The sequence below is a fragment of the Stenotrophomonas sp. YJH_SMC_82 genome, assembly GCF_059368875.1.
Genome location: NZ_JCAFSE010000003.1, coordinates 1 through 112,942, shown reverse-complemented (window position 1 = coordinate 112,942; position 112,942 = coordinate 1). Strand labels below are relative to the sequence as shown.

Here is a 112,942-nt window from a genome sequence, read left to right as displayed (position 1 = left end):
CGGGTCCACCTGCCTTGCCATTCTCGGCATGCACGCCCAGCTGCACCCGTGCCTGCCAGTTGTCCTCGACATACGTGGCCGACGCCAGTGCACGCAGCAGACCGTAGCCGTCTTCACTGCCGCCGATACCGAACCGGGCCGGGTCGTAGTACATCCCCCTGAAGCGCAGCGAGGCGTCCCATTGCAGTTGCCCGGCGCCCATGTCGGTGCAGCGGCCGGTGTCACAGGCCAGCGCCATCCATGGCATGGCCAGCAGCGCCAGGCTCAGAAGGCGAAGCACGAGCATCCCATCGCGCCCCAGAACGCGGTCAGGTCATCGGTGGGTGCCGCATGCCGGGCCGCATGCCCGTGCGCGCCGTGGGTGCTGCAGGCGACACCGTGATGGTGGCGATGGGCGGCGGCCAATCCGGTGGCAGCACCGCCGACGTGGTAGCCACCGAAGCGGTTGACCGGCGACCAGTCCGGCATCGCCGGCGGCAGCTGCGGCGCCAGGCCGGCGTAGTCGCCGTCGGCGTGCACGATGCGGCCGCCGACCACGGTCAGCAGGCTGGTGATGTCGGCGATCTGCGCGTCATCAACGCGGAAGAAGTCGGCCGAGAGCAGGATGAAATCAGCCAGCTGGCCAGCTTTCAGCGTGCCCTTCACCGCTTCGTCGCCGGAGAACCAGGCGCTGCCCTGGGTCCACAGGCGCAGCGCCTGTTCGCGCTCGAGCAGGTTCTCATCGCCATACAGGGCCAGCCCGCCCACGGTGCGCCCGGTCACCAGCCAGGACAACGCCACCCACGGGTTGTAGCTGGCCACGCGGGTGGCATCGGTACCGGCACCGACCGGCACGCCTTCGGCCAGCATGCGCTTGACCGGCGGCGTGTGCCGCGCCGCCTGCACACCATAGCGCTCGACGAAGGCTTCGCCCTGGTAGGCCATGCGGTGCTGCACGGCGATGCCGCCGCCCAGCGCGCGGATGCGTTCGATGTTGCGCGGGGTGATGGTCTCGGCGTGGTCGATGAACCAGTGCAGGCCATCGAACGGCACCTCGCGGTTGACCTGTTCGTACACATCGAGGATGCGGGTGATGCTCTCGTCATAGGTGGCGTGGATGCGGAACGGCCAACGCTTCTCGACCAGCAGTTTCACCACATCGTGCAGTTCCGGTTCCAGCTCAGGCGGCAGTTCCGGGCGCGGCTCGTTGAACAGCTCGAAGTCGGCCGCGGAGAACACCAGCATTTCGCCAGCGCCGTTGTGGCGCAGCAGGTCATCGCCCTGGCGCGGCTGCAGTATCTCGCTCCAGCCGCGGAAGTCGTCCACTTCCTTGCCCTTGTTCTGGGTGAACAGGTTGTAGGCGATGCGCACCGTCAGCTGGTCATCGCGATGCAGCTGCTCGATGACCTGGTAGTCCTCGGGGTAGTTCTGGAAACCACCGCCAGCGTCGATCACCGAGGTGATGCCGAGCCGGTTCAGTTCGCGCATGAAGTGGCGCGTCGAGTTGGCCTGGTATTCGATCGGCAGGCGTGGCCCCTTGGCCAGCGTCGCATACAGGATCAGCGCGTTGGGCTTGGCCAGCAGCAGCCCGGTCGGGTTGCCCAGCGAGTCACGCACGATCTGCCCGCCCGGTGGATCCGGCGTGTCCTTGCTGTAGCCGCAGGCGCGCAGCGCGGCGCGGTTGAGCAGCGCGCGGTCATACAGGTGCAGCAGGAACACCGGCGTATCCGGCGCAATGTCGTTGAGCTCCTGCAGCGTCGGCAGGCGCTTCTCGTTGAACTGTGCGGCAGTGAAGCCACCGACCACGCGCACCCACTGCGGTGCCGGGGTGCGGTCGACCTGGGCCTTCAACATGTCCAGCGCGTCGCCCAGCGAGCGCAAACCGTCCCAGCGCAGCTCCAGGTTGTAGTTCAGGCCACCGCGGATCAGATGGGTATGGCTGTCGTTTAGGCCGGGCAGCAGGCGCCGGCCCTGCGCGTCGATCAGGGTCGCTTCATTGCCCCAGCCGCGCATGATCTCCTCATCGCTGCCGACAGCGACGATGCGGCCCTCCTGCACGGCCAATGCCTGCGCGTGCGGCTGCTGCGGGTCGAGTGTGGTGATGCGGGCATTGCGGATGACCAGCGTGCTCATGCGACGCTCCTTGGAAGTGGAATCGAGTGCGGCAGCGGCGCGACCGGCCAGGCCGAGCGCAACCGCGGCACCGCTGGCCAGCACCACGTTGCGGCGGCCGTGGTCGAGGGGATCGTGACTCATGCGAAAGCTCCCGGAAGTCGTGGACCGTCCAGCGCCCAGGCCCCCGGCCCGGCCAGGGCGATGGCCAGCAGCACCGTGGCCCACATCAGCGGGTACTCACTGCCGCCGCGCATCCAGAACCAGCCCCTGGGCAAGGCCAACAGGACGGTGAAGCCGATGAAGGCAGCGGCGGCAAGCGCGGCGATGCGGGTCTGCCAGCCCAGCAGCACGGCCAGCCCGGACAGCACCTGCAGCAGGGACAACAGCAGCGGCAACGGCGCCACTGCCGGCAGCCCGAAACCGCGCAGCTCGGTGGCGAAGCCGGCCAGCCCCGGTCCGCCGAACCAGCCAAACAGCTTGCCCAGCGCGTGCGGCAGCAGGAAGCCGCCTGCCGCCACCCGCAGCATCAGCAGGGCCAGGTCGAGGCCGTGGCCGTGGCCGTGGCCGGCCAGCATGCTCAGTGCCCGCCTTCCTGCGCGCCGAACATGCGCTTGGCGTACTGGATGCCGATGCCATAGCCGCCGGCGTGGTCGCGGGCGATGCCGGTGGTCAGGTCGTAGGTTTCACCGCGTGCCCAGTCACGCTGCAGTTCAAGCAGGTACTGCACGCTGGTCATCGGCACCGCGCCGGCCTGCACCATGCGGGTGATCGCACGCTCGTGCGCTTCTTCGCTGACATCGCCACAGGCGTCGGTGATCACGTGGACCTCGAAGCCCTGCGCCAGCGCCGACAGCGCCGGACCCACGATGCAGACACTGGTCCACAGGCCGGCAAGAACCAGCCGGCGCTTGCCGATGCGGTTGATCTCATCGATTACCGGCTGGTCTTCCCAGGTATTCATCGAAGTGCGGTCGAACACCGGCTGGCCCGGGAAGATCTGCGGCAGTTCCGGGAACATCGGGCCGGAGAATGACGTCTCGGCCACCGTGGTCAACACGACCGGCACGTTGAACCCCTTGGCCCCCTTGCTGATCAGCGACACGTTGTTGCGCAGCGCGGAGATGTCGATCGTGTGGGTAGCAAATGCCATCTGCGACTGGAAGTCGATCAGCACCAGGGCATGGTCGGTGGGCGACAGCAGGGCCGGGGCGGGCGTGGCGGTGGCAAGGCTCATGGGTGGACTCCGTGGGAAACATGATCAGGGGGAAGCAGCAGGGCCGCATCGCCGGCCCGATACTGGCCGGGGCTGCAGCCGGTCTCGGCGCGGAAGCTGCGGACGAAATGGCTCTGGTCGAAGAAGCCCAGCTGCTGGGCCAGGCACGCCATCGGCAGCTGCGCGCTGGGCAGCAGTTGGCAGGCACGCTGGATGCGGCGGCGGCGCACGTAGCGCAGCGGGCTGGCACCGGTGCCGCTACGGAACAGGCGCACCAGGTGGAAGCGGCTGACACAGGCAGCCTGCGCCAGCTCTGTCACCCGCAGCGGCTGCGACAGGTGCTCATCGACATAGCGCAGGGCGCGCTGCAGTGCGGCGGCCTGCTGCGGGGCAAGCGGGGTGGCGGACGGATCGGACGGACTGACGGTGGCCATGCGGGGCGCCGCGAGGGGGTGGCCCATGGTGCGTGGCCGGCGCACGATGCCCTACCCCCGTCGGTCTAGGCCGGCACCTACCCGAATGGGGGAGGCCGACGGCCGAGCAGGCGGCGCCCGAACAAGCGCGCATCCACCGAGTAGGCGCCCGGCCCCAGCATCAGCAGCGCCGCAGGCAACGCCACCAGCGGCCAGGGTGCCTGCTGCGCGAACATGGTCGCGGCTGCCATCAGGGTCGCCAGCGGCGTCAACACGCCCAGCACGAGCATGGCCGCCGCCAGCCCGCACAGCACCGCCCCCCAACCAGCATGCGTGCCAGGCGCGCACAGCGCGGCGGCCAGGCACAGCCGCAGCCACAGCAGGCCGATGCCCGGACCGCGATCAGGGAACATCACGAACAGGCGCTGCATGGCCGGGCTCCAGGGGTCATGCCGGCGTGATAGCCGACCACGGCGGCCACTGCCTACCCCGTTCGGGTCACCCCGGACTGCCCCGCACCTGCCAGAATGCGCGCCATGCGTGGCCGCCCCTTCCCGTTGCAACGTCACCTGCGGACGCTGCTGACCTGCCTGCTGCTGTTGACCGCCCTGCCCGCCCTTGCCGTGCAGCGCCCGCCGGTGAGCGGCGGGTTGCCCGATTACGAGCACACGGCCTGGCGCGTCGGCCAGGGCGCCCCCGGTGACATCTGGGACATCACCCAGGACCGCGATGGCCTGTTGTGGCTGGCCACCGGCTCAGGGCTGTACCGCTTCGACGGTCGTCGCTTTGAACGCCAGGCCGCTCCCGCGGGCAGCCATTTCCCGTCCACCAACATGGTCACCCTTGCGCGGGGCCGCGACGATGCACTGTGGATCGGCTACTTCCAGGCCGGCATCAGTCAGTTTGCGCGCGGCCAGCTGCACAACTACGGCCGCGACCAGGGCGTGCCGGTGGGTGTGGTGCCACACTTCAGCCAGGACCGTGACGGCCGGCTGTGGGCCGCGATCAATGGTGGACTACGCCAGTTCACTGGCCAACGCTGGCAGCCGCTGCCCGCTGGCATGGGGGTGCCGGAACATCGCGTGCAATGGCTGCTGCACGACAGCCGCGGCACCTTCTGGGTACTGGCCGACCTGAAGATCTGGGTGCGCGCGGCCGGCCAGGCGGCCTTCAAGGACACCGGCATCGCCGTTTCGCAGATGGCGACGCTGGCCGAAAGTCCGCAGGGGGAAGTGTGGCTGGCCGACCGCGTGCGCGGTACGTCGCCGCTGGCCAACGCACGAGGCCTGCTGCCGGACAGCGAGCGCGAGGCACGGCGGTTGCCGGAGCTGGTGGCGGCGCGCCTGCAGTTCACTGCCGATGGCGCGCTGTGGGCAACGATGAGCCCGCATGGCGGTGTCGCCCGGGTCACCTTCGATGGCGACCGCGCCATACGCATGGAGCGCTTCGATTCGCCGCACGGGCTGACCGCCACGTCGGCCGTGCCGATCATCGTTGATCGCGAAGGCAATCTCTGGGTCGGCACCAATCTCGGCCTCAACCGCTTCCGCGCGCGCAGCGTGCACACGCTGGCGGTTGGTCCAAGTGATCCCTACCGCTCGCTGGTGCGGGCCAGCGATGGCCATGTGTATGGCTATGGCGAAGACCTCAAGCCCTACGACCTCGAGCGCACCCTGCTCGATGGCAGCGCCACGCAGCTGCAGGCCGCCGCGCGCCAGGCAGCTGCCCCGATCTGGCAGTTCGACTGGGTCAACCTTGCGCGCACCGTGGCCGGCCGCACCACGCGGATTCCGCTGCCTGCGCCGTTCACCGGGCAACCACTGCATGCCCTGCTGTTCCCCGACGACGAACAGGCCTGGGTCTGCACCGGCGAACGGGGGCTGCTGCACTACCAGCAGGGCCAGTGGCAACGCGAACGCCGCCTGCCCGAACAGGCCTGCTCGTCACTGGCGCTGGATGCCAACGGCCAGCTGCTGCTCGGCTATGCAGACGGCCGGCTGCGCCGCATGGGGGCGACGCAGATCGAAACCTTCGACGCCAGCCACGGCCTGTCGGTCGGGCCGATCACGGCGGTACTCGATCATCAGGACCTCCTGCTGGTAGCCGGCGAGGCCGGATTGGCCGTGCGCCCGGGCAATGGCCGGTTCGTTCAGGTGAGCACCGACATGGCCGGCGTCATGGAAGGCATCACCGGCATGGTGGCCGATGCGAATGGCTACCTCTGGCTCAATGGCAGTCGTGGCCTGGTCCGGCTCGGGAGCGATCAGCTGCGGCGCGCACTGCGCAGCCGGCAGCCGGTGACGCCCCGCCTGTTCGATGCGGTGGACGGCATGCCGGGCATCGCCCTGCAGAGCGGACCGATCGCCACCACCGCGCTGGCCAGCGATGGCCTGTTGTGGCTGGCCACCAACCAGGGCCTGGCCTGGCTGGACACCACCCGCTCGCACGTCAACACCATGGCGCCCAGCGTGCGCATCGGCGACGTGCTGTACGGCAGTGAACACCAGCCACTGCGCGACGGCCTGCGCCTTCCGGCCGGCACCAGCCAATTGCAGATCGATTACGTGGCGCTGTCGTTGGCGCGCCCGGAGCGCAACCGCTACCGCTATCGCCTGTCCGGGGTCGACGACGGCTGGCAGGATGCCGGCAGCAGCACGCGCGCGTATTACACCAACCTCGCACCGGGCAATTACCGGTTCGAGGTGGAAGCCGCCAACGAAGACGGCATCTGGAGCACTGCACCCGCCAGCCGCACCTTCCGCATCGCCCCCACCTTCATGCAGACCCTGTGGTTCAAGCTGCTGTGCGCCGCCGCGGTGCTTGCGCTGCTGGTCCTGGCGGTGCGCATCCGCAGCGGGCAGCTGGCTGCACTGTTCCGTGCGCGCCTGCAGGAACGCCATGGCGAACGCGAACGCATTGCCCGCGACCTGCACGACACGCTGCTGCAGGGCAGCCAGGGCCTGATCCTGCGGCTGCACGCGATCAGCCAGTCGCCGCAGACCCCGGACAGGGTGCGCGGCCAGCTGGAATCGGCGATGCAGCTGGCCGAACGCAACCTGGCCGAGGGCCGGGAGCGGGTCAACGCACTGCGCGACGGTCCTTTCGCGGGCCGCGACCTCGCTTCGGCGCTGGCCGATGTTCACGCCGAATACGCCGGGCACGGCACCAATCCGCTGCGCCTGACTGTGGAAGGCGCAACACCACCGCTGCAGGCCGATGCCGCCGAGGAGGTGTTCCTGATCGGCCGCGAGGCCATCCGCAATGCACTGCGCCACGCCAATGCCAGCGCCATCGAGGTAGAGCTGTCCTACGGCGCGCGGTGCTTCCTGCTGCACGTGCGCGACGATGGCGTCGGCATCGCCTACGAAAATGCCGGGCATGGCCATTGGGGCCTGCAGGGCATGCGTGAGCGCGCGCAGCGCCTCGGCGCGGAGCTGCGGCTGTGGACCCGCCCCGGGCTGGGCACTGAAGTCGCGCTGGCGGTTCCCGCCCGTCGCCTGTATCACCGCCGTCCATCGCGTTGGCGCTGGCCCTGGAGTAGAAGCCACCATGACTGAGTCCCCTGCCCCGATCGGCGTGCTGGTGGTCGACGACCACCCGCTGCTGCGTGACGGCCTGGCCGCGCTGCTGGGCGCCCATTCCGACCTGCGCCTGCTCGGCGAGGCCGCCGATGGCGAGGAAGCCATCGAGCGCTATCAGCAGCTGCAGCCGGACGTGGTGCTGATGGACCTGCAGATGCCACGCCTGGATGGTGTGGAAGCCATCGTGCGGATCCGCGCGATGGACCCGCGTGCGCGCATCATCGTGCTGACCACCTATCGCGGTGATGTGCGTGCGGTACGGGCGCTGCAGGCCGGCGCCAGTGCGTACCTGTTGAAGGACATGCTGCGCCACGAGCTGGTCGATACGATCCGCATGGTCGCTGGCGGCCGGCGCGCACCGATACCACCGGCAGTCGCTGCGAGCATTGCCGCACATGTGGTGGAGGACCGGTTGTCGCCGCGCGAGACCGAGGTGCTGCGGCATGTGGCCGGTGGCCTGTCGAACAAGCGCATCGGCGAGCGCATGCAGATTTCCGAGCAGACGGTGAAGGCGCACATGAAGAGCCTGATGGACAAGCTCGGGGTGGGTGATCGCACGCACGCGGTGACCCAGGCGCTGCGGCGCGGCATCATCAGCCTGGACGACTGCGGTCACGATTAGGGGGTTGTTCGGCAGGGCTTGCAGCCCTGCACCCGCTACGCGCTGGAGCAACAGCAACAGCATGGATTCCGTGGGATGGCGGGGCGGTGTCGGACTGCGGGGACGCTGCAAGTACGTCCCTGCAAGCTTGGCAGCCGCATCCATGCGGCTGACACCCCGCACTCCGACACCGCCCCACCTCTGACGGATTCCGATGGCGTTTGGTAGGTGTCGACCTTGGTCGACACTTCTGTCAGATATCGAAATCAATCAGGGGTCAGATCCGTTTTCCTTCGGAAAACGGATCTGACCCCAAGAGCCGTTCCAACAGACCGCAGGAACCTGTCGAAGGCTACTGAAAATCCGCTGTTTGCGCTGTTGCCGGCCAGCGGCCGGCACTACCGCAGGTGCAGGGCTGCAAGCCCTGCCGAACACCACCCCTACTTCAAACGCAGCAGCAGACTGCCGCCCGCGCACATCACCGCCAGCCAGGCCACGCCGTGCCACCCCCACTGCGCCAGCGCCAGGCTGCCCAGCGCACCGCCAGCGGCCATGCCGATGAACATGCCGGTGAACAGCAGCGCGTTGAGCCGGCTGCGTGCCGGCGGCACCAGGCCATAGACCAGCGTCTGGTGCGCCACCAGCGCCGACTGGAAACCGAAGTCGAACAGCAGCGCACTCACCACCAGCAGCGGCAGCAGCGCGGCGGCCGGCAGCCAGGCTTCGGCCAGCAGCAGGCCGAAGCCCAGCAGCGCCACCGCGATCGCCAACCGCGTCACGGCATGGCAACCCAGGCGATCAGCGAAACGTCCTGCGAACGGTGCGGCCAGCGCACCGGCCGCACCCGCAATACCGAACGCACCCGCCGCCGCACTGCCCAGGCCCAGGCGGGCATGCAGCATCAGCGCCAACGTCGACCAGAATGCGCTGAAGCCGACCGCCAGCAACGACTGGCTCGCCACCGCGCGACGCAGCTGCGGCTGCTCGCGCCACAACGCCAGCAGCGAGCCCAGCAACGCCGGATAGCGCAGCGTGCTGGTCGGTGCGAAACGCGGCAGCGCACGCGCCATCACTGCGCCCATCGCCGCCACCGATACCTCGGCCAGCACGAACTGCGTACGCCAACCCCATGCCTCGGCCACCACGCCACTGACCACGCGCGACAGCAGGATGCCGAGCAGCAGGCCGGTCATTACCCGGCCGACGATCTGGCCGCGCTGTGCATCCGGCGCCAGCACCGCAGCGGCCGGCACGATGTCCTGCGCCAGCGTGGCCATCAACCCGACCAGCAGGCTGGCCATCAGCAGGCCCGGCAGGTGCGCGGCCATCGCTGCGGCGCCCAGTGCCAACGCCAGCAGCGCGGACTTCAACAGGATCAGGTGGCGGCGGTCGAAGCGGTCGCCCAACGGTGCCAGCAGCAGGATGCCCAGCGCGTAGCCGAGCTGGGTCAGGGTCGGCACCAGCCCGGCGGCGCGCTCACCTGCGCCAAGGTCCTGTGCGATCAGGCCCAGCATCGGCTGGCTGTAGTACAGCGAGGCGACCGAAAAGCCGGCGCCGGCCGCCATCGCCAGCACCAGCGGGGTGGAAGGCGCGTTCGCGGGTGCGACGACGGACAGCGAAGGGGTAGACATGGGGGAGTCCGGTGGAGGAAGTGGGCGTATCCTGCCCGTATTCGCCATGCGTCTGTAGTAGGCTCCTGCACATATACTTCATACGTGACACGCATGAATGACCTCGCCACCGGCGCCGATCGCCTGGATCTGCTGCGCACCTTCCTGCGCATCGTCGATGCCGGCAGCCTGTCTGCCGCCGCCGTGCAGCTGGGCACCACCCAGCCGACGGTCAGCCGGCGCCTTCAGGCACTGGAGCGGCAGCTCGGCCTGCGCCTGCTGCAGCGCTCCACCCATGGCCTGCAGCTGACCGAAGATGGCCTGCGCTGCCAGCGCCATGCGCAACGCGTGGTCGACGAATGGGAGTCGCTGCAGGCCGAACTGCACGGCGAACCGGAAACGCTGCGCGGACGCCTGCGGGTGATGGTGCCGCATGCCTTCGGCCAGGCGCAGCTGCTGCCGACCATGCTCGCGTTCCTCGCCCAGCACCCACAGCTGAGCCTGGAGTGGATCCTGGAAGATCGTCGCCCGGATTTCATCGCCGAAGGCATCGACTGCGCGGTGCGGGTGGGACCGGTCGACGAACCGCGCATGGTCGCACTGCCGCTCGCCGAAGTGCCGCGCATCGTCGTGGCAGCGCCCTCGCTGGTGCAGGCCACCGCGATCAGCACACCAGAACAGGCGCAGGCACTGCCGTGGATTTCACTGGTCACCTACTACCGCGAACGCCTGCTGCTGCATGACGCGCAGGGGCGTGCGCATACCCTTTCGATCAGCCCGCGCCTGCTCAGCGACAACCTGTTCGTGGTGCAACAGGCCGCATGTGCTGGGCTGGGTGCAGCGGTGGTCTCGGCCTGGCTGGTGGCCGGAGACCTCGCACAAGGGCGGCTGGTGCAGCTGCTGCCGGACTGGCAGGCGCCGGCGCTGCCGGTACACGTGGTATTTCCCGCCGCGCGCCAGCAGCCGCCACGGCTGCGCGCCTTCATCGATGCGATGAAGGCCGCACTGCCGCAGCTGCACGGAATGCGGCCGGCACCGCGTTAGGTCACCGACCGCATAGAAGCCACAGGGTCGGATCCCTTCCCACGGGGAAGGGCTCTGACCCTGTCGATCACTGCGCCTTCGCCGCCTCGGCATTCCACGCCGCCACCTTGGCCTTGGTATCAGCCAACATCTTGTCCAGCGCGGCGCGGTCATACACGTTGCCACGCAGGATCACGCTGTCGATCTTTTCGGTGGCGGCAATGTCCTGCAGCGGGTTGGCGGTCAGCAGCACCAGATCGGCGGCCTTGCCTTGAGCAACACCCCCGTAACGATTCATCTGGCCGAACCAGGCCGGGCCGGAACGGGTCGCGGCAGACAGCGCCTGCGGCGCGCTCAAGCCCTCCTTCACGAACAGCTGCAGTTCCTGGTGCAGGGCGATGCCCGGGAAGTTGAACGAGTTGAGGAAGCCCGCATCGGTGCCGGCGATGATCGTCACGCCGGCTTCCTGCAGCATCGGCAGCACGGCGGCCACCTGGTGGTACTGCGCATGGCGCGCTTCGATCTGCGCTGGCGTTGCCTTGGCGGCACGTTCAACGCGCCACTGGTAGGTCGCGCGCAGGCCCGGGCCGATGTAAGCCAGGTACGGATCGTTCGCGTGGTCATCCTGGTCAAGGAAATCGAGGATGCGGCCACCGTTGAGGGTCGGGGTCACGAACACGCCGCGCCTGGCGAAATCGCGGTAGGCACGCATCGCCGTATCGCGGTCGAAGCTGGCGTCGAGGCGGCGGTTGGCTTCGGCGCGGTCGATGCGGCCGGCACCGAAGTCGCCAGCAATCTGCGCCTCGTCCTTGCTCCCGGCCTTGAATGCGTAGTCCAGATGCTCGATCGAGGCCAGCCCGGCATCGATTGCCTGCTCCACGGTCAGCGCCATCGGGATGTGCCCCGACGCCTTGAATCCGGCATTGCGCGCGGCACTGGCCGAGTACAGGAACAGTTCCGGCTTCAGCGTGCTGTCGGTGATCTTCACGAAATCGACCTTGTCGTGCTGCAGGCGGGTGATCGCCTTGTCGACGTCGGCCTTGCTGCCCACTTCGATCGTGCCCTTCCAGACCGGCTTGAGGCCTTCGATCTTCGCGCCCGAGCTGAGCAGCCGCGGACCGAACAGCGTGCCCTTGGCAATTTCCCCGCGCCACTGCAGCACCTGCTCGGGCAGGTCGCCGGAACAGTCACGCACCGTGGTGATGCCGTGCGCGATGTACAGCGGCAGCAGTGCCTTGTTCTCTTCGATCAGCGCCGGGCCACCACCAAAGTGCACGTGCATGTCCCACAGGCCCGGGATCAGGTACTTGCCCTTGGCATCGATCTGGCGGGCCGCGCTCCATTGGCTGCGCAGCTGCGCGTCCGGGCCGACGGCGACGATGTCCTCGCCACGGATCACCACGCTCTGCCCGGCCCGGGTACTGGCGTGCTCGACATCGACCACGGTGGCATTGCGGATCAGCAGGTCGGCGCGCTCGGCGGCAGACGCCGACAGCGGTGCCACCGCAAGGAGGATGGCAAGGGACAACGGACGGGAACGGAACATGGACAGCATCCTGATGGGCACGCCCAGCGTGCGGGTGGACGGGGTTTGCATTCAGCGCACCGCGCCGTGCTGGCGCAGCAGGGTCTCAATTCCGGTATAGCCGCGCTGGCGCGCGTGCGCCAGCGGCGTCACGCCGTCGCCGTCGGCCAGCTCCGGGTCGGCGCCGGCCTCCAGCAGCAACTGCACGATCTGCAGGTGGCGCGCACCGCCATCGCCGAGCAGGATTGCTTCCAGCAGCGCGGTCCAGTGCAGGCGGTTCACATGATCGACCGCCACGCCCGCGCGCAGCAGCGTACGTACGGTGGCGACGTGGCCACGCTCGGCGGCCGGAATCAGCGCGGTGCCGCCATAGCGGTTGGTGCTGCGCAGATCGGCGCCATGCGCCAGGGTCATCGCCAGGATCTCATCCAGGCCCCGCGCGCCGGCGTACAGGTAGGCGCTGTCCTGCATGGCGTCCTTGGCATTGACGTCGGCACCGGCTTCGATCAGCTCGCGCGCGGCATCCACGTTGTTGCCCTGCGTGGCCAGCAGCAACGCCGTGCGACCCTGGCCATCGCGCGCCTCCAGCGTGGCGCCATCCTCGATCGCCTGCCGCACCGCATCGGCGTCGCCGCGGCTGGCGGCATCCCGCAGGCGCGCGTCTGCGTCGGCCCGGGACGTGGCGGTGCAGGCGGGGGTGACCATGGCCAGCAGGCACAACAGCAGCACGCGCGTGAACGGCGCAGGCCGGCCAGCGGAATGATGGACGCGCATGACAGTGTCTCCTCATGTCCGTCGCCACGGAACGCCGTGCGACGGTAGCAACAGCCGGGCATTGCCGGCCCCTGCCCTGCATGGTAGAAGTCGGCCTGGGTATCCAGAAGTGAAATGTTCAAATGCAAGACAGTGCCAAATCGAATAGAACCCTGTTCGAACTGGAACTGCTGCGGGCGCTGGTGATGGTGGCCGACTGCGGCAGCTTCACCACGGCCGCCACCCGCCTGCATTCGACCCAGTCCACGGTCAGCCAGAAGGTGCGCCGCCTGGAAGAGCTGGCGGGGCATCGCCTGCTCGAGCGCGGCCACCGCGACGTGCACCCCACCGACGCCGGCCACACCCTGCTCGGCTATGCGCGGCGCATGCTCGACCTGAACGAGGAAATGGCGCAGGCGCTGGCCGGCGCCACCGTGGAAACCGCGGTGCGCATCGGTGTCCCCGAGGACTTCGTCAACGCGCAGACCACACGCATGCTTGCCGCTTTCAGCCGCCGTCACCCGCAGGTGAAGCTGGAAATCAGCAGCGGCCTCAGCCGCGACCTGGCGCACGGCTTCGACCACGGTGAACTGGATCTTGTGCTGGTCAAGCAGCGGCGTAACAGCCGTCAGGCGGTGCACTGCCGCCGCGAGCCGATGCACTGGATCGACAGCCTGCGCAGCAGCTGCCTGCAGCAGGACCCGCTGCCGCTGGTCACCTTCCCGCCGCGCGGGCTGTACCGCGACGAGATGATCCACGCCGTGGAAGCGCTGGGCCTGCGCTGGCGCATCGCCTTCACCAGCTCGTCGCTGAGTGGCATCCAGGGTGCCGTGGCCGATGGCATCGGCATCAGCCTGCTGCCCCGCCGCGCGGTCGCCCGCGATCATCGCATCATCGATGGTGAGCGCGACCTGCCGGTGATCGACAACTACGAAATCGGCCTGCTGCATCGTGCGGACGCCGACGATGCGGTGCGCGCGCTGGCCAGCGAGCTGTGGCGGCAGGTGCAGCGCGAACCGGATTGACCACTGCAACTGCGGTAGCGTGGGCCGCTGGCCGGCAGCCGCGACGGCAACATCGTCCCGCGTGGGGTCAGATCCGTTTTCCGAAACGGATCTGACCCCGAAGCGAAATCCGCGCATTGACCATCGAAAGCTGATCACGCCTGTCGCGCGGAAGTCACGGCTCTGCCGCTAGAGTGCCCCCTGTTTCCGTGCTCCACGGCATCGTGTCATGTCCGACGAAATCCCCGCCCGCTTCGACCCCCTGCCCGCCGCCCTGCAGACGCACCTGCAGCACCAGCGCTCGCTGATCGCCGCGCGCGTCGCCGCCGGCTTCCCGACGCTGCCGGTGCAATGGCCGCTGGCGGCCAGCACGCTGCAGCGCGTGATCGATGCCGAGCTGATCGAGCCTGACGACTGCGATGGCTGGGAAGCGCTGGGCGTGGCGTTCGGTGACACCCTGGCCCAGCGCGTGCCGGGGCTGGCCTGGATGCAGGTCACCGACGCCTGGGGCATCGATGCAGTGCTGCGTTATGCCGACAGCAGCCTGCAGATCGGCGCCAGCACACTGCTGCTCAAGCGCGTCGAACAGGGCGAAGTCATCGACATCGCCCACCTGCTGGCGTGGCTGGAAGCGTTCGTCGCTACCCGCGCCGACGATTACGCCTGACGACACATCGAGATGGATCCATGCCATCCGTGGATGAATGAGACCACGCGATGGCTCCCTCCACGCACGGCGTGGATCTACAACCAGCGGCCGTCAACCACCACCCGGCGCTCCACCGGCACCCCGGCCACGGCCGCCGGGCCATGGTCCGCACGCACGGCCACGAACGTCGCCGGCCGGCCTTCGGCGATGCCGTGCTGCGGCAGCCCGATCACCTGCGCGCCATGGGTGGTGACCATGTCCAGCGCCAGCATCAGGTCGCCATCGGTGTAGAAGCCCGAGCGGTAGCCCAGCAGCATCGCGCGCTGCAGCAGGTCCCCATTGCCATACGGCCACCAGCAGTCGCGGATGTTGTCATTGCCGGCGAACATGCGCACGCCGGCGTCGTGCAATGCACGCAGCGGCGGGAACGGATGGTCGCCCGGCGCGTTGCTCATGATCGCAACGCCCGCCGTGGCCAGTGCTTCACCCACCTGCAGCGCGCGCGCCAGCGGCACGTCGCCCAGCGAGTAGGCATGGCTGACCGCAACGCGTCCCTGCAGGCCGGCGGCACGGGTGCGTGCGGCGATGCGCAGCAGCTGGGCCAGTCCGGTTTCGCCGGGCTCATGCAGGTGGATGTCCAGCTGCACGCCATAGCGCTCGGCCAGGCCGAACAGCAGGGCCAGCTGGCCTTCGGCATCGCCGTCGAGCGTGGTCGGATCTATGCCGCCCAGCACCTCCACCCCTGCGGCAAGGGCCTGCTCCAGTACGGCGGCGGTGCCGGGACAGGACATCACCCCGGCCTGCGGGAACGCCACCAGCTGGATCCGCATGATGTCGGCACAGCGCCGCGCCGCTTCGCGGACCGCCTCGAGATGGCGCAGGCCGGTGCTGCCATCCACATCCACGTGGCAGCGCATCGCCACAGTGCCGAAGCGGCTGCACTGGCGGATCAATGCCTCGGCACGGTCCACCATCGGCGCGGCACCCGCTACCGCGGCCTTCTCCACCGCCAGCCGCTCACGCAGGCTGTTCACCGGCTGATGCGGGTGCCAGCGGTCGCCGACGAAGCTCTTGTCCAGATGGATGTGGCCGTCGACCAGCCCGGGCAGGACTGCGAAGCCCTGCAGGTCGACGCATTCCGCCCCGTCGGCCGGCGAGGCCTCGCCATTGAGGCCACTGATGCGGCCGCCACGGATATGGAAATGCAGTGGCGCGCCGTAGCGGTCTACACCGCCATGGACGAACTGAAGCGTCATCGGAAACTCCCGGAAAGCCAAGTCATGGCGCCATCCTGCGCGCTGGCACTGCCATCGGCCAACGAAATATCTGGATGCCACACATTCATCAGAACGATGAATGCCGCCGCGACGGCGGCTCGCAGCCACGCCGTGCACACGCCTGAACGGGTACCATAGGCACCTGTTTCCGCTGTGATGCCGCATGGGCCCGTCCGACCGCCACGATCGTCTCCGCCGCTGGCAGGCCGCGTCCCTGCTGGCTGCTGCCCCGATGGCCAGCCTGTCCGCCACTGATGCGGCCGCCACCGCGCCGCTGCAGGCGCCGCCTGGCCAACAGCGCATCGCCCCGGCGGCGCTGGTCGAGCGGCTGCACCAGCGTGTGCTTTCCGGGCAGAGCGCCACCGCCACCCTGGAACACTGGTGCGCCGAACACGGCCTGGCCGAACAGGCGCGGGTGCGCGCGGTGCGTGTACACGGCCAGGACAAGACAGCACCGGCCGACGTGCTGCAGGCACTGGGTGCGAAACCCGGCACCGCCCTTCGCTACCGCCGTGTGCAGCTGGTCTGTGGCAGCCGCGTACTCTCCGAGGCCGACAACTGGTACCTGCCGGACCACCTCAGTCCCGCCATGAACCAGGTGCTGGACAGCACCGACGAACCCTTTGGCCGCGTGGTTGGCCCGCTCGGCTTCCAGCGCCAGACACTGGCTGACCAGACCTTCTGGCCACCGCGTGGCGAAGGCGACCGCAGCGTGATCCTGGAAGTGCGCGCCCTGCTGCGCGATCGCCAGCAGCAGCCCTTCAGCTACGTCATCGAGTCGTACCTGCAGCAGGCACTGCCCTAGGCCACCGGCGCCCGCCATCACAGCGGACATCGACACAGCAGAAGGCCCGGCATTGCCGGGCCTTCTGTTTGCCAGCCGGATCAGCGGAACCGGTAGTCCAGCTGCAGCCAGTACTGGCGGCCATACGGGTCGTAGTTGCCAACCGGATAGAACGGCCAGCCGCCACCGTTCCTGTCCGCCGGCGGGCGGCTGTCACGCAGGTTGTTGACGATCACGCCCACCGACAGGTTCTCGCCGAACTGGCGGAACACGCTGGCGTTGTAGGTCATGTACGGCGCGATGCGGCCACTGCCATCGGTCTTCGGCAGTGAACCGAAACGGTTGCCGTACAGCGTGGTGGTCCAGTCACCCTGGTTCCAGGTGATGCTGCCATTGGCCTTGCTGCGCCACTGGTAGTCATCCAGCGAATTGCGGATGTCACGCTCCGGATCATCGGAGAACTGCCGGTACGTGTGCTCCAGCACCACGGTATAGGCCAGGCGCGTAGTGAAGCGGCCATAGCGGCCGGCATCGAAACGCCAGTTACCCTTCAGGTCCAGGCCACGCACCGATTCGGAGGCCGCGTTGATCGGATTGATCAGCACGCGGGTCACCTGGTCCGGCTGCACGGTTGCAGTGGACGGGTTGCGGATCACCCGCGACAGCGCGTCCTGGCACAGCGGTGAACCGATATCGCGCGCTTCCCCACCCAGCGTGCGGCCCAGGCGGCAATCGGCTTCGTCGCGCAGGATGCGGCTGGTATCGAGGCTGGTGACCTCGTTGTCGATGCGGATGTCGTAGTAGTCGGCACTGAAATCCAGGCCGGACAGCGGCGACCAGACCACGCCGAAACCATAGGATTTCGCGGTTTCCGGCTGCAGCTGCGCGTTGGCGCGGTTGCTGTAGTCGATCGACAGGCCGTTGTAGTCGCAGTTGTCGTACGACTGGCCTGCGGTGCGGCAGCGCCAGTAGTCGGTCATGCCCGGGTTGTAGCCGCGGGTCTCGGTCGCGAACACGTAGTTCATGTCCGGCGCACGGAAGCTGGTCGCAGCAGAGCCGCGGATCAACAGGCTCTCGATCGGGCGGAACTCGACGCCGAAGCTCCAGGTCGCCTTGCCGATGTGCTCGCCACCGGCGCGATACTGGTCATAGCGACCGGCCAGCGTCGTGGTCAGCGATTTCAGCAACGGCAACTGCAGCTCCACGCCGGCCGCATAGCGGTCACGATCACCGCCGGCACCGATACCGGCGCTGGTGTTCCAGAACTCGCCTGTGCCCAGTCGCGGGTCCGGGCGGTTGCGGTAGCCCTGGCTGCCGGCCTCGACCACCGCCGCCAATGCAGCGTCGCCACCGGGCAGCGCGAACAAACGGCCGTTGACGCTGGCGCTGAAGGTCTGCAGCCACGCCGCATTGCGGCTTTCCTGGTAGCCGGACAGGCCCTCGTATTCGCCCGGGGTCAATGGTTTGAACAGGCGTGCCGGGTCGGGCGCATAGACCTCAACGCCATTGCGTACGCCCAGCTTCGGACCGAGCAGGTATTCGTTGATGCCGGCCAGCAGCACCGGTCGGCGGGTGCGGTTCTCGTAACGCGAGCGGCTGTAGACCGCTTCGTAATCCCAACCGCTGTCGCCGATCTGGCCACGTGCGCCGACGTTGAACGACCACGAGTTTTCCAGGAAGCGGTTGGCATTGCGCGGCAGGCCGCCGATTTCCTCCGGCGCGAAGCGGCGGTACCAGCTTTCCAGGTTGCCGGTGCCCTGGTTGTAGAAGTAGTTGCGGGCCGAGGTCCAGGTCGGTGCACGCGTGTTGTTGTAGATCCGCGCGCTGCCCACGGCGACATCGGCGAACAGGTCGGTGGTCTCGTTGACGTGGAAGGTCAGCAGACCGTAGCCGTTGAGATTGCGCTTCTGGGTCTGTACGGTCCAGTAGCTGGCGGCGGCCTCGTTGCTGCCGCAGTACCAGCCCTGGCGCGGGTTGTTGGCACGGAACACGCTGCCGCCATAGATGTCCGACGCGGCGTCGCAGCCGTTGACGCCCGGATCGATGTTGCGGCCGGTGGCAGCATTGCGCCGATAGGCGATCGCGGTCGCCTGCGGCGCCTTGCCGGCCGGGTCATCGTCCAGCGAATCCATGAAGTCGCGCTGGCGCGCGTGGATCGCCTTGCGCACGTCGAACTCGAAACCGAACAGGCCGTCCCAGCGCTCGCCGGAACTGCCGCCCACCACCTGCACGCGCTGGTTGTCACCGCCGCCCTGCTGGGTGCCGCCGGCGCGCACGTTCACGTCCACGCCTTCAAAGCGGTCCTTGAGGATGATGTTGACCACACCGGCAATGGCGTCGGATCCGTACACCGCCGACGCACCGGCAGCCAGCACTTCGATGCGTTCGATCAGGGCGCTGGGAATGTTGGCCAGGTTGACAACGTTCACCGAGCCTTCGTAGGCCAGCGGGTAGTCGGCCTGGCGACGGCCGTTGACCAGCACCAGCGTGCGGTTCGGACCCAGCCCGCGCAGATTGATGGTGTTGGCGGCCGGCGTGAACGTATTGCCGAAATCCTCGCCCTGCACGTTGCCGGTGTTCTCGGTCAGCGCGCTGAGGGCGTCGAAGGCATTGCGGTAGCCCTGTGCGTCGATCTGCTCGCGGCTGATCACCGTCACCGGCGAGGGTCCCTCGACACTGGCACGTGGAATGCGCGAGCCGGTGACCTTCACTTCCTGCAATGTGGTGGGCGCGCTTTCCTGCGCGAAGGCCGGCAGCGAGGCCAGCATCAGGGACGACAGCGCGAGCACCAGCGGACGCGGGCGCATCGCCTTGTGGGGGGCGGACATGGGCTTCCTGGGGGAGTGGGCGGGTGGTACGGGAGCCGCAGCCGGTACGACATATAACGATCCCGTAACGAAAGTGTCCTGAATGGGTGGTTTCAACGGAAATGACCAGCCCTGATGGGCTTATGCCTGAACCGAATCAGACGCGTTTACGGCACCACCCCACTTTTGCAATGAATTGCATGGCCTGGCGCGTCAGTGATGCGCATCGTGCCGGGATGACCAACAGCGCCCCTTCCACCCACTTCGCCCCACTACGACCCGTCCTGCGCCGCCACTTGCTCCACCTCCAGGCCACGCCCATCACCCTGCGTTCGTTCCAGCGCACCGACCTGCCACGCTGGCGTGCCTTCGACGACCGTCGCCAGCGCGGCCAACGGCCGTCCTACGGCATTGATGAAGAGGCGCGGTTCCTCGCCAGCGTCTATCGTTCACGCCTGCAGGAAGACAACGACCTGCTGGTGCTGGGTGTGTTCGACGACGTGCAGGGCGTACTGCACGACCAGCTGCATATCCGCCTGCAGTCGCTGCACTCGCGCTGCGCCGAGCTGCAATCGCTGCAGCACCGGCACCCCCATCCGCAGGCGGCACTGCGGGCACTGTGCCCGTTCCTGTTCGACGATGTCGGCCTGCACCGCCTCTTCGTGCTGCTGCCGCCAGGCTGCACCAGCCCGTTTGCCCAGGCGCTGCAGGCCCATGGGTTCGTCCGCGAAGGGATCCTGCGCGACTACCATCTGGACGCGCAGGGATGGCATGACCGTCAGCTGCTGGCGCTGACCGCGTCGGCCTGGCGCAGCTGCCAGCAGCCGATCGGCTAGCGCACCCGCTCCAGTGCCGCACCGGCACCGGTCAAGACCGTGCAGGCATGGTCCTGTAGTTCCTCGCCGCTGGCATCGTTGCCGCTGGCGGCATCCACGCGGGTAGCTAGCAGGATGAAGCCGGGGCCGCCCCGCACCTCGCCGCGCCCGGCCACCACCAGGCTCCACTGGCCCACATCGCCCACGCCGCTCAGGCCATAGGCCAGCAGATTGAGCGGATTGGCGGTCAGTTCTGCACCGGGCAGCAGATAGGCCTGGTACTGATGCCCGCGCAGCGGCACCGGAAACGGTGACCAGCGCGGACCGAGCGCACCGGCATGTGCATCCAGTGCCTGCAGCACATCCGCGCGCAGGCAGTCGACATGGATATGCAGCTGGTGCTGCGAGCGACCGTGCGGCGAATTCAGTGCCAGGCTGGCCACGCTGCGCGGCAGCGGCCGGCCCAGGGCCTGTTCGGTATGCCCGCGCGCCTGCCAGGCGGCCGCAAAATAGTTGGGCACCCCACGCTGGTACAGGCCGTGGCTCTCGATGCCACTGACCTTGTCCAGCGGCATCAGCAGGAACTGGTAGTCACCGTGCGCATCCTTGACCAGCACGTCGCGGCGGCCTGCCGCCGTCTCCACCCGCAGGCAACTGCCACGCGGTCCTTCCACCGCCTTGCAGTCACGCTCGATCAAGCGCCACAGCGCATCGGAATGGGCCGGCGGTGGAGGTGGCGCGCTGGCGCAGGCGGACAACAGCAGCAGGGACGACAGCAGCAAGGGGCGCAGGGACACGGCAGCAACTCACGGAACAGGCACGGCAGACGGCGCCGCGCTGCATTCTAGCCAGTGCAGTGCTGCAGTCAGTAGGTGCCGAACGGCACTTCAACCACGAACGGGGCCTCGCCGTCGCCGCCCTGCAGGGTGTAGCGGTCCAGCGCGCCATCGTCATCGGCGTGCGGCTGGCGCTGGAAATGCAGGGAATAACGGTTGTCGCCCAGCAGGACGGCACTGCCATCGTCCTCCAGCGCGGCGCCCTCGGGGATCAGCAGCCCGCCCAGGTCGCTGTAGGCCCCGGGCACATCGGCGAAGCCGTAGTCTGCCAGTTCGTCCACCCGCTGCATCGCGTAGACATGCGGCAGATAAGGACGCGCCGGGCTGCGGCCATTGCTCAGGTCGGTCACCCAGGCCTGCGGCAGGTGGTACTGCTCGCGCAGCGCGGCCACGCCCAGCGACGGGCTGGCCACCTGCAGGCAACACACCGCCCGCTTGCCTTCACGGTCGAGGATGGCGAAACGGTCGCCGCGGGTCGCGGCCTGCGGCAGCATGGCGAAGGCCAGATTGCGCTGGGCCGGCGCGTAGCCGGCCTCGGTCTGAAGGTTGCGCCACGCGCCGAACACCGGCGTTTCCGCGGCTGCGGCCGGCACTGGCTCGGCGGCAGTGGCGGCACACGCCACGGCCAGCACCGATACTGCAAGTACCGTCATCGCCCTGCGCTTGTCGCGGAAACTGTCTGCCGTCATACCGTATCCAGCACCTGCACCGGAATGGCCCGGCCTGCCCGCTGGCGCGATGCCAGTCATCCCTCCCACTATGCAGTGGCTACGCCGTGCCGGCAATGACCGGGGCGCTGACGCCTTTCGCGCGCCGGGTGCTATCGTTCCGCCCATCTTCCCTGCGCAGGAGCGCTGCATGTCCGCCTTCCGTCTGTCCCTGTTGCTACCCGCGTCGGCCCTGCTGCTGTCGGCCTGCGTCAGCACCCCCGGTCCGCAGGTCAAGGGTACCGGCCACTGCGACGCCAGCCAGCTGGGCTGGGCAATCGGCCAGCCTGCCAATGAGCCCAACATCCGCCGCCTGTCCAGCGAAAGCGGTGCCGGCCTGGTCAACCCGATCGGCCCCAACACCATCACCACCAAGGACATCCGCCACGACCGCCTGCGTGTGTACGTGGACAAGGACAACATCATCACCGCCACCCGCTGCGAGTAGGCGCTGTAGAGCCGAGCCCATGCCCGGCTGCGCTTCCGTGACAGCCGAGCGCAGGCTCGGCTCTACAGCTCAGGGCTCGGTATACCCCGCGCAGTCCGGCAGCGCCTGGTCGGGGTGGAACACCCCATCACTGAAGCGGAACAACCGCGTGTAGCTGCACGCCGGGTCCTGCTCGGTGCGCAGGTCCTTCTTCTTCAACGGCCCCTTGGCCGGCGAATCCTCGAAGCGTGAGACACCGGCCGGGAACCGCGTCGCCACCGTCTGGTAGCGCAGCACCGGCATGCCCCCGGCGGCGGTATCCAGCGCCAGCCTTGCCGAGAACCCGTACTCGTCGTGGCAGGCACCGGCGCGCTGCTTCATGTCCTGCTCGCTGAAACAGGCGCGGATCATCGCGTTGCCCAGCCATGGCAGGGTCAGCACGTCGTCGTCCACCTGGATGTCATCCTGCAGGTGACGCACGCGCGCCAGCTGCAGCGTGGACGCGTCGGCACCACCGCCTGAGTACATCGTGCTGAATTTGACGATACCGCCCACCAGCACGTTCTGGCGGGCGCGCTGCCGCGGGTCGCTCACTGCCTCATCGCTGCCAACGCCAGGCGCAAGCCGCACGATCCACGGCCACAGCGAAAGCTCGCTTTCCTGCGGCACGTCGATGCTGACGTGGTAGACGTGCGGCTCGCTTTCGCCGGCCTCCCGTTCAGAGACTTCCAGCGTCGTCGGCCGATCGCCGTCCTCGGCCACCGGCTGCACACGCACGCACCAGGCACGATCGAGGGTGCAGTACTGCATGCGTGCTTCGCCCTGCCCTCCCTGTTCCAGCACCTGCCCCAGCGGCTCCATCACGTTGCCGGCGGCGTCGCGCTGCTGCGGCAGGATCGCGGACTGCGCCAGCACCAGCAGCGGTGTTGCCAGCAATGCAGCGCACAGGGTCGCGCGGGCAACGATGGTGGGCATGGGCGGCTCCTGCGTACGGGATTCCGATGGTAACCGCTGTCCGGGTGGGGCTGAGCCATGCTCGACGGCTGTCTGTCGGGAAGAGCAGCCGAGCATGGGCTCGGCTCTACATCATCCGCAGTCGCAGCCACCCCACCCTTTTTCCTTCGAGGTCTGGCCGATGCCCGGATTGAACGTATTGCTCGGGTCCAGCTGCCGATAGAACCCGGCCAGGGCCGGCTTGGCCGGGTACAGGTGGCCGACATTGTGCTCGGCCGGATACTCGGCGCCGCGCTGGTCCAGCAGCGCCCACATCGCGTGCTCGATCGCCATCGGGTCTTCGCCCTTGCGTGCGATGTAGTCCTGGTGGAACACATGGCACAGGAAGTGCCCGTAATACAGCTTGTGCAGCAGGCGGCCATCGATATCGGCCGGCAACTGCTCGAACCAGTCGGCATCATCGCGGCGCAGGGCGATGTCCAGCGCCACGATATCCTGCACCTGGTCCCGATGCACTTCGCGGTAGCGCACCGCCGCGCCGGCCACCGCGAAGCGATGCAGGAACGCCTTGCGCCCCTCATCGGCCGTGCAGTGGAAGTAACCACCCTCATGATCGGCGAAGAAGCCGCGCAGCCAGGCCTCGGTTGCCGCCGCGTCCTGTGCGGAGACCTTCAGCAACAGGTGATGCTCGTAGCGCTGGCGGAATTCACCCATGCGCCTGGGCAGGTGCGAGGGCAGCAGGCCGGTCAGCATCTGCATCACCCGGTCGGTCACCCCGCGCAGGCCCAGCCGTTCGAACCATCCATCGACCCGGCTCTTCAATGCGAACGCGGCGGGCACACGGGAAGTGCCGAGGCGGTCGATCAACAGGAAGCTGTCCTTGCCGTAGCGCTCGCCGATGTCATAGGCATCGCGGTGGATGTACTCGCCGGCAATCGGCAGGCGCTCGAAGCCGGTCAGCAGCTGGCGCCGGATCGCAGTGAGGCTGTCGGTGCGGTTGCTGCCGATGTAGAAGACCTCGGCGGGCTCCTTTTCGAAGGTATCCAGGCGCACCGCGAACACCGCCAGCTTGCCGGCCGAACCGGCCGCTTCGAAGTGGCGGCTGGGGTCGGCGTTGAAGCGTGCCGGCGTATCGGCATCGACCCGGCGCACTTCCTCGGCGTAGCGTGGATCAGACGCGGCGCGGCCATCGCCGTCACCCACGTCGTCAGCGGCATAGTCACCGGCCTGCAGGCGCTGCAGGATCTGCTCGGGCGTATCACCCAGCGCGATGCCGAGGTGGTTGACCAGCTGCAACTGGCCCTGCGCATCGACCTGCGCATACAGCGCCAGCTCGGTATAGGCCGGGCCACGGCGCACCAGCGCGCCGCCGGAGTTGTTGCAGATGCCGCCCAGCACCGAGGCGCCGATGCAGGAGGAGCCGATCACCGAATGCGGTTCGCGGCCCAGCGGTGCCAGGGTCTGCTCCAGGCGGTCGAGCGTGGCGCCGGGCAGGCACAGCACCTGGCGGCCCTCGTTCAACAGCTGGATGCCGGTCAGGCGCAGCGTGCTGACCAGCACGATCGGGCGCCCATAGTCGTCCCCATCCGGGGTCGAGCCACCGGTCAGGCCGGTATTGGCCGCCTGCAGGATGATCGCCGCTCCGCCCTGCACCGCTGCCTGCAGCACATACCACAGTTCCAGCAAGGTACCTGGGCGCACCACCGCCAGCACCGGGCCATCGCCGAAGCGGTAGCCACGGCGGAAACGGCGCGTGGCCTTGTCACCGGTCAATACATGGCGGCCGCCAACCGCGTCGCGCAACTGCGCCAGCACGGCATCATGGCCACTCATGGCAGGTTGACCAGCGAATCGCGCCCGATGTCGGCAATACGGTGCGCGCCGGTCAGTGTCATCGCCACGCGCATCTCCTTGGCGATCAGGTCCAGCAGGTTGGCCACGCCGGCCTCGCCCTGCGCGGCCAGCGCATAGACGAAGGCGCGCCCCAGCAGCACGGTATCGGCCCCCAGCGCCAGCATGCGCACCACGTCCAGGCCGGTACGGATGCCCGAATCGGCCAGGATCTTCAGGTCGCCCTGCACCGCATCGGCGATGGCCGGCAATGCACGTGCGGTAGACAGCACGCCATCCAGCTGGCGACCACCGTGGTTGGAGACCACGATGCCATCGGCACCGAACCTGACCGCATCGCGCGCATCATCCGGGTCGAGGATGCCCTTGATCACCATCGGGCCCTTCCAGAACTCGCGGATCCACTCCAGGTCCTTCCACGAAATGGACGGATCGAAGTTGCTGCCCAGCCAGCCGATGTAATCCTCCAGCCCGGTCGGGTTGCCGCGGTAGGTGGAGATGTTGCCCAGGTCATGCGGACGGCCGAACAGGCCGACGTCCCACGCCCAGTGCGGATGGGTGACGGCCTGGCCGATGCGGCGCAGCGAGGCATTCGGGCCGCTCATGCCGGAGTGTGCATCACGGTAGCGCGCGCCCGGCACCGGCATGTCCACGGTGAACACCAGCGTGGTCACGCCGGCGGCCTGTGCCCGCTCCAGCGCATTGCGCATGAAGCCACGGTCGCGCAGCACGTACAGCTGGAACCACATCGGCCGCTGGATGGCCGGTGCCACTTCCTCGATCGGGCACACCGATACGGTGGACAGGGTGAACGGGATGCCCCGGCTGTCGGCCGCGCGCGCCGCCTGCACTTCACCGCGGCGGGCATACATGCCGGTCAGGCCGACCGGCGCCAGCGCCACCGGCATTGCCAGCGTTTCGCCGAACAGCTCGGTTTCCAGGCTCAGGTCGGACATGTTGCGCAGGATGCGCTGGCGCAGCGCGATGTCGGACAGGTCGGAAACGTTGCGCTTCAGCGTGTGCTCGGCATACGCGCCGCCATCGATGTAGTGGAACAGGAACGGCGGCAGCCGGCGTTGCGCTGCGGCACGGTAATCGGTGGAGGCGGAGATGATCATGGGGTCAACCGTGTGGGGAAGGCAGGCGCGAGGCCCGCGCACGCCGGGCTTCGTTGTCATCGAGCGTGCGCAGCGTGGTGTGCACGAACTCGAGGTGGGCATGCGCGGCGGCGCGCGCGCGTTCGGGGTCGCCGGCCAGCACCGCATCCATCATTTCGCGGTGCTGGTCGGACAGGGGCGAGAAGGTCCTCGCCGAGGTGTAGAGCTTCTCGCGGCTCTGCGAGATGTTGGTCTGCAGCAGTTCGAACAGGCCGCGCATCACCTGCAGCAGCACCAGGTTGTGGGAGGCCTCGGCGATGGACAGGTGGAAGGCCGCGTCAGCCTCTGCTTCACCGGTGGGGTCGTCCTTGCCGTGCGCGTCCATCATGGTCTGGAAGGCCTGCGCGATGCGCGTACGGTCCTCATCGGTGGCTCGCAGCGCCGCATGCCAGGCAGTGGCACCTTCCAGCGCGTGGCGGATCTCCAGCACGTCAAAACGGTATTCCGGGTCGCCCTGGAACAGCGGCAGGTACGGCGCCAGCGGTTCATCCAGCGCCTGCCGCGCGCGCGCCGCCGGTTCGGCCACGTAGGTGCCGCCACCGATGCGTGCGGTCAGCAGGCCCTGGCTGGCCAGCTGCGCGATGGCCTCGCGCAGCGCGGTGCGCGAGACCCCCAGCTGCACCGCCAGGGTGCGCTCAGCGGGCAACCGGTCGCCCGGCCGCAGCCGCTGTTCCTGCACCAGGCCGCGCAGCTGCGCGGCCACCCTGTCCGAAATACGTTGCGTGCTCATGGCGCCATTGTGGCCCGAAGCGCACAGCGGGTGGTCGGCCAGCCATGCATGGCTCAGGGAATCATCCAGGTCAGCCAGTAGGCCTGGGCCAGGGTGATCAGGCCGACCATCGTGGTGAAAATCAGGCTGTGCTTGACGGTGAAGCGGAACAGGTCCGACTCCTTGCCGGCCAGGCCGACCGCCGCGCAGGCAATGGCAATCGACTGCGGCGAGATCATCTTGCCGGTAACGCCACCGGTGGTGTTGGCCGCCACCAGCAGCACGTCGGATACGCCGATCTGCTGCGCGGTGGTGGCCTGCAGCGCCGAGAACAGCGCATTGGACGAGGTATCCGAACCGGTCAGGAACACGCCCAGCCAGCCCAGGAACGGCGAGAAGAACGGGAACGCATCGCCGGTGTGCGCCAATGCCAGCGCCAGTGTTGCCGACAGGCCCGAGTAGTTGGCGATGAAGGCGAAGGCGAGCACCATGCCGATCGAGTAGATCGGCATGCGCAGCTCACGCACGGTTTCGCCGAAGGTCTGCAGCGCCGAGCGGGCCGGCATGCGCAGTGCGATGATCGCGATCACCGCCGCAAGGATGATCGCGGTGCCGGTGGCCGAGAACCAGTCGAATTTGTAGATCGCCTCATAGCTGAGCGGCGCGTCGACGATCGGCGGCATCTTCTGCACCCTCTGGTCCAGGCCCGGCACCGGGAGCTTGAGCACCCAGCCTTCCAACGGGCCGCCTGCCGCGAACAGCGACTTGAACGGCTTGATGCTCCACAGCGTGACCATCGCGGTGAGGATCAGGAACGGCGACCACGCCTTGGCGATCTGGCCGACGCTGTAGCGTGGTGCCTCCAGTGCCTGCGCGGCCGCCTCGGCGCTGGTTTCGGTATCGAAGCGGAAGATCCGTGCCGGCTTCCAGCGGCGCAGGAACAGGGTCAGGCACACCAGCGACGCCAGCGAGGCGGTGATGTCCGGCAGCTCCGGGCCGATGAAGTTCGAGGTGAGGTACTGCGCGATGGCGAACGAGCCACCGGCCACCAGCACCGCCGGCCAGGTTTCCCTGATGCCACGCCAGCCATCCATGATGGCCATGATCCAGAACAGCACGATCACAGTCAGGAACGGCAGCTGGCGGCCGGCCATCTGGCCGATCTCGAATGCATCCAGGCCGGTGACCTGCCCGGCCACGATGATCGGAATGCCCATCGCACCGAACGCCACCGGCGCAGTGTTGACGATCAGGCACAGGCCGGCGGCATACAGCGGCTTGAAGCCCAGCCCGACCAGCAGCGCCGCCGTGATCGCCACCGGCGCACCGAAGCCGGCCGCGCCTTCCAGGAAGGCACCAAATGCGAAACCAACCATCAGCATCTGCAGGCGCTGGTCTTCGGTCACCGACAGGATCGAGGCGCGGATGATGTCGAACTGACCGGTCTTGACCGAGACCTTGTAGAGGAACACCGCGCCGATGATGATCCAGGCGATCGGCCACAGGCCGTAGACGAAGCCGAAACCGGCCGCGCCCAGCGCCTGGCTCAACGGCATGCGGTAGAACAACAGGGCCACGCCAAGCGCGATGGCCACGGTGATCGTGCCGGCCAGCCAGCCCTTCATGCGCAGCACCGCAAGGGCAACGAAGAAGAACGCGATCGGCAGCAGCGCGATCAGGCTGGACAACCACAGGTTGCCGGCGGGGTCGTACAGGTGTTGCCAGGGCTGCATGAAGGCTCTCGACTGGGGCGGGATGTGCTCCACCGCAGGCGGTGGGTCGCCGTGGCTGTCGATTATTGGTCGTACCAATAATGATTTCGATCAGACCACTTGCAGCGGATTTAACCGCCGCTCCGACGAAGTGCCTATTAGACCATAGGGCTAGACTTCATATTGGTCAGACCATTACGGCTCTCATGATAGTGGCGGCCGCTGGCCGGCAACTAGATCTTCCCTACGGAATCCTTTTCTCCAACCGCCGCATCACCGCCAGCACCAGCACGCACAGCACGCTCACCCCGATGGCGATCACGTACTTGCTGATCCCCACCGCAATCCCGATGGCCGCTGCCATGATCAGCGAGCTGGCCGTGGTCAGGCCGCTGACCTGGTCCTCGCGTGACCCACGCAGGATGGTGCCAGCGGCAACGAAGCCGACACAGGCCACCACCGCTTCGATCAGGCGCACCGGATCGACCTGCAGCAGGTCGCGGTAGCGCTCCTGCTGGAAATGCTCGGCCACCGAGTCGCCGAGGCCGACGATCAGCGCAGCGGCCCCCGCGATCAGCATGTGCGTACGCAGGCCAGCGGCGTGCTTGCCCATCTCGCGCTCGACGCCCAGCACGCCGCCAAACAGCATCGCTGCGGCTACGCGCAGCAGGATCGAGACATCCTGGGTGAGTTCCATGGTCAAGCTCCGGGGTTTTCCCGGAGCGTCGCGTGGCCCCCGTGGCACAGAGGTGAAGGCCACGCCACAGTCCGTTCACCCGGTAGCGCCGGGCGACACCCGGCGGCACCGGACCCTGCGTTCAACGCATCACTGCGCCAGGTAGCCACCATCGATGGCGTAGTACGCGCCGGTCGCAAACGAGGCGTCGTCGCTGGCCAACCAGGCCACCAATGCCGCCACTTCCTCGGCCGTGCCCAGCCGCTTCAGCGCGTGCCGTCCTTCCAGCGTGGCGCGCACCTTCGGGTCCATCTTCTCCAGCAGCGGTGTGCTGATGAAACCCGGACCCACCGCGTTGACACGGATGCCGTCGGCCGCATGTTCCCACGCGGCGGTCTGGGTCAGCCCGACCACGCCGTGCTTGGCCGCCGCATAAGCGGTGGAACCGGCATAGCCCACTTGGCCCAGGATCGAGGCCATGTTGATGATGCTGCCGCCGGTTCCAGCGGCCCGCATTGCCTGGATCTGCGCCCGCTGGCACAGGAACACACTGGTGAGGTTGACGTCGATGACCCGCTGCCAGCCCTCGATCGGATAGTCGCCGCTGCTGGCCGCCGGCCCGCCGATACCGGCGTTGTTGACCGCCACATGCAGGCCGTCAAGTTCCTTGACCGTGCGCTGCACCGCCGCCTCCACCGCTGCATCGTCGGTGACGTCCAGCGCGATGCCGATGGCCTGTGCGCCGGTGCTGCGCAACTGCGCCACGGTGGCATCCACCGCATCCTGCTTGAGGTCCCAGACCGAAATACGGGCACCGGATGCGGCCAGCGTCTGTGCCACGGCCAGGCCGATGCCAGACACGCCGCCGGTCACGATCGCGGTCTTGCCGGTCAGCTGGTAATCAATCATCTGCATTCTCCATCGGTGGGGGTAGCGATGCGGCGCGCGGCCGCCAATCCATCACCTTACGCCGGCCGCTGTGACGAGCAGACCAACAGCCTGTCCGCGGATGATCGTTCCAGCAATGAAACCTCAACCCAAGTTCATGTAGGGAATCAAGTACGGATATAGCGGCAAAACGCTGGCGTATGTCCGGCACCCCGTTCAACTTGGCCGTAATGACCAATCGGTTTGACCGTATTCAAATCCCCTGCGAATGATTCGCAGCGACAATGGGAAACGTTTCCAGTTTCTTCGACACATTCCTTCCAACCTGGCGTTTTCCGGCCTTCCAGGCTGCCCGCTACGCGGGGCAGCACATGGGCTCATGGCGCCAGCGCCTCCCCCTCCTGTACGTGCCGAGCGATGTCCCGATACTTCACCTTTGCCGATTACCGCCGCTTCGGCCAACGCCACGGCTTCGATTACCGCGCTGATCCGGAACACCTGCGTGACGACCAGTGGGCCGGCCGCGGCGAAGTCAACGAACAGTTCATGCGCGGTGGCATGAGCCTGATCGCCTCCGACGTGCATAACCGGTTCCCCTATGTGGCGACCGCGCAACAGCGGCCCGGGCTCGCCATCCGCGTGATGCTGCAGGGCCAGGTCGACGTGCGTATCCCGCGACGCGGTGCATTCACCTTGCGTGCCGGTACCGCGATGACCGCCCACCATCGCGACCAGATCGAGATGACCGGCGCGCACCCCGGCGAAACGCGCCTGCGCGGGGTCAGCGTGATCGTGCCGGGTGGCATCGACGCGGATGTTTTCCAGATGCCACAGCTGGAAAAAGCGCTTGGCACGCACCTGGAATGCCGCCACTGGGCTATTCCCCACGCCATGCTGCCGGTGCTGGGCCAGTTGTTCGACAGCCCGTGGCAGGACGGCATCGACGCGCTGTGGCGCGAAGGCGTGGCATTGCAGCTGCTGGCCCTCGGCCTGCAGGCCGAGGATCTGCAGACCGACCCGGTGCGCACGCTGCGTGCCGGCCAGCGCGAGCGCCTGGAACGGGTACGCAGTTACCTGCATGACGACCCCAGCCATGCACACAGCCTGGTCGAGCTGGCCCGGCTGGCCTGCATGAGCCCCAGCTCATTGCGCCGCCATTTTGCCCAGCAGTATGGAAGTTCGGTGTTCGACTACCTGCATGAACAGCGCATGCGCCATGCCGAACAGGGCCTGCGCGAAAACGGATGGACGGTTGAGCAGGCCGCCGCCGCCAGCGGCTACCGCCACCCCAGCAACTTCGCCGCCGCGTTCCGCAAGCGCTTCGGTCTGGTCCCCAGCCGCTGGCGTACGGGCCCGTCGAAGGTGGGGTGAAGATCCCCGCTCCGGTAGGTGTCGACCTTGGTCGACATGCTCCTGCACCGTCGCCGATGCCGGCCAGCGGCCGGCACTACCAAAGCCGCCTGATTCGACATGCCATGACTCAGCCCCGGTAGGTGTCGACCTTGGTCCACACGCTCCTGCACCGTCGCGGATGCCGCCCAGCGGCCGGCACTACCAAAGCCGCCTGATTCGACATGTCATGGCCAGCCCCGGTAGGTGTCGACCTTGGTCGACATGCTCCTGCATCGTCGCCGATGCCGGCCAGCGGCCGGCACTACCAAAGCCGCCTGATTCGACATGCCATGACTCAGCCTCGGTAGGTGTCGACCTTGGTCGACACGGTCCTGCATCGTCGCGGTAGCCGGCCAGCGGCCGGCACTACCAAAGCCGCCTGATTCGACATGCCATGACTCAGCCCCGGTAGGTGTCGACCTTGGTCGACATGCTCTCGCGCCGTCGTGGATGCCGGCCAGCGGCCGGCACTACCAAAGCCGCCTGATTCGACATGCCATGGCTCAGCCCCGGTAGGTGTCGACCTTGGTCGACACGCTCTCGCGCCGTCGTGGATGCCGGCCAGCGGCCGGCACTACCAAAGCCGCCCGATTCGACATGTCATGACTCAGCCCCGGTAGGTGTCGACCTTGGTCGACACGCTCTCGCGCCGTCGCGGATGCCGGCCAGCGGCCGGCACTACCGCCGCCGGGCATCGCGCACCCGGCGTACCTCATCAACCTCAATACACCGGCAGATCGATGTAACTGGCCTGCGCTGCGCTGTGCCAGACCCGCTGCGTGGCCTTCTGGTAATCGCCCGGCTTGGCCAGGTAGATGTTCGGCACGTAGGTCTGCGGATTGCGGTCATACAGGGGGAACAGGCTGGACTGCACCTGCACCATCACCCGATGGCCCTTCTGGAAGGTGTGGTTGGCGTTGGGCAGGTCGAAGCGGTACGGCAGCACCTGGTTGGCGGCCAGCGGCTTCGGATCGCTGAAGCTTTCGCGGTAACGGCCACGGAAGATCGCCAGCGACACCGGCAGCTCGTAGCCACCCATCTCCGGCGTCGACGCTTCCTGGTCCGGATACACGTCGATCAGCTTCACCACCCAGTCGCTGTCGGTGCCACTGGTCGAAGCCTGCAGGTGCACCACCGGCGCGCCGCCAATGCGCAGCGGCGCGGTCAGCGGTTCGGTGATGAAGGTCAGCACGTCCGGGCGGCCATCAACGAAGCGCTGGTCCTTGACCAGCCAGGTGGTCCACATGTCGCGGTCGCCGAAGCGGACCGGGCGCGGCACGAACGGTACCGGCTTGGCCGGGTCGGACACGTATTCCTCGAAGTCCCCCTCGCCCGCCGCCGGTGCCTGGAACGCCAGCTTGCCGCCGGCGCGCAGGTACAGCGGCTTGCTGCTGGCGGCACAGCCCTTGTCGCAGCTGCGCGGCCAACCCTTCAGGCGGTCCCAGTGGTTTTCGCCGGTGTTGTAGATCAGCACCGGCGGCGTATCGGCCTTCGGCGCGCCATCCACCAGGTACTGGTCGAAGAACGGCTTGAGCACATCGCGACGGAACTGCAGCGCGGTATCGCCATCGAACTTCAGCGCACCCAGCTCGCTGCCGCCGTAGTTCACCTGGCTGTGCCGCCACGGGCCCATCACCAGATAGTTGCGGTTGTTGCCGCTGTCGCGCCCTTCCATCGCCTGGTAGGCGTGGTTGGCACCCCACATGTCTTCCTGGTCCCACAGGCCCTGCAGCCACATGGTCGGCACCTTCAACGGTGTCTTGGCCATCACCGCGTCCAGCGCCTGGCCCTGCCAGAAACCATCATAGGCCGGGTGCTCGACCAGCTTCTTCCACCAGGTCAGCTGGTCCACGCCGGTGAAACGCGCGTAGTCACCGGCCGAACCGAGGCGCAGGAAGGTGCTGTAGTCGTCATAGCCGAGGCTGGGCAGCGGCGTGCCCTTGCCGCGCTTCTCGGTCTGCATTGCGAAATAGTTGAAGTTGACCTGGCGGAACGCACCGTAGTTGAGCCAGTCGTCACCCATCCAGCCATCGACCATCGGGCTCTGCGGCGCGGCCACCTTCAGTGCCGGGTGCGGGTCGGTCAGCGCCATCACCACGGTGAAACCCTCGTACGACGAGCCGAGCATGCCGACCTTGCCGTTACTCTCCGGCACGTTCTTCACCAGCCAGTCGATGGTGTCCCAGGCGTCGGTTGAGTGATCCACCCTGGTGTTGTTCAACGGCCCGCGCAGCGGCCGGGTCATCACGTAATCGCCTTCGGAGCCGTACTTGCCACGGATGTCCTGGAACACGCGGATGTAGCCGCCGTCGACGAACACCTCGTCGCCCTGTGGCAGCAGGTCGCGCATGCGCGGCGAGTCACTGCGGTTGGCACGGCCAGCAGCGTCGTAGGGGGTGCGGGTCAGCAGGATCGGGGCATTGCGGGCGCCCTTGGGCACCACGATCACCGTATACAGCTTGGTGCCATCACGCATCGGCACCATCACCACGCGCTTGTCGTAGTCACGACCGACATCGGGGGCAACGAAGGGCTTGCCGCTGATGTCCGGGGTCATCGGCGGGGTATCGGCGGCCAGCACGGCGCTGGACAGGCAAAGGGCAATGGCTACAGCGACGGCACGCACACGCATGGACAACCCCTCCCGGCAGGAAAGCTCCAAGCCTACTCCTGCCCCGAGCCATGAAGTGTGTGCGGGCTTTGCATTCTGCGGTGGATGCAGGCAGGACTGATGGCACATGTGCGGCCAATGTGGGAGCAGTGCGTCCTGTAGAGCCGAGCCCACGCTCGGCTCAGACCGCCGCGACCTACCCGAAGAGCAGCCGAGCGTAGGCTCGGCTCTACAACATCAGGCTACCGGCACTTCATGCAGGGCCAGCCAGCGCCAGCGACCCTCTTCCTGCCGCAGCACCGCCAGTGACTCCCGCCATGCAGGCGTGCCGCCATCGAGCGAATGCCCTTCGCGATAGCGCAGCACCGCCAGCGGTGAAGGCGCTTCCACCGCGTGCACGGCGTCGATGGAAATCCGCAGCCCGGGGCGCGCGCCGTGACCGCCCGCGAACAACGCCTGCACGGCTTGCCGATCCAATCGGCGACCCGCGATGCCGACCATGCTGAAGTCCGCGCTGAAGTGCGCCATCAGATCCTCCAGCGCATCGGCGCCGACATCGGCACGGAACCAGGCCTGCAGCTTGTCGTGCAGGTGGTGGATTTCATGTTCTGCGGTGGTATCCATCAGATGTTCTCCGGTTGCGAAAGGGTGAGCAACTGCGGCCGGCGCAGCAGCGCCATCGGCAGCAGGGTCAGTACCGCGGCCAGACCCAGCGCCATGCCGGTGGCGTGGGCCGGCAGCCATTGCATGGCCAATGCCAGCAGCAGGGCGATGGCCGCGGTGCCCAGGCAGAAGCTGAGCTGGCGGTTGAGGTTCCAGAGTGCGCTGGCATCGCCCAATGCTTCGCCCTCGACCCCATGGAAGGCCAGCGTCTGCGCGGTGCTGCTGCACAGGCTGCCGCCGGCGCCCATCAGCGCGAACAGCAGCCCGGCCAACGCGAAGGCCGGCTGCGGCAGCAGCGCCATCAACAGCAGGCCGCTGGCCTGCAGGAGCATGCCCGTACGCAGTACCGTGGCCGGGCCGAAGCGCGCCAGCAGGCGCTTGCTGGCCGTGATCGCAATGGCCGAGGCCAGCGCCCAGGGCAGCATCAACGCGCCGATGCGTGCCGCGCTGTAACCGGCCTGGTGCAGCTGCAGGGTACTGACCAGCTGGCTGCCGATGAACACACCGGGCACTGCCAGATAGACCAGCATCGCCAGGCGCAGGCCCCGATGGGACAGCAGCGACCAGCGCAGCAGGGGCTGCGCCTGCTGCCGTGCATGCCGCAGGTGGGCCGCCGCCAACAGCATTGCGATCAACAGCAGTACGGCACCGGCGGCCCGATGGCCGGGTTCACCCAGCCAGGTCAACGCCAGCAGCAGCGCGCCCAGCGCCAGCATCGCGGTGGACAGCGCATAGGCCTGCAGGCGCGGCGCACTGCGCGCGCCATCGGCCGGCATCCAGGCCAGCACCAGGCTGATCGCCACCACCGCCAACGGCAGGCTGGCCCAGAGCACGCCGCGCCAGGACAACCACTGCACCAGCAACCCGCCCAGCGCCGGCGCCAGTGCGGGCACCAGCAGCGCCACCAGCAGGATGCGGCGGGTCAGCGCACCACGCTGGTCCGGCGTGCATTGTCGGTACGCTGCCGCCTGTGCCACCGGAATCAGCAGGCCACCGGCCAGCCCCTGCAGCAGGCGCCAGCCCAGCAGCCAGCCGATACCCGGTGCGGCGCCGGCCAGCACAGCGGCAACCGCGAACAACAGCAACGCCACCAGCAGCAGGCGACGCTCACCACAGCGCGCGGCCAACCAGGGCGCCAGCGGAATCACCACGCTCAGGCCCAGCATGTAGGCGGTGCCCACCCAGGCCAGGGTACCGACATCAGCGTGCAGTTCCGCTGCCAGTGCCGGATAGGCCACCGTGGCGATGAACATGTTGACCAGATCCAGGGCGAACACCAGCAGGAAGATCGCCTCATGGCGCAGGCGGGGGGACGGCATCGGCGGCGCTCCAGCAAGGAAGCGTCCAGCATGCCGTCCGGGCTTTGTTGGAAAAACACGACAACACCTGCAACACTGTCAAATCTGTTTTGACAATGAATCGCCATGGTCAGCCTCGATCGCTTCGATATCTTCCGTGCCGTGGTCGAGGCCGGCAGCCTGACCGCAGCGGCCGATCGGCTCGGCCTGAGCCGTGCGGTGGTCAGCTTCAACCTGAAGCGACTGGAGCAGGAACTGGGCGTGACCCTGCTGCTGCGCAGTACCCGCCACCTGGCCCTGACCGACGCTGGCGAGCAGTTCCTGCAGCACTGCGTACAGGCGCTGGATGCCGCGCAGGCGGCAATCGATGCCGCGCGGCGCGACCAGCACCAGCTGCAGGGTGTGCTGCGCCTGACCACCACCCCGGAGTACGCGCAGCTTCGCCTGATTCCCGCACTGGAAGCCTTCCGTGCGCGGCATCCGGCCCTGCAGCTGCACCTGTCCACGTCTCCCGCGCCGGCAGACCTTATTCCCGAGCGCTTCGACCTGGCGATCCGTCTCGGCCGTCTGCCCGATTCGGGCCTGCATGCCAGTGAACTGGAACGGCACCCGCTGTGCGCGGTGGCGGCTCCGTCCCTGCTGGCACGCCTGCCCTCTGCCGATGCGGCCAATGACCCCGTGCAACTGGGCACCCTGCCCCGCCTGGGTTACCCGCGCCTGGCCGACGTGCCGGTGGTCGCGCCCGACGGCAGCGATGCCTTGTTTGCCACCAACCCGGGCAATGCAGTGGTGCGCGTGGATGGCGCCAGCAGCCTGCGCGCCTTCGCCGTGGCCGGCGCCGGGGTCACCGTGCTGCCACGCTGGCTGATCGAGGACGACCTGGCCCAGGACCGCCTGCGCCCGGTGCTGCGCCAGCACCGCTTCCCGCAGCAGAGCGTGTACGCGGTCTACCCGCACAGCACGCAGCCCTCGCCGAAGGTGCGGCAGCTGATCGATTTCCTGCGCGGGTGGTTCGCCATATGAAAAGGGGACGGAGGGGATTAAGTCGTTTATGCATAAACGACTTAATCCCCTCCGTCCCCTTTTTCAGGCACGGCCCTTGCGGGCCGTGCCTTCAAGCCTCAGCGCAGCACCTGCTCCACCAGCTGCACGTCCACCGTCTGCAGCGGTTCGGCGGCGTTGCGCGACAGCTGCACCTGGTAGGTGCCGCCATCGATCTTCCACTGGCGCGCCTGTGCATCGTAGTGGGCCAGCGTCTTCGGCTCGGCTTCGATGCGGATGCGGCGCTGTTCGCCCGGCTGCAGGGTCACCTTGTCATAGCCGATCAGGCGGATCGGCGTGGTGCTGCCGGCCGGCAGCTTCAGGTACAGCTGGGCCACGTCGGCACCGGCGCGCTTGCCGGTGTTGCGGATGTCGACGCTGGCGACCAGGCGCGAACCTTCCACGCTCACCTTCAGGTTGTCATAGGCGAACGAGGTGTAGGACAGGCCATGGCCAAAGGCGAAGGTCGGGGTCAGGCCCTTGGCCGCCATCCACTTGTAGCCGACGTTGGCGCCTTCGATATCGAAATCGAACACATCACCGAACGGCTTGGCCGGCTTGAAGCCGAGGCCGTCGATGTGCGGGCGCGGCAGCTGCGATTCGTCCGTCACCCAGGTCACCGGCAGGCGGCCGGACGGATTGACCTGGCCGGTCAGCAGTGCGGCAATGCCTTCGCCACCGCGGATGCCCGGGTACCAGGCCTGCAGCATCGCCGGCACCTGCGCCAGCCACGGTGTGCGCACCGGGCCGTTGGTTTCCAGCACCAGCACGGTCTTCGGGTTGGCCTTGGCCACTGCCGAGATCAGGGCATCCTGGTTGTCCGGCAGCTGCATGTCCGGCAGGTCCACCGATTCGGCAGCCCACTGCGTGGCAAACACGATGGCCACATCCGCCTGCGCGGCCGCCTTGGCCGCAGCAGCGGCGTTGGTGCCATCCACATACGTGATAGTCGCGTCCGGGCGCGCCGCACGCAGCGATTCCAGCGGCGAGGACGGATGGAAGATCACCGGGCCCGGCCAGGTGGTCGGCATCACGCCGGGCACCGCGTTGGTGCCCTTGGCGGTCACGCCCACCATCGATGAACCACCGCCACCGATCACGCCCTTGTCGGCATGGCCGCCGATGATGACGATGCGCTTCACGCTGTCGGCCAGCGGCAACAGGTTGCCCTCATTGCGCAGCAGCACGCTGCCCTCCTCCACCGTGCGCTGGGCAACGGCGAAGCCGGCCTCGGCATCCACCTTCTGGTGCTGCGGCGGGTTGTCGAAGTTGCCATGCAGGAACATCGTGCGCAGGATGCGCGCCACCATGTCGTTCAGGCGCGCCTGCGGCACCACGCCGCCATGCACGGCCAGGCGCAGCGGTTCATCGAAGAACACCGCCGCGTCGAACACCTCACCGGCCGACTGCTGGTCCAGGCCGGCCAGCGCAGCCTTCGAGCCACTGTGCACGCCACCCCAGTCGGACATCACGAAACCGGGGAACTTCCATTCCTGCTTCAGCACCTGGTTCATCAGGTAGCCGTTCTCGCAGCCGTAGGTGCCGTTGATCTTGTTGTACGAGCACATCGCCACGCCCGGGCGACCGGCATCCAGCGCGATCTCGAAGGCCAACAGGTCCGACTCGTGCATGGCCTGTTCGCCGATGCGCACGTCGTGGAAGTTGCGACGGGTCTCCATGTCGTTCAGCGCGAAGTGCTTCATCGAGGAGATCACGTGCTGGCTCTGCACGCCCTGGATCAGCGCGCCAACCATCGAGCCGGCCAGCAGCGGGTCTTCGCCGGCGTACTCGAAGTTGCGGCCGTTGCGCGGGTCACGCTGCAGGTTGACGCTGCCCGACAGCAGGATATTGAAGCGCTGCTGCCACGCCTCGCGGCCCATCGTGGCGCCACCGGCGAAGGCAACTTCGCGGTTCCAGCTCGATGCGGTGGACGGGCCCGATGGCATCGCCGTGGCGAAGTCGCCCGGGCGGATGCCCCCCGGATTGGTCACGCCGACACCGGCATCGGCCGACTGCTGCGACGGGATGCGCAGCCGCGGTACGCCCGGCACGAAGCCGGCCGAACCGACCGCACCTTCCGGCAGTGGGCCGCCGTCCTTGCCCAGCCCGAAGTAGCTGTGCAGCATCTGGAACTTCTCATCCTCGGTCATCGCCTTCAGCAGCAGCGCAGCGCGCGCATCGGCGTTGAGCGTGGTGTCCATCCACGGCGTGTCGCCGTGCTTGTCGGCGGCATAGGCCAGGGTCAGCAGGGTGGCACGCAGCGTGCTGCCTTCCACCTTGAACGGCGCGCTGCTGGCGGCCTGGAAGCCGTCGCTGAAATAGCTGGCATCGGCTTCCAGCGCCACACGCGCCGGATCGAAGCCTGCGGCCTTGGCCGATTCACCGGCCACCGCGCCGAGCAGCACCGCCGGTGCACCCAGCCGCGAACGGGTGACCAGCGCCGGCAGCTGCGCCGCACCTGCACCGGCATCGGTATAGACCGCCACAGTGTGGCGGCCATCGTCCAGGCGCAGGTAGTTCAGGCCCGGCTGGTCGGGGCCGGATTCAGCGGCGATCGGCAGCCGGGTCAGAACAGCCTGGCCGCGCTGGGTCTGGCCATCGTCCTTGCCGGCGGCAATGAAGCGGTACTCGTAGCCCAGGCCATCGGCCAGCACCTGCAGCGGATCGACCTGGCCGATGCCGCGCTGCACCTGGCGCACGCTCACCGCGTCCACCTTCAGGCTCTTCAGTTGCGCGGCCAGCGCCGGCATCGCCTCGGCGTGGGGCGCCTGTTCCAGGGTCAGCACAGTGAACGCGACCGGGTCGGCCCAGGCCGGAGCGGCCAGTGCGGCAGACAGGGCCAGAGACAGTGCAAGCGGTTTTGTAAACGTTTTCATCGGCAGGCGTAATTCCGTTGCCAAGGCAATCGGTCCAGGGAAAGTGCCGCCGAAGGGTGCAGCGTTCATGCCGCGCAGGGGTTGCCAGGCAACGCCCCACAGGCCGATGGACGGGCCGGTCTGCGCGCGGGACCCTCCTCCCGGCGTGACAACCTGCCTGCCCGGGCCGCGCAGGGCGACCCAATCCTGTGAAGATTGTGCGAGGGCGTTCACACCTGTCAACAGGACCTAAGTCACAGAGGCAACCCGGCCAATGGTTATCAGGCCATCACTGGCGGTCATCAGCGCGCCGCGCGAGGCTGCTGATAATGGAGATCCCTGGCCACGAATCGAGCCCATGACCGTACATCGCGACTTCGATCATCTCTGGCGCGACCGCTGTGACACCTCCAGCCAGCGCGCGCCGCGCGTGCTGATCCGGGTGTTCGTGGCCCCGGGCGAGCTGGAGCGCAGCGTGGCGTTCTATGAGCAGTTGCAGGGCGTGGTAGCCGATGCGGGGTTCCCGTTCCCGGAAGCCGGGCTGCGCCTGGCGATGGTCGGCGCCTTCCTGCTGATCGAAGGCAGCCAGGCGGCACTGGCCCCGTTCACCTCGACCACGGGGACACTGCTGGTCGATGATGTTCGGCCCTATCACGACAAACTGGTCGCCGCCGGCGCCGAGATCATCTTCCCGCTGCAGGTAGTCCCGACCGGGGCGGCGTTCAACGCGGTGCATCCCGATGGCACCGTGGTTGAATACGTGCATCACCGGCCGGATCCGAACGGGCGCTGAGGGGGCGCACGGCCGGGCAGCGCACGGCACCCGCGGTAGGCAACCTCAGAAGCAACAGCCGAAGCAAAAGCGGGCTTCCTGTGGGTTGGCGGGGTAGGGCCGGTTGCGTTGACGCCGTGCAATCCGTCTGTCGAAATAATCGATTTCGATTGAGATTCATCCACGCATGGCGTGGATCTACAATCCCTCAATGTCCTCCCCCACCCTGCCCTGGAATGGCACGTTGCTGCTGGATGCTCACGTGGCCGTGCTGCAGGGTCATGCCGGTGACAGCGCCGCGCACGCGCACTACGCCCATCAACTGCTGCTCAGCGACGGCGCAGCCTGGCAGGTCGAGGTCGATGGCGTGCAGCAGCAAGGCCAGCGACTGTGGCTGCCATCATTCCAGCCGCACGCGATCCTGTTAGCGCCAGAAGCAGGCTGCACGGTGTTTCTTGAGCCGACGCATGCCAATCCCGCACAGATCCAGCAATACCTGCACGCACTGCCGGGCAACGCGCTGGAACTGCACGGCTGGCTGCCACGGCTGAGCCGCCCGCAACCGCTGGACCGCCGCGTGCAGGCGGCATTGGCCCGTATCGCCCAGCACCTGCCCGGCCCGGTGCCGGCCGCCGATATCGCCGGGGCGGCGCACCTGTCGACCAGCCAGCTGCACCGGCGTTTCCAGTCTGATCTGGCGGTGACCCTGCGCGGCTGGGTGCTGTGGCAGCGGCTGCGCCGCGCACTCATGCATCATCTGCGCGGGCACACCCTGACCGACAGTGCGCATGCCGCTGGATTCGCCGATCTGGCCCATCTGTCGCGCAGCCTGCGCCGCATGTTCGGTATCGGTGCCGCGCAGCTGCAGGGCCTGCAGCTTCAAGCGGCCTGACACGGCCCATCATCCGCGCCTGCGCAGACCTTCCGGCAGCTCCGGCACCTCGCCGTGCGGCAGTTCGCGGAACGGCGCCAGCAGCTGTCCCGGATAATCGCGCGGATAGTCCGGTTGGCTGCCGATGCCGAGGTCGCGCTGCTGCAGCCGATAGCCCGGCGCATCGAAGGCGGTCCCCAGCAGGTGATCCCAGACGGTCAGGAACAGGCCGAAGTTGACGTCGCCAGCGGTGCCGTAACGCATGTGGTGGAAGCGGTGCAGCGGTGCCCACGCCATCACCCGGCCCAGCAGGCCCGGGCGCATGTCCACGTTGGAGTGCTGCAGCAGCAGCTGGATGGCAATGGCGAAGGCCAGCACCGCAGCCACCGGCATCGGCAGGCCCAACAGCAGCAGCGGCAGTACGCCGCCCACTGCTTCGGCCGCCTGGTGCAGCGGATGCTTCATCAAGCCGTTGAAGCCGTACATGCGGGTGACGCTGTGATGCACCGCGTGCAACCGCCACAGCCAGCCGATGCGATGGCTGGCGTAGTGCACCAGGGTAATGCCAAGGTCGGCGCAGACGATGGCCAGCAGTACCTGCAGAACGAACGGCCACTGCAGCGGCCACAGCTGCCACGGAAGGAGCGCTGCCAGCAGCGGCACCGCAGCGATCGACAGCAGGTTCAGGCTTTCGTTGACCAGTGCATGCAGGGTGTCACGCAGACTGTCGCCGTGGTCGTGGTTGAACGCGGGGTCATACGGCCAGGCACGTTCGGCAGCGAACGAAACCGCGATGGCGACCGCCAGCAAGGCCAGCAGCCATAGCGGATCGCCATGGAGGTGGCCGACCCAGACGACGGCGGCGGCAACGAAACCGAGCAGGAACAACGGGGCATACAGGCGGAGGATCCAGTGTTTCATGGGCAACCCGGAACGTGAGGGGCCTGCATGCTGGCGCGGCACGACGGTTGCGGGCTTGAACAAACGGCGCAACCCGCCCCGCCTCGGTGGATATCCCCCCTTTGGCCGACACCGCGTTTCCCCCACCCACGGATGGCGTGGATCTACAATGGCGCCCTCATCGCGCCCGGTACCGGCATGGATTCCTTCAACCTGATGCGCGCCTTCCGCCGCATCGTCGAACGCGGCGGGCTGGCCCGCGCTGCCGAAGACCTGGGCATGTCGCCGGCCGGGCTGAGCAAGCAGTTGCGCGCGCTGGAAACGCACCTGGGCGTGGTGCTGCTGCAGCGGACCACGCGGCGCATGAGCCTGACCGAGACCGGCCACGCCTATTACCGCGAATGCTGCCGCCTGCTCGACGAATTGGACGCATTGGAACGTGGCATCGCCGAACAGCGTGGCGAGGTGGCCGGGCGCCTGCGTGTCAATGCACCGCAGTCGTTCGCACTGAGCACGCTGTCGCCGCTGCTGCCACGCTTCCTGCAACAGCATCCACAGCTGTCGCTGGACCTGGTGATGGAAGATCGCCTGCTCGATGCGGTCGGTGAGGGTTTCGATGTGTCGTTGCGGCTGCGTGCCGAGCTGGACGACTCGCGACTGGTGGCGCGCCGGCTTGCCTCGCTGCAACAGGTGCTGTGCGCTGCCCCGTCCTACCTGCGGCAGCGTCCAGCACCGCAGTCGGTGGACGATCTGCAGGTGCACAGTGTGCTGGCCTACAGCCTGTCCGACTCCCCCGGCAGCTGGCCGCTGCTCGGCCCGGATGGGCAGGTGACCATCACCCTGCCGGCACGCGTCACCGTCAACAACAGCCTGCTGCTGCGCGACCTGCTGGTGGCCGGCATGGGCATCGGCGCCCTGCCCTCGTTCCTGGCGGCACCAGCGCTGGCCCGTGGCGAACTCCAACAGGTGCTGCCCGACCACCGCTATCCGCCACGCTTCGTGCATGCGGTCTATCCCACGTCGCGCCACCTGCAACCCAAGGTGCGTGCCTTCATCGATTTCCTGCACGCCGAGCTGCCCCGCTGCGCCGGCCTGGATTCGTAACCGCCAGCGAAAACTGAGCTGCCCACGGCGCGCTGTTTCGGCCCCGCCGCGCTGCCTAATCTGCCGCCTCCCCTCTCACCGATGGCAGGCAGATGTCTCCCGTTCCTTCCCCCGCCACCGCCGCGCCGGTGGTCGACTTCTTCCACGACGTGGTCTGCGGCTGGTGCTTCGTGCTGGCCCCGCGCCTGCAGCAGGTCTCGGCCGAACTCGGCATCCAGGTGCGCCATCGCAGCTTCGTGCTGCAGGACTCGCGCGCGCAGATGGTCGAGGTGTTCGGCTCGATGGAGCGCGCCAAGGCGATCATCCTGCGCCACTGGACCGACTGCGCCGCGCATGAAGACAGCGCGCGCATCGATATCGAAGGCATGCGCGCACAGGACTTCGAATATCCCTCCGGCTGGCTCGGCGCACTGGCCTGCCAGGCCGCAGGGTTGATCGGCGGCAATGATGCCCATGGCGCAATGTTCGACGCGGTGCAATGGGCGCACCTGCACCAGCACCGCAACATCGGCGACGCCGAAGTGCTGCTGGATATCGCCGAATCACTGGGCCATCCCCGTGGTGCCTTCGCTGACCACATGCGCAGCGACGCAGTGCGCCAGCGCGTGCAGGCCGATCGTGCCGACGCCGCTGCCCTCGGCATCCGCTCCATTCCCACCGTGATCGGCGGCAACGGCCTGCGCCTGCAGACCCTGCCGCTGCCGCAACTGCGCCAGGCCCTGGCGCCCCTGGTCGCGGCCTGAGCCGCACCCTCCCCACCCTGCAAGGAGATTCCCCCATGACCCCACGTATCCTGGCCAGCGCGCTGGCCCTGCTGCTGGCCGGCACCGCGGCGTCCACCACCGTGTCCGCGCACGAACGCGTTCCCTCCGGCCAGCAGGTCGGCACCAGCCCCTGGGGGCCGAAGGACGAGATCGGCCGGCTCAACCTGATCACCGAAGCCTCGCGTGCGGCGATCCTGTCGCGGGTCAGCGGCGGCAAGGCCTATGACCTGGCCACCGACTACTACGTCGGCATGCCCAGCTGGCAGGACGCCGGCGACCCGCACTACCAGTTCTGGATGACCCACACCCCGCGCGGCACGGTGATGGATGATCCGATGGGCGTGGGCGAGACCATGAACCTCACCCGCAGCTACACCGGCACCGCGTTCTCGATGTACAGCCACACCGGCACCCACATCGATGCGCTGAACCACTTCGGCATCCACGGAAAGATCTGGAACGGCTTCGAGGCCGACAAGCATCTCGGCGATCGTGGCTGGAATGTCACCGGCATCGAGAAATTCCCGCCGCTGATCGCGCGTGGCGTACTGATCGACGTGGCCGCCGCCAAGGGCGTGGACATGCTGCCGGACAGCTACCGCGTCACCCGCCAGGACCTGAAGGATGCGCTGGCACGCCAGCGGGTGAAGCTGCAGCAGGGCGACGTGGTGCTGATCCGCACCGGCCGCATGCGCCTGTTCGAACAGCCCAAGGCCTACATGGCCAACCCGCCGGGCATGGGCCTGGACGCGGCGCGCTTCCTGGTTGAGGACAGCGGCGCGATGATCGTCGGCGCCGACAACCTGAGCTTCGAGACCTTCCCCTCGGAGGTGGCCGACGACTACGTGCCGCTGCACACCTACCTGCTGGCCCAGCAGGGCGCGCCGATCATCGAACTGGTGGCGCTGGATGAACTGGCCCGCGACAAGGTCTACGAGTTCGCCTTCATCGGCGGCCCGCTGAAGATCCGCGGCGGCGATGCCGCGCCGCTGCGCCCGGTCGCGCTGCCGGTCCGCCCGTAACCGGGCCCTGTGGGTGCCGACCTGGCTCGGCACTCCTTTCCCACTTCAGCAACCTGAAACCCGGCCCGCCAATTTCATTAGTAATTCTACTCACAAGGCGAGTAGCATGTCTGGTCTCAGCCCCTGATACCAGCCCGCCGATACTCGCTCCATGCCTGTCGTTTCCGCCCGTTCCTGCCGCTTCCAGCCCGCCCGGCGCCTCCCTTGGAGGACCGGCTGATGGGCGCCGTCGTCGCCCTCGACCGGCTGCTGGACGGCCGCCAGTTGTGGCGCGGCCCGGCCCGCCAGGGGCCGGCCAGCGACCACCTGGCCAGCGGCCACCCGGCGCTGGACGCACGCCTGCCCGGCGGCGGCTGGCCGGCCAGCGGGCTGTGCGAGGTGCTGCAGGCGGCGCCGGGCGTTGGCGAACTGGCCCTGGTCTGGCCGGCGCTGGCCAGGCTGAGCCAGCGCGACCGCCCGATCGTGCTGGTCGCCCCACCCTATCGCCCGCATGCCCCGGCCTGGGCCGCGGCCGGGCTGGATCTGGCCCAGCTGCAGATCATCCACGCTGCGCCGAAGCAGGCGCTGTGGGCGGCCGAACAATGCCTGCGCTCTGCCGCCTGCGCGGCGGTGCTGTGCTGGCCGCACCAGGCCGACGATCGCGCCCTGCGCCGGCTGCAGGTCGCCGCCGACAGCGGCCAGTGCCTGGGCTTCGTGTTCCGCGAGGCGCAGGCAGCGCGCAACCCCTCCCCGGCCAGCCTGCGCCTGCAGCTCGACCACGGCCAGGTAAGGGTGCTGAAGTGCCGTGGCGGCCTGCCACCCGCGCAGCCGTTGCCACTGGCCATCACCCACTGAGGCCGCGCCATGCACTGGGCCTGCCTGTTGTTGCCGCAGCTGGCGCTGGACAGCGTGCTGCGCCTGCAGCCGGACCCCCAGCGGCCACTGGTGCTGCTGCAGGGCCCAGCGCAGCGCCGCGTGCTGCGTGCGGTCAGCCCGGCCGCGCGCGCAGCAGGGCTGCGCCCGGGCATGCTGCTGTCGGCTGCGCAGGTGCTGGTGCAGGACATGCACCTGCACGACTACGACCCTGACGCGGAACAGCACACCCGGCAGCTGCTGGCCAGCTGGGCCTACGCCTACAGCTCGCAGGTCAGCCTCGATTTCCCGCATGCACTGGTGCTGGAAATCGGCGCCAGCCGTGCCCTGTTCGGTGACTGGCTGACGATCGAAAAGCGCCTGCGCAACGAACTGCATGAACTCGGTTTCCGCCACCGCCTGGTGGCCGCCCCCACGGCACATGCCGCGCGCGTGCTGGCCAACGTCCACGACGGCCTCGGCATCGATGCGCAGCAGCTGCCAGCGGCACTGGCACAGCTACCCTTGCCGCGCTGCGGCCTGCCCAGCGACGCGGTGACCGTGCTCGGCCGTTCCGGCCTGCGCACGCTGGGTGCGGTGCTCGAGCTGCCGCGTGACAGCCTGGCCCGGCGCTTCGCACCGGAGGTACTGCAGCAGCTGGATGCACTGCGCGGCCTGCCCACCGCGCCGCTGCGCTACTACCAGCCACCGGACCGTTTCGATGCGCGCATCGAATTCGAATACGAGATCGAATCCAGCCAGGCCCTGCTGTTCCCGCTGCGCCGCCTGCTGCTGGACCTGGCCGCCTTCCTGTGTTCGCGCGATGGCGGCGTGCAGCGCTTCGACCTGCATTTCGAGCACGACCTGCTGCCGGCCAGCGTGCTGACCATCGGCCTGCTGGCCCCCGAACGCGATCCTGCGCTGCTGTTCGAGATCGCACGCAACCGCATGGAAGCGTTCGCCCTGCCGGCCGGCAGCCGCGCACTGCGCCTGCAGGCCGAGCAGCTGCCACCGTTCGTGCCCGCCGCGCGTGACCTGTTCGATACCCGGCCGGCGCAGGCGATGCCCTGGAACCAGCTGCGCGAGCGCCTGCGTGCGCGGCTGGGTGATGACGCCGTGCAGCCGCTGGCGGTGCAGGCCGACCATCGCCCCGAACGCGCCAGTGGTACCCAGCCACCGGCCAAGCCCCCGTCGTACTGGCCACTGCGCCCCGGCTGGTTGCTGGACACCCCACAACCGTTGCGTGACCCGCGCCTGCGCATCGTCGCCGGGCCGGAGCGGATCGAATCGGGCTGGTGGGACCAGGCCGACGCACGCCGCGACTACTACGTGGTGGAAACCGCACACGGCCAGCGCGGCTGGGCCTTCCGTGAGCGCAACGATCCGCATGCGCCGTGGATGCTGCACGGCTGGTTCGGCTGAGCCGCCATGCACAGCGAACTGCCCGGCTACGCCGAACTGCACTGCCTGTCGGCCTTCAGTTTCCAGCGCGGTGCTTCGATCGCCGAAGAACTGTTCGCGCGCGCCGCTGGCCAGGGTTACCGGGCACTGGCGATCACCGACGAATGCTCGCTGGCCGGCATCGTGCGCGCCTGGCAGGCGGCGAAGGCGCATGGCGTGGCGCTGATCGTCGGCGCCGAATTCCAGGTCGAGGACGGGCCGAAGCTGGCCCTGCTGTGCACCGACCAGGCCGCCTATGCCGGGCTCTGCCAGTTGATCACCACCTGCCGGCGGCGCGCAGCCAAGGGCGAGTACCGCTGCCTGCGCGAGGATCTGCTCGGCCTGCCCGACGGCCTGCTGTGCCTGTGGCTGGACCGGCAACCGGCCGCCACCGACCTGGAACTGCTGCGCGCCGGCTTCAATGATCGGCTGTGGTTGGCGGTGGAGCTGCACCACGAACACGACGACGCACGCCGCCTGCAGCAGCTGCAGGCCTTCGGCCAACGCCACCGCCTGCCGCTGGTCGCCAGTGGCGACGTGCACATGCACGTGCGCCGCCGCCGCGCCCTGCAGGACACCCTGACCGCGATCCGCCACCGCTGCAGCGTGGCCGAGGCTGGCTGGCGCCTGTTCCCCAACGGCGAGCGCCATCTGCGTCCGCGCACCGCGCTGGCCCAACTGTATCCGCCCGAATTGCTGGCCGAGACCCTGCGCATCGCCGAGCGCTGCCACTTCACCCTGGAACAGCTGCAGTACACCTACCCACGCGAGCTGGTGCCCGAGGGGCATGACCCGGACAGCTGGCTGCGCGTGCTGGTCGAGCGTGGCATTCCCTGGCGCTGGAAAGGCGGCATCGAACCGAAACAACGCGAGCAGATCGAACACGAACTGGCGTTGATCAAGCAGAAGAACTACGCCTCGTACTTCCTCACCGTGCAGGACATCGTGCGCTTCGCGCGCAGCCAGGACATCCTCTGCCAGGGCCGCGGCTCGGCGGCCAACTCCGCGGTGTGCTTCGTGCTGGGCGTGACCGAGATCGACCCGGCACGCAGCAACCTGCTGTTCGAGCGCTTCATCTCCGCCGAGCGCGACGAGCCACCGGATATCGACATCGATTTCGAGCACGAGCGCCGCGAGGAAGTGCTGCAGTACGTGTTCAAGCGCTATGGCCGCGAGCGCGCCGCACTGACCGCGGTGGCAATCAGCTACCGTGGCCGCAGCGCGATCCGCGACGTGGCCCGTGCACTTGGCCTGCCGATGGACCAGGTCAACGAACTGGGCGCGGCGATGGACCACTGGGGCGGCAACATCCCATTGCCGGAAACCCTGCGCGAGCGCGGTTTCGATCCGGACACGCCCTTGATGCGGCGCCTGCTGGCGCTGACCGCCGAGCTGATCGACTTCCCGCGCCACCTGTCGCAGCACCCCGGCGGTTTCGTGATTTCCGAACATCCCCTGTCGACCCTGGTGCCGGTGGAAAACGCGGCGATGGCCGACCGCACCGTCATCCAATGGGACAAGGACGACCTCGACGCCACCGGCCTGATGAAGGTCGACTGCCTGGCGCTGGGCATGCTTACCGCCATCCGCAAGTGCCTGGCCATGCTGAAACAGCATGGCCTGCATGAAGGACGCATGGATGCGATCCCGCCCAAGGATGCAAAGACCTTCGACATGATCTGCGCCGCCGACACCATCGGCGTGTTCCAGATCGAATCGCGCGCACAGATGGCGATGCTGCCGCGCATGCAGCCACGCACGTTCTATGACCTGGTGATCGAGGTGGCAATCGTGCGCCCTGGCCCGATCCAGGGCGACATGGTGCACCCCTATCTGGAGCGGCGCCGGATCCTGCGCGAACAGGGACCGGACGCGTTGAACGACCCGGACAACCCGCTCTACCCACCGCAGCTGGAACGCGTGTTCGCACGCACGCTGGGCGTGCCATTGTTCCAGGAACAGGTGATGCAGCTGGCGGTCGAAGCAGCCGGTTACACGCCTGGCCAGGCCGATGCCCTGCGCCGTTCGATGGCGGCCTGGAAACGCCGTGGCGGCTTGGAACCGCATCGTGAAAAACTGCTGGCAGGCATGTTGAAAAACGGCTTCAGCCGCGAATACGGTGAGCACCTGTTCGAGCAGATCAAGGGGTTCGGTGATTACGGTTTCCCGGAAAGCCACGCCGCCAGCTTCGCCCTGCTGACCTATAACAGCTGCTGGCTGAAATGCCACCATCCGGCCGCGTTCACCGCCAGCCTGATCAACAGCCAGCCGCTGGGTTTCTACAGCCCCGACCAGCTGCTGCAGGACGCGCGCCGGCATGGCATCCGCGTGCTTCCCGTGGACGTGCGCCACAGCGACTGGGACTGCACGCTGGATTTCAGCAGGGGCGCGGCCGCGATCCGGCTCGGCCTGCGCCTGGTCGACGGCTGCAATGAAGCGGCTGTACAGGCCATCATGCGCGAACGTGCACGGCGCCCGTTCGACGATGTGGGCGACCTGTGCCAGCGCACCGCCCTGGATCGCCGCCAGCAGGGCCTGCTGGCCGATGCCGGTGCGCTGCGCGGGCTCAGCGGCCATCGCCATCGTGCACGCTGGGATATCTCCGGCGTGGAGAACCGGCTGCCGCTGTTCGACCAGGCCCGCGCCACCGCTGAAGCACGCGTGCCGCTGCCCCTGCCCAGCGCCTGGGAGGACATGCAGGCCGATTACCGCAGCATCGGCACCACCCTCGGCCGCCACCCGATCTCGTTCCTGCGCACGCAACTGCGCAGCCGCGGCTGCCTGGATGCCGCGCAGCTTGCGGGCCACGGCCATGGCCGTCGCGTGCGCATCGCCGGCCTGGTCCGCATGCGCCAGCGCCCGCAGACCGCCAGTGGCGTTACCTTCCTCACCCTTGAAGACGAGACCGGCATGGTCAATGCCGTGGTCTGGCGGCACCTGGCCGATCGCCAGCACCGGGTCCTGGTCGATACCCGGCTGATGCAGATCGACGGCCGCCTGGAACGCGTCGATGGCGTGCAGCATGTCATCGTGCAGCGCATGCACTGCCTGGATGAACTGTTGCAGGGGTTGCGCAGCCACAGCCGCGATTTCCATTGACGATACACAGCGTCACACAATGAACTGGCCATCGGTCGCCCGCATCCGCTATCGTCGCTGCATCCAAGGAAGGACGACACGATGCCGCGCGCACTGCTGCTGACCACGCTGGTGGTCTCCACACTCGCCCTGCTGGTTTCCGGCTGGACCGCCTGGAGCCTGCATCGCAGCCAATCGCCACAGCGCATCATCGAAGCGCGCGGGCTGATCATCCACGATGGCACGGGCCAACCCCGGGTGATCCTAGGCGCGCCGGTGCCCGACCCCCTCAGCCGGGGCCGTATCCAGGGGCCGCGCGCTACCGCCCTGTCCGGCCTGATCCTGCTCGGCCCGGATGGCTCCGAACGCGGGGGCTATGGCACCAGCGATCGCGGCGGTGAAGCCGTGCTGACCCTGGACGATGCCAATGGCACCACGGAAGTGTTCAAGGTGGTGGCCAACCCGGACCGTGGTGCCAGCCTGATGGTCAAGCACCAGAACAACACCGGCGCCATGCTCACCTCATGGCAGGGCAAGCCGGAACTGATGTTCGTCGATGACAGCGGCCAGTCCTACTACGTGCGCCCGGGCGCCAACGCCGCGCCCTGATCTGCTTCTGTAGCGTCGAGCCATGCTCGACTGCTTCTACCAACAGCAGCCGAGCATGGCTCGGCTCTACAAAGGCGAAGCAACGTCGAGCATCGCTCGACGCTACAGACCGCACACCGCCGCCAGGTCGTCAGCCAGCGGCCGCAGTTGCGCCGCGCCCAGCGCCGCGCAGGTGATGCGCAGGCCATGTGCCGGCGCCGCCACCGCGAACACCTCGCCAGCGCGCACATGCCATCCGCGCGCGGCCAGCGCCAGCACCTGCGGATGGCTGTCGCCCGGCAACGGCAGCCACAGGTTCAATCCCTCCATCGGCAGCGGCGTCGGCACGCCACGCGCGCGCAGTAGTTCCTGCAGCGACTGCAGGCGCTGCTGGTAACGCTCGCCTGCCGAGGCGATCTTCGCCCGCTGCGTTGACGACGCCAGCACCGAGGTTGCCGCGTCCTGCAGCAGGTGACTGACCCAGCCGATACCGGATGCCAATCGCAGCCGCAACCGCATCGCGGTTTCTTCATCGCAGGCCAGCCAGGCCAGCCGCAGGTCGGGGCCGAGCGGTTTGGACAACGAACGCAGCAGCGCCCAGCGCCGCCCATCCAGCGGCAGTACCGAGTGATAGGCCTGCTGCGAGAGCAGCGCATAGTGATCGTCGATCAGCATTGCTACCTGCGGGTACGCCGCCAACAACTGCCGCAACGCCCGCGCCCGCTTCGCATCCAGGCTGGCCCCGGTCGGATTGTGCGCCCGGGGGGTGAGCAGCACCGCACGTGCACCAGCCTCCAGCGCCTGCCGCAGCGATTCGACCTGCATGCCCTGGGCATCCACCGCCACCGGCAACGGCGCATGACCCGACGCATTGAGCACATTGAGGCTGCCGAGGAAGCATGGATCCTCCACCGCGATGCGATCACCCGGCAGCAGCCACGCCGCCAGCAGGCGCTCGATGCCATCGACGGCGCCATGGGTCAGCTCCAGCGCATATCCCTCGGGGCAATCCGCATCCAGCGAGGCGCGTGCCAGCGCCTGCAACCTCGTGTCGACCGTACCCACGCCATACAGCCGCGGCGCCGCCGGGGTCAGGCGCAGGTTCGGCAGCAGGCGCGGATCCGGGTTGCCACCGGCCAGGTCCTGCAGCGCCAGCCCCGGGGTGCTGCCCTCGCGCGCCAGCGGCGGCGGCAGGCCACGCACGACCGTGCCGCGGCGGCCCGCCGTGCTGGCCAGTCCCGCCGCATCCAGGCGCTTGTAGGCAGCAGCCACGGTGTTGCGGTTCACGCCCAGCTGCTCGGCCAGTTCACGCACCGGCGGCAGCACGCTACCGGCCGGCAGGCGGCCCTTGCCGATGCCGTCGCGGATGCTGTCGAAGATCGACTCGGCGCTGTGCCCGGTGATTTTCATTTTGTCCTATGCCAAAATATCTCTTGTCCTGTGCCAGTGTATCCCACCCTGGCCACCCTGCATTGGAGGTGCCCGCATGCCCCTTGCCGCTGCCGACTGGCCCGTCGCCCAGTCCGTTGAACAGATCGCCGCCAACCTGGTCACGGTGCGCCAACGCATCGCCGATGCCTGCGCCCGCGTCGGCCGTGACCCGGCCAGCGTGCGCCTGCTGCCGGTCAGCAAGACCGTCGATGACGCCCGCATCCGCATGGCGGTGGCCGCCGGTTGCCGCGAGCTGGGCGAGAACAAGGTGCAGGAGGCGCAACGCAAGGCCGAGACGATGGCCGATCTTGGCGTGCACTGGTCGGTGATCGGGCATCTGCAGACCAACAAGGCGCGCTACGTGGCGCGCTTCGCCAGCGAGTTCCAGGCGCTGGACAGCCTGCGCGTGGCCGAAGCACTGCAGCAGCGCCTGCAGCTGGAAGACCGCACGCTGGATGTGTTCGTGCAGGTCAACACCTCCGCCGAACCCAGCAAGTACGGCCTGGAACCCGCTGCCGTCGAGGCCTTTGTGCAGCAGCTTCCAGCGTTCGATCGCCTGCGCGTGCGCGGCCTGATGACGCTGGCCATCTTCACCCCGGAGGTCGAGCGCGTGCGTGCCTGCTTCGTGCGCCTGCGCGAACTGCGCGACCAGCTGCAGCGCACTGCACCTCCCGTCATCGACCTTTCGCAGTTGTCGATGGGCATGTCCGGAGACTTCGAAGTGGCGATCGAGGAAGGTGCCACCGTGGTCCGCGTCGGGCAGGCCATCTTCGGCGCACGCGCCACCCCGGACAGTTTCTACTGGCCCAGCAATGGAGCCTCCGCATGAAGCACGCGGTCGTCCTGCAACACGTCGCCTTTGAAGACCTCGGCACCCTGCAGCCACTGCTGTCGGCACAGGGCTGGCAGCTGCAGGTGCTGCAGGCCGGTATCGACGCGCTCGACTCCGCCGAAACCGCCGACCTGCTGGTCGTGCTGGGCGGCCCGGTCAGCGTCAACGATGTTGATCGCTATCCCTTCCTCAACGACAGCATCGCGTTGTTGCAACGTCGGCTGCAGCAGCAACGGCCCACGCTGGGCATCTGCCTCGGCGCGCAGCTGATGGCGCGCGCACTCGGTGCCGACGTCGCCGCCAGTGGCGGCAAGGAGATCGGCTTTGCGCCGCTGCTGCTCACCGATGACGGCCAACGCTCGCCACTGCAGGCCCTGCAGGGCATTCCGGTACTGCATTGGCATGGCGAGGCGTTCGAACTCCCGGCCGGTGCACGTCGCCTGGCCAGCACGCCGGCCTGCCGCCACCAGGCCTTCGCCATGGGCAGCCATGCGTTGGCCCTGCAATGCCACCCGGAACTGGATGCCCGCCAGTTCGAACGCTGGCTGATCGGCCACACCCTGGAGCTGGCGCAGGCCGGCATCGATCCGAACGATCTTCGCGCCCAGGCACGCCGTTACGGTGCACCGCTGGCAGCGGCGGCCACCGCGATGTTCGACCATTGGCTGCAGGAGCTGCCGGAGACACCGCAATGAACTACCGATTGCAGATCCACCGCGATGGCGCCCACTGGGGCCACTTCGACTGCAGCGGCCCCGATGCCATGCAACGCATGGACACCATCGCCGCGCAGCTGCCTGCCGAACAGGGCTTCCAGCTGAAACGGCAGAAAGGTGTCGGCGAAGAGCGCATCCTGTCCAGCAATGCCGACGGCCTGCGCGTACTGGCTTCGCAGATCCAGTACCGCGACATCTGACGATCGTCACGGTAGTGCCGGCCGCTGGCCGGCACTACCAAGGCTGTTCGCCCGCGTGCGAAGCTTCACGCATGCTGACCCTGCAACGCGGCAGCCACCACGGGCTGCTGGTCGCCCCGCGCTGGCCCTCCACCCGTCTCCAGCTGGAAGAAGAGGTACTGCAACGCCTGCTCGATGCGCAGGCAATGCTGCCTGCCGGGCTGCGACTGCTGCTCACGCGCGGCTTCGAACCCAGCCACAGCTGGCTCGGCAGCTTCCGTCGTGGCGTGCGTTGGCTCGGTATCGCGTTGTTCCGGGCCTGCTATCCGCAACGCCATGATGAGGTCGATGCCATCTTCGGCTCCAACGGCCACGACATCGAAGGCCGTCATATCGATGTCTCGCTGGTACTGCACGGCAAGCGGCTACGGCTGCTGCCCGTGGGCGTATTCACCCCGCCACGCTGGCAGGATCGTCGCGTCGCCCGCCATGCCGAAGCGGTCGCGCGGGTGAAGCGCAGCCTGCAGCGCTGCGGCTTCGAGCTGCATCACAACCCCACCGAAGCCCTGCAGATCCACTGCGATTATCGCCCGCGCTGATCTCCCGTCCCGGGCAGGCGTGTCACACGCATCGATAGATGCAAATGATTCTCTTTTGCTGTAAGGTGCAGCCGTTGCCCTTGCCGCCGCGGGCTGTTCCCTTTCCTAGTTGTCGCCCGCCCCGTGTCCACGCCTGTCGAACCGACGGATGTCGCGCAGCTGTGCGCGGCCCATTACCGGCCGCTGCACGCCCATGTCCGCCGTAAACTCCCGCAACGCAGCGACGCCGATGACGTCGTCCAGGAAACCTGGCTGCGTGTCATCAAGGTCGCCACCAGCGGCCTGCTGCGCAACGGCCGCGCCTACCTGTACCGCGTCGCCCACAATCTGATCGCCGATCACTACCGGCAACGCCAGCGCCGTCGTGAGGAAGCGCTGGATCACGTCCAACTGCACGCCCTCGCCGATCCTGCACCGCTGCCGGAGCAGCACCTGCTGGACGCCGAACAGCTGCGCCATCTCGACGCGATCATCGCCGCGCTGCCACCGCGCTCGCGCCAGGTATTCCTGCTGGCCCGGGTGGAGCAGATGGCACTGGCCGAGATCGGCCGCCGGCTCGGCATCAGCCGGCAGACCGCGCACGGCCATCTGCTGCGTGCGCTGGTGGCGCTGCAGCAGGTACCCGGCGCATGAGCCCGGAGGCGATCGCGCGCGAGGCCGCACGTTGGTGGCTGGACGGCCACGACGGCGGTCGCGACGAGCGTGCCTTCAACCAGTGGTACTACGCCGATTGCCGCCACGCCGCGCAGTACCAGCACCTGCAGGCGCTCTGGCAGGCCGGTGATGCCACGCCCAGCCTGCAGCGGCATCAGCGCAAGCGGCAGCGCCGGCACCTGCGCGACGCCAGCACTGCCGTGCTGCTGCTTTGCGCCTTGGGCCTGTATACCCGCCAGGCCGCACCACCGGCCGCGCAGGTGATGCGCACGGCGACAGGCGAGATCCGTGAAGAAGTACTGCCGGACGGCTCGCACGTGCTGCTGTCACCCGGAAGCGAAGTCCATGTCCGCATCGATGCACAGCGCCGCCAGCTGCAGCTGCAGCACGGCCAAGCCTGGTTCAAGGTAGCCGCCGATGCGCAGCATCCGTTCCAGGTGCATACGACGCACGGCATGGTCACCGCGCTCGGCACGGCCTTCGACCTTGCCGTGCAGGACAACGACAGCGTGGTCACCGTCACCGAGCATCGCGTCCGTGTGGACAGCGGCACCCGCAGTGAGCAGGCCATCGAAGGGCAGCAGCTGCGCTTCGATGGCCAGGCACCGATCATCGGCCTGGCCGCCAGCCACAGTGCCCTGGCCTGGCGCGAGCGTCGCCTGCATTGGGTCTCCACGCCCTTGGCCGAGGTCACCCAGGGCCTGGATCGCTGGCATGGCGGCCACACCTGGATCATCGGCGCACACCTGCGCCAGCAGCCGGTCACCCTGCTCGGCAGTGCAGACGGCGCGGCGCGCAGCCGCGACCAGCTGGCCACGCAGCTGCATGTACGCGTGCTCCGCCTGGGCGCGGGCGTGCAGGTGTGGCTGCCGCCACGCAGGGAACATCGCGATGCACCCTGACATCGGCCCTGCCACTGCGTCTACCCAAGATGACGACGCGCTGCGTCAGCCCCTGGAGCTCCCGATGCTGTTTCACCGTCCCCTTGTCCTCGCCCTGTCACTGGCCTGCGCCAGTCCGCTTCCGTTGTTACCTGCCAGCGCACACGCGCAGGCCACCTCCCGCCACTTCGATCTTCCTGCGCAACCGCTGGCCAGCGCGCTGGATGCCTACAGTCGGCTGACCGGTGTCGATCTGGTGATCCGCGCGGCATTGCCAGGCGGCCAGACGGCGCCGGCACTACGCGGACGGTTCGACGACGCGCAGGCCCTGTCGCGCCTGCTGGCCGGTAGCGGCCTGCGCCCCCGTTTCATCGACGCGCGCCGCGCCACCCTGGAACCGGCGCCGGCCGCCCCCTCAGATGGCAGCCGTCGAACCGGCCCGCTGCGCGTACAGGGCGATATCGCACACGGCCATTCCCCCGGTGCAGGCGCCAGCCAGTATGTCCCGGCGGCCCGCGATGGCTTTGCGCCCGCCGTCGGCAGCGAGCGCGTGGCGATGGCCGAACGCCAGGACGGCAACAGCCTGCTGCGTTCGATGCCCGGCACCCACACTTTCCACTCGCGCAGCCAGCCCGGCCTGCAGGTCAACATCCGCGGCATGACCGGCGCCGGGCGGGTCAACACCATGATCGATGGTGTCACCCAGACCTTCCGCAACAACGCGGGCCATGGCTCCGGCGGTCCGTTCGCCTACGTCGACCCTTTCCTGCTGGCCGGTGTGGACGTGCAACGCGGTGCGGTCGCCGGTGGTGATGGTGCCGGCACGCTGGCCGGCAGTGCCAATTTCCGCACGCTGGACATCGACGACCTGCTCGGCGAAGGCCGTGACTGGGGCCTGCGTGCGGGCTATCGCCATGGCAACAACGGCTATGGCAGCGGCCGCACCTTCGCCGGCGCATGGCGCCACAGCGAGGACGGCGGTGACCGCCAGTTCGGCCTGCTGGCCGCTGCCAGCAGCAGTCGCAGCGGCGAGTACGCCACGGCACGCGGGCAGAAGAACAATGCCGACCCCGGCAGCCAGCAGCCCAGCAGCTGGCTGTTGAAAGCACGCCTGCAGCCCAGTGACCAGCATCGGCTGGACCTGAGCCACATGCGCTACGAAAACGACTTCTACCACAACTACCCGTGGCAGATTTCCGCACGCAACCAGCGCGCCAGCTACCACTACACGCCCTACACGCCGTGGATCGACCTGCGCGCGACCTTCGCCGGCAACAAGACCCGGCTGTTCTATCCACCCGTGGAGGATTCCAGCTACATCGGCCGCCGCACCCACAGCAGCCTGAGCAGCTGGACGCTCGACAACACCAGCCGCTTCGATATCGGTGCACTGCAGGCACGCTGGAACACCGGCATCAAGCACCAGTCGGACGTCTACGTGGCCGACACCCCCATCCTGCGCGGCGCCAACCCCCAGGGCCGCAGCCAGCTGGACAGCGTGTTCAGCACGCTGGAACTGCAGTACGACATCTACGCGCTGACTGCAGGCCTGCGCCAGGATCGCTATGGCATCCGCGGCCACGTCCCGGTGTGCTCGGATGTGCCTGGCCAGTGCGCCGAGATCAACGGCGGCGGCATCGACGTGCGCCGTACCCAGCGCGCACTCAGCCCCAGCCTGGCGGTCTCGTGGCAGGCCACCGACTGGCTGCAACTGTTCGCCGAAGCCTCGCGTACTTCCCGCCCGCCGCGCGTGCAGGAGATGTTCTTCGAGAAGATCCCGCTGGAAGGCATGAGCGATGCCGACGGCGTGGGTGCCAACCCGTTCCTGCGCCGTGAGCGCTCGCGCAACCTGCAGTTCGGCGCCAACCTCAGCGCCTCCTCGCTGCTGACCGACGGTGACCTCGCGCAGCTGCGCGTCACCCGCTTCGACAACCGCATACGCGACTACATCAAGCCGCAGTACCTGCTGATCGTGCACCCGCCGGAGGTGGGGCCTTTCGTGGTACCGATCGACAGCGATCAGCAGCTCACTGCCTGGACCGATGCCCTGGACGTGGACGACTTCAGCACCACCACGCGCTGGATGAACCACCCCGGCGTGGTGCGCATGCGCGGTATCGAGCTGGAAGCGCACTACGCCAGCGCGCACTACCACGCCACGCTGAGCTGGACCCGCTCGCGCACCAGTGCGCCTGCCATCGAATTCGTCAACCTGGAAGACATCACCGCCCTGCCCGACCACTTCTGGACGTTGGATGTCGGCGGCCGCTGGTGGCAGCAGCGCGTGCAGGCCGGCCTGCGCGCCGAATACTCCGGGCCCACCGAAGAAGGCTACGACTTCTTCCAGACCCGCAGGACCGGCGGTACCGGTGTACTGCTCGACTTCTACGCCAGCTTCAAGCCCCAGCCCAACACCACGCTGTGGCTGAACATCGAAAACCTGCAGAACAAGGCCTATGACAACAATGCCTCGATCGACAGCATCTTCAGCCCGATCCTGGACCGCGGCAACGGCCGTGGCCGCACCGTCTCGATGGGCGTCAATGTGGCGTTCTAGCCGTCGCTGGCTGCCGCTGTGCCTGCTCGCACTGGCCGCAATCGCCAGCGCGCAGCCGATGCCCGGCACGGTGATCGACCTGGCCAGCGGGCAGCGCCTGGACGAAGCCGCGTTCGTGAAGCGTGCAGCGAACGCCCCGCGGCTGCTGCTGGGCGAACGCCACGACCTGGCCGGTGACCACGCCGCCCAGCGCTGGCTGCTGCACGCGCTGCAACGGCAGCGTCCACAAGGTGCGCTGGTAATGGAGATGATCGCCAGTGAACGCCAACCGCGCCTGCAGCGGGTGCAGCGCTGGCTGGCCAAGGGCAACCATGCCGATGGTGCGCACCTGCAGGCGCTGCTGGGCTGGGATACACGCTGGCCGTGGGCCACCTATGGCGGGCTGGTACAGGACGCCACCGCCGCCGGCATCCCCCTGTTCGGCGGCAACCTGTCGCGTGCCGAGGTCAATGCGTTGCTTGCCTCCAACACGTCGGTGCGGTTTCCGATGCCCACCGCCCGGCAACGCCTGTCGGCCGTGGTGCTGGCCCAGCACGCAGACGCCGCACCGATGCTGGAAGGGATGCTGGCCGTGCAACAGGCCCGCGACACCCGCATGGCACAGGCACTGACCGCAGCCCCTGCACCCGCGCTGCTGGTGGCCGGCCGCTGGCATGTACTGCGCGGCACCGGCGTGCCGGGCTACCTGCCACCGGAGGTACCGGCACTGGTGATCGCGCTTGCGTCACCCGACGAAGGCGTCGATGCGGCCGACGCCGATCTGCTGTGGGTGCCGGGCGATGAGTGAACGCGGCCAACACTGGCAGGCGATTGCCATCAGCATCGGCCTGCACCTGTTGCCCTTGCTGCTGTTGGTGCACTGGATGGCCGCGCCACCGTTGCTGCCGCCGCCTGAGCAGGATGTGCGCATCAGCCTGCGCCTGCTGGCACCGGCTACGCCTCCCCAGCCGGTCGAAGAGCGCCTGGCCGACACCCCCAGCCAGGCGCAGCAGGCGCGCGCGTCGCAACCGGCGAAGTCGCCCCCTCCGCCAAAGCCCACCGCCGCGCGCGAGGGCGAGGTGGCCGCCAGCGAGCTCGGTGGCCCTGGCCGGCAAGCCCTGCCGGTCGCCCCGCCTGCGGCCGTGACCGATGCGAGTCCCGCACCGGCATCGATCACGGCCGCGCCGCCCGCTCCCGACGCACCACCGGCGGACTTCCAGGCCGGCGCCGCCAGCGACCAGTGGGAAGCCCGCCTGATGGCGCGGCTGGAGCGTTATCGCTACTACCCCGCCGTCGCGCGCTCGCGCCGGCAGCAGGGAACGACCTGGGTCAGGGCCAGCATCGATCGCGAGGGACGCCTGCAGGCCCTGCGGCTGGAGCAGTCCAGCGGCCAACCGATGCTCGACGACGCCGCACTGCAGACGTTCCGCCGCGCGCAGCCGCTGCCGCCCATTCCCATGGAAATGAAGGCACCGCAGGAACTGGTGGTGCCGGTGGAGTACTACCTGCGCTAGGCGGCGTAGGCCTCCGCCTCGATCTCGAACAGCATGCCGTCCAGCGCCAGCCGTGGCACAGGAATCAGGGTGCAGGTCGGCGCTGCGCCGTTCGGCCAACGCCGCCGTACCTGCCGGGCGATGATGCCCAGCCGGTCCTCGTCGTGGTCGACCACCAGGATGCGCAACCGCGCGACATCGGCCAGGCTGGCCTGCGCCGAACGCAATGCGATCTGCAGGTTGTCCAGTGCCTGCTCGACCTGTTCCCCGAAGCCGGGAGAGAGATGACCATCGGCATCCTCACCGCCCTGCCCGGCGATATGGATCACCCGGGCGGGAAGGCGCACCACCGCCACGTGCGAGTAGCCGTTGGCCGAGGGGTCGTAAAGCCCCGCAGGATTGAACAGTTCCAGCAGGCCGTGACTGAGGTCCGGGGTGGTCAGCAGGTTCATGCCGCATGCCTCATGGGGAATGCGAGGCAGTCTGCGACCTCAACCAGAGTTGAGGTCAAACCGATCCGCTGCAACAGTCCGGTCCGCCATGCGCAACGATCGTGCCCACGTGTAGAGCCGAGCCCACGCTCGGCTGCTCAGCGCGAATGGCAGCCGAGCATGGGCTCGGCTCTACCGTTCCCGGCTCACGTCCACGCCGGGTCTGCGGTGAAATCGATGGTCAACCAGAAAGTACTGCCCCGCGCATCCAGCCGCACCGCGATCTCATCGCGCATCGCATCGACTTCGCCTACCGACCCCAGCGGCGTGATCGGGTCAGCCAATACATGGATCTCGATGAAGCGCATCCGCCCCATCTTCGCCACATGGCTGGTGAAACCGGTATAGCCACGCTCGGCCACGAACGCCTGCATCACCCGCTGCACGCGCCGGTCCAGATCATCCGGCGCCACCTGCAGCACTTCGCGCATGGCCTTCCACGCGCTGCGCGCCGGCACCGGCAGCATCGCCAGGCTGATCAATGCCAGCACGATCGAATCCAGGTACGGCACCCAATGGTGCCACTCACCACCGTGCAGGACCAGCGCCAACACGAAGGCCAGCACCACTGCCAGGCTCATCAACCCGCCCAGCAGCCAGCCACGCACATCCAGCCATAACAGCGCGGAGCGCAGATGCCGCGCCCGCTGCGCAACGAACGCCGCCATCGCCAGGTTGCTGGCACTCAGCAGCGCCGCCCACCACAGCGCGGGCCCGAATTTCACTTCGTGCCCGCCCGTGGTCAGGCCGATCACCGCGTTGGCCAGCGCATACACGCAGGCCAGCGACAGGATCACACCACCCAGCGCTTCGACCATCGGCTCCAGGTGCCAGTAGCCATACTGGAAGCGCGGGCTTTGTTCCCGCGCCACCAGCCGCAGCACCGACAACGACACCAGGGTCAGGGCGACGTCGACCAGGCTGTACACGCCGTCGAACAGGATGGCCTGCGATCCCACCAGCAGGCCACCGCCGAAGCCGACCGCGCTCACCGCAAGGGTGACCCCGATCGAGAACGTCAGGATGCGTTGCTCGCGCGCGGTATCCATCGTTCGCCGATGAGCCGACCGTTACGGGTCAGGCCTTCAGCACCTCCACCTTGTACGAGACCGCATCACCCTCCTGCTCGATGATGAGCCCGTGCACGTCCGATTCGAAGCCCGGGAAACGGGCGTTCTGCTCGCGGGCGATGCGCAGCGACTGGATGATCGGCTCGTCGCTGTCGCCGAAGCGCTCGCCCGGCATGATGGTCGGGATGCCCGGCGGGTACGGCACCAGCATGGTCGCCGCGATGCGGCCACTGATCTGCTCGATGTCGACCCGCTCGATCTCGCCCTTGACCAGGTGGTTGTAGGCATCGGCCGGGGTCATCACCGGCGTCGGCAGGTCCACGTACATCTCGCGCATCACCTTGGCCACGGCAAATTCCTGGTTGAACGCATGCAGCGCGTCGCACAGGTCACGCAGGCCCCAGCCAGCGTAGGCATTCGGATAATCGGCGGCCAGCGTCGGCAGTGCCTGGCTCAGCGGCGCATTGCGGTCGTACAGTTCCTTGAACGCCATCAGCTCGGTGACCAGGGTGCTCCACTTGCCCTTGGTGATGCCCATCGAGAACAGGAACAGCACCGAGTACAGGTTGGTCTTCTCCACGGTGATGCCGCGGCCCCACAGGAACTTGCTCAGCACCGCCGCCGGGATGCCCAGCCTGCCCATGCTGCCGTCCATTGCCAGGCCCGGGGTCAGCAGGGTCACCTTGATCGGGTCGATCAGAACATAGTCATCCACCAGGTTCTCGAAGCCGTGCCAGTGCGCATCCGGCTGCAGGTACCACTCCTCGCGCTTGGCCACCATCGGTGCCGGCGTATCGCCCTTGTCCAGGCTGCGCTCGACCTGGGTCGGCTGCCACACGCTGAACCACCAGTCGTCGCGGCCGAGATCATCGCGGACGTGCAGCATCGCGCGGCGGAAGGCGATCGCCTCGTCGTGCATTTCCTGCACCAGCGAACGGCCGGCGTCGCCTTCCATCATCTTCGACGCCACATCGCAGGCCGCGATCACCCCGTAGTGCGGGCTGGTCGAGGTGTGCATCATGAACGATTCGTTGAAGCGCTCGGCATCGAGGTTGCGTTGCGCCGAGTTGCGCACGTGGATCATCGAGGCCTGCGAAAACGCCGCCAGCAGCTTGTGGGTGGAATGCGTGGTGAAAATGATCGCATCCTGCTCACGCGGCTTGCCCTTGGCCATGCCGTAGTGGTTCTCGTAGAACGGGTGGAACGCGGCGTAGGCGTACCAGGCTTCGTCGAAATGCAGGAAATCGACTGCGCTGCCGATCTCGTCGGCGATCTTCTCGGCGTTGTAGCACAGGCCGTCGTAGGTCGAATTGGTGACCACCGCGATGCGCGGCTTGGAGCCGGCCTTGTAGGCCTGGCTGGCCAGCGGATTGGCGGCGATGCGCTGCTGCAGCGACTCCGGCGTGAACTGGTCCAGGCTGATCGGGCCGATGATCCCGTGCGCGTTGCGGCTGGGCGTGAAGTACACCGGCACCGCACCCGTCATGATCAGCGCGTGCAGCAGCGACTTGTGGCAGTTGCGGTCAACGAACACCACGTCGCCGCGGGCCACCGTGCCATGCCAGACGATCTTGTTGGCGGTGGAGGTGCCGTTGGTGACGAAGAAGGTGTGGTCGGCACCGAAGTTGCGTGCCGCCTCGTTCTCGGCATCCTTGATCGGGCCGGTGTGATCGAGCAGCGAGCCCAGCTCCGGCACCGAGATCGACAGATCGCTGCGCAGGGTGTTCTCGCCATAGAACTGATGGAATGCGCGGCCGACCGGCGACTTGGTGAATGCCACGCCGCCGGCATGGCCCGGCGTATGCCAGGAATAGTTCGACTCGGCCGCATGATGGATCAGCGCCTTGAAGAACGGCGGCAGCAGGTTCTTCATGTAGTCTTCGGCCGCGCGCATCACCTGCCGCGAGATGAAGCTCTTGGTGTCTTCGAACAGGAAGATGAAACCGTGGATGTACTTGAGCAGCTTGCTCGGCACCTTCTCGATGGTGCGGCGCTCGCCGTACAGGAACACCGGCAGATTGGCACGGCGTGCGCTCTGCTCGCGCAGGAAGGCGGTCAGGCGCTGGAACTCGCCATCCACCTCTTCGCTGCCATCGATCGAGATCAGCACCGCCGAGGCCGCCACGTAGGTGCGGGCACCGGCCCGGGCGTCATCCAGGTTCAGCCCGCACAGCACGCGCTGGTCGTTGCTGCGCAGCTCTTCCACCAGCGCACGGATCAGGATGCCACCGATGCGCGGCGACTCGTAGTCGTTGTCGATGACAATGACCGGGTAGTCCAGGGACTTGAAGTACACGTTGATTCTCCTTGTCGAACTCAGGAATGCCGGGCGCCGGCGCTGATCGCCGAGGCCTCGCGGGCGCGCTGCCGCTGCTGGCGGCGCTCCTCGCTGAAGAAGGGATAGAACACGGTGATGAACAGCACGAACAGGAAGGCGTACTGCACGATGGTCCCCGACGAGCCGTAGATCGCCCACAGGCAGTACACGACGGTCAGGCTGGTCAGCGTCCAGAACGCACCGGTGTGGACCAGGGTGTGCGAACGCTCGACCACGAAGTAGCACGCCACGCACGAGTAGATGTAGGGCAGCAGGGTCAGCACCACGGCCGCCGACGTGATCACGTCGAACTGGGCCGACGCGGTTTCCGAGGTGGAGGTCACCAGCACCGCCAGGGTCATCAGCACCGCCACGATCAGCACGCCCTTGACCGGCACGTCGTCCTTGTTGGTCTTGCTGAAGATGCTCGGGAACAGGCCGTCATCCGACGCTGCCTTGGCACTCTGCGCGGTCAGCAGGATCCAGCCACCCAGCGAGCCGGCGGCACCGATGAAGGCGCACAGGCTGACCAGCGCGCCGCCCCAGCCACCGACCGCCTTGGCCGCCGCCAGCGCGAACGGTGCGTCGGACACCTGCAGTTCCGCGTTCGGCACCATGCCCATGATCACCGACGAACTGGCGATGTAGGCGATGGCAGCCAGGAACACGCCGGCCAGCGTCGCGCGGGCGACGTTCTTCTCCGGATTTTCGACCACACCGGCAGTCACCGATGCAGACTCGACGCCGATGAAGGCCCACAGGGTCAGTGCCGCGGCGCTCGAGATCGCACCGAAGTTCGACTCGCCAGACACGTTGTAGGCGCCCTTGAAGATGTCGGCATCGAAGAAGAACCAGCCGAAAATGGCGATGCCCAGGATCGGCACCAACGCAAAGCTGGTGGTGACCGTCTGCACGCGGCTGACGAAGGCCGGACCGATCACGTTGGCAAAGCTCAGTGCCCACACCAGCACCAGCACCGCGATGCAACGCACCAGCGGCTCGGACAGGATCGGGAAGAAATAGCTGAAATAGCCCACCGCCGCGATCGGAATGGCGACGTTGCCGATCCAGTTGGCGAACCAGTAGATGGTGTTGGTCTGGAAGCCCATGTACGGCCCGAACCAGTCGCGCGCGTAGGCATAGGGACCGCCCGCCTTGGGTGCGAGCTTGCCCAGCTTGGCGAACACGAAGGCCAGCAGCAGCGCACCGGCGGTGGTGATCAGCCAGCCCCAGATCGAGGCGGTACCGATCTTGGCCAGGCTGGACGGCAACAGGAACACGCCTGAGCCCATCATGTTGCCGGCGACGAGGAAGGTGGCTCCGACCACCCCGATTTTCTTTGCTTCTGCCATGACGATCTCCGGTACTGGCATGAGCCCGGCAGCACCGGGCGTGGGGACGGTTACGCTGGCGTACGACCGCTGGCGTCTATTTGATGAAGTTGTATTGCAGGCTGCCCTGCACCCGGACCGTGTCGCCGCGTGCGCCGCCCTGCTGTTCCAGCCGGCCGTACAGCAGCTCCATGCCCATCGTCCAGGACGGCGCCGGGCTCCAGATCAGGTTGAACACGCCGTAGCGGCTCTGCCGGAATGCATCAGCGGCGAGTGCGGCGTTGCGCTCCAGGGTCAGCTGGCCAAAGATCAGGTTGGAGCGCCACAGCGCGGACCAGTAATGGGTGTAGCCGACGAAACCGCCGTGCAGGTCCAACGCGGCGAGGCGGCCGTCGGCGCCGACCACTGCGTCCAGTCCGGAGCCGGTCAGGTCGGCGGTGTAGCGACTGAGGCCGCGCCCGCCGAGTACGCCGAACAGCAGCAGGTCGCGCTCGCCCACTGACGCCGAGCCGCTCAGCTGCAGGCCACCGGCCATGCGCCGGTCGCGCTCGCCATCGCCGTCGTAGGCCAGGCTGCGTGCCACCGCGCCCAGCTGCAGGTGGCCCCAGTCGCGCTCCAGGCGCGCGGTCACGGTCACATCGGGCAGGCGGTTGACTGCCGTGCGAGCATCGCTGGCGCCGGCGAGTTCAGTCTTCGGGTCTTCAGCAGCGACGGTCAGGGTGTTGCCCTTGCCTATCGCAAAACTGTGGTGGATGCCCGCCACCAGCAGGTATCCGGCGCCGCCCGGCCCGGCGAAGTCAAGCGTATCGGGCAGGCTGTCCGGGTCCATGAAGCTGGAGTAGCCATAGCCGGCATAGGTGTTGCCAAGCTGTCCATAGGCGTGTCGCAGGCGGAACTCATACCCCTCACTGCTGCCGAAGAAATCGTTCTCCAGGTAGAAACGCAGGTTGCCGTGCGTGGTCGGGCGCCGCGCCTCGAAGCTGAAGCGGGTCTGCTTGGCATGGATGTTGAAATTGGAGACATCGCGATGGCTGCCACCCACCGGCATCGACGACGGAATGAACTGATCTTCGTCACCGGCCGCACGCGAATCGGCAATCGCATCGAGCTTGGCGTAGCCACCGATGCGGATCACCGTATCGGTGCCTGGAATGGCGAAGAATCCTTTCAGATCGGGGTCGGTCGGACCGGCTGCACTGTCGGGACGCGACGCCGCCGTTGAGGGATCGGCCACCGATTCGCGCTGCGGCAGCACCGGTTGCGCCACGCCCGGCACCTGGGTCGGGTGCAGCATGCTGGCGCTGCCGCCCGCCGTTGCTGCCGGGGTCGGGGCCTGCGCCACGGCGGCAGGCGCTGAGCCCTCGCGCTGCTCAAGCCGATCCAGGCGCTGCTGCATGCCTTCCAATGCCTGGCGCATGGCAGCGATTTCCTGCCGCAACGCCTGCGCATCTTCCTGGCCATGCTGCTGCGCATACGCTGGCGCGATCGCCAGTGCGGTCGAACAGGCCAGACTCAGTACCGCCAAGCGCATTGCATCCTCCCTGGACAAACACTCGCAGCGCGCTGGCCGGATACAGGCGCACAGTGCCCTGGCCTCGCGTTGCCGTTGCTGGAAATGCGGATACTGCGTTGACGACACCGGCCAGCCTGCATCCGGCAGGCAACAGGACGATGACACTGCCCTGCCCGCACCGGTGTCGAGCCCATCAAGGCCGCGCTGCCAGAGAGGTGGCGACCGCAGCGGTCTGGGTAACAATCGGGGAGTGAGAGTGTCGTGAATGGCTGTGCCGACCGCCCTGGTTCAAGCCATGTCTGGCGCGGCATCCATGGCGCGTTGACGCTGTATTCCATGCGTCAACAGGCTAATCCGCCTGTCGTTTTTGACCTTGATTGGAATCAAGGCGCGATGCTTGATGTCAGTCACGATTCAGATGTGACGACGAACAGCTGCTGCGCAGCCCTGCTGCCCTCTCCGCCCGCCGCAGGAGCGCCGAATTGCAACAGGCCCGCATGCTGCCATGCGGGCCTGTCGGTTACATCACGACGTTGGCGGCGATCAGCGCGGACCCAGCACCGTCTGCAGGTCGGCGCCCTGCGGCAGGCCCGCGCGACGCTGCACCTGCCCTTGTGCATCCTGGAACAGGATGCCCGGCGTGCCCTGGAAGCCCATCTCGATCATCAGGACCTGGTTGGCATCAAGCTTGCCTGCGATCTCGCGACTGATGCTCGGTAGCGCCTTGATGCCGCCACGGTCGAACTGGTGCTCATTCTCCAGCAGCGCCGCGCTCGGATCACGCGCCGCGAGGATGGCGGCGGCCTTGGCCGGGCTGTCCTCGCGGATCACGCCAACCATGATGTGGCGCAACTGCACCTTGCCGGCGTCAACCCACGGACGCGCCGCTTCCCAGAACTTGTGGCAGTACGGGCAGTTGGCATCGCTGAAGGTATAGACCACACGCGGTGCATCGGCCTTGCCGTCACGCACCCAGGCGCTGGCTTCCAGCTTGGTCCACATCTTGGCCGACATCGGTGCAGCGACCAGCTTCTCCACCGCCTCGGCGGCCACATCGTTGCCTTCGGCATCGAACAGGCTGCCCACCAGCACATGCTTGCCGTCGGCGGTCACGTACGCGGCGGCGGGCTGCTGCCCCCCCACCACGCCGGCGAAGCCACGCAGGCCACCCGGTGCATCAAACTCGGCAACGACTTCGAAGCCGTGCTTCTCGATGCCTTTCAGCACTGCGGGACGGTCACCCTTGGCCGCGGTGGCCGGAGCGCCGGCGGCCGGCGCTGCCGCCGTCTTGCCCGGCGGGGTCTGGGCCTGGCTGCAGGCGGCCAATGCCAGCATGACCGGCAGCAACAGCACCGCCGGAGCGATGCGCAGGGAAGTCGACAACATGGGAACTCCGTAATGAGATGCCCGCGCAGGCTACCGCAGCCGGCGCAGTTTGTGTTCAAGACCCGCCGCGGTCAGTTCGCCAAGGTGCAGTTCACGCAGGCGACCTTCGGCGTCGAAGAACAGCGTCGACGGATAGGCCTGCACACCCAGCACGGTTGACGCCGAGGCGGTATCGTCCAGCAGTACATTGCCCAGCCAGAGCTGTTCGGATGCAATGAAACCCTTCACTTCGTCCAGGGTTTCCCCCTGGTTGAGGAACACGAACTGCACGTCGGTGTGGGTCTGCTGTGCGGATGCCAGCACCGGCATCTCGCGCCGGCAGGGCCCACACCAGCTGGCCCAGAGATTCAGCACCAGTGGCTTGCCCCGGAACTGCTGCAGGTCGATCACGCGCCCCTGCAGATCGGCCACCTGCACCGCCGGCAGCGGCATCCGCTGCTCCTGCCAGGCTGACAGCAGGTGGCTGCCCACCACCCACGACACCACGCCCACCAGTGCGCCCGCCAGCACCGGCGCACGCAACGCGCGCCAGAGCCGCAGCCGCCAGGTGCCCCACGCCAGGCCCGCAGCCAGCACGACTGCAAGGTGATACCCACCGTCGGCGATCTGCAGGATGCTCCACGGGGCCTCACGGTAAAGCGCGAAGTTCAAGGCGACGAAGCTGATGCGTCCGCACAGCAGGCCGATCAGCAACATGTCCAGAACCAGGCTGGCCGCGGAAGGCACTGCCATCCCGTCTTTCCGACGCGGCCACAGGCGTGCTACCGCCATGGCCAGCAGCACGCACATCAGGATCAACACCACCGGCATCGGTACCGGTCCCACACTCGACATCAGCCCACCTGCCCCATCATCCGTTACCTGCATGGTCGAAGCGTCGCGCCCAGGTTGCAAGCGCGACGCCTACTGCAGGCATCAGGCCACGCTGCGCGGCATCTGCATGCCGGGCGCCGGTTGCAGCCCGCGCAGGCTGCCTGCCACCGATGACAACAGCGGCCGCTCGCGCCGCTTGTTGTGGACCAGCCGGCGATAGTTGGCCGGCGTCATTCCAACAATGCGCAGGAACAGACGACGGAATGCGCTCTGGTCGGCATAGCCCACGCCCCAGGCCACTTCATCGATGCCCGCCCCCTGCTGCAACAGCGTCTGCGCCTTGGCGATACGCAACCGCTGGCAATACTCGATCGGGCGCAGGCCGGTGGCCTTCAGGAAGCGCCGCTGCAGGGTGCGCGGCTCCAGCCCGGAAATCTCACAGATCGCACCGAGCGTGGCGCCGCGCGCAGCGGTGGTATGCAGCCAGCGTTGCGCCTTCAGTACGTCGCGATCGCCGTGGGCGAAGTTGGCACTGAAACGCTCGAGATCCTGCTGGATCGCCGCCGGAACCGTGATCCCCAGCTGCTGCGCCACGGAACTCGCCACGCCCTGGCCGTGCAGCCGGTACAGCAGGCGCAGGGCGAGGAAGCGCCAGGCCTGGGAACCGGCCACCGTCAGCAGGTCGCCGTCATCGACCAGCGCGCGCTCGCTGGGTACCCAGCTGGCCGACTGCCCCTGCAGGCCCGGATGGCGCCCGAGGTCCGGACCACTGACGGTGCGCCCAGCCAGCAGACCGGCGCGTGCCAGCATGCTGACACCGTCGCTGGCGGCAGCCAGCAGACTGCCACCGTCGTAATGCGCGCGCAGCCAATCCAGCAGCACCTCATCGGCGCGCAGGCAGACGCCCTGGCTGATCTGGCCAGGCACGGCGATCACGGCGGGGATGTCCGCCTCGAGCATCTCCGCGCCGGCAATGCGATGCACGCCGGTCTGGCTGGCCGGCACGATCCAGCGGGTCACCAGGACACGCTTGAACGGACGGCGCTGCTGCTGGGCAAGCCGGTTGGCGACATGTGCCATCTCGGTCAGCACGGAGGCGGCCGACGGGTCGCCTCCCGGGTATTCGACCACCGCGACCTCGACGAATCCTTCGTTCCTGAATCCTTCCACAGACCATCTCCTCGGTTCGTTGCAGGCCGTCCAGCGGCCGGTTCAGGCGCAGGGTAGGAACTGCCACGACGGTGGGGCTATGAAGAAAGTTGCAAAGTGCGCTGAATGCGCCGTCAGCGACGAGACCTTGACCCTGGACCAGACTCAAGGCTTCACAATGAGCGGCAGCATCCGCAGGAATCCGCCATGAACATTGGTCAACTGGCACGCCGGGCCGGCGTGCCGATCGATACGGTGCGCTACTACGAACGCCAGCAGTTGCTGCCCACGGCGGCACGCTCGGCCGGGGGCTACCGCATCTTCGGTGAGCAGGACCTGCGCCGGCTGCGCTTCATCCGCCGCGCCAAGACGCTGGGCTTCAGCCTGGAAGAAATCGCCGAACTGCTGGCGCTCAGTGACCGCCACTCACAGGACATGGGCAGTGTGCGCGACACGGCGCAGGCCCGGCTGCAGGACATTGCACAACGCATGGCCGAACTGCAGCGCATGCACACCGCGCTTTCTCAGCTGGTCGACGCCTGCCCCGGCCACGGCACGCTGGATCAGTGCCCGATCCTGGCGGCGCTGACCGACGACGCGGCATAGCAACGCGCGTGAAGAAAAGTGCAACAAATGCTTGCCAACCCCCGGGGGCAAGGCTATTATTTCGCTCCTCAGCGACGTGGGGCCATAGCTCAGCTGGGAGAGCGCCTGCATGGCATGCAGGAGGTCAGCGGTTCGATCCCGCTTGGCTCCACCAATCTTTCGGCATTAGGCCGTCGAAAGGTCGCTAAAGAACATTGATGAGAATTGCGTCCCCATCGTCTAGAGGCCTAGGACATCACCCTTTCACGGTGGCGACCGGGGTTCGAATCCCCGTGGGGACGCCACTCATCACGAACAACGAGGACCCGGCCGATAACCGGGTCTTTTTTGTTCACCGCCTACCGGCATTCAGGTTGTGGCGTTGCGGTTCCCCTGCCCTCGTGGCGACGGTCGAACCGGAACGAAAAAAGTTCAAAAAAAAACTTCCACAAACGTGAACACGCAGGTATGATAGGCGGCTCGGTAACACGGGGGCCATAGCTCAGCTGGGAGAGCGCCTGCATGGCATGCAGGAGGTCAGCGGTTCGATCCCGCTTGGCTCCACCACTTTCGACATTAGGCCGTCGAAGGTTCTACAACTTGAAGTTTTTCGTGCGTCCCCATCGTCTAGAGGCCTAGGACATCACCCTTTCACGGTGGCGACCGGGGTTCGAATCCCCGTGGGGACGCCAGTTTCAAAACGGACTCTGCTCCCGGCAGATCATCCGGAGTTTCATGGGGCCATAGCTCAGCTGGGAGAGCGCCTGCATGGCATGCAGGAGGTCAGCGGTTCGATCCCGCTTGGCTCCACCACTTCGACATTAGGCCGTCGAAGGATCTACAACTTGAAGTTTTCGTGCGTCCCCATCGTCTAGAGGCCTAGGACATCACCCTTTCACGGTGGCGACCGGGGTTCGAATCCCCGTGGGGACGCCAATTCTTGAAAACCCCGACTCCGGTCGGGGTTTTTCTTTGCCTGTGATTCCTGGGAAGGCCCTATCCACGCATGGTGTGGATGGCTTCACCCCGATTACGGCTCAGAACCGCCGATACATCCCGATCGATGCCGGTGCCGTGGGCGCGAAACCAAACTGTGCGTACAACCGATGCGCCTCGCCATCGGCCAGCAGGCTGACGTACGCCGATGGCGGCAGGTTGGCCTGCATCCAGCCATCCAGGCGCCGCATCACTTCCTTGCCCAGGCCCTGCCCCTGCAACCGCGGCAGCACCGCGATATCACAGACCTGCAGGTGGCAGCCGCCATCGCCGACGATACGGCCCATCGCCACCAGCTCAGTGCCCTGGTAGGCACATACGCCGAACAGCGTATTGGGCAGCGCGCGGGCGGCCGCTTCGCGGGCCTTGGCACTGAGGCCTGCAAGCACGCGCAACCGGCAGTAGTCCTCGACCGTGGGCACGGCTTCGCGGAACTGGCAGGTGATGGAATCAGTCATGCGGCATCTCCAGATGGGTCGGGCTATCCTGCCGCATCCACGTCGCAGCCGCTGCGACCCAGGCCCCCAGAGTCCCATGTGCTATTCCGCCCTGATCCGCGCTGACTACGCCAAGCTGGTACGCGAGTTCGGCGCCATCCTGTCGCTGGAGGAGTTCGCCGAACTGTACGCACACGATCCAGGCAAGAAACGGCCGAAGACGCCGAAGGCGATGGATGACGGGTTCGCCGGTGCGCGTACCGAACAGGGCCGGGCCATCGTGGCGAAGATCCAGCAATGGCATGCGCAGGAGCAGCAGGCGCTGGAGGCTGAACTGGTCCGGCAGCGCGAACGACGCGATATTGCCCACGCCACGCTGGCCACCCGGCCCACGCAGAAAGCGCGCAATGACCTGCGCGTGGCCGGCAACCGCATCGAGCGCGCGCAGGCCCGGCTGGACGACCTGCATCGGGTACAGCTGCTGCCGCGCGACAACCGCATTTTCCCCGGCACCTACGCACCGGTGATGGTCAGCGAGAACGGCCGGCGCGTGATCAAGCCGATGCGCTACCAGTGCCGGTTGCCGGACAAGCCGGCGCGCAACGACGTGCTGTACCCCGGCACCTACAACGCGCGGCGCGACAGCCTGGAAGGTTACTGGCGGGGTGCGTTCGGACTGCGCCACGGCGTGGTGGTGGTGCAGGCGTTCTACGAGCACGTGCCCCGCCACGCCATCGCCGGCCGCAGCCTCGGTGCCGACGAAAAGGAGCAGGACGTGGTGCTCGAATTCCGCCCCGATCCACCCCGCGACCTGCTGCTGGCCTGCCTCTGGGCGGAATGGGAAGGACCGGAAGGCCGCCTGCTTTCGTTTGCCACGATCACCGACACACCGCCCAGCGACGTCGCCGCTGCCGGGCATGACCGCGGCGTGGTACCGATCCGCAGGGAACACCTGGACGCCTGGCTCAACCCCGAACCGGATGATCTGGCGCGCCAGTACCGCATCCTCGATGACCGCGAGGAAATCCGTTACGTGTACGAGGAAGCGGGCTGAGCGCCGGACGCGAATGAAAAACCGCGCGTGGGCAGGGCTCCTGGATCAGGGGTTGCCGCCGCGCATCGCAGACGTGAGGATTCAGCCCCCGCAGCTTCCCCCTGCCGGTGCGTGGCGAGCGGCTCAGGCCTTGGCGCTGGAGCGTCCCACCGCACGCGCCAGCGCCCGCGACAGATCGGCCGACAGGTACGGCTTGACCAGCAACAGGCCGGCCAGCATCGGCGCAGGCAGCTGCTCGGCCAGCATCCCGGTGGCCAGCACGAACGGAATGCCACGCGCCGAAAGCGCTGCAGCCACTGGTTCACTGGTCTCGTTGCGGGCCAGCCGGTAATCCAGCAGGGCCACGTCAGGAGTGCTCTGCTCCAGCAGCCGCAGGGCCTCGGACACACTCGCGGCAAGCCCGACCACAGTCGCACCGGCATGCACCAGCTGCATCTGCAGCAGGGCCGCACTCATCTCGTCGTTCTCGACCACCAGCACCCTCAGGTCCTGCAACACTGTCATCAGCTACCGCTCCTGGAGGCAATTGCACGTCGGGAGTATAGCTACCAAGGGGCCAATGCCGACAGGAACCGCCCTGATAGGCTCTCCTACTAGGCATCTCCTGCCGACCTCGGTTACACTCGCACGCTGCCTGCCGGTGTGGCGGAATGGTATACGCAGCTGACTCAAAATCAGCCGGGGGTGACCCCATGAAGGTTCGAGTCCTTTCACCGGCACCACTGCATCAAAGGCCAGGTCCATGACCTGGCCTTTTGCATTTCCCGGACCGGAGCGCCGGCACTGGCGAGGATGCCCCAGCATGCCCCTCCCACGCTTGCCGACATACTGCGCGCCCATCGCCACGTGCGGGGGCAGCCCCGCGACGTCTGGACGTACGCCCACGGCAACGCCGTCGTGTCACCCCGATGAAACGAAAATGTGACAGCCGACAAGGTTGCGAATAGCACTAGCGCACACTTTTCTTGCCAGCCTCACCTACTTCTGCCTATCGTGATCCCAGCCGGATCTGGGGGCGGGGGAATGCATGACGTTGCGTGCGGCACTGTTTTTCATGGTCACGCACGCGCTCGTCATTGCCTTGATCGGCCCGCAGGACCCGGTTGGCTCCTACCTGATGCTGATCACCGCCCCCCTTCTGGCCGCTCTGGCCTGCGTGCGACGCGCGCGCGACAGCCAGGCGGCCTGCAAGTGGCGAACGCTGGGCGCTGCCGTCGGCCTGTTCTCGCTGGCCCTGCTGGCCCTGCTGTATCGCAATGTGGCCGGCCTCAGCCCTGCGCAGATGACCGCCTCGTCGCTGATCCTGTATGTGTTCTACCGGATTCCGCTGACCTACGTTGCCGCCAGCCCAGGCGGCGGCAACCGCTGTATCCGTGCGGTGGACCTGGCGGTCATCGCGCTGCTGTGGTTGCTGTACTTCGTGCATACGCGGGCGATGGCACACCTCAACACCGCATTGTGGACGCAATGCCTGCACACCCTGAGCAACGTGCAGAACAGCCTGGTGTTCTGCTTCGCGCTGATCCGCTTCCTGGCCGAGGACAATGCCGACCGCCGCGACTTCTTCCGCACGTTGACGATCTACGCGCTCGGCTACTTCCTGATGGCGCTCTACATCAATAACTGGCAGCCGCAGGTACCCGATGGTGGCTGGGGCGACCTGCTGATCAGCGGGCTGTTCGTGCTGCTGGCAGTGCTGGCCGGCAGCACGTACCGCCCACCGGCGGTGGCTGTGCCGCGCAACCTCCGCCGCATCGTCGATGCCGGCGTGCCGCTGATGCTGCCGTTGCTGCTGATGATGGTGGCGCTGCTGGTGGCACGCCTGCAGCCGACCCTGGCCACCGTGGGGTTCATCGGTGCCATGCTCGGCCATGCCCTGCGCAGCGTGCTCACCCAGGTGCAGATCCAGCGTGAGCGCGACGAGCTGGCGCTGCTGGCCCGGCGCGATCCGTTGACCGGGCTCGGCAACCGGCGCAACTTCGATGAAGCGCTCGGCAGCGCGCACGGCCGCGCCCGTCGCCAGGGCGTGGGGCTGGCGGTGCTGATGATCGATATCGACCACTTCAAGCGACTCAACGACACCTACGGGCATCCGGAAGGTGATCGCCGCCTGCAGGCGGTCGCCGCGATCCTCGACGGCTGCCTGCAACGCGGTGATGACCTGCTGGCCCGCTACGGCGGCGAGGAGTTCATCGCCGCCCTGCCCGCGCCCGACATCGGCCACGCCCTGTGCCTGGGCGAGCGCCTGCGCGCCGCCGTGGAAGCCGCCGCCCTGCCCGCCGCCCAGGCCCACGTGACCATCAGCATCGGCGTGGCCTGGCAGGCCGCGCATGATGAGGGTGACCCGCGCAGCCTGGTCGAGCGTGCCGACCAGGCCCTGTACCGGGCCAAGCATGCCGGCCGCAACTGCGTGCACGCCGCCCCGGCCGTCGAGGCCGGGGAACAACACGCCGACCGCCGCGCCTAGACCGCGCGCAGCACCGCCGCACCATGCAGGTGCCCCGCCCCACCCTGCACGCGGAAGCTGGCCACCGTCTGCAGCAGCTGCGCCGACTGTTCTTCCATGCTGCGCGCCGCGGCCGAAGCTTCCTCGACCAGCGCGGCGTTCTGCTGGGTGCCCTGGTCGATCAGATCGACGGCATGGTTCATCTGCTGGATGTCGTCGCTCTGCTGCTGCGCGGCCGTGCTGATCTCGGACATCAGGTCGCTGACCCGGCGCACGTTGACCACGATCTCGTCCATGGTGCGGCCGGCGCTCTCAACCTGCGCGGTACCGGCACCGACATTGGCCACCGACGCATCGATCAGCTGCTTGATCTCCTTGGCGGCACTGGCCGAGCGCTGCGACAGTTCCCGGATCTCGGTGGCGACCACGGCGAAGCCACGCCCGTGTTCGCCCGCACGCGCGGCTTCCACCGCGGCGTTCAGTGCAAGGATGTTGGTCTGGAAGGCGATGCCGTCGATCACGCCGATGATGTCGACGATGCGCCGCGAGGACGCGTTGATCACCGCCATGGTTTCCACCACTTCGTGCACTACGTTACCGCCGCGCGCGGCGACATCGGCGGCACCACCAGCCAGCTGACTGGCCTGCCGTGCGTTGGTCGCGGTGCGCTGCACGGTCTCGGCCAGGCCCTTCATCGACACCGCGGTCTCCTCCAGCGACGCTGCCTGCTGCTCGGTGCGCTGCGACAGATCGCTGTTGCCCTGCGCGATCTCGGTGGCGCCGACGGCGATGGTGTCAGCGGCGAACTTGATCTGGCCGATGATCGCGGCCATCGCCTCGACCAGCGAATTCACCCCTTCGCACAGCTCGGCGATCGGCCCGTTCTTGTCGGCGGTGGCCACGCGCCGGGTCAGGTCGCCCTCCTTGGCGGCCGCCACCACTTCACGGGTCTGCGCCACGGCACGCTGCATGGCCTGGTTCTCATGCACCTGCGCGGTGATGTCGGTGGCGTACTTGACCACCTTGAACGGCTTCCCGTTGAGGTCCAGGATCGGGTTGTAGGACGCCTGGATCCAGACCTCGCGTCCGCCCTTGCCGAGGCGCCGGTACTGACCGGCATCATATTCGCCACGGCCGAGCTTTTCCCAGAACTGCCGATACTCGGCACTGCAGCGATACTCAGGTTCGACGAACAGCGAGTGGTGCTGGCCACGCACATCATCCAGGCTGTAACCGGTGGCAGCCAGGAAGTTGTCGTTGGCCGACAGGATGCGGCCATCCATGCTGAACTCGATCACCGCCTGCGACTTGTCGATCGCCGCCAGCTGGCCGGCCGAGTCGGCCGCCTGCAGCTTCTGCGCAGTGATGTCAGTGGCGAACTTGACCACCTTGTACGGACGCCCCTGCCGGTCCAGCACCGGGTTGTACGAGGCCTGGATCCAGATCTCGCGCTGGTTCTTGCCAAAACGCCGGTACTGGCCCGCGTCATATTCGCCACGACCCAGCCGCGCCCAGAAGTCACGGTATCCGGCGCTGCGCGCCTGCTCGGGGTCGACGAACAGGGAATGATGCTTGCCCTGGATCTCCTCCAGCCGGTAACCCATCGCCTGCAGGAAGTTCTCGTTGGCCTGCAGGATGGTGCCATCGAGGGCGAACTCGATGACCGCCTGGACCCGGTGCAGCGCCGCGACCTGCGCCTCCAGCTCGGCACGGCCATCGGCCGCCGCCTCGACGTCGCTGCGGTGCTGCGGTGCCAGCGCGCCCAGCAGGGCGCGCCACGGCGACCAACGGGTATGCAGCTCGGCCGGCGCCTGCGCGCCCGCCGTAAAGCCTGGAATGAGCATTGTCTGATCCTCGGTGTCCGGTAAGCGGTTGCGACCCGACGGGCGGGATGCCCGGCGGCAACTTCAGTTGCTTGGGACTACAGGTACCGGCAGGCACCCCTCGAGCGGCTGGCAAGAACGTCTGGTGCGGGTGCGATCGGCATAAGGAGCGGCGGAACACACAGCGCGGGCCGCCCGTCGGGGGCAGCCTGGGGTCCTGCAGCGGGCGACTTGAGCGGGATCCAGAGGGAATATCGGCGACGCGATCGGTGGCTTTAGCCGGATTCCGCGACGTCCGTCGCATCTTCAGATGCTGCTGCAGGGATGCGGTAGACAATCGCGATGCACTTCACATTCTGCTCACGCGCGACAGGGGCACCGCCGAGCGGTTTCGCCAGGCGCCGGCTGGGCAGGTTCTGCTCGGCACCGGGTGTCGTCAGGGCATATGTCGCGCGTTGTCGCCGTCACTGGGCATAGCCTTGCCCGGCACGCGGATGCAGTTCAAGCGGAAAAGGTTTGCATGACCAACGGGAGATCCGATGGCAGATGAAACTGGCCAGCATGCAGCGAACCGCAGGACGCTCACTGACACGGAGATCGCATGTTCCCACGCCTGGCCAGTTTCCTCATCCTGGGCCTGTGCAGCAGCGGCGCCTTCGCTGCCGACGCCACCTACCGCCCCAGCTTCCATCCCGACCAGCTGAAGGGCCCGCCTGCCGGGCGCCCGAACGAAGTGCTGGTACTGGGCACCCCCCACTTGTCCGGCCTGCCCAAGTCCTTCCAGCCCGCCTTGCTTGAACCGTTGCTGCAGCGACTGGTCGCCTGGAAGCCCGAGCTGATCGCCACCGAAGACCTGCCAGGCCTGCAGTGCGATTTCATGCGTCGCTACCCGGCACGCTATGCGGAGAGCGTGGCCACCTACTGCTTCGACACCACCGCTGCGCAGGCTGCGACCGGACTGGACGTGCCTACGGCGAACACCCAGGCCGAGCACCTGCTTGCGACCTGGCCGGACGAGCCGACGCCCGCCCAGCGTCGTCGGCTCGCAGCATTGTTCCTGGCAGCGGGTGAACGCGGCTCGGCGCAGGTGCAGTGGCTGCGCCTGCCTGCGTCCGAGCGCAAAGGCGGTGATGGACTGACACCTGCCTTGGTCGAGATCCTCGAAAAAGGCTTGGTTCGCCGCAATGAAACCCACCTGATCGCCGCCGAGGTCGCCGCCCGCCTCGGGCAGGAACGTCTGTGGGCCGTGGACGACCACACGGCCGATTCGCCCACGCCCGCCGAGGATGAAGCGGCGGCCAGCGCGGCCATCACCGGTGCCTGGAACAATACGCACTCGCGCGCGCGGCGGGAGGCCGATGAACGCCTCGTGGCCGATCTGGACAAGCCCGGCGGTGTCATGGCGCTGTATCGGGACTACAACAGCCCGGCGGCGGCGATGGCCGCCTACCAGAGCGACTTCGGCGCGACGCTCGTCGAGCCGTCCTCCAAGGCGTTCGGCCGGATGTACGTCGGTTACTGGGAAACCCGCAACCTGCGCATGGTCGCCAACATCCGCGACGTGCTGAGCCAGCATCCTGGCAGACGCATGCTGGCCATCGTGGGTGCCTCGCACAAGGGCTACTACGAGGCCTACCTCAATCAGATGCATGACGTGCGGCTGGTCAGTGCGGACACGGTATTGCGTTGACGGGAACAGGTGCCGGCCATGCGCCGGCGCTATCCTGCAAGGCCCGATTCGCAGGTGCCGACATGCTGAAAGTGATCGCCGAGGATTTCATCCATCCCGATGCGGTGGACACCGTGCTTCCCCTGTACCGGGAGCTGGTGGCGTGCACGCTGCGCGAGCCGCGCTGCCTCGGCTATGAACTGTTCGTCGACCAGAAGGATCCGGGCCACTTCATCTTCATCGAGCTGTGGCCCGACCGCGCCGCGCTCGACCTGCACTGTGCCAGCGAACACTTCCAGCGCCTGGTGCCACAGATCAATGCCTTCCAGTGTGCGCCGTGCCGGTTCCTGCTGATGGATGCCGTACGGGTGTAGTGCCTGCAGCGGGATGCACATGATCGCTGCGGCCATGCCGCCACAGCAACAGGCAGGCCGCAACCGTGCAGGACAGGCTCAGGACCAGCAGCGCGACTGCACCTTGCTGCAACACGGGCAACAACGCCCTTGCGTGCAGGTCGCCGCGCAGCTGTTCGGCGCGTAGACAGGCGGCCAGCGCCAGGCACCAGCCGATCAGGGCCGGAATGAACTTGCGTACCGCAACCGGGTTCCAGGCATTCATGGAGGTTACCTGCGTGAGTGGAGTGCGCGCAGTATTCGCGCGCGTCCTCTCACAGGCTGAGATCAGTCCTCCGCGGCGTCGGGATCGTCACCCGGAAGCTGGGACAACTCGCCCTGCACCTGCACGTTGTTGCGCCCCATCGCCTTGGCCCGGTAGCACTGGGCATCGGCCGCAGCCACCGCCTGGTCCACGCTCATGCCGCCGGCCAGCGGCGCGATACCGATGCTGGCACCGATCCGCAGCCGGTCCTGGTCCCACGGAATGGACAGCGCGGCCAGGGTGTGCAGCAGCTCGCCCCCGATGCGGGCCGCACGCCGCGGCGTACAACCGGACAGGATGACCGCGAATTCGTCGCCGCCCAACCGTGCCACCACGTCCGAATCGCGCACGCCATGGCGCAGCACGCTGGCCACCGCCCACAGCACGGCATCGCCGGCCAGATGGCCCCAGGTGTCGTTGACCGGCTTGAAGCGGTCCAGATCGATGTACATCAGCGAGGCAGCCTGGCCGGTGCGCTCCACGCGGGTGATCGCCTGCTGCAGGTGTACCTCGAAACCGCGGCGGTTGCTCAGTTCGGTGAGCGGATCGATCTCGGCCAGGTGGCGGGCTTCGCGCTGGCGTGCCCGCTGCTGGGTGTCGTCGCGCAGCACCCACACCGCGCCGCGCACGTGGCCTTCGTCATCGCGCAGCCAGGCGCGGGTTAGGTCCACCGGCACCGTTGCCGTGCCCAGGCGCAGCAGCAGGTCGGCGTGCAGGTCCACCGCGTTGCTCTCCGGGTCCAGCAGCACCGTCACATCCAGTACCGAGCCGGGCGCGTACTCGGTGGTCAGCGCCAGCACGTCCTGCACCTTGTGCCCGGCCAGCGACAAGGCGCCATCACCGGCCAGGGTGCGCACCGCAGCCGCGTTGGCGTAGTCGATGCGGCCATCAAGGCTGACGCTGAGCACCAGGTCGGCCACCGCATCCAGCGTGATTCGGCTGCGTTGTTCACTCTCGAACAGGCGCTGCTCGCTGCTGCGCTGGGCGGTGATGTCCTGGATCTGCGACACGAAATGCAGCGGTTCGCCATGCTCGTTGCGCACCAGCGACACCGACAGCCGCGCCCAGATGATGCGGCCGTCGCGGTCGAGGTAGCGCTTTTCCAGGTGATAGTGGCTGCGTCGCCCGGCCAACAGGTCCTGTACCAGGGCCAGGTCGGTCTGCAGGTCATCGGGATGGGTCAGGCGCTGGAAATCGACCTGCAGCAGCTCTTCTCGCGGGTAGCCCAGTATCCGGCACAGCGCGTCGTTGACATCCAGCCAGCGTCCTTCCAGCGACACCAGTGCCATGCCCAGTGCGGCGGAGGTGAACGCGCCAGCGAACTTCTCTGCCGAAAGTCGTGCTTCGGCGCGTGCCTGCAGGATCTCGGTAATGTCGATGGCCATGCCGACGTAGCCGATGCGCGTTCCATCGGCACTCTCCATGCGGCTGATCGACAGGCGTACCTGGCGTGACTGGCCATCCTTGCGCAGCAGCGTCCACTGCCGCGAGTAGGTCTGCCCGTCGGCACGCGCGCTCAGCGCCTCGAACACGCCGGGAAGATTGCCATCAGCATCAGCCAGCGGCTGCAACCACGCTTTCAGTTCGGCTGGATCGTGGAAGGCGTCGAGCCGGCGCTGGCCGACCACCTCCGCCGCGCTGTAGCCCAGCAGGCGCTCCGCCCCCGTGTTGAACAGGGTGATGGTGCCATCGGTATCGGTGGCGATCACCGCCACCTCATCGGACGCATCGACCACGGCCTGCAGGCGCTGCCGGGTCTCGGCCGCGTCCTGCCTTGCCTGCTGCAGTTCGGTGACATCGGCATGGGCACCGGCCATCCACAGCGGCTTGCCCTGCCCGTCCCATTCAAAGACCCGGCCACGGTCCTGGATCCAGATCCACTGGCCGTTCCTGTGGCGCATGCGCAGCAGGCAGGCGTAGTTGTCGCTGCGCCCTTCGAAATGGTCGTCCAGCGCTGCATCGGACAGCGCAATGTCATCGGGATGGACCAGCTTCAGGAACGTCTTCTGGCAGATCGGTTCCAGCTCATCCAGGCGATAACCGACAATCTCGGCCCAGCGCGCATTGACCCGCATCTCGCCGGTCTGCACGTTCCATTCCCAGGTACCCGCAGCGGTACCGTCGATGATCATCGCCAGCCGGCGACGCTCTTCAGCCAACGCCTGCAGGCGGCGCTCCAGCAGTCCATTGCCGTGGGTGCCCTGGCCCGGCATCACTCCGGTCCCCTGCCGGCACGGGCAGGCGCCGACCGCAGCGAAGCACTGCGGCCTGCAACGAAGACGGCGGGTCGTGCTGGCGTCATGGTCCTCCCCAGCGACAGCGGGGAGGCCAAACGCCCCCCTCAGGCGCAAGTGTGCGCAATCACGGGGAAAACCGACAAGTCCCCCGACCCGGATCAACCGTGACGGGGGGCACGATCCTCAGCTGCGCTTGGCCCGGGCAAAGGCCTCGGCCAGGGCATTGTTGGCCGGCGGCGCAGACTGGGCCGGACGGCCGCCAGCGCCCTGGCCGCGGTTCGGTCCACGGTTCTGGCCGCCAGCGTCACGGCGCGGCCCTTGGCCCTGGCCCCGCTCATCGCGCTGGCCCGGGCGGCTGGTGGCCTGGCCCGGGGTATCGTCCAGGCGCCGGGTCAGGGCGATGCGCTTGCGCGCCACGTCCACCTCCAGCACCTTCACCTTGACGATGTCACCGGCCTTGACCACGTCGCGCGGGTCCTTCACGAAGGTATCGGCGAGCGCCGAGATGTGGATCAGGCCGTCCTGGTGCACGCCGATATCGACAAAGGCCCCGAAGGCGGCCACGTTGCTGACCACGCCCTCCAGCACCATGCCCTCGCGCAGGTCCTTGATGTCCTCGACGCCCTCGGCGAAGCGCGCCGCCTTGAACTCCGGGCGCGGGTCGCGGCCCGGCTTTTCCAGTTCCTTTAGGATGTCGCGCACGGTCGGGACGCCAAAGGTGTCGTCGGTGAACTGTTCTGCCTTCAGGCCACGCAGGAAGCTGCCGTCACCGATCAGCGCCTTGATCGGGCGCGCGGTGCTGGCCACGATGCGCTCAACCACCGGATAGGCTTCGGGGTGTACCGCCGAGGCGTCCAGCGGCTGGTCGCCATCGGCGATGCGCAGGAAGCCGGCGCACTGCTCGAAGGTCTTCTCGCCCAGGCGCGCGACCTTCAGCAGGTCCTTGCGGCGCTTGAACGGGCCGTTGTCGTCGCGATGGCGCACGATGTTCTCGGCCACCGTGGCCGACAGGCCGGACACCCGGGACAGCAGCGCGGCCGAGGCGGTGTTGACATACACGCCGACCGCGTTCACGCAGTCCTCCACGCGCGCGTCCAGCGCCCGCGCCAGGCGGTACTGGTCCACGTCGTGCTGGTACTGGCCGACACCGATCGCCTTGGGTTCGATCTTGACCAGTTCGGCCAGCGGGTCCTGCAGGCGACGAGCGATCGATACCGCGCCACGCAGCGACACGTCCAGCCCCGGGAACTCCTTGGCCGCGAACTCGGAGGCCGAGTACACCGAGGCGCCCGCCTCGCTGACCACGACCTTCTGCAGCTTCGGGTTGGCGGCAGCCTTGATCGCTTCGCCGGCCAGCTTGTCGGTTTCGCGGCTGGCGGTGCCATTGCCGATCGCGATCAGCTCCACGTTGTGCTTGGCGCACAGCTGCTTGATCGTCTGCACCGACTGCTCCCACTGGCGGCGCGGTTCGTGCGGGTAGATGGTGTCGGTGGCGACCAGCTTGCCGGTGGCATCGACCACGGCAATTTTGCAGCCAGTACGGATGCCAGGGTCCAGGCCCAGCACAGTCTTCGGGCCGGCCGGTGCGGCCAGCAGCAGGTCCTTCAGGTTGTCGCCGAACACCGCGATGGCTTCGGCTTCGGCCTTTTCGCGGGCCTGGTTGAACAGGTCCAGCAGAAGATGGGTGTGCAGCTTGGCGCGCCAGGTCAGGCGGCAGGCATCCAGCAGCCAGCGGTCGGCGGCACGCCCCCGGTCGGCGATGCCGGCCTTGCGTGCCACCCGACCCTCGGCGTACTGGTGGCCCGCTTCGGCATCGCTGCCCGGGTCCAGTTCCAGGAACAGGATCTCTTCGCGGCGCGCGCGGAACAGCGCCAGCAACCGGTGCGAGGGAATCTTCGCCAGAGATTCGGCATGTTCGAAATAGTCGCGGTACTTGGCGCCTTCGGTTTCCTTGCCCTCGGCCACGCGGGCACGGATCACGCCGGTCTCGCCCAGCCAGGTGCGCAGCTCGCCAACCAACGCGGCATCTTCGCCCCAGCGCTCCATCAGGATCGCGCGGGCGCCTTCCAGCGCGGCCTTGGTGTCGGCCACCCCCTTGTCGGTATCGACGAAGGTGGCCGCGAACGTCTGCGGGTCCTGCGTCGGATCGGCCAGCAGGCCATCGGCCAGCGGCTCCAGACCGGCCTCGCGGGCGATCTGGGCGCGGGTACGGCGCTTGGGCTTGTACGGCAGGTACAGGTCTTCCAGCCGGCTCTTGGTATCGGCGGCCAGGATGTCATTGCGCAGCTCGTCGCTGAGCTTGCCCTGCTCGCCGATGCTGGCCAGCACCGCCGCACGGCGGTCCTCCAGCTCGCGCAGGTAGGTCAGCCGGGTTTCCAGGTTGCGCAGCTGGGTGTCGTCCAGGCCACCGGTCACTTCCTTGCGGTAGCGCGCGATGAACGGAACGCTGGCGCCCTCGTCGAGCAGGCCGACGGCGGCGCGTACCTGGGCGGACTGGGCACCGATCTCGTCGGCGATGGTCTGGGCGATCTGCTGGGCGAGCGCGCTCTGGGCGTTCTTGGCGTCGTGCATTGCTTCAGGTCTGAGCCGCGTTACGGGAAGACCCCATTCTGGCAACCGACGACGGAGCCGGACAAGGCATTGACAGGGGACGAGGTACAGCGGCGTAGCCGGAGTGGACGCCGGCATCCTGGCAAAGAGCGGGCCCGGACTGGCCCGGGGCTGGGATGCCGGCGCGGGCGCGCGATGGTGGGCGCGCCCTGCCGCGTGTTGCGTAGGTCAGCGGTAGTGGCGGGCGGCGCGCTGCATGACGATCTCGTCACGCATGCCTTCCAGGGCCATCAGGCGGACCTTGCCGACACCCTGCAGTTCCATGAACCGCTCCGTGTAGAACTCCGGCCCCAGCGCGGTGTCGGCGCGGGATTTGCTGAAGCCGTAGGGCACCACGCCCTTCTCGCCATCCTTGCTACCACCGACATAAAGAACGATTGCCATGTGATGTATTCCTCCAAATTGCTACTGCGTACTGCACTCGATGAGCGATGCTGCGAGCTCATCGGGGGAGAGCTTACCGCGTCGAACCTGACTGGAACGTCACGAAGGCTAATGACGATCGGTTGCATGCAGATGACTGCGGGATCGCAGCAGAATGCTTACGGATCCTTAACTTCCGGCTAACGAATCCGTGGGGGATTCCCGCCAACGGCGCAGCCCCTCGTGGGTGGTCGTGTAACGCGTTTCATGTGATTGGGCCGCGCACCCACCCCGCCCGGCCCCTGACAGTTTTTCGGGCACGTTCACCCACGGAAAAGAAAAAAGAAGATCAAAAGCAAAAACAGCTTGGCTGGCCGCTTTTTGTAGAGCCGAGCCCATGCTCGGCTGCTTTCCGGCCAGTCCGCGAAGCCGAGCGCAGGCTCGGCTCTACACGAGCAAGCGCAGCGCGCGACCCGCTTCTGCTGTTCTTTATCTCTTCCGTGGCTGGACGCGCACGGAATCTGTCAGCGGCCGGGTGGGTGGGGGTGGCGGGGTATCTGCGGCATGGGTCGGGCGCATGCGCCCGACGGGTTGGGCAGGACGCCCAACCCCGGTCTTGCCGTGTGCGCAGGACAGCGCACACGTGCAAGCCGCGGCCAAGCCCCCATGGATGGGTTCACGGCGTCCGCGCTGGCCCCACCCACCCGGCCAGCCCCCAGGAAGCAGGCATTCCGCGACCAAGCCACGAGGGGCTGCGCCGTTGGCTGGAAACTACGGCCACCAGCCGTGCCCGAACCGGGCGAAATGATCGGCCGCCCGCTCGAACGGATTGCGCGCACTCACCCCGCCACACAGCAGGTACACCGGCAGGTACAGCGGCCCCAGCACCATGTACTGGTAGACATGCGCACGCTCATGGTCGTCCAGCCGGATCAGCGGCTCCACGCCCCACCCCGCCTGATGCGCGTAGGTCCGGCAGGAAATGCCAAGATCGTGGCCCGTGTGCAGGATCACATTGCCCAAGGTGATCGCCCCACCCGGCCCCCACGGCCAGCGGTCGAACACCAGCGCGCAGTCACGCCGGCTCCAGCGCAATGTCGCGCCGCCGAGCATGCCGGCCAGCCCACCCATCAGGCCGATCAGGGTGTTGGGCAGGGTCCACACCGCGCCCAGCACCTGCAGCGCGCGCAGCCAGATCGGCCAAGGCCGGGAGGCGGTGTTCAATCGGCCTCGTTCGGCATCAGCAGCCACAGGATCAGGTAGACCAGGATGCCGGGGAAGGCCGCCGAGGCCAGCGACAGCAGCACGTAGACCACCCGCAGAAGGTTGGCATTCCAGCCGAAGCGATGGGCAATGCCACCCATCACGCCGGCGATCATGCGGTCGTTCAATGAACGCGACAGTGTCTTGGGCGTGGTGTTCATGGCGGCGGCTCCGGGCAACGGACAGGGCAGTCGAGCGTGGCTCGACTCTACACCCTGCCCATGTCTACGGCGTGCGGTGACGCAGCGCCTGCAGGCGCGCACCGAACCAGGCGGCTGCGGTCTGTTCAGGCTGCCCCGGGCACTGGATGCGATAGGGTTTGCCGCTCATGCTGCTCTGGCTGGCGGCGCGCTCGATGAACTGCTCGGCGCTGTCCACCATGTCCTTCTTCAGCAGATAGTCGTACTTGCGCTGCAGATGCGCGCGCGCATCGCCGCCGTCGTACCAGCTGCCATTGCGCTGGAACCGGCACTGGGAGCCGTCCAGGCTGGCGATCAACTGGGCGATCTCCCGCCGTGCATCCGCACTGGGTGCGGCCTGGGCAAGGGGCGCTGCCAGCAGTACCGCAAGAATCAACAAAACCCGGTACGTCATCATCCCTCCAAGTCAGTCGAGCAGGGCTCGACTCTACAGGTCGCGCGCCTTCAGCCAACCATCGATCGTGGCCGGCACTTCGCGCTGCGCGCGCCCGGACACGTAGATGCCGATATGGCCACCGCGGAAGCTGGACTCGGTGTAGTCGTCCGTGCCCAGGCGCCCGCGCATCGCGCGCGAGGCGTCCGGCGGCACCAGATGATCCTGCTCGGCGTAGATGTTCAGCACCGGCAGCGTCACCTGCGACAGGTCCACTGCTTCCTCGCCGATCCTTACCGTGCCCTTCATCAGGCCATTGGCCTGGTAGAACTGCTTGATGAAATCGCGGAACGCCTCGCCCGCCAGGTCCGGCGAATCGAAGATCCACTTCTCCATGCGCAGGAAGTCCTCCAGCGCCGCCTTGTCATCGAGGATGTCGAGCAGGCCGACGTACTTCTGCACGTTCAGGCGGAACGGCTTGAGCATCAGGTAGCTGGCGTTCATCAGGTCGGCCGGGATGTTGCCCAGCGTATCGACCAGCAGGTCCACGTCCACCTGCCGCGCCCAGTGCGAGAGCATGTTGTCGGCGGTCTGGAAATCGACCGGGGTGACCATGGTGATCAGCTTGCCCAGCTTCTGTTGGCGCAACGCTGCGTAGCACAGCGCGAACACGCCGCCCTGGCAGATGCCGAGCAGGTCGACCGGGCCACCACTGCGCACGCGCAGCGCATCGACCGCTCCGTCGATGTAGCGCAGCAGGTAGTCCTCCAGGGTCTGGAAGCGTTCGGACCGGTCCGGGTAGCCCCAGTCCAGCACGTACACGTCCTGGCCCAGCGCCAGCAGCTTCTGCACCAGCGAACGGTCGGCCTGCAGGTCGACCATGTACGGCCGGTTGACCAGCGCGTAGACGATCAGCAGCGGCGTGCGCCGGGTCGGCGCCTGCTCACCGACGAAGCGATACAGCACCACCTTGCCGTCGCGCCAGACTTCCTCGCGCGCGGTCACGCCATAGTCCACGTCTTCCACCTGCGGCAGCAGCTTCAGCCCTTCCATCAGCTTGCGCTGCATGGCCAGGCTCTCCTGCATCAGGTCATCGGCGTTGAAGCCCAATGGTCCCTTCATCGGTCACGCGCCCGAGCGGAAGCGCGAGGTGCGGCCTTCTTCGCAGATGTCCTCTTCGCAGGCGCCTTCTTTGCCGGCGCGGCCTTCTTCGCGGCCTTGCGCGCAGTTGGCTTCACCTTCGCCGGCGCCGGCTGCGCCACCGGATCGACCTCAGCGGTTCCGGCCAGCACAGCCACCTGCGCCTGCAGGCGGCGCAGGCTGCGCTCCAGCTCGGCGATGCGGCGGTGTGCGGCATCCATCTCGCTGCGGGTGGGCAGGCCGATCCGTTCACTCATCTGTTCCACCTCCCGCTGCAGGCCGGCGCGCAGGCGCATCTGCGCGTTGCCCAGCGAGGCGTACACCTGCTGGAACGGTTCGGACATGGCGACCTTGGCGTAGGCCTCCTCGGCAACTTCGATCCACAGGTCGAACATCGCGCGGGCGCTGGTCAGCTGGCTGCCGGGCTGTTCGTGCTCGGCCAGGCGCTGCTCGAACAGCGCAAAGGCTTCGTCCAGTGCCTGCTTGATCTGATCGACATAGGCGCGCGAATGCTGCTGGTATTCCTCCTGCGCACGCAGCAGGGCCTGCCAGCGCGCCTGGTGCTCGCGGCCGGGGCCGAATGCCGGGCTCTGCAGCCACGGGCCCGCCTGCAGCTGGAACTGCTGCAGCCAGGCGGCGAATTCGGGTATCGCGGCGCCGGCGTGCGTGCTGCCACGGGCGCCCTGCAGCATCCACTGGAGCATGCCGTCGCCCTGCCCCTGCACCGCCTCGCGCCAGGCCTGGGCCACATCGGCACTGCTGGCGTCGCGGCCCGCAAACCGTGCGGCGACCTCCTGCATGGTGCCGTACCAGCTGCCCGCCTGTTCGCGGAACCGGCGCACGGCATCTTCCGGCGCGCCCTGCGCCTGCTCGGGCAACAGCTGGCCCCACCAGTCGAACAACCGCTGCCAACTGCCGGGATCGTCACCGGCGGGTGCGCCGGGCGTGCTCGCATGGCGCAGGGCATCGCCCCAGGCGCCGAAATACTGCCGGGCCAGGGTTTCGAAATCGCTGCTGCCGGTGTCGTGGGCCGAGCTGGTCATCGCAGGCCTCCGCAGGGCTGGCTCATGGCTTGGGAATACGCAAGGTCTTGCTGATCATCAGCGACCCGGACAGGGCGAACAACAGCACCATCGGGTGCAGCTGCCACGGGCCGATCTGCCACTGGCCGAACCAGATGTTCTGGCCGATGGCATCGGTGCCGGCGGCAATCGCCAGTACGATCACCAGCACCAGGCTGGTCGGGATCGGGGTGCCCTCGAAATACGTGACCTTGCCCTCGTCGCCGGCGAGCGCCTCGGCAGTGACGTTGTAGCGTGCCAGGCGGCTGACGCCGCAGCAGACGAAGTAGCTCAGCACCAGCCAGTCCCATCCGCCCTGCATGCCGCAGGCATAGGCCAGCGCCGCTGGCGCCACGCCGAAGGAGATCACGTCGGACAGCGAGTCCAGCTCGCGGCCCAGGGTGGAGCTGGACTTGCGCCAGCGCGCGATGCGCCCGTCGAGGGCGTCGAAGATGAAGGCCAGCGGGATCAGCGCCATGCCGAACAGCAGATAGCCGCGCTCGCCGTCCTGCAGGAAGCGCATCGCGGCAAAGACCGCACCGGTGCCGCAGAAAGCATTGGCCAGGGTGAACCAGTCGGCCAGCTGGAATTCGCGCAGCATCGAGAAGTGACGTTTCATGGGGTCTCACGGAGCATCAAGGCCCACAGGTTACCGCGAGCGCCGCCGCTGGCGACAGCGCTGGCTCAGCCGATCCTTCACCGCCCCCTCACCCGCCGTCACCGGCGGTGAATTTTTCGCCACCCATCTTGACAGCCTAGGGGGGTGGCGCCTGTCGGGGCTTATCCACAAAGTTGCCCACGCGTAATCCACACCCCCTGTGGACAACCAGATCTCACCGACTGCGACGGTGGACATTTCCTCATCACTCTTCCGCGGGGTTTCCCTACTTCCCAAGCCGCAGAGTCGGCGCTATGGTCACCGGCGGGCCCGCCGCCGCCGCGTCCGATTCCTGGTGACGGGCGGCGATGATGCCGGATGCTTCCATCTGCCGCTGGCGCAGCGGCCCTGAAGTGGTAGAGCCGGCCGCTGGCCGGCTGCCCCGACCGTTCCGCGTTGCCGGCCAGCGGCCGGCACTACCCAGCCTGCACCCGCCGCCAGCGCTCGAAACAGAACACCTGCATCACCAGCATCGCCAGCAACCCCAGCGGCCACGCCCACCACACGCCGGCCAGCCCGTGCTGCGCCTGCATCCACATCGCCAGCGGCAGCTCCAGCAGCAATACCGCCACCATGCCCAGCAGCGCTGGCCGCCATACCGTGCCACTGCCGCGCATCACCCCTACCAGCACGGTGCTGCCGCCCATCGCCAGCACGCCCCATGCCACCGTGCGCAACTGCAGCGTGGCCAGTTCATGCGCTTCGGCAGCCACCAGGATCAGGCCGGTCAGCCAGGGCGCAAGCGCCATCACCAGCAGCACCACTGCACTCAGCATCGCCAGTCCAAGCAGCACGCCGGTGCGGGCGATGCCGGGCAGCCGTGCCGTACGCCCCGCGCCCATCGCATGCGCCGCAAGGATGGTGGCGGTAATGCCCAGTGACATGGCCGGCAGCTGCACCCAGCTCATCAACTGGTTGACCGCACCGTAGGCCGCCGTGGCCGTGTAGCCGTAGCGGTTGATCCAGCCCAGCAATACGATCTCGGCAATGGCCAGGCTGAGCATCTGCAGCGAAGACGGTACGCCGATGCGCAGCATCGCGCGGATGAGCGCGCCATCGAAACGGATGGCACGCAACTGCTCGCGCCGTGGCGCCAGGGGATGTCCTACCCGATGCCAGCGCCACAGCAACCAGCCCAGGGCCAACAATGAGGCAAACGCCGCCGATACAGCCGCACTGGCCGACCCCAGCCGCGGCAGGCCGGTCCAGCCCAGGATCAGCAGCGGCGTGCACAGCAGGCCGACCACCGTGGCCAGCAGCAGCGCCTGCAGCGGCGTCTTTGCATCGCCCACTGCGCGGCTCACGGCAGTGGCCAGCCACAGCAGGAAGAACACCGGAGCCGCCAGCAACAGCACGCGCGCGTACACGATGGACTCGCCGAGGATCGCTGCCGGCGTGCCCAGTGCCGCCAGCAGCTGTGGCGCGAAACCGCCGCCCAGGGCCATCACCAGCACCGACAACAGCAGGATCAGCGCCACCGCGCTGCCGGCCACCGCGCGCGCCTGTTGCGGGCGGCCCGCGCCCCAGGCCTGGCCGATCAGCACCATCGCGCCCGTGGCCAGGCCCATCACCAGGGCCAGCAGCAGGAAAAAGACCGGGAAGAACGCCGCGGCCGCAGCCACCGCCTGTGTGCCAAGCAGGTGGCCGAGATAGATGTTGTCCAGCGTGCCTGCGGCCAGCTGCAACGCATTGGTCAGCAGCATCGGCAGCAGCAGCGTCAGGTAGGTGCGCCACAGCGGGGGTGCTGCCGGAGGTGTCGGATGTACAGGGGGGCTCATGGGATTCTCTGGGCAAGGCGCCGCCCTGCCCGGCGTTTCCGCCAGCAAAGCAAGCACAGGGGAAGCGGGCCGCGGCCCGCGATCAGATGACGCCGTCGCTCAGCAACGGCGCGATGGCTCAGCCGTCAGCGTCTTCGAACGCCAGGCGCAGGGCGTGGTCGCGCACATCCCTGGGCCAGGAATGCAGCGCTGCTTCCAGGCCCGCGCGGTCATGCGCGAACAGCACCCGAATGGCCTCCTCGAAGCCCGGCAGGTCACCGGCGATGGCCTGCAGGAAGTGATAGGTACGCTCGCTGTGGCGGCGCTGCCGATCCTCGTCGGCACCGGCACGGCTGGCCGCTTCCACCAGCCTGCGCAGCACCACCGAAGCCCCACCCGGCTGTTCGGCCAACCACGCCCAATGCCGCGGCAGCAGCGTCACTTCGCGGGCGACCACGCCCAGTCTGGGGCGGCCACGGCCACGCGGGGTTGCGGGCGCCTCTCCGGTAGTGACGTCGGCATCCGCCTCCACGGCGGAGGGAAACGCTTCGGTCACCCGTGCCAGCAGCTCTGTGTCGCTGCCGCGCGTGTCGAAATCGCGGGTTCGCCCGCTGGCGTTGTCGAACACCAGCAGCGGACCGGCTGCGTTGTCGGCACGCAGTTGTTTCAACGCCAGCGCTGCCACTTCCGGCGTGCCGGAAGCGACCAGGCGATGGCCGTCGAAACAGCTGAAGGGAGGAAGTCGGGACACAGGCATGGCAATGGCATCAGAGGCGATGCGTGAATATTGCCCGGGTAATTTCACCAAGTCAATATTGACCGGGTATTAATTTGCCAGAAGAGCGTGCCAACCAAGGTTGGCACCCACCCGATTCGTCACCTCACAGCCGGCTGTAGGACCAACTGACCATGCGGCCGTCCTTGTACGGCATCACGCCGTGGAACGGGCGCGGGTCGGCGTCGAACACCAGCGGCAGGAAGTTGCGGTCGCCCTCCCACATCGGCAGCGTGTCCAGCTTGTCCAGGTCCACCCACTCCAGCGTGCCCTCGTGGTTGCCGCCGTGCGGGGTGCCTTCGAAAGTATCGATGACGAACACGAAGCCCAGCCAGTCTTCACCGTGCTTGCCGAAGCCCGGCCAGCTGAGGGTGCCGCGCAGGCGCATGCCGGTGCAGTCGATGCCGGCCTCCTCGGCGATCTCGCGACGCATGCTGGCCGCCACGTCCTCGTCCGCTTCGATCTTGCCGCCCAGCCCGTTGTACTTGCCCAGGTGGTGGTCACCCGGACGGGTGTTGCGGTGGATCATCAGCACCTGGCGACGATCAGGCGACAGCACGTAGCCCAGGGTGGCGACGATCGGGGTGTACGGCATGGGCGGCATCCAGCGGCAGGTCAGCCGTGGATTATGGCCGATCAGCGCACCAGCGACAGGCGGCGCTCGGCGGCTGTGCCTGCGCCATCGGGATCGCGGCGCAGGGTGGCCACGCCGTGACCGCGCTCGGCCAGGTATTCCAGCCACTTGCCGAGGAAGGTGTTCATCCGCATGCGGTGGCTGATCAGCTCGGCCGGCGGCGGGTACAGGCCCATCGTGTCCTGCCAGCGGCGGCCGACGTAGCAATGGGTGGTCTCGGCCTGGCGTGCGTCACGGTAAAGGCGCACATACGCCGAGGGATCCGGCTCACCGGTGACCGGGTCGGCCAGGTCGTAGGTCAGGCGCAGTTCCACCGTGTAGCGGTGGCACTCGATCACGTCCAGGCGTACGTCCAGGCCGTCGCCGATCGAGGAAATGTAGCTGCCCGCCACCAATCCGGCCGGTTCGAACAGGCGCACCAGATGGCGGTAGTTCTCCGCGTACAGGCCCATGAGCCAGCTCAACCGGCTCAGGCGGGGAATACGTTCGGTGCGGGGCGAGGCTTGGGCCATGGGTCGATCCTACACGTTGGTGCTTCAACGTGGGGGCGCCTCAAGCCACAGCCAACCCGTCAGCGACGATCCCCGTGTAGAGCCGAGCCCATGCTCGGCTGCTGTTCGGGAAGAACCCGGCGGCCCAGCCGAGCGTGGGCTCGGCTCTACAGGGCGAAGTGCAGCGCGCCGGAACGGATCAATACAGCTCGCGCTGCAGCCCCAGCGTGGCCAGCACCTTGCTGGAAATCTCCTCGATCGAGGTATGCGTGGTGCTCAGGGTCGGGATCCGCTCCATGCGGAACATGGTCTCGGCCGCAGCCACCTCGCGCTTGCAGGTCTCCAGGTTGGCGTAGCGCGAGTTCGGACGGCGCTCCTGGCGGATCTGCTGCAGCCGGTCCGGATCGATGGTCAGGCCGAACAGCTTGCGCCGGTAATTGCGCAGTCGCGGCGGCAGGCGATCGCTTTCCAGGTCTTCGTCGGTCAGCGGGTAGTTGGCCGCGCGTACCCCGTAATGCAGGGCCAGGTAGATGCAGGTCGGCGTCTTGCCCGCGCGCGACACCGCCACCAGGATCACGTCGGCATCGTCGTAGTTCACCGCGATGCCGTCGTCATGCGTCAGGGCGAAGTTCATCGCGTTGATGCGACGGTGGTAGGTATCGAAATCGACCATGCCGTGGGCCTGGCCGACCCGGGCCAGGCGCGGGCTGGCCAGTTCACGCTCCAGCGGCTCGATGAACGGCGCGAACACATCCAGCATCAGCGCCCCGCTGTCGGCCAGGATCAGGCTCAGGCTCTGGTCCACGCAGGAGTTCACCACGATCGGCCGGACCTGGTAGCGCTCCCCTGCCGCCTGGATCCGGGCACAGGCTTCACGCGCTTTTTCGGGGTCGTCGACAAACGACATGCGGTCGGTAATGAAGCTGAACCCGGAGAACTGGGTCAGCAGGCTATGCCCAATGGTTTCAGCGGTGATACCGGTTCCATCGGAAACGTAGAACACCGGACGGATGGTCGACATGCGCGCTTTTACCCCCTACGAAGCTTAAAAAGGCCGCCAGCACAAGCTTGTGCCGACGGTGCTCTGCCCGGCATCATATCGGCTTCTTCCTACGGACGCGGCCACTCAGCCCGCCTCGGGCGATGGCCAAACGGAGCATCGCGCTTGAACGAGAACATCCTGTGGTTGCACGAACTGCGTCTGGCCGATCTGGCCCGCGTAGGCGGCAAGAATTCGTCGCTGGGCGAGATGATCGGCAACCTGGCCGGTCTGGGCGTTTCGGTGCCGGGCGGTTATGCCACCACCGCTGAAGCCTTCAAGGACTTCATTGCGCACAACGATCTGTCCAAGCGCATCTTCGACAGGCTGGCCACGCTGGACGTCGAGGACGTCAACGCGCTGACCGCCGCCGGCAAGGAAATCCGCAGCTGGGTGATCGATGCGCCGCTGCAGCCGCAGCTGGATCAGGACATCCGCACCGCCTACGCCAAGCTGAGCGCCGACAACGGCGGCGGCGACGTGGCCGTGGCCGTGCGTTCCTCGGCCACCGCCGAGGATCTGCCGGATGCGTCCTTCGCCGGCCAGCAGGAAACCTTCCTCAACGTCACCGGTGCCGACGACGTCGTGCACAAGGTCAAGGAAGTGTTCGCCTCGCTGTACAACGACCGCGCCATCGCCTACCGCGTGCACCACGGCTTCAAGCATGAGGACGTGTTCCTGTCCGCCGGCGTGCAGCTGATGGTGCGTTCGGGCGTCGGTTCGTCCGGCGTGCTGTTCACCCTGGACACCGAGTCCGGCTTCCGCGACGTGGTGTTCGTCACCTCTTCGTTCGGCCTGGGCGAAATGGTCGTGCAGGGCGCGGTCAATCCCGACGAGTACTACGTCTACAAGCCCACCCTGCAGGCCGGCAAGCCGGCGATCCTGCGCCGCTCGCTCGGCAGCAAGGCGATCCGCATGGTGTACTCGGATGTCCCGGGTGAGCGCGTCAGGATCGAGGACACCCCGGCCGAGCTGCGCAACACCTTCTCGATCAGCGACGAGGACGTGCAGGAACTGTCCAAGCAGGCGCTGGTCATCGAAAAGCACTACGGCCGCCCGATGGACATCGAGTGGGCCAAGGACGGCGTCAGCGGCAAGCTGTTCATCGTGCAGGCGCGCCCGGAAACGGTGAAGTCGCGCAGCCACGCCACCCAGATCGAGCGCTTCGCGCTGACCGAAAAGGGCGGCAACGTGCTGGCCGAAGGCCGCGCCGTCGGCGCCAAGATCGGCTCGGGCGTGGCCCGCGTGGTGAAGACGCTGGACGACATGAACCGCGTGCAGCCGGGCGACGTACTGATCGCCGACATGACCGATCCCGACTGGGAACCGGTGATGAAGCGCGCTTCGGCCATCGTCACCAACCGTGGCGGCCGTACCTGCCACGCCGCGATCATCGCGCGCGAGCTGGGCGTGCCGGCCGTGGTCGGTTCGGGCAACGCCACCAAGGTGATCGAAGATGGCCAGCTGGTCACCGTCAGCTGCGCTGAAGGTGATACCGGCTTCATCTACGAAGGAAAGCTCGGCTTCGAGCGCACCACCACCGATCTGGGCAACATGCCGCCGGCACCGCTGAAGATCATGATGAACGTGGCCAACCCGGAACGTGCCTTCGACTTCGGCCAGCTGCCGAACGCCGGCATCGGCCTGGCCCGCCTGGAAATGATCATCGCCAGCCACATCGGCATCCACCCGAACGCGCTGCTGGAATACGACCGCCAGGATGCGGCGACCAAGAAGAAGATCGACGAGAAGATCGCCGGCTACGGCGATCCGGTCAGCTTCTACGTGGACCGCCTGGCCGAAGGCATCGCCACGCTCACCGCCTCGGTTGCACCGAACCCGGTGATCGTGCGCCTGTCGGATTTCAAGTCCAACGAGTACGCCAACCTGATCGGCGGCAGCAACTACGAGCCGCACGAAGAAAACCCGATGATCGGCTTCCGCGGCGCCAGCCGTTACGTCGACCCGAGCTTCTCGGCCGCCTTCGCGCTGGAGTGCAAGGCCGTGCTGCGCGTGCGCAACGAAATGGGCCTGGACAACCTGTGGGTCATGATTCCGTTCGTGCGCACCCTGGAAGAAGGCCGCAAGGTCGTCGAGGTGCTGGAACAGAACGGCCTGAAGCAGGGCGAGAACGGCCTGAAGATCATCATGATGTGCGAAGTGCCGTCCAACGCACTGCTCGCCGACGAGTTCCTGGAGATCTTCGACGGCTTCTCGATCGGCTCCAACGACCTGACCCAGCTCAGCCTGGGCCTGGACCGCGACTCGTCGATCGTCGCGCACCTGTTCGACGAACGGAACCCGGCAGTGAAGAAGCTGCTGTCGATGGCGATCAAGGCCGCACGCGCCAAGGGCAAGTACGTCGGCATCTGCGGCCAGGGCCCATCCGATCACCCGGATCTGGCCGAATGGCTGATGCAGGAAGGCATCGAGTCGGTGTCGCTGAACCCGGACACCGTGGTCGATACCTGGCTGCGCCTGGCCAAGCTGAAGGCCAACGGCTGATGCCGTAATGGGCTGACGTCGCTTTCATCGACGTCCGCACATACTGCTGCCGCACGCAAGCCCCGCCTCTGCGGGGCTTGCTGTTTCTGGCGTCCGTGCACGCCACGCGCACCTCGCGCCTGTCCCTCAGCAGCAAAGGAACTCCCGCATGATCGCCGCCGCCCGACCCGCCCCCGCCGCAACGCCCTGGTTCCACTCGCTCAACTGGGAGCGCCTGCTGGAAACCTACGGCGTACCGTTGCTGGCCGCGATCGTGGTGCTGCTGGTGGGCCTGTGGGTGGCACGGCGCCTGTCCAACGCGATGCCGCGCGCTACGGCTCGCATGGGCGTGGACCCGATGCTGGGCAGCTTCCTGCGCAACGTGGTGTATGCCGCATCGCTTGTGATCGTGGTGGTGCTGGCGATCGGCACGCTGGGCGTGCAGATCACCCCGTTGCTGGCCGTGCTCGGTACCGCTGGCCTGGCCGTCGGCCTGGCATTGAAGGATTCGCTGTCCAACATCGCCTCGGGCGTGATGCTGGTGACGCTGCGACCGTTCCGTGTGGGCGATGTGGTCACCGTGGCCGGACAGACCGGCACGGTGCGCGAAGTGCGCATCTTCCAGACCGTCATCACCGGTGCCGACAACCAGCACACCACCATTCCGAACACGCTGATCACTGCCGCACCGATCATCAACCTCACCGCCGAACCGACGCGCCGCGTCGAACTGGTGATCGGCATCGGCTATGAAGACAACATCCAGCTGGCGCGCGATACCGCGCTGGCGTTGATGAAGGCCGACCCACGCGTGCTGCAGACACCGGCACCGGACGTGGTGGTGTATGAGCTGGGCGCGCACGCCATCAACCTGGGCATCCGCTGCTACGTGAAGTCGGCCGACTGGTTCGGTACCAAGGTCACGCTGCTGGAGCAGCTGAAGCTGGGCTTTGACAAGGCCGGCATCAACATCCCGTACCCGCAGCAGGACATGCACCTGTACCTGCATGGAAAGGATGGCGGCGTGATAGAGGCTGACGCGCTGGTGCGCGACAAGCCCTGATCCATGCCGGTAGTGCCGACCAACGGTCGGCACCCACCCATCGGCGATACGACATCGGAATGCCGGCCAGCGGCCGGCAGCGGCCGGCAGCGGCCGGCAGCGGCCAGGATCAGGCCGCGACGCTCTCTTCCAGCGTCGGATAATCGGTGAAGCCGACCGCGCCACCGCCAAAGAATGTCGCACGATCCGGCGGATTCAGCGCCGCACCGGTACGCAGTCGCTCCGGCAGGTCCGGGTTGGCGATGAACGGGCGACCGAAGCCGATCAGGTCAGCCCAGCCTTCAGCCAGTGCCTGCTCGGCGCGTTCGGCGGTGTACTTGCCGGCGTAGATCAGCGTGCCCGGGTAGACCATGCGCAGCGCCTGCTTGAACGCCACCGGCATCAACGGTGCATCGTCCCAGTCGGCTTCGGCGATGTGCAGGTAGCCCACGCCCAGCTCACCCAGCAGGTGCGCCGCGGCCAGATAGGTCGCCTGTGGCGTATCGTCCACCGCGCCCTGCAATGTCGTCAGCGGCGCCAGACGGACACCGACGCGGTCACCACCGGCTACGGCCGTCACCGCCTGCACGACCTCGCGCAGGAACCGCAGCCGGTTCTGCAACGCGCCGCCATAGCCGTCGGTGCGCCGGTTGGCCTGCGAGTCGATGAACTGGTTGATCAGGTAGCCATTGGCACCGTGCAGCTCGACGCCATCGAAGCCGGCGGCCAGTGCATTGCGGGTGGCCTGTGCATAGTCGGCGATGATGCCCGGAATCTCGTCTTCGCGCAGCGCGCGCGGCATCGAGTGCTGGATCATCTCGCCCACGCCCGCTTCCGGGCCAGCGCCTGCAGGGTCGACAAACACCTTCACGCCTTCGGCCAGCAGCGCCGACGACGACACCGGTGCGGCACCACCCGGCTGCAGGGCCACGTGCGAGACCCGGCCCACATGCCACAGCTGGGCGTAGATGCGGCCGCCAGCGGCGTGCACGGCATCGGTCACCCGGCGCCAGCCCTGCACCTGTTCCGGACTGTGGATGCCCGGGGTCCAGGCATAGCCCTGGCCCTGCGGGCTGATCTGGGTGCCTTCGCTGACGATCAGGCCAGCACTGGCGCGTTGGGCGTAGTAGGCGGCCATGTCCGCGGTGGCGACGTTGCCGTCGGCGGCACGCGAGCGGGTCATCGGCGGCATCACGATGCGGTTGGGCAGGGTCAAGGCGCCCAGGCGGTGGGGAGTGAACAACATGGCGGCGATCTCTTGCGGGGGGGACTGCCGCAAAGGATGGGGATGCCAGCTGCCAGGCAACAGGCATGTACTGGCAAAACAATTGTTCCCCCAAGGCAAGGATGACCGGCCGGGGGGCAGAGCCCCTTCCTGCGGAACGGGATCCGACCCCGCGCGCAACCGGGGTCGGATCCCTTTGCAACGCAAAGGGCTCCGACCCCGAAGCCGGTTACAGCGTGGGCTCGATCAGCACGCCGCCATGCGCCACGCGGTCATAGCAGGTGCGCACCACATCTTCCCCGTACTTCAGCTCGAGACGGCGCACGATGAAGTGGCCGCGCGCCATGTCCTGGTAGTAGTCGGTGAACATGGTATTCAGTGTTGCACCCGCGGCCGCACCGACGATCGGCACCGCCTGTGCGGCAAATTTCTCGGTAACCACTACGCCGAAGCGCGCCGCCACCTTCTCCACCATCTTCGCCAGCAGCTTGCCAGCTTCCTTTGGCGCCACGCCCAGGGTCAGGTCGCGGCCGGTCACCACGCGCCCGGCCAGCTCGGCCGACAGGTGGCGCATCACATCCGTGGTGAAGCCGCGGGCCAGGTAGTAGCCGGTCTCGCTGGCATCATCGCGCGGCGAGTTGCCGCCCAACGCGAACACCTCCAGGCACGCCTGGCGGGTGCTGAACTCGGACAGGTCGAAGCCCTCGCTGCGGGCCACGTCGGCCACCGCACGCATCATGATGGTGGTCGACACCGGCAGCTCGATGAACAAGGCCGCGAAGCCGAAGGCCCCACCGACCGCGCCCGAGGTGGCCGCCGCCAGTTTGTGCCAGCGGGTGGACGCCCCCTTGCCGGGGGTGTTGTCCATGCTCCACAGCGCGGCCTGTGCCGATTTGCTCAGCGCCGCCTGCACGGCGCCGTGGATGCGGTTGGAGACCGAGCTGGGCAGCGCCTTCACCGCGAACTCCAGTGGCGTGCCGACCAGGTTGGCCATGCGCGCGGTCAGGGTCGGCGCTTCCAGCAGGGCCACCGCGCGCTGCAGGTCGGACCAGTCGCGGGCGTCATGGGCGATGTCGCGGGGGAGCAGGATCGGCTCGTTCATGGCGCCGATCTTAGCGCCAGGAAGTTGAACGGTTCGTCGCGGGGTACGACAGAGGGGTCAGAGCCCTTTCCGCAGGAAAGGGATCCGACCCCGGCGCCTTGCCGGCCAGCGGCCGGCACTACCCGTTGGCGTGTCATCCGATAGCGCCGGGCCATGCCCGGCGTCGTTGTTCAGGCAACCGGCAGCCCCGACAGCGCGCCCATGAACTGGCGGTAGTGGCGCAGCTCAGCGATCGAATCGTGCACGTCGCTCAGCGCGGTGTGGTTGCTGTTCTTGCCGACGCCGGCGGCCACGCTCGGCGCCCAGCGCTTGGCCAGTTCCTTCACCGTGGACACGTCCAGGTTGCGGTAGTGGAAGTACTTCTCCAGTCGCGGCATCTGGCGGTGCAGGAAGCGGCGATCCTGGCAGATCGAGTTGCCGCACATCGGCGACAGGCCGGCCGGGATCCACTGCGCCAGGAAGTTCACCGTCTGCGCCTCGGCCTGGCCCAGGGTGGTGGTGCTGTCCACCACGCGCTGCCACAGGCCCGAGCGGCGGTGCTGGTTGCGATTCCACTCGTCCATCGCTTCCAGCGTTTCCAGCGGGTGGTGGATGGCGAATTCCGGCCCTTCGGCCAGCACGTTGAGCTGGGCATCGGTGACCACGGTGGCGATCTCGATGATCGAATCGTTGTCGGTATCCAACCCGGTCATTTCCAGGTCGATCCAGATCAGTCGCTCGTTGGCCGCGCCGTTGTCCGCCATGTGTCGCCTCGTTGCTGGGCAGGCGCGCGGCCTGCCGGTGATGGAAAGAGGCGCCCATCATACCGGTTCGCCCCCTCAGGCCTCGCCGGCATGGTCTTCCAGCAGCAGCGGCGGCTTGCCACGCTTGGCACGGAAATAATTGGTCAGGCGCATGCTGGCCTCCGTGGCCAGCACCCCACCGTGGATCTCCACCCGGTGGTTGTGGCGGGCATCGCCCAGCAGGTCGAACACGCTGCCGCAGGCGCCGGTCTTGGGGTCGCTGGCGCCGTAGACCAGGCGGGCAACGCGTGCATGCACGATGGCCATCGCGCACATCGCGCACGGTTCCAGGGTCACGTACAGGGTGCTGCCGAGCAGCCGATGATTGGCCAGCCGCGTGCCACCGGCCCGCATGGCCACGATCTCAGCATGCGCACTGGGATCGTGCGAAGCGATGTTGAGGTTCCAGCCCTCGCCCAGCAGCTGGCCATCGGCGCCCACCAGTACCGCACCAACGGGGATCTCGTCGTACTCGCGCTGCGCACGCTCGGCCAGCGCCAGCGCATGGCGCATCCAGTGTTCATCGGCGTCGTGCACCGGTACACCCAGGGCGTCGGTCATGGCGGTTCTCGCGTGTCTGCAGGGCCAGGATGGCCGCCGGGGCCGCATTGTACGCCCGCGGCCGTGCAGGCGCCGCTAACGCGCGTCGAAGCGCTCGCGGGCAGCGTCCAGCGCCGGGAAATTGTGCTCGGCCCAACGGTCCAGGGCGGACAGCGTGTCAACCAGTCCACGTGCGACCTCGGTCAGCCGGTATTCCACATGCAGTGGCTTGCTGCCCAGATCACACCGCTCGACCAGGCCGTTGCGCTCCAGCTGCCGCAGGCTCTGGGTCAACACCTTCTGCGAGATCCCTTCGATCTTCCTCAGCAGCGCGCCATTGCGTTGCGGGCCCTGCGCCAGCGCCGGCAACAGCAGCATCACCCACTTGCCGGAGATCAGCGCCAGCGCATCGCGTGCCGAGCAATCGGCGGCATAGACATCGCCCGGATAGGCCATGGTTACCTCAAGGTGCGTAATTGCCGGGGCATACCGGCGCCGCGAGGATGGTCGCACACTCCTCGAACACCTCGCCCCATGCGCGCCCTGATCCTGCTTGCCCATCCCGAACCCCGCTCCTTCAACGCCCACCTGGCCGCGCAGGCCGCGGAGCAGCTGCGGCATGACGCGCTGCAGGTGGACGTGGTCGACCTGTATGCAGAGGGCTTCGATCCGCTGGAAGCGGCCCACCATCATTCAAGTCGCCTGCAGCCCGGCCGTTTCGATGCCCAGCGCGAACAACGCCACGGCGCCGAACAGGGTCGGCTGCCCGCCGATGTGCAGCGCCATCTGCAGCTGCTGCAGGCCGCGGATCTGGTCATCCTGCAGTTCCCGCTGTGGTGGTTCGCGCCGCCGGCAATCCTCAAGGGCTGGCTGGATCGCGTGCTGGTTTACGGGCCGATGTACAACAGCCGCCTGCGCCACGAGCACGGCGCGATGCGCGGCAAGCGTGCGTTGCTGAGCGTCACCACCGGCTCATCGGCACGGGCCTGCGCCGTCGACGGCCGCGAGGGAGATACCCGGTTGTTGCTGTGGCCCTTGATGTACAGCCTGCGCTACGTCGGCTTCGACGTGCTGGAGCCGCATCTGGTGCATGGCGTGCGTTCCGGGCTGGCAGCGGAGCGCGTGCAGGCACACGACGAGGCATTGGCTGCAGCAACCCACTACTACCGCGAACGCCTGGCGCAATGGCCGCGGTGGCCCACCGTGCCCTTCAACGACAGCGGCGATTTCGAGGATGGCGTGGTGCTGCGCGCGGAGGCCACTGCCTACAGCCCCTTCATCCGCCATCGCAACACCGGATGAATCCACGCCTGCGCGCTGGGTCGGGACGCGCCATACTACGCGCTCTTTGCAAGCACCTTGGTGAACCCATGACCACCCTCCGTCCCTCGCGCGCCGACGACGGCGCCGCCCTCGTCGACCTCTGGCGCCGCGCCGTCGACGCCACCCACAACTTCCTCAGCGCCGACGACCGCCAGGCCATCGATGCCGAAGTCGCCGGCTTCCTGCCGCAGGCTCCGACGACCGTGGCCGTCGACGCTCAGGACCGCCCCCTTGGCTTCATGCTGATCGACGGCACGCACATGGAAGCGCTGTTCATCGATCCGGACGTACGCGGCACCGGTATCGGCCGGCAGTTGCTGCAGCACGCGCTGGCCCTGCATCCGCAGCTCAGTACCGACGTCAACGAACAGAACGCGCAGGCCGTTGGCTTCTACCAGCGCATGGGCTTCGTCGAAACCGGACGTTCACCGCTGGATTCGCAGGGCCGCCCGTATCCCCTGATCCATCTCCGGTACAACGGCTGACATTCGACGGATGTTCGAGGCCCGCCCCGATCATCAGGCCGTGGCCTCGAATGCCGGCGAGTACTGCACCTCTCCCTGCGCCATCGGTGGCCGCAGGCACAGCGCCTGGAAGTACTCTGGCGGCACACCCGGCAGCACCAGGCCCGGCTCGGCGCGGAATCCGAATCGACCGTAATACGCGGGTTCTCCCAGCAATACGCAGCCCTGTGCCCCCTGCTCACGCAATGCGCCGAGCGCCGCGTGCATCAGCGCCGCACCGATGCCCTGCCCCTGCCATCCGGGCAGTACCGAGATTGGCCCCAGGCCAAACCAGCCGGTGCTGCCATCGCTGATCGTCACCGGCGACAGCGCGATGTGCCCGACGACCTGTCCGTCCTTCTCGGCGACCAGCGAAAGACTCAGCGCTCCACGCGAACGCAGTGCATCCACAATGAAATGCTCGGTGTGGCTGCTGTGCGGGGCTTCGCGGAAGGCCGCCTCGGTGAGTGCGTGGATGACCGCGTGGTCTTCGCGGGTTTCAGGGCGGATCGTGCAGTTCAAGGACAACACCTTTGATGAAGTGATGGACATGTGAATGATCGATTCCGGTCACGGATTCAGCTGCGAACCTGCGTCCGGCGTCAGAGCCAACGCGACGATCGGATGCCCTGTGCGGCAAGCGATCTGCCGGCGGCGCGCCCCGGGAGCGTCAAAAATCCGTCTCCAAGGGGTGGCACAGGGCTCCCGGCACGTTCCATAATCGAGAAACCTGCCACCCAGGAAGGATAGACGGACATGGACGCACGATGCAGGATCGGGCCATGGGTGTAGCGCACCTCGCACACAGGGGACGGCCGCTGCTGGCAGTGCTCGCCCTCGTCCTGCTGGCGGCATGCTCGCCCTACGCCGATGCCGAGCGCGACGTCGCCGCGGGTGGACGCGGCCTGGCCAAACTCAACCCGGCGCCGAAGCAGGCCTATGAGCTGGTACTGACACTGAAGGGCGCGCCAGGCCCGTTCGCCGTTGTTGAGGGCGTGGCCCAGTACGACGCCATCAACTACGCAGACTGTGGACGGATCGTGCCTGCAACAGGCACTGCAGGCCGCATCACCAGCCAGGAGCCCATCACCCTGCACAAGGTCAGCGAGAACGAGTACCGCGGTACGTTTTACCTGGACCGTATGCTGGATGAGGACTACTACGGGCGTGGCGTCTGCCATTGGACGCTGACGGGTGTCGGTGCGATGTTGCGCGCCACGACCAGCAAGGCGGATACGCGATTCCTGACGTTCATCGACAAGAAGCGCATGGAGAACGACTCGCCTCTGACGCTTTATTACCCGAACCTTGTCTATCCGCGCGCCGACACTGTCGCCAACTTTGGCGCCAGTGGCGAGGAAGCTCCGTCGGGGTACAGCGAAGAGCTGCGCAATGCGCTGTTCTCAACCACCACCACTGTGCAGAAGCTCGTGCCATGAGCCGCCAGTGCCACATTCACCCTTACACACCAGGAGGCCGACATTGCGCCACAAGATGATTCCGTGCCTTGCTCTACTTCTGTTGACCGCCTGCCATCCGGAGACCGCCATGAACCAGGAACGTGCCGCTGCTGAAGCCGATGTCGCCCAGGGTGGGCGCGGCCTCGCCAAGCTCAACCCCAGCCCGCGCAAGGCCTATGAACTGGTGCTGCGCCTGAAGGACGCCCCGGGCGATTTCGCGGTGGTCGAAGGTGTCGCGCAGTACGACGTCACCAACGAAGACCAGTGTGGCTATATCGAGCCGGCCACCGGCACGGCTGCACGGATTACCAGCCAGGAACCGGTGGAACTGCGCAAGGTCGCTGATGGCGAGTACCGGGGCACTGTATACATCGACCGCATGCTGGATGAGGATTACTACGGTCGCGGTGTCTGCAAGTGGGAGTTCACCGGTGCAGGCGCGATGCTGAAGGCGACGGGGGCCGAGGGCGAGACGCGTTTCCTTTCATTTATTGAAGCAGCGCCATTCGTGAAAGGCGAGACCGAGACTCGCCACTATCCTCGTTCGGACTATCCGCGCGTGAACGAGATTCCTGACTACGGCGCAAGCGGCCAAGAAGACCCCACCAAGTTCCGCCCTGAGCTGCAGAATTCGCTGTTCTCGGCTTCACTTGAAGCCAATGAGGTCCGCCAATGAGCCTCAGCAGCCAAGACTATGCGGGTATTTCCGACGACGTGTACAAGGACCGTGCGGTCGGTCGACGCGCTCCCGGCAAGGAAGAGCTCGTAGCGATCAACGGGCATGAGTACAAGATCCTCGAGCACGTTGATAATCGATTGAACGGTTATCAGGGAACGATCTACCAGCGAGTCGACACCAATGAAATTGTCGTCGCACATCGCGGCACCGAACAGATCGCCCGCGATGCGATCCTGACCGATGGTGGCATGGTTGTCGCCCGCACCAACGTCCAGGCACCGGACGCCATCGCGCTGACCCAACGCGCCCTGGCCTACGCCAAGAAGGAGGGGCAGGATCTCGGACAGCGCCCACCCGAAGTCACCGTCACCGGCCACTCTCTCGGTGGCGCGCTGGCCCAGATCACCTCGCACCATTTCAATGTCAAGGGCGAGACCTTCAACGCCTATGGCGCGGTCAGCCTCAGCTACCGCATCCCGGAAGGCGGCAACACCATGATCAACCATGTCATGGCCTCCGATCCGGTCAGCTCTGCCTCGCCGCACTTCGGCCAAGTGCGCATCTACGCCAAGCCGGATGAGATCAAGACACTCGCCGCAAACGGCTTCAGCAATCACTCGTTGCGCGCCCTGATCCCTGACCGGCCGATCATCGCCGCAGGCAGCTCGTTCGGTGCGCACAAGCTGGGCAACTTCCTCGGCGACGGCTCGGTGCTGAAACACCCGGAAACGCAGAAGCTGGCAAAAGACAACGCCAGGATGATCGAGGAGTACCGCGACGACGTTGAATCACTGCGCCGTGGTGTCACCCGCGCGGCGCGGGGCATTCCGGGCGGCGCCGTCGATCTGTACGACCACATCCGCGGCCCGCTGCAACCCGGTGAGCCGGCACGCCGCGAAGCGGAGAAGAACGGCCATCACACCAGCATGCTGCGCATGGACGACGCCAACCATGTGGGCAACCCACTGTTCAACGACGCGATCCGTGGCGTGCACGCGCAGGACGTCCGCGTCGGCCGGGTACCAGACGTAATGAGCACGCAACTGGCCGGCAGCCTGGCCGCCGAAATGCATGCGGCGGGCGGCAAGCGCATCGACGAAGTGGTCATGAATGCCGATGCCTCGCGCAGCTTTGCCGTGCAGGGCCAGGGCGGTGACCCGGCCCACCTTCGCGTGTCAGTGGATACGGCGGTGGCGATGAACACACCGCTGGAACAGAGCAGCCAGCGCATCGACCAGCAGGCCGCAGGTCAGCGCCTTGCACTGGAGCGCGACCAGCAGCTGGAACAGCAGCAGAACCAGACCCGCAGCCTGCAGGCCTGATGGACAGCACGGGAGCCGGTCTTTCCGGCTCCCGTTGTACATCGGCACTCTGGTTCAGGGGCTGGAGGCCGCCACCGGCAGCGATGCTCCGGCCGTCACGAACAGATCCGGCCCGGAATCCGGGAATCCACCGCAGGCGCGATCGCCGGGCGCCACCGGATCACAGGGCCACTGCGCCCGCGCGACTTTGTCGCGCAGCTCGAAGCGATCGCCGGTCCAGACCACGAACGCGATGTGCTCGCGGTTCCAGTCACCGTAGGCGCGCGGACCACCCTTCTGCGCCGACTCCGGATACTGCACGAACCAGCGCATGGCCGGGCCATACTGCAACTTGCTGTGGTCCAGGCTGATCCGTCCCTCACGCGAGAGCTGGCGCGCACGATCCGCTTCCGCCTGCTGCGGCATGGCCGGCATGGCATCGGTGGTTACATCCCTCGGCGCCGCATCCCCGCGGACCTGGTACACACGCTGGGCCACATAGGCCTCGCGGCATTCACCCGCTGGCACGCGGACCGGCTCCGCGCCGTACTCATCCCGGTTGGCGACCTGGTCGCTGCAGGTGAACGGCGCCGACACCAGGTAGAACGTGCTGTCGGCGTCGCGCCCTTCCAACGAGCGCACCCAGATGTCGCCCATCCGCACGATGAAGTCCGGGCGCTGGCCGTAGCCCGGCACCGCCTTGAACCAGGCCTTCTGCCGCACCTCACGCTCGCGCCAGCTGCGCGGCAGGTGGATGTCCTGCTCGGGCAGCGCGACCAGCATCGCAGCCAGATGCGCCGGCATGGTGCCCTGGCAGGCGCCGATCAGCAGGTCGCCCTGGCTCGCCAGCCGCCCGGCCAGATCCACCGGGCAGCGGGCACCGAGCGCACGCTCGGTCGCCTGCTCGGGCGGCAACGGCACGATGGCCAATGCAGGCGGTGCCGGCGCTACCGCCGGGACCGCTGACTCGACGACTGTAGGCGGTGCAGCCACAGGCGCCGCCGCTGCGGGCGGAACGGGCGCAGGCGCCGGGTCCGCAGCCGGCGCCGGCTGCGTGTCCACCACCGGTGTCGCAGGGGGTGTCGCGGCAGCCGGTACTTCGGGAGCCGGCGCCGCGACAACGGCGTCGGCCGCCGCGGGCGCTGCAACGGGCGCCGCCCCTGCAGGCGCCTCAACGGTAGCCTCGGCAGCGGGGCGCGTCTCCACGACGGGCGCCGCTGCCTCCTGGGCTTGTGCCGACGCTGCGGCAAGTCCAACTGACAGCAGCCAGAGCGGCGGCAGGCGACGCACGGGTGCATTGCAGCGGGCAGCGGCGTGGCGGGCATTCGGGGGAACGATTCGCATGTGGTGTCCTTACGGGTGGGTTTCCATGTCGGCGCCACAGGGCGCCACGCGTCGTACGTAAAGCGCCAGCGGGCACCCTGCCCGCCGGCATCGGTGTTACAGGGATCGAGAACGCTGCTCCTGCTCGCGGGCGAGCGCGGCCGCCGGGTCCTGCTGGGCGACATTGGCAGCCAATTGCTGGCTGCTCTGCGCCAGCGGCTGCTGCGCCGCCTGTTCGCGATCGACCGATGCGCGCAGCATGGCCGGATCGCCCAGCGCGCCCTGTACAGCAAACAGCGTGCGACCGTCATTACCCGCCAGGAGATGATCGATGCGCGACATCCCCGCCTTCTGCGCGCTCAGCGCCAGTGCGCCGGCGGCATTGTCCAGTTCCTGCACGCTGCGCAGACCGCTTTGCGGCCCCATCTGCTGCAGGTGCTGGCGCGCTCCCGAGAACAGCGTGTATCCCGGCTCGCCCGGTTGCGACATGTCGCGTCCCGTTGTGGGCTGGGCAGGCGCCCCCACTTCGCCACACTCCAGGCGCGCCATCACATCGGGGGTCAGCTTCTGCTGCCACACGTCAAAACGCTGCTGGCGGGCTTCGATGCCGTTGAGCGCGCCATTCAGGGCACGCGTCGCTTCGCGCACGTCCTCGCGCGCCGCTTCCGGCACCCGCGTCTGCCACTGCCACACGGCAATACGGCCTGCGTGCTCGGGTTGCGCGGCCAGCTCCGGCTGATTCACCAGGTCCAGGTCCAGCGCCTTGCCGGCACGCTCGTAATTCTCCTTGCCGACCAGCGGCAGATAGCCACGGCCGTGATACTTCAGTGCATCACCGGGCGCGTCATTGCCCATGCGCCCGCCATACATCAGTTCGGCCAGGTTCTCCGGCCGCCCACGCAGCGCCTCCTGGCGGGCGCTCTCAAGCGCGCCATTGCCATTGCGCCACGCTGCTTCCACCGGGATCTGCGAGATGCCCCGGGTGAAGTTGAAACTCTCGTTGAGACGGCTCAAGCCACGGGATTCATGCCCGGCCTGCGCCATGAAGTTGGCCAGTTCCCGGGACGAAGTCATGCCGGCCTCCGTGGCCTGCCGCAACAGCAACGACTCCCTATCCTGCGACACGGTGAAACTCCTGCTCGATCATCGTTGGATACTCCCGCCTCCTCACAGGCATGGCACTCAAGGCAAGCTGACGTCGGCGACGACGGACGGATCGAAATCCTCGAACCGCACCCGGCCAAGCTCGGCCGCGGAGAAATCGCGCGTGTGGGTTGCTTCGGTTTCGGTGTCCACCACCTTGCACTGCACGCCATGCACCCAGCACGCCTGCTCGGCAGGTGCATACCGGAAGGTGTAGATGCTGCTCCAGCGTTCGCGGCTCCCGCCGTTGGTGATCACGCTGAACGCGCCGTCTTCAATCGTCACGTAGGCGAAGGGATCACCGGCAATGCCACCGCGCGTTGAGCACGGCACCAGCTTGTCGTTGCGTGCCGCCAGCTGCCAGCGGCCCGTGGCATCGCCCAGCAGCAACAACAGGACCCGGTTCGGTCCGTGCTCGCCGGGCAGCAAGCCCTCCGGAGGAGGTTGGTCGATCACCAGGAGCTGGTCCTGGAAACCATTACCGGTCAGATCGCCGCGTACGGCTTCCAGCAGGTTCGCGCCGGACGGAACGAACGCCAGGGCATTGTCCATGTGCGTGCCACTCCCCTTCTCCATCCCCTGCAACTCCTTCAATCCCGTCTTGCCAGTTCCCGAGCGGAGGCCGGAAACGGGGCGATGCCTCGCACGTGCCCTGCGGCCGCCATGGCGGATGATAGCCCCGAGCCCACGGCAACCGCGATGGTGGCAAGCGTCACCCGCACCGCGGGGGGACACAGTCCTCATGGACGGAAAAGCTCCTGTGTTCGATGGCACCGGCGCGTCGGGATTTTGACGCGCACGCAGCTTACTTCGAGGAGGCAGCGCTCGTCGAAGGGTGCTTGGGATGAAAAGCGCACTTGATCACATAAAATCGGGATTGGCGCTGATGGATCCCGATTCCGGATACACCATCCATACGTTCAGCACTCCGCAATTGTTCGTGCGGGCCCGGCGAAGTGGGTCACGGCTCGGCGCACGCTACCATCGCCGCATGGGCTCCCAGCAGCCCACCCGCCGCGGGGCCCAAAGCGCGAGCCTCACCTGTCGCAACGCCACTCAATAGCGATCAAACACCGGCTGCGTGCAATCCGCATAGACTTCATCGCATCCGCCCGGTTGATCGTTCCTGCACAGTGACCGCGCCGTCTCAAGTGCAGCTTCCGGCGTGGGTCCCGATCCAATACCAGATTGCCCCCGTCCCGAACGGCCAGCAGGGATGGCCCATGAGACGCACTGGTTGAAGTACGTCATGTTGAGCGAGCAATCAGGAGCTCCGCTGATACCACATTTGGACAGCGCCTCCTTCTCAGCGGCTCGCCGGGATCTCATCCCGGTTGAAACACCGGCCTCGGACGTGGCCTTCGAGACCGCAATCGCGCCCCAGGTTTTCACCCATTCCCCAGCGGGCGCGGGTGCCGGCGCGGACGGAGTCATGGAAGTTCCACTAGATCCGGGAATTGGTGCACACCCCTGAACACCCTGGCCGCCAATGGGGTACATCCCCGGCGGACAGTTGCCTTCTGCGTGCGCGGAACTGATACCTCCAACAAACCCGGCGGCAGCAGCAACCAACACCCCGGCCAGACCGCATTTCATCATCCCAACCTCCTGATTCAGTGATCCTTGCGCCTTCCCCGAGGATGGCGCCGCGGATGCGACTCCCGGATTAAAACAGGTCGCAGAAAGCTTGTAGCCCTGCTCCTTCAGCTGCCCGCCTTTTGATGGCGACAGCTATCGCCTGCCACTCATTGGACTCGTTTGATTTGGACATGTGAAATTTTGCAACGGCTCACCATCCACTCAACCCTTCGCCCAGCGGTTCCGGAGGCACAGCTGAGAGGCGGCAACATCAATACGCCTTGAAGATCGGCTTTGTGCAATCCGTATAGAAAACCTCGCATGCCCCGGCTTGGTCATTTGTGCAGCCTTTCTGAGCTTCGCGCTCTGCCACGTCGAGTGTCGGTCCGCGTCCAATACCAGATCCACCCTGACCTGTCCGGCCGCTGGGAACTACCCATGCCGCACACTGATTGAAGTAGGCAAGCATAACCTTGCAATCGTTCGCACCCGCGGAAGCACACTTGCCAAGGGCTTCCTGCTCCGCTCCACTCTTCCTTCGCTGCCCTGTCGACACACCTGCATGCGACGTCCGCTTGGATGTGGCAATTGCACCCCAGGTGGTGATCCATTCTCCAGACGGTTGTGGCGGCGAGACGGGAGCGGTCAACCCGCCATTGTTTGCTCCCGGGATAGGTGCACAGCCCTGTACTCCCTGTCCTCCGATCGGATACATAGCAGGGGGACAGTTGCCCTCCGCACTTGCGGACGAGAATACTAGCGAGAGCATTGCTGCTACGACCACTTGCATCGAACGACTAGTCATTTTCACTCACTCGCGTCCGATCCAATTTGCAACCATCTGCAAACACGTATGAAGTCTCCGGGGCACACTGGAAAAAGTCCAAGCCATATCAGACGCTGTCACGCATAGCGCCCTTTTCTGACGTGGCATGCATACCTGTTGACAGATATCATGCGGAACTTGGCGATCAGCGATACGCCCTGAATTCCGACATGCTGCAGGCCGAGTAGGCGACTTCACACGCTCCCCCATCATTCACAGAGGCGCATTCCTTCAACGCGAGCGATTGAGCTTCGTCAAGTGTTTCAGCGCTGGCAACGATTGAATTTCCGGCAGCCTGTCCGCCCGAGCGGGGCGACGGATCGGCGATTGCGGCGCATTGATCGTGATAGCTCAAACGAATCTGACACTTGCTCCCTGCTCGCCGGACACATTTGTCGATCGCCGCCGCTTCCGCAGCTCACTTCGATTTCTGGGACACAAGGTCGGCACGGCGCTACCACCTATCTGCGAATATGCCATGAAGGTACCCAGGGTGCCCTGGAAGAACATCGCAGCCATTGGGGGCGCAGTCAGAATCAGCGTCGTCAGGATCAGGCCCATGCCGCCCTGCTGCAGCGCCATGCTGCTCATGCCCTCGGTCAGGTTCGACCCCAGCAGTGCACCCAGCGCAGACGCACCCCAGAACGAAGCCGCCACGCGCGCCACCATTTCCATG

103 protein-coding genes, 7 tRNA genes and 1 pseudogene (1 of these 111 cut by a window edge) are annotated in these 112,942 nt (G+C 67.3%); 47 read left to right on the top strand and 64 right to left on the bottom strand.

The genetic code is table 11. The features are described 5' to 3' along the window. The 6 genes from AC5P53_RS13205 to AC5P53_RS13180 all read right to left on the bottom strand — a co-directional run. A protein-coding gene (locus tag AC5P53_RS13205; RefSeq protein ID WP_241886994.1) for an alginate export family protein crosses the window boundary here: on the bottom strand, window positions 1-286 show its 5' portion. It extends 998 nt beyond the left edge of the window; the window shows 286 of its 1,284 coding nt (coding positions 1-286); the start codon lies at window positions 284-286; its stop codon lies beyond the left edge, outside the window. Further along, a complete protein-coding gene (locus AC5P53_RS13200) occupies window positions 265-2,112 on the bottom strand; it encodes an amidohydrolase (protein WP_180835401.1) in 1,848 nt (615 codons plus the stop codon). Before AC5P53_RS13200 ends, AC5P53_RS13205 begins: the two co-directional genes overlap by 22 nt. Window positions 2,113-2,231: 119 nt before the next feature. Next, the gene (locus AC5P53_RS13195) at window positions 2,232-2,669 is read right to left on the bottom strand and encodes a DoxX family protein (RefSeq protein ID WP_053495060.1); all 438 of its coding nucleotides are present in this window, start codon (window positions 2,667-2,669) and stop codon (window positions 2,232-2,234) included. A gap of 2 nt (window positions 2,670-2,671) precedes the next feature. Then, a complete protein-coding gene (locus AC5P53_RS13190) occupies window positions 2,672-3,328 on the bottom strand; it encodes a hydrolase (RefSeq protein WP_014647472.1) in 657 nt (218 codons plus the stop codon). After that, on the bottom strand, window positions 3,325-3,741 hold the full coding sequence (locus AC5P53_RS13185) for a helix-turn-helix transcriptional regulator (RefSeq protein WP_049407118.1): 417 nt from the start codon (window positions 3,739-3,741) through the stop codon (window positions 3,325-3,327). Before AC5P53_RS13185 ends, AC5P53_RS13190 begins: the two co-directional genes overlap by 4 nt. Window positions 3,742-3,818: 77 nt before the next feature. Next, window positions 3,819-4,151 (bottom strand): hypothetical protein, encoded by a 333-nt coding sequence (locus tag AC5P53_RS13180; RefSeq protein ID WP_046431144.1) that lies wholly within the window; start codon window positions 4,149-4,151, stop codon window positions 3,819-3,821. A gap of 96 nt (window positions 4,152-4,247) precedes the next feature. On the opposite strand from AC5P53_RS13180, the gene AC5P53_RS13175 reads away from it, so the two are divergent. Together AC5P53_RS13175 and AC5P53_RS13170 are read left to right on the top strand one after the other, a co-directional pair. Next, a complete protein-coding gene (locus tag AC5P53_RS13175) occupies window positions 4,248-7,277 on the top strand; it encodes a sensor histidine kinase (RefSeq protein ID WP_241886996.1) in 3,030 nt (1,009 codons plus the stop codon). Further along, window positions 7,270-7,923, top strand: a complete 654-nt coding sequence (locus AC5P53_RS13170) for a response regulator (RefSeq protein WP_495227412.1) — start codon at window positions 7,270-7,272, stop codon at window positions 7,921-7,923. The genes AC5P53_RS13175 and AC5P53_RS13170 overlap by 8 nt, the downstream gene beginning before the upstream one ends. Before the next feature lie 419 nt (window positions 7,924-8,342). Here the strand turns inward: AC5P53_RS13170 and AC5P53_RS13165 are convergent, their stop codons facing one another. Next, entirely contained in the window at window positions 8,343-9,533 is a 1,191-nt protein-coding gene (locus AC5P53_RS13165; protein ID WP_495227411.1) for an MFS transporter, read from the bottom strand. 93 nt (window positions 9,534-9,626) lie between these two features. Between AC5P53_RS13165 and AC5P53_RS13160 the strand changes: the two genes are divergently transcribed. Next, on the top strand, window positions 9,627-10,556 hold the full coding sequence (locus AC5P53_RS13160) for a LysR family transcriptional regulator (protein WP_014647478.1): 930 nt from the start codon (window positions 9,627-9,629) through the stop codon (window positions 10,554-10,556). Between the two features lie 67 nt (window positions 10,557-10,623). On the opposite strand, the gene AC5P53_RS13155 is transcribed toward AC5P53_RS13160, so the two are convergent. Together AC5P53_RS13155 and AC5P53_RS13150 are read right to left on the bottom strand one after the other, a co-directional pair. Then, the gene (locus AC5P53_RS13155; RefSeq protein ID WP_241886999.1) at window positions 10,624-12,081 is read right to left on the bottom strand and encodes an amidohydrolase family protein; all 1,458 of its coding nucleotides are present in this window, start codon (window positions 12,079-12,081) and stop codon (window positions 10,624-10,626) included. Window positions 12,082-12,132: 51 nt separating this feature from the next. Next, on the bottom strand, window positions 12,133-12,834 hold the full coding sequence (locus AC5P53_RS13150) for an ankyrin repeat domain-containing protein (RefSeq protein ID WP_241887000.1): 702 nt from the start codon (window positions 12,832-12,834) through the stop codon (window positions 12,133-12,135). Window positions 12,835-12,956: 122 nt separating this feature from the next. On the opposite strand from AC5P53_RS13150, the gene AC5P53_RS13145 reads away from it, so the two are divergent. Further along, window positions 12,957-13,838: a LysR substrate-binding domain-containing protein gene (locus tag AC5P53_RS13145; RefSeq protein WP_241887001.1), complete on the top strand. Its 882-nt coding sequence runs from the start codon at window positions 12,957-12,959 to the stop codon at window positions 13,836-13,838. A gap of 208 nt (window positions 13,839-14,046) precedes the next feature. Further along, a complete protein-coding gene (locus AC5P53_RS13140; protein WP_069118246.1) occupies window positions 14,047-14,484 on the top strand; it encodes a DUF3806 domain-containing protein in 438 nt (145 codons plus the stop codon). Window positions 14,485-14,561: 77 nt separating this feature from the next. On the opposite strand, the gene AC5P53_RS13135 is transcribed toward AC5P53_RS13140, so the two are convergent. Beyond that, a complete protein-coding gene (locus AC5P53_RS13135) occupies window positions 14,562-15,722 on the bottom strand; it encodes an amidohydrolase family protein (RefSeq protein WP_180835378.1) in 1,161 nt (386 codons plus the stop codon). A 184-nt stretch (window positions 15,723-15,906) separates the two neighbouring features. Here AC5P53_RS13135 and AC5P53_RS13130 point away from each other — a divergent pair, with 184 nt between their 5' ends. After that, window positions 15,907-16,548: a hypothetical protein gene (locus AC5P53_RS13130; protein WP_049440926.1), complete on the top strand. Its 642-nt coding sequence runs from the start codon at window positions 15,907-15,909 to the stop codon at window positions 16,546-16,548. Window positions 16,549-16,628: 80 nt separating this feature from the next. Here AC5P53_RS13130 and AC5P53_RS13125 read toward each other — a convergent pair whose 3' ends face one another. Then, window positions 16,629-19,355, bottom strand: coding sequence for a TonB-dependent receptor domain-containing protein (locus AC5P53_RS13125; protein WP_241887002.1), 2,727 nt, complete (start codon window positions 19,353-19,355; stop codon window positions 16,629-16,631). Window positions 19,356-19,534: 179 nt separating this feature from the next. Between AC5P53_RS13125 and AC5P53_RS13120 the strand changes: the two genes are divergently transcribed. After that, on the top strand, window positions 19,535-20,170 hold the full coding sequence (locus AC5P53_RS13120; protein ID WP_241887003.1) for a GNAT family N-acetyltransferase: 636 nt from the start codon (window positions 19,535-19,537) through the stop codon (window positions 20,168-20,170). Here AC5P53_RS13120 and AC5P53_RS13115 read toward each other — a convergent pair. After that, the gene (locus AC5P53_RS13115; RefSeq protein ID WP_227864326.1) at window positions 20,167-20,946 is read right to left on the bottom strand and encodes a CDP-diacylglycerol diphosphatase; all 780 of its coding nucleotides are present in this window, start codon (window positions 20,944-20,946) and stop codon (window positions 20,167-20,169) included. The genes AC5P53_RS13120 and AC5P53_RS13115 overlap by 4 nt on opposite strands. Before the next feature lie 68 nt (window positions 20,947-21,014). Next, window positions 21,015-21,674 (bottom strand): hypothetical protein, encoded by a 660-nt coding sequence (locus tag AC5P53_RS13110; protein ID WP_032957698.1) that lies wholly within the window; start codon window positions 21,672-21,674, stop codon window positions 21,015-21,017. 169 nt (window positions 21,675-21,843) lie between these two features. Between AC5P53_RS13110 and AC5P53_RS13105 the strand changes: the two genes are divergently transcribed. Beyond that, a complete protein-coding gene (locus AC5P53_RS13105; protein ID WP_014037553.1) occupies window positions 21,844-22,140 on the top strand; it encodes a hypothetical protein in 297 nt (98 codons plus the stop codon). 69 nt (window positions 22,141-22,209) lie between these two features. Here the strand turns inward: AC5P53_RS13105 and AC5P53_RS13100 are convergent, their stop codons facing one another. The 7 genes from AC5P53_RS13100 to AC5P53_RS13070 form a co-directional block, all read right to left on the bottom strand. Next, window positions 22,210-23,094, bottom strand: a complete 885-nt coding sequence (locus AC5P53_RS13100; protein WP_241887004.1) for a hypothetical protein — start codon at window positions 23,092-23,094, stop codon at window positions 22,210-22,212. A 111-nt stretch (window positions 23,095-23,205) separates the two neighbouring features. Then, a complete protein-coding gene (gene dld, locus AC5P53_RS13095; protein WP_241887005.1) occupies window positions 23,206-24,906 on the bottom strand; it encodes a D-lactate dehydrogenase in 1,701 nt (566 codons plus the stop codon). Further along, entirely contained in the window at window positions 24,903-26,042 is a 1,140-nt protein-coding gene (gene lldD / locus AC5P53_RS13090; protein ID WP_049407546.1) for an FMN-dependent L-lactate dehydrogenase LldD, read from the bottom strand. The genes dld and lldD overlap by 4 nt, the downstream gene beginning before the upstream one ends. A 4-nt stretch (window positions 26,043-26,046) precedes the next feature. Beyond that, a complete protein-coding gene (gene lldR / locus AC5P53_RS13085) occupies window positions 26,047-26,811 on the bottom strand; it encodes a transcriptional regulator LldR (RefSeq protein ID WP_014647493.1) in 765 nt (254 codons plus the stop codon). Window positions 26,812-26,864: 53 nt separating this feature from the next. Then, window positions 26,865-28,523, bottom strand: coding sequence for an L-lactate permease (gene lldP / locus AC5P53_RS13080; protein WP_032957705.1), 1,659 nt, complete (start codon window positions 28,521-28,523; stop codon window positions 26,865-26,867). A 223-nt stretch (window positions 28,524-28,746) separates the two neighbouring features. After that, complete coding sequence (locus AC5P53_RS13075) at window positions 28,747-29,199, bottom strand: MgtC/SapB family protein (protein WP_014647495.1); 453 nt, start codon at window positions 29,197-29,199, stop codon at window positions 28,747-28,749. A gap of 129 nt (window positions 29,200-29,328) precedes the next feature. Further along, window positions 29,329-30,087 (bottom strand): SDR family NAD(P)-dependent oxidoreductase, encoded by a 759-nt coding sequence (locus AC5P53_RS13070; protein ID WP_014647496.1) that lies wholly within the window; start codon window positions 30,085-30,087, stop codon window positions 29,329-29,331. Between the two features lie 396 nt (window positions 30,088-30,483). On the opposite strand from AC5P53_RS13070, the gene AC5P53_RS13065 reads away from it, so the two are divergent. After that, window positions 30,484-31,437, top strand: a complete 954-nt coding sequence (locus tag AC5P53_RS13065; protein ID WP_241887006.1) for a helix-turn-helix transcriptional regulator — start codon at window positions 30,484-30,486, stop codon at window positions 31,435-31,437. Window positions 31,438-32,179: 742 nt separating this feature from the next. Here the strand turns inward: AC5P53_RS13065 and AC5P53_RS13060 are convergent. From AC5P53_RS13060 to AC5P53_RS13050, 3 genes are all read right to left on the bottom strand, one after another. Then, the gene (locus tag AC5P53_RS13060) at window positions 32,180-34,090 is read right to left on the bottom strand and encodes a CocE/NonD family hydrolase (RefSeq protein ID WP_032957710.1); all 1,911 of its coding nucleotides are present in this window, start codon (window positions 34,088-34,090) and stop codon (window positions 32,180-32,182) included. 216 nt (window positions 34,091-34,306) lie between these two features. Continuing rightward, window positions 34,307-34,693: a DUF4440 domain-containing protein gene (locus AC5P53_RS13055; protein WP_241887007.1), complete on the bottom strand. Its 387-nt coding sequence runs from the start codon at window positions 34,691-34,693 to the stop codon at window positions 34,307-34,309. Next, on the bottom strand, window positions 34,693-36,051 hold the full coding sequence (locus tag AC5P53_RS13050; RefSeq protein ID WP_142234901.1) for an MFS transporter: 1,359 nt from the start codon (window positions 36,049-36,051) through the stop codon (window positions 34,693-34,695). Before AC5P53_RS13050 ends, AC5P53_RS13055 begins: the two co-directional genes overlap by 1 nt. A 105-nt stretch (window positions 36,052-36,156) precedes the next feature. Here AC5P53_RS13050 and AC5P53_RS13045 point away from each other — a divergent pair, with 105 nt between their 5' ends. Beyond that, window positions 36,157-37,053: a LysR family transcriptional regulator gene (locus tag AC5P53_RS13045; protein ID WP_014647501.1), complete on the top strand. Its 897-nt coding sequence runs from the start codon at window positions 36,157-36,159 to the stop codon at window positions 37,051-37,053. A 98-nt stretch (window positions 37,054-37,151) separates the two neighbouring features. Here the strand turns inward: AC5P53_RS13045 and AC5P53_RS13040 are convergent, their stop codons facing one another. After that, window positions 37,152-39,947: a glycoside hydrolase family 3 C-terminal domain-containing protein gene (locus AC5P53_RS13040; protein WP_241887008.1), complete on the bottom strand. Its 2,796-nt coding sequence runs from the start codon at window positions 39,945-39,947 to the stop codon at window positions 37,152-37,154. A 337-nt stretch (window positions 39,948-40,284) separates the two neighbouring features. Here AC5P53_RS13040 and AC5P53_RS13035 point away from each other — a divergent pair, with 337 nt between their 5' ends. Together AC5P53_RS13035 and AC5P53_RS13030 are read left to right on the top strand one after the other, a co-directional pair. Then, a complete protein-coding gene (locus AC5P53_RS13035) occupies window positions 40,285-40,719 on the top strand; it encodes a VOC family protein (protein WP_164167738.1) in 435 nt (144 codons plus the stop codon). 166 nt (window positions 40,720-40,885) lie between these two features. Then, entirely contained in the window at window positions 40,886-41,590 is a 705-nt protein-coding gene (locus AC5P53_RS13030) for an AraC family transcriptional regulator (RefSeq protein ID WP_046431199.1), read from the top strand. Window positions 41,591-41,599: 9 nt separating this feature from the next. On the opposite strand, the gene AC5P53_RS13025 is transcribed toward AC5P53_RS13030, so the two are convergent. Further along, window positions 41,600-42,490 (bottom strand): sterol desaturase family protein, encoded by an 891-nt coding sequence (locus AC5P53_RS13025; protein ID WP_032960191.1) that lies wholly within the window; start codon window positions 42,488-42,490, stop codon window positions 41,600-41,602. Between the two features lie 132 nt (window positions 42,491-42,622). Between AC5P53_RS13025 and AC5P53_RS13020 the strand changes: the two genes are divergently transcribed. The 7 genes from AC5P53_RS13020 to AC5P53_RS12990 all read left to right on the top strand — a co-directional run bounded on the left by AC5P53_RS13020 (window position 42,623) and on the right by AC5P53_RS12990 (window position 51,317). Further along, on the top strand, window positions 42,623-43,573 hold the full coding sequence (locus AC5P53_RS13020) for a LysR family transcriptional regulator (protein ID WP_014647506.1): 951 nt from the start codon (window positions 42,623-42,625) through the stop codon (window positions 43,571-43,573). A 92-nt stretch (window positions 43,574-43,665) separates the two neighbouring features. Continuing rightward, the gene (locus AC5P53_RS13015) at window positions 43,666-44,316 is read left to right on the top strand and encodes a DsbA family oxidoreductase (protein ID WP_014647507.1); all 651 of its coding nucleotides are present in this window, start codon (window positions 43,666-43,668) and stop codon (window positions 44,314-44,316) included. A 35-nt stretch (window positions 44,317-44,351) separates the two neighbouring features. Continuing rightward, window positions 44,352-45,359 (top strand): cyclase family protein, encoded by a 1,008-nt coding sequence (locus tag AC5P53_RS13010; protein WP_053496083.1) that lies wholly within the window; start codon window positions 44,352-44,354, stop codon window positions 45,357-45,359. Window positions 45,360-45,578: 219 nt separating this feature from the next. Then, window positions 45,579-46,193, top strand: a complete 615-nt coding sequence (gene imuA, locus AC5P53_RS13005) for a translesion DNA synthesis-associated protein ImuA (RefSeq protein ID WP_014647509.1) — start codon at window positions 45,579-45,581, stop codon at window positions 46,191-46,193. Between the two features lie 9 nt (window positions 46,194-46,202). Next, window positions 46,203-47,612, top strand: coding sequence for a Y-family DNA polymerase (locus AC5P53_RS13000; RefSeq protein WP_046431214.1), 1,410 nt, complete (start codon window positions 46,203-46,205; stop codon window positions 47,610-47,612). 6 nt (window positions 47,613-47,618) lie between these two features. Beyond that, window positions 47,619-50,729: an error-prone DNA polymerase gene (locus AC5P53_RS12995; protein WP_032957267.1), complete on the top strand. Its 3,111-nt coding sequence runs from the start codon at window positions 47,619-47,621 to the stop codon at window positions 50,727-50,729. A gap of 81 nt (window positions 50,730-50,810) precedes the next feature. Continuing rightward, the gene (locus AC5P53_RS12990) at window positions 50,811-51,317 is read left to right on the top strand and encodes a hypothetical protein (protein ID WP_032957269.1); all 507 of its coding nucleotides are present in this window, start codon (window positions 50,811-50,813) and stop codon (window positions 51,315-51,317) included. A 102-nt stretch (window positions 51,318-51,419) separates the two neighbouring features. On the opposite strand, the gene ptsJ is transcribed toward AC5P53_RS12990, so the two are convergent. Next, a complete protein-coding gene (gene ptsJ / locus AC5P53_RS12985) occupies window positions 51,420-52,706 on the bottom strand; it encodes a MocR-like B6 salvage transcription factor PtsJ (RefSeq protein ID WP_495227410.1) in 1,287 nt (428 codons plus the stop codon). 76 nt (window positions 52,707-52,782) lie between these two features. On the opposite strand from ptsJ, the gene AC5P53_RS12980 reads away from it, so the two are divergent. From AC5P53_RS12980 to AC5P53_RS12940, 9 genes are all read left to right on the top strand, one after another. Continuing rightward, a complete protein-coding gene (locus AC5P53_RS12980) occupies window positions 52,783-53,556 on the top strand; it encodes a YggS family pyridoxal phosphate-dependent enzyme (RefSeq protein WP_041863572.1) in 774 nt (257 codons plus the stop codon). After that, on the top strand, window positions 53,553-54,254 hold the full coding sequence (locus tag AC5P53_RS12975) for a glutamine amidotransferase (RefSeq protein WP_046431222.1): 702 nt from the start codon (window positions 53,553-53,555) through the stop codon (window positions 54,252-54,254). Before AC5P53_RS12980 ends, AC5P53_RS12975 begins: the two co-directional genes overlap by 4 nt. Continuing rightward, the gene (locus tag AC5P53_RS12970) at window positions 54,251-54,475 is read left to right on the top strand and encodes a hypothetical protein (protein ID WP_014647516.1); all 225 of its coding nucleotides are present in this window, start codon (window positions 54,251-54,253) and stop codon (window positions 54,473-54,475) included. Before AC5P53_RS12975 ends, AC5P53_RS12970 begins: the two co-directional genes overlap by 4 nt. Window positions 54,476-54,546: 71 nt before the next feature. Then, entirely contained in the window at window positions 54,547-55,053 is a 507-nt protein-coding gene (locus AC5P53_RS12965) for a hypothetical protein (RefSeq protein ID WP_495227409.1), read from the top strand. Between the two features lie 123 nt (window positions 55,054-55,176). Next, on the top strand, window positions 55,177-55,686 hold the full coding sequence (locus tag AC5P53_RS12960) for an RNA polymerase sigma factor (RefSeq protein WP_495227408.1): 510 nt from the start codon (window positions 55,177-55,179) through the stop codon (window positions 55,684-55,686). Continuing rightward, window positions 55,683-56,609: a FecR family protein gene (locus AC5P53_RS12955; protein ID WP_049440959.1), complete on the top strand. Its 927-nt coding sequence runs from the start codon at window positions 55,683-55,685 to the stop codon at window positions 56,607-56,609. Before AC5P53_RS12960 ends, AC5P53_RS12955 begins: the two co-directional genes overlap by 4 nt. 64 nt (window positions 56,610-56,673) lie before the next feature. Then, a complete protein-coding gene (locus AC5P53_RS12950) occupies window positions 56,674-59,145 on the top strand; it encodes a TonB-dependent receptor (protein ID WP_495227407.1) in 2,472 nt (823 codons plus the stop codon). After that, window positions 59,132-59,932, top strand: coding sequence for a ChaN family lipoprotein (locus AC5P53_RS12945; RefSeq protein WP_049440963.1), 801 nt, complete (start codon window positions 59,132-59,134; stop codon window positions 59,930-59,932). The genes AC5P53_RS12950 and AC5P53_RS12945 overlap by 14 nt, the downstream gene beginning before the upstream one ends. After that, window positions 59,925-60,638 (top strand): energy transducer TonB family protein, encoded by a 714-nt coding sequence (locus AC5P53_RS12940; RefSeq protein ID WP_049406194.1) that lies wholly within the window; start codon window positions 59,925-59,927, stop codon window positions 60,636-60,638. The genes AC5P53_RS12945 and AC5P53_RS12940 overlap by 8 nt, the downstream gene beginning before the upstream one ends. Here the strand turns inward: AC5P53_RS12940 and AC5P53_RS12935 are convergent. The 8 genes from AC5P53_RS12935 to AC5P53_RS12900 form a co-directional block, all read right to left on the bottom strand. Then, complete coding sequence (locus AC5P53_RS12935; protein ID WP_014647523.1) at window positions 60,635-61,069, bottom strand: RidA family protein; 435 nt, start codon at window positions 61,067-61,069, stop codon at window positions 60,635-60,637. The genes AC5P53_RS12940 and AC5P53_RS12935 overlap by 4 nt on opposite strands. Window positions 61,070-61,254: 185 nt before the next feature. Further along, window positions 61,255-62,157 (bottom strand): cation diffusion facilitator family transporter, encoded by a 903-nt coding sequence (locus AC5P53_RS12930; RefSeq protein WP_241887478.1) that lies wholly within the window; start codon window positions 62,155-62,157, stop codon window positions 61,255-61,257. Between the two features lie 28 nt (window positions 62,158-62,185). Continuing rightward, entirely contained in the window at window positions 62,186-64,474 is a 2,289-nt protein-coding gene (locus AC5P53_RS12925) for an Orn/Lys/Arg family decarboxylase (RefSeq protein ID WP_014647525.1), read from the bottom strand. A gap of 20 nt (window positions 64,475-64,494) precedes the next feature. After that, a complete protein-coding gene (gene adiC, locus AC5P53_RS12920; RefSeq protein ID WP_021204506.1) occupies window positions 64,495-65,847 on the bottom strand; it encodes an arginine/agmatine antiporter in 1,353 nt (450 codons plus the stop codon). Window positions 65,848-65,923: 76 nt separating this feature from the next. Then, on the bottom strand, window positions 65,924-67,357 hold the full coding sequence (locus AC5P53_RS12915; RefSeq protein ID WP_049440969.1) for a DcaP family trimeric outer membrane transporter: 1,434 nt from the start codon (window positions 67,355-67,357) through the stop codon (window positions 65,924-65,926). 525 nt (window positions 67,358-67,882) lie between these two features. Then, window positions 67,883-68,725 (bottom strand): thiol:disulfide interchange protein DsbG, encoded by an 843-nt coding sequence (gene dsbG / locus AC5P53_RS12910; protein WP_032957294.1) that lies wholly within the window; start codon window positions 68,723-68,725, stop codon window positions 67,883-67,885. A gap of 30 nt (window positions 68,726-68,755) precedes the next feature. After that, window positions 68,756-69,559: a redoxin family protein gene (locus AC5P53_RS12905; protein ID WP_049440971.1), complete on the bottom strand. Its 804-nt coding sequence runs from the start codon at window positions 69,557-69,559 to the stop codon at window positions 68,756-68,758. 81 nt (window positions 69,560-69,640) lie between these two features. Next, a complete protein-coding gene (locus tag AC5P53_RS12900) occupies window positions 69,641-70,708 on the bottom strand; it encodes a GlxA family transcriptional regulator (protein WP_180834939.1) in 1,068 nt (355 codons plus the stop codon). 186 nt (window positions 70,709-70,894) lie between these two features. Between AC5P53_RS12900 and AC5P53_RS12895 the strand changes: the two genes are divergently transcribed. From AC5P53_RS12895 to AC5P53_RS12865, 7 genes are all read left to right on the top strand, one after another. Continuing rightward, complete coding sequence (locus AC5P53_RS12895; protein WP_014647531.1) at window positions 70,895-71,293, top strand: heavy metal-responsive transcriptional regulator; 399 nt, start codon at window positions 70,895-70,897, stop codon at window positions 71,291-71,293. Between the two features lie 78 nt (window positions 71,294-71,371). Further along, a tRNA-Ala gene (locus tag AC5P53_RS12890) sits at window positions 71,372-71,447 on the top strand. Between the two features lie 54 nt (window positions 71,448-71,501). Next, a tRNA-Glu gene (locus AC5P53_RS12885) sits at window positions 71,502-71,577 on the top strand. A 186-nt stretch (window positions 71,578-71,763) separates the two neighbouring features. Next, window positions 71,764-71,839: transfer RNA gene (locus AC5P53_RS12880), tRNA-Ala, on the top strand. Window positions 71,840-71,888: 49 nt separating this feature from the next. After that, window positions 71,889-71,964: transfer RNA gene (locus AC5P53_RS12875), tRNA-Glu, on the top strand. 45 nt (window positions 71,965-72,009) lie between these two features. Then, window positions 72,010-72,085: transfer RNA gene (locus AC5P53_RS12870), tRNA-Ala, on the top strand. A gap of 47 nt (window positions 72,086-72,132) precedes the next feature. Then, window positions 72,133-72,208: transfer RNA gene (locus tag AC5P53_RS12865), tRNA-Glu, on the top strand. Between the two features lie 101 nt (window positions 72,209-72,309). Here the strand turns inward: AC5P53_RS12865 and AC5P53_RS12860 are convergent. Continuing rightward, on the bottom strand, window positions 72,310-72,726 hold the full coding sequence (locus tag AC5P53_RS12860) for a GNAT family N-acetyltransferase (protein WP_014647532.1): 417 nt from the start codon (window positions 72,724-72,726) through the stop codon (window positions 72,310-72,312). Between the two features lie 76 nt (window positions 72,727-72,802). On the opposite strand from AC5P53_RS12860, the gene AC5P53_RS12855 reads away from it, so the two are divergent. Beyond that, complete coding sequence (locus tag AC5P53_RS12855; RefSeq protein WP_014647533.1) at window positions 72,803-73,759, top strand: SOS response-associated peptidase family protein; 957 nt, start codon at window positions 72,803-72,805, stop codon at window positions 73,757-73,759. 123 nt (window positions 73,760-73,882) lie between these two features. Here AC5P53_RS12855 and AC5P53_RS12850 read toward each other — a convergent pair whose 3' ends face one another. Beyond that, window positions 73,883-74,263 (bottom strand): response regulator, encoded by a 381-nt coding sequence (locus AC5P53_RS12850; RefSeq protein ID WP_032957303.1) that lies wholly within the window; start codon window positions 74,261-74,263, stop codon window positions 73,883-73,885. Between the two features lie 132 nt (window positions 74,264-74,395). Here AC5P53_RS12850 and AC5P53_RS12845 point away from each other — a divergent pair. Together AC5P53_RS12845 and AC5P53_RS12840 are read left to right on the top strand one after the other, a co-directional pair. Continuing rightward, window positions 74,396-74,481, top strand: a tRNA-Leu gene (locus AC5P53_RS12845). Window positions 74,482-74,786: 305 nt separating this feature from the next. Next, window positions 74,787-76,226: a GGDEF domain-containing protein gene (locus AC5P53_RS12840; protein WP_241887474.1), complete on the top strand. Its 1,440-nt coding sequence runs from the start codon at window positions 74,787-74,789 to the stop codon at window positions 76,224-76,226. Here the strand turns inward: AC5P53_RS12840 and AC5P53_RS12835 are convergent. Beyond that, window positions 76,223-78,049, bottom strand: a complete 1,827-nt coding sequence (locus AC5P53_RS12835; protein WP_241887472.1) for a methyl-accepting chemotaxis protein — start codon at window positions 78,047-78,049, stop codon at window positions 76,223-76,225. The genes AC5P53_RS12840 and AC5P53_RS12835 overlap by 4 nt on opposite strands. A 580-nt stretch (window positions 78,050-78,629) precedes the next feature. On the opposite strand from AC5P53_RS12835, the gene AC5P53_RS12830 reads away from it, so the two are divergent. Together AC5P53_RS12830 and AC5P53_RS12825 are read left to right on the top strand one after the other, a co-directional pair. Continuing rightward, a complete protein-coding gene (locus AC5P53_RS12830; RefSeq protein WP_241887470.1) occupies window positions 78,630-79,718 on the top strand; it encodes a DUF5694 domain-containing protein in 1,089 nt (362 codons plus the stop codon). Window positions 79,719-79,780: 62 nt separating this feature from the next. Then, window positions 79,781-80,071, top strand: a complete 291-nt coding sequence (locus AC5P53_RS12825) for a putative quinol monooxygenase (RefSeq protein ID WP_046431272.1) — start codon at window positions 79,781-79,783, stop codon at window positions 80,069-80,071. A gap of 306 nt (window positions 80,072-80,377) precedes the next feature. On the opposite strand, the gene AC5P53_RS12820 is transcribed toward AC5P53_RS12825, so the two are convergent. From AC5P53_RS12820 to ppsR, 14 genes are all read right to left on the bottom strand, one after another. Next, window positions 80,378-82,567, bottom strand: a complete 2,190-nt coding sequence (locus AC5P53_RS12820) for a PAS domain S-box protein (protein WP_014647539.1) — start codon at window positions 82,565-82,567, stop codon at window positions 80,378-80,380. Window positions 82,568-82,774: 207 nt separating this feature from the next. Then, window positions 82,775-85,162 carry a Tex family protein gene (locus AC5P53_RS12815; RefSeq protein ID WP_100450266.1) on the bottom strand — a complete coding sequence of 796 codons (2,388 nt, stop codon included), beginning with the start codon at window positions 85,160-85,162 and terminating at the stop codon, window positions 82,775-82,777. 207 nt (window positions 85,163-85,369) lie between these two features. Then, a complete protein-coding gene (locus tag AC5P53_RS12810) occupies window positions 85,370-85,585 on the bottom strand; it encodes a hypothetical protein (protein WP_005410085.1) in 216 nt (71 codons plus the stop codon). A gap of 750 nt (window positions 85,586-86,335) precedes the next feature. After that, window positions 86,336-86,788 carry a hypothetical protein gene (locus AC5P53_RS12805; protein ID WP_049408098.1) on the bottom strand — a complete coding sequence of 151 codons (453 nt, stop codon included), beginning with the start codon at window positions 86,786-86,788 and terminating at the stop codon, window positions 86,336-86,338. After that, window positions 86,785-86,988: a PspC domain-containing protein gene (locus tag AC5P53_RS12800; protein ID WP_241887467.1), complete on the bottom strand. Its 204-nt coding sequence runs from the start codon at window positions 86,986-86,988 to the stop codon at window positions 86,785-86,787. The genes AC5P53_RS12805 and AC5P53_RS12800 overlap by 4 nt, the downstream gene beginning before the upstream one ends. Window positions 86,989-87,052: 64 nt before the next feature. Beyond that, the gene (locus AC5P53_RS12795) at window positions 87,053-87,421 is read right to left on the bottom strand and encodes a YfeK family protein (RefSeq protein WP_032956112.1); all 369 of its coding nucleotides are present in this window, start codon (window positions 87,419-87,421) and stop codon (window positions 87,053-87,055) included. 33 nt (window positions 87,422-87,454) lie between these two features. After that, window positions 87,455-88,522, bottom strand: coding sequence for a class III poly(R)-hydroxyalkanoic acid synthase subunit PhaC (gene phaC, locus AC5P53_RS12790; RefSeq protein WP_046431281.1), 1,068 nt, complete (start codon window positions 88,520-88,522; stop codon window positions 87,455-87,457). Then, window positions 88,519-89,583, bottom strand: coding sequence for a class III poly(R)-hydroxyalkanoic acid synthase subunit PhaE (phaE, locus tag AC5P53_RS12785; RefSeq protein WP_241887465.1), 1,065 nt, complete (start codon window positions 89,581-89,583; stop codon window positions 88,519-88,521). Before phaE ends, phaC begins: the two co-directional genes overlap by 4 nt. A gap of 22 nt (window positions 89,584-89,605) precedes the next feature. Beyond that, entirely contained in the window at window positions 89,606-90,220 is a 615-nt protein-coding gene (locus AC5P53_RS12780; protein ID WP_014647547.1) for a CDP-alcohol phosphatidyltransferase family protein, read from the bottom strand. A 455-nt stretch (window positions 90,221-90,675) separates the two neighbouring features. Beyond that, window positions 90,676-92,037, bottom strand: a complete 1,362-nt coding sequence (locus AC5P53_RS12775) for an MATE family efflux transporter (protein WP_111206948.1) — start codon at window positions 92,035-92,037, stop codon at window positions 90,676-90,678. Between the two features lie 118 nt (window positions 92,038-92,155). Beyond that, window positions 92,156-92,773, bottom strand: coding sequence for a DUF2239 family protein (locus AC5P53_RS12770; RefSeq protein ID WP_032956104.1), 618 nt, complete (start codon window positions 92,771-92,773; stop codon window positions 92,156-92,158). Window positions 92,774-92,897: 124 nt separating this feature from the next. After that, a complete protein-coding gene (locus AC5P53_RS12765; protein ID WP_014647550.1) occupies window positions 92,898-93,386 on the bottom strand; it encodes an NUDIX hydrolase in 489 nt (162 codons plus the stop codon). A gap of 41 nt (window positions 93,387-93,427) precedes the next feature. Beyond that, window positions 93,428-93,937 carry a DUF1249 domain-containing protein gene (locus AC5P53_RS12760; protein ID WP_241887462.1) on the bottom strand — a complete coding sequence of 170 codons (510 nt, stop codon included), beginning with the start codon at window positions 93,935-93,937 and terminating at the stop codon, window positions 93,428-93,430. A gap of 178 nt (window positions 93,938-94,115) precedes the next feature. Beyond that, window positions 94,116-94,937, bottom strand: coding sequence for a posphoenolpyruvate synthetase regulatory kinase/phosphorylase PpsR (ppsR, locus tag AC5P53_RS12755; protein WP_014647552.1), 822 nt, complete (start codon window positions 94,935-94,937; stop codon window positions 94,116-94,118). A gap of 144 nt (window positions 94,938-95,081) precedes the next feature. Between ppsR and ppsA the strand changes: the two genes are divergently transcribed. Both ppsA and AC5P53_RS12745 read left to right on the top strand, forming a co-directional pair. Then, window positions 95,082-97,460, top strand: a complete 2,379-nt coding sequence (ppsA, locus tag AC5P53_RS12750) for a phosphoenolpyruvate synthase (protein ID WP_014647553.1) — start codon at window positions 95,082-95,084, stop codon at window positions 97,458-97,460. Window positions 97,461-97,608: 148 nt separating this feature from the next. After that, window positions 97,609-98,502 carry a mechanosensitive ion channel family protein gene (locus AC5P53_RS12745; protein WP_049408109.1) on the top strand — a complete coding sequence of 298 codons (894 nt, stop codon included), beginning with the start codon at window positions 97,609-97,611 and terminating at the stop codon, window positions 98,500-98,502. 109 nt (window positions 98,503-98,611) lie between these two features. Here the strand turns inward: AC5P53_RS12745 and AC5P53_RS12740 are convergent, their stop codons facing one another. From AC5P53_RS12740 to AC5P53_RS12720, 5 genes are all read right to left on the bottom strand, one after another. Beyond that, window positions 98,612-99,727, bottom strand: coding sequence for an alkene reductase (locus AC5P53_RS12740; protein WP_241887459.1), 1,116 nt, complete (start codon window positions 99,725-99,727; stop codon window positions 98,612-98,614). A 208-nt stretch (window positions 99,728-99,935) separates the two neighbouring features. Further along, window positions 99,936-100,808, bottom strand: a complete 873-nt coding sequence (locus AC5P53_RS12735) for an EcsC family protein (protein ID WP_014647556.1) — start codon at window positions 100,806-100,808, stop codon at window positions 99,936-99,938. A 170-nt stretch (window positions 100,809-100,978) separates the two neighbouring features. After that, window positions 100,979-101,551: an oligoribonuclease gene (gene orn, locus AC5P53_RS12730; RefSeq protein WP_014647557.1), complete on the bottom strand. Its 573-nt coding sequence runs from the start codon at window positions 101,549-101,551 to the stop codon at window positions 100,979-100,981. A 75-nt stretch (window positions 101,552-101,626) separates the two neighbouring features. Beyond that, on the bottom strand, window positions 101,627-102,151 hold the full coding sequence (tadA, locus tag AC5P53_RS12725) for a tRNA adenosine(34) deaminase TadA (RefSeq protein ID WP_241887457.1): 525 nt from the start codon (window positions 102,149-102,151) through the stop codon (window positions 101,627-101,629). 75 nt (window positions 102,152-102,226) lie between these two features. Further along, window positions 102,227-102,586 (bottom strand): winged helix-turn-helix transcriptional regulator, encoded by a 360-nt coding sequence (locus AC5P53_RS12720; RefSeq protein WP_241887453.1) that lies wholly within the window; start codon window positions 102,584-102,586, stop codon window positions 102,227-102,229. Window positions 102,587-102,664: 78 nt separating this feature from the next. On the opposite strand from AC5P53_RS12720, the gene AC5P53_RS12715 reads away from it, so the two are divergent. Next, on the top strand, window positions 102,665-103,432 hold the full coding sequence (locus tag AC5P53_RS12715; protein ID WP_046431296.1) for an NAD(P)H-dependent oxidoreductase: 768 nt from the start codon (window positions 102,665-102,667) through the stop codon (window positions 103,430-103,432). A gap of 68 nt (window positions 103,433-103,500) precedes the next feature. After that, window positions 103,501-103,938, top strand: coding sequence for an acetyltransferase (locus tag AC5P53_RS12710; protein WP_241887450.1), 438 nt, complete (start codon window positions 103,501-103,503; stop codon window positions 103,936-103,938). Between the two features lie 33 nt (window positions 103,939-103,971). On the opposite strand, the gene AC5P53_RS12705 is transcribed toward AC5P53_RS12710, so the two are convergent. Next, the gene (locus AC5P53_RS12705) at window positions 103,972-104,478 is read right to left on the bottom strand and encodes a GNAT family N-acetyltransferase (RefSeq protein ID WP_241887449.1); all 507 of its coding nucleotides are present in this window, start codon (window positions 104,476-104,478) and stop codon (window positions 103,972-103,974) included. 260 nt (window positions 104,479-104,738) lie between these two features. Between AC5P53_RS12705 and AC5P53_RS12700 the strand changes: the two genes are divergently transcribed. From AC5P53_RS12700 to AC5P53_RS12690, 3 genes are read left to right on the top strand one after another with little or no spacing between them, the layout of a single operon-like run. Then, window positions 104,739-105,395 (top strand): hypothetical protein, encoded by a 657-nt coding sequence (locus AC5P53_RS12700; protein WP_238381466.1) that lies wholly within the window; start codon window positions 104,739-104,741, stop codon window positions 105,393-105,395. Between the two features lie 43 nt (window positions 105,396-105,438). After that, the gene (locus tag AC5P53_RS12695; RefSeq protein WP_014647564.1) at window positions 105,439-106,092 is read left to right on the top strand and encodes a hypothetical protein; all 654 of its coding nucleotides are present in this window, start codon (window positions 105,439-105,441) and stop codon (window positions 106,090-106,092) included. Then, a complete protein-coding gene (locus AC5P53_RS12690; protein ID WP_197574413.1) occupies window positions 106,089-107,417 on the top strand; it encodes an XVIPCD domain-containing protein in 1,329 nt (442 codons plus the stop codon). Before AC5P53_RS12695 ends, AC5P53_RS12690 begins: the two co-directional genes overlap by 4 nt. Window positions 107,418-107,471: 54 nt before the next feature. Here the strand turns inward: AC5P53_RS12690 and AC5P53_RS12685 are convergent, their stop codons facing one another. The 7 genes and pseudogenes from AC5P53_RS12685 to AC5P53_RS12655 all read right to left on the bottom strand — a co-directional run. Then, entirely contained in the window at window positions 107,472-108,740 is a 1,269-nt protein-coding gene (locus AC5P53_RS12685; protein WP_495227406.1) for a hypothetical protein, read from the bottom strand. A gap of 96 nt (window positions 108,741-108,836) precedes the next feature. Then, window positions 108,837-109,844 (bottom strand): XVIPCD domain-containing protein, encoded by a 1,008-nt coding sequence (locus AC5P53_RS12680; RefSeq protein WP_495227405.1) that lies wholly within the window; start codon window positions 109,842-109,844, stop codon window positions 108,837-108,839. 57 nt (window positions 109,845-109,901) lie between these two features. Then, a complete protein-coding gene (locus tag AC5P53_RS12675; RefSeq protein WP_241887490.1) occupies window positions 109,902-110,438 on the bottom strand; it encodes a hypothetical protein in 537 nt (178 codons plus the stop codon). Window positions 110,439-110,918: 480 nt separating this feature from the next. After that, window positions 110,919-111,296, bottom strand: coding sequence for a DUF4189 domain-containing protein (locus AC5P53_RS12670; RefSeq protein WP_262217551.1), 378 nt, complete (start codon window positions 111,294-111,296; stop codon window positions 110,919-110,921). A gap of 415 nt (window positions 111,297-111,711) precedes the next feature. After that, window positions 111,712-112,155, bottom strand: coding sequence for a DUF4189 domain-containing protein (locus AC5P53_RS12665; RefSeq protein WP_232503912.1), 444 nt, complete (start codon window positions 112,153-112,155; stop codon window positions 111,712-111,714). Window positions 112,156-112,411: 256 nt separating this feature from the next. Beyond that, a complete protein-coding gene (locus AC5P53_RS12660; protein WP_495227456.1) occupies window positions 112,412-112,627 on the bottom strand; it encodes a DUF4189 domain-containing protein in 216 nt (71 codons plus the stop codon). Continuing rightward, window positions 112,618-112,942 (bottom strand): annotated as a pseudogene (locus AC5P53_RS12655) (hypothetical protein); the annotation flags it as partial. The gene AC5P53_RS12660 and the pseudogene AC5P53_RS12655, both read right to left, overlap by 10 nt.

Excerpts from the sequence above, each read along its gene's own strand:
- AC5P53_RS13200 (WP_180835401.1), bottom strand. The coding sequence starts at position 2,112 with ATGAGCACGCTGGTCATCCGCAATGCCCGCATCACCACACTCGACCCG.
- AC5P53_RS13195 (WP_053495060.1), bottom strand. The coding sequence starts at position 2,669 with ATGCTGGCCGGCCACGGCCACGGCCACGGCCTCGACCTGGCCCTGCTG.
- AC5P53_RS13190 (WP_014647472.1), bottom strand. The coding sequence starts at position 3,328 with ATGAGCCTTGCCACCGCCACGCCCGCCCCGGCCCTGCTGTCGCCCACC.
- AC5P53_RS13185 (WP_049407118.1), bottom strand. The coding sequence starts at position 3,741 with ATGGCCACCGTCAGTCCGTCCGATCCGTCCGCCACCCCGCTTGCCCCG.
- AC5P53_RS13180 (WP_046431144.1), bottom strand. The coding sequence starts at position 4,151 with ATGCAGCGCCTGTTCGTGATGTTCCCTGATCGCGGTCCGGGCATCGGC.
- AC5P53_RS13175 (WP_241886996.1), top strand. The coding sequence starts at position 4,248 with ATGCGCGCCATGCGTGGCCGCCCCTTCCCGTTGCAACGTCACCTGCGG.
- AC5P53_RS13170 (WP_495227412.1), top strand. The coding sequence starts at position 7,270 with ATGACTGAGTCCCCTGCCCCGATCGGCGTGCTGGTGGTCGACGACCAC.
- AC5P53_RS13165 (WP_495227411.1), bottom strand. The coding sequence starts at position 9,533 with ATGTCTACCCCTTCGCTGTCCGTCGTCGCACCCGCGAACGCGCCTTCC.
- AC5P53_RS13160 (WP_014647478.1), top strand. The coding sequence starts at position 9,627 with ATGAATGACCTCGCCACCGGCGCCGATCGCCTGGATCTGCTGCGCACC.
- AC5P53_RS13155 (WP_241886999.1), bottom strand. The coding sequence starts at position 12,081 with ATGTTCCGTTCCCGTCCGTTGTCCCTTGCCATCCTCCTTGCGGTGGCA.
- AC5P53_RS13150 (WP_241887000.1), bottom strand. The coding sequence starts at position 12,834 with ATGCGCGTCCATCATTCCGCTGGCCGGCCTGCGCCGTTCACGCGCGTG.
- AC5P53_RS13145 (WP_241887001.1), top strand. The coding sequence starts at position 12,957 with ATGCAAGACAGTGCCAAATCGAATAGAACCCTGTTCGAACTGGAACTG.
- AC5P53_RS13140 (WP_069118246.1), top strand. The coding sequence starts at position 14,047 with ATGTCCGACGAAATCCCCGCCCGCTTCGACCCCCTGCCCGCCGCCCTG.
- AC5P53_RS13135 (WP_180835378.1), bottom strand. The coding sequence starts at position 15,722 with ATGACGCTTCAGTTCGTCCATGGCGGTGTAGACCGCTACGGCGCGCCA.
- AC5P53_RS13130 (WP_049440926.1), top strand. The coding sequence starts at position 15,907 with ATGGGCCCGTCCGACCGCCACGATCGTCTCCGCCGCTGGCAGGCCGCG.
- AC5P53_RS13125 (WP_241887002.1), bottom strand. The coding sequence starts at position 19,355 with ATGTCCGCCCCCCACAAGGCGATGCGCCCGCGTCCGCTGGTGCTCGCG.
- AC5P53_RS13120 (WP_241887003.1), top strand. The coding sequence starts at position 19,535 with ATGGCCTGGCGCGTCAGTGATGCGCATCGTGCCGGGATGACCAACAGC.
- AC5P53_RS13110 (WP_032957698.1), bottom strand. The coding sequence starts at position 21,674 with ATGACGGCAGACAGTTTCCGCGACAAGCGCAGGGCGATGACGGTACTT.
- AC5P53_RS13105 (WP_014037553.1), top strand. The coding sequence starts at position 21,844 with ATGTCCGCCTTCCGTCTGTCCCTGTTGCTACCCGCGTCGGCCCTGCTG.
- AC5P53_RS13100 (WP_241887004.1), bottom strand. The coding sequence starts at position 23,094 with ATGCCCACCATCGTTGCCCGCGCGACCCTGTGCGCTGCATTGCTGGCA.
- dld (WP_241887005.1), bottom strand. The coding sequence starts at position 24,906 with ATGAGTGGCCATGATGCCGTGCTGGCGCAGTTGCGCGACGCGGTTGGC.
- lldD (WP_049407546.1), bottom strand. The coding sequence starts at position 26,042 with ATGATCATCTCCGCCTCCACCGATTACCGTGCCGCAGCGCAACGCCGG.
- lldR (WP_014647493.1), bottom strand. The coding sequence starts at position 26,811 with ATGAGCACGCAACGTATTTCGGACAGGGTGGCCGCGCAGCTGCGCGGC.
- lldP (WP_032957705.1), bottom strand. The coding sequence starts at position 28,523 with ATGCAGCCCTGGCAACACCTGTACGACCCCGCCGGCAACCTGTGGTTG.
- AC5P53_RS13075 (WP_014647495.1), bottom strand. The coding sequence starts at position 29,199 with ATGGAACTCACCCAGGATGTCTCGATCCTGCTGCGCGTAGCCGCAGCG.
- AC5P53_RS13070 (WP_014647496.1), bottom strand. The coding sequence starts at position 30,087 with ATGATTGATTACCAGCTGACCGGCAAGACCGCGATCGTGACCGGCGGC.
- AC5P53_RS13065 (WP_241887006.1), top strand. The coding sequence starts at position 30,484 with ATGTCCCGATACTTCACCTTTGCCGATTACCGCCGCTTCGGCCAACGC.
- AC5P53_RS13060 (WP_032957710.1), bottom strand. The coding sequence starts at position 34,090 with ATGCGTGTGCGTGCCGTCGCTGTAGCCATTGCCCTTTGCCTGTCCAGC.
- AC5P53_RS13055 (WP_241887007.1), bottom strand. The coding sequence starts at position 34,693 with ATGGATACCACCGCAGAACATGAAATCCACCACCTGCACGACAAGCTG.
- AC5P53_RS13050 (WP_142234901.1), bottom strand. The coding sequence starts at position 36,051 with ATGCCGTCCCCCCGCCTGCGCCATGAGGCGATCTTCCTGCTGGTGTTC.
- AC5P53_RS13045 (WP_014647501.1), top strand. The coding sequence starts at position 36,157 with ATGGTCAGCCTCGATCGCTTCGATATCTTCCGTGCCGTGGTCGAGGCC.
- AC5P53_RS13040 (WP_241887008.1), bottom strand. The coding sequence starts at position 39,947 with ATGAAAACGTTTACAAAACCGCTTGCACTGTCTCTGGCCCTGTCTGCC.
- AC5P53_RS13035 (WP_164167738.1), top strand. The coding sequence starts at position 40,285 with ATGACCGTACATCGCGACTTCGATCATCTCTGGCGCGACCGCTGTGAC.
- AC5P53_RS13030 (WP_046431199.1), top strand. The coding sequence starts at position 40,886 with ATGGCGTGGATCTACAATCCCTCAATGTCCTCCCCCACCCTGCCCTGG.
- AC5P53_RS13025 (WP_032960191.1), bottom strand. The coding sequence starts at position 42,490 with ATGAAACACTGGATCCTCCGCCTGTATGCCCCGTTGTTCCTGCTCGGT.
- AC5P53_RS13020 (WP_014647506.1), top strand. The coding sequence starts at position 42,623 with ATGGCGTGGATCTACAATGGCGCCCTCATCGCGCCCGGTACCGGCATG.
- AC5P53_RS13015 (WP_014647507.1), top strand. The coding sequence starts at position 43,666 with ATGTCTCCCGTTCCTTCCCCCGCCACCGCCGCGCCGGTGGTCGACTTC.
- AC5P53_RS13010 (WP_053496083.1), top strand. The coding sequence starts at position 44,352 with ATGACCCCACGTATCCTGGCCAGCGCGCTGGCCCTGCTGCTGGCCGGC.
- imuA (WP_014647509.1), top strand. The coding sequence starts at position 45,579 with ATGGGCGCCGTCGTCGCCCTCGACCGGCTGCTGGACGGCCGCCAGTTG.
- AC5P53_RS13000 (WP_046431214.1), top strand. The coding sequence starts at position 46,203 with ATGCACTGGGCCTGCCTGTTGTTGCCGCAGCTGGCGCTGGACAGCGTG.
- AC5P53_RS12995 (WP_032957267.1), top strand. The coding sequence starts at position 47,619 with ATGCACAGCGAACTGCCCGGCTACGCCGAACTGCACTGCCTGTCGGCC.
- AC5P53_RS12990 (WP_032957269.1), top strand. The coding sequence starts at position 50,811 with ATGCCGCGCGCACTGCTGCTGACCACGCTGGTGGTCTCCACACTCGCC.
- ptsJ (WP_495227410.1), bottom strand. The coding sequence starts at position 52,706 with ATGAAAATCACCGGGCACAGCGCCGAGTCGATCTTCGACAGCATCCGC.
- AC5P53_RS12980 (WP_041863572.1), top strand. The coding sequence starts at position 52,783 with ATGCCCCTTGCCGCTGCCGACTGGCCCGTCGCCCAGTCCGTTGAACAG.
- AC5P53_RS12975 (WP_046431222.1), top strand. The coding sequence starts at position 53,553 with ATGAAGCACGCGGTCGTCCTGCAACACGTCGCCTTTGAAGACCTCGGC.
- AC5P53_RS12970 (WP_014647516.1), top strand. The coding sequence starts at position 54,251 with ATGAACTACCGATTGCAGATCCACCGCGATGGCGCCCACTGGGGCCAC.
- AC5P53_RS12965 (WP_495227409.1), top strand. The coding sequence starts at position 54,547 with ATGCTGACCCTGCAACGCGGCAGCCACCACGGGCTGCTGGTCGCCCCG.
- AC5P53_RS12955 (WP_049440959.1), top strand. The coding sequence starts at position 55,683 with ATGAGCCCGGAGGCGATCGCGCGCGAGGCCGCACGTTGGTGGCTGGAC.
- AC5P53_RS12950 (WP_495227407.1), top strand. The coding sequence starts at position 56,674 with ATGCTGTTTCACCGTCCCCTTGTCCTCGCCCTGTCACTGGCCTGCGCC.
- AC5P53_RS12945 (WP_049440963.1), top strand. The coding sequence starts at position 59,132 with ATGTGGCGTTCTAGCCGTCGCTGGCTGCCGCTGTGCCTGCTCGCACTG.
- AC5P53_RS12940 (WP_049406194.1), top strand. The coding sequence starts at position 59,925 with ATGAGTGAACGCGGCCAACACTGGCAGGCGATTGCCATCAGCATCGGC.
- AC5P53_RS12935 (WP_014647523.1), bottom strand. The coding sequence starts at position 61,069 with ATGAACCTGCTGACCACCCCGGACCTCAGTCACGGCCTGCTGGAACTG.
- AC5P53_RS12930 (WP_241887478.1), bottom strand. The coding sequence starts at position 62,157 with ATGGATACCGCGCGCGAGCAACGCATCCTGACGTTCTCGATCGGGGTC.
- adiC (WP_021204506.1), bottom strand. The coding sequence starts at position 65,847 with ATGGCAGAAGCAAAGAAAATCGGGGTGGTCGGAGCCACCTTCCTCGTC.
- AC5P53_RS12915 (WP_049440969.1), bottom strand. The coding sequence starts at position 67,357 with ATGCGCTTGGCGGTACTGAGTCTGGCCTGTTCGACCGCACTGGCGATC.
- dsbG (WP_032957294.1), bottom strand. The coding sequence starts at position 68,725 with ATGTTGTCGACTTCCCTGCGCATCGCTCCGGCGGTGCTGTTGCTGCCG.
- AC5P53_RS12905 (WP_049440971.1), bottom strand. The coding sequence starts at position 69,559 with ATGTCGAGTGTGGGACCGGTACCGATGCCGGTGGTGTTGATCCTGATG.
- AC5P53_RS12895 (WP_014647531.1), top strand. The coding sequence starts at position 70,895 with ATGAACATTGGTCAACTGGCACGCCGGGCCGGCGTGCCGATCGATACG.
- AC5P53_RS12860 (WP_014647532.1), bottom strand. The coding sequence starts at position 72,726 with ATGACTGATTCCATCACCTGCCAGTTCCGCGAAGCCGTGCCCACGGTC.
- AC5P53_RS12855 (WP_014647533.1), top strand. The coding sequence starts at position 72,803 with ATGTGCTATTCCGCCCTGATCCGCGCTGACTACGCCAAGCTGGTACGC.
- AC5P53_RS12850 (WP_032957303.1), bottom strand. The coding sequence starts at position 74,263 with ATGACAGTGTTGCAGGACCTGAGGGTGCTGGTGGTCGAGAACGACGAG.
- AC5P53_RS12840 (WP_241887474.1), top strand. The coding sequence starts at position 74,787 with ATGACGTTGCGTGCGGCACTGTTTTTCATGGTCACGCACGCGCTCGTC.
- AC5P53_RS12835 (WP_241887472.1), bottom strand. The coding sequence starts at position 78,049 with ATGCTCATTCCAGGCTTTACGGCGGGCGCGCAGGCGCCGGCCGAGCTG.
- AC5P53_RS12830 (WP_241887470.1), top strand. The coding sequence starts at position 78,630 with ATGTTCCCACGCCTGGCCAGTTTCCTCATCCTGGGCCTGTGCAGCAGC.
- AC5P53_RS12825 (WP_046431272.1), top strand. The coding sequence starts at position 79,781 with ATGCTGAAAGTGATCGCCGAGGATTTCATCCATCCCGATGCGGTGGAC.
- AC5P53_RS12820 (WP_014647539.1), bottom strand. The coding sequence starts at position 82,567 with ATGCCGGGCCAGGGCACCCACGGCAATGGACTGCTGGAGCGCCGCCTG.
- AC5P53_RS12815 (WP_100450266.1), bottom strand. The coding sequence starts at position 85,162 with ATGCACGACGCCAAGAACGCCCAGAGCGCGCTCGCCCAGCAGATCGCC.
- AC5P53_RS12810 (WP_005410085.1), bottom strand. The coding sequence starts at position 85,585 with ATGGCAATCGTTCTTTATGTCGGTGGTAGCAAGGATGGCGAGAAGGGC.
- AC5P53_RS12800 (WP_241887467.1), bottom strand. The coding sequence starts at position 86,988 with ATGAACACCACGCCCAAGACACTGTCGCGTTCATTGAACGACCGCATG.
- AC5P53_RS12795 (WP_032956112.1), bottom strand. The coding sequence starts at position 87,421 with ATGACGTACCGGGTTTTGTTGATTCTTGCGGTACTGCTGGCAGCGCCC.
- phaC (WP_046431281.1), bottom strand. The coding sequence starts at position 88,522 with ATGAAGGGACCATTGGGCTTCAACGCCGATGACCTGATGCAGGAGAGC.
- phaE (WP_241887465.1), bottom strand. The coding sequence starts at position 89,583 with ATGACCAGCTCGGCCCACGACACCGGCAGCAGCGATTTCGAAACCCTG.
- AC5P53_RS12780 (WP_014647547.1), bottom strand. The coding sequence starts at position 90,220 with ATGAAACGTCACTTCTCGATGCTGCGCGAATTCCAGCTGGCCGACTGG.
- AC5P53_RS12775 (WP_111206948.1), bottom strand. The coding sequence starts at position 92,037 with ATGAGCCCCCCTGTACATCCGACACCTCCGGCAGCACCCCCGCTGTGG.
- AC5P53_RS12770 (WP_032956104.1), bottom strand. The coding sequence starts at position 92,773 with ATGCCTGTGTCCCGACTTCCTCCCTTCAGCTGTTTCGACGGCCATCGC.
- AC5P53_RS12765 (WP_014647550.1), bottom strand. The coding sequence starts at position 93,386 with ATGCCGTACACCCCGATCGTCGCCACCCTGGGCTACGTGCTGTCGCCT.
- AC5P53_RS12760 (WP_241887462.1), bottom strand. The coding sequence starts at position 93,937 with ATGGCCCAAGCCTCGCCCCGCACCGAACGTATTCCCCGCCTGAGCCGG.
- ppsR (WP_014647552.1), bottom strand. The coding sequence starts at position 94,937 with ATGTCGACCATCCGTCCGGTGTTCTACGTTTCCGATGGAACCGGTATC.
- AC5P53_RS12745 (WP_049408109.1), top strand. The coding sequence starts at position 97,609 with ATGATCGCCGCCGCCCGACCCGCCCCCGCCGCAACGCCCTGGTTCCAC.
- AC5P53_RS12740 (WP_241887459.1), bottom strand. The coding sequence starts at position 99,727 with ATGTTGTTCACTCCCCACCGCCTGGGCGCCTTGACCCTGCCCAACCGC.
- AC5P53_RS12735 (WP_014647556.1), bottom strand. The coding sequence starts at position 100,808 with ATGAACGAGCCGATCCTGCTCCCCCGCGACATCGCCCATGACGCCCGC.
- orn (WP_014647557.1), bottom strand. The coding sequence starts at position 101,551 with ATGGCGGACAACGGCGCGGCCAACGAGCGACTGATCTGGATCGACCTG.
- tadA (WP_241887457.1), bottom strand. The coding sequence starts at position 102,151 with ATGACCGACGCCCTGGGTGTACCGGTGCACGACGCCGATGAACACTGG.
- AC5P53_RS12720 (WP_241887453.1), bottom strand. The coding sequence starts at position 102,586 with ATGGCCTATCCGGGCGATGTCTATGCCGCCGATTGCTCGGCACGCGAT.
- AC5P53_RS12715 (WP_046431296.1), top strand. The coding sequence starts at position 102,665 with ATGCGCGCCCTGATCCTGCTTGCCCATCCCGAACCCCGCTCCTTCAAC.
- AC5P53_RS12710 (WP_241887450.1), top strand. The coding sequence starts at position 103,501 with ATGACCACCCTCCGTCCCTCGCGCGCCGACGACGGCGCCGCCCTCGTC.
- AC5P53_RS12700 (WP_238381466.1), top strand. The coding sequence starts at position 104,739 with ATGGGTGTAGCGCACCTCGCACACAGGGGACGGCCGCTGCTGGCAGTG.
- AC5P53_RS12690 (WP_197574413.1), top strand. The coding sequence starts at position 106,089 with ATGAGCCTCAGCAGCCAAGACTATGCGGGTATTTCCGACGACGTGTAC.
- AC5P53_RS12685 (WP_495227406.1), bottom strand. The coding sequence starts at position 108,740 with ATGCGAATCGTTCCCCCGAATGCCCGCCACGCCGCTGCCCGCTGCAAT.
- AC5P53_RS12675 (WP_241887490.1), bottom strand. The coding sequence starts at position 110,438 with ATGGAGAAGGGGAGTGGCACGCACATGGACAATGCCCTGGCGTTCGTT.
- AC5P53_RS12670 (WP_262217551.1), bottom strand. The coding sequence starts at position 111,296 with ATGACTCCGTCCGCGCCGGCACCCGCGCCCGCTGGGGAATGGGTGAAA.
- AC5P53_RS12665 (WP_232503912.1), bottom strand. The coding sequence starts at position 112,155 with ATGTATCCGATCGGAGGACAGGGAGTACAGGGCTGTGCACCTATCCCG.